General features: G+C 45.3%; 83 protein-coding genes and 3 pseudogenes (2 of these 86 only partly in view). 29 read left to right on the forward strand and 57 right to left on the reverse strand.

Annotated elements, in window-relative coordinates; all coding sequences use genetic code 11:
* On the forward strand, positions 1-510 hold the 3' portion of the coding sequence (ttcA, locus tag H9L11_RS14785) for a tRNA 2-thiocytidine(32) synthetase TtcA (RefSeq protein WP_005377502.1). It extends 384 nt beyond the left edge of the window; the window shows 510 of its 894 coding nt (coding positions 385-894); the start codon falls outside the window, past its left edge; the stop codon is at positions 508-510.
* A gap of 140 nt (positions 511-650) precedes the next feature.
* Here the strand turns inward: ttcA and uspE are convergent, their stop codons facing one another.
* From uspE to ccoN, 10 genes are all read right to left on the reverse strand, one after another.
* A complete protein-coding gene (gene uspE / locus H9L11_RS14790) occupies positions 651-1,598 on the reverse strand; it encodes a universal stress protein UspE (protein WP_005377500.1) in 948 nt (315 codons plus the stop codon).
* A gap of 180 nt (positions 1,599-1,778) precedes the next feature.
* Positions 1,779-2,525: an FNR family transcription factor gene (locus H9L11_RS14795; protein WP_005377497.1), complete on the reverse strand. Its 747-nt coding sequence runs from the start codon at positions 2,523-2,525 to the stop codon at positions 1,779-1,781.
* Between the two features lie 90 nt (positions 2,526-2,615).
* A complete protein-coding gene (locus H9L11_RS14800) occupies positions 2,616-3,296 on the reverse strand; it encodes a sulfite exporter TauE/SafE family protein (RefSeq protein ID WP_033905304.1) in 681 nt (226 codons plus the stop codon).
* An 8-nt stretch (positions 3,297-3,304) separates the two neighbouring features.
* Complete coding sequence (ccoS, locus tag H9L11_RS14805; RefSeq protein WP_005377493.1) at positions 3,305-3,469, reverse strand: cbb3-type cytochrome oxidase assembly protein CcoS; 165 nt, start codon at positions 3,467-3,469, stop codon at positions 3,305-3,307.
* A 15-nt stretch (positions 3,470-3,484) separates the two neighbouring features.
* Positions 3,485-5,848, reverse strand: coding sequence for a heavy metal translocating P-type ATPase metal-binding domain-containing protein (locus H9L11_RS14810; protein WP_033905305.1), 2,364 nt, complete (start codon positions 5,846-5,848; stop codon positions 3,485-3,487).
* Positions 5,849-5,852: 4 nt separating this feature from the next.
* Positions 5,853-6,329, reverse strand: a complete 477-nt coding sequence (locus H9L11_RS14815; protein ID WP_005377489.1) for a FixH family protein — start codon at positions 6,327-6,329, stop codon at positions 5,853-5,855.
* A gap of 105 nt (positions 6,330-6,434) precedes the next feature.
* On the reverse strand, positions 6,435-7,409 hold the full coding sequence (ccoP, locus tag H9L11_RS14820) for a cytochrome-c oxidase, cbb3-type subunit III (protein ID WP_205390883.1): 975 nt from the start codon (positions 7,407-7,409) through the stop codon (positions 6,435-6,437).
* Positions 7,409-7,582: a CcoQ/FixQ family Cbb3-type cytochrome c oxidase assembly chaperone gene (locus H9L11_RS14825; protein ID WP_005377485.1), complete on the reverse strand. Its 174-nt coding sequence runs from the start codon at positions 7,580-7,582 to the stop codon at positions 7,409-7,411. The genes ccoP and H9L11_RS14825 overlap by 1 nt, the downstream gene beginning before the upstream one ends.
* A 9-nt stretch (positions 7,583-7,591) precedes the next feature.
* Positions 7,592-8,212, reverse strand: a complete 621-nt coding sequence (ccoO, locus tag H9L11_RS14830) for a cytochrome-c oxidase, cbb3-type subunit II (RefSeq protein WP_005377475.1) — start codon at positions 8,210-8,212, stop codon at positions 7,592-7,594.
* A 12-nt stretch (positions 8,213-8,224) separates the two neighbouring features.
* Positions 8,225-9,652: a cytochrome-c oxidase, cbb3-type subunit I gene (ccoN, locus tag H9L11_RS14835; RefSeq protein ID WP_033905306.1), complete on the reverse strand. Its 1,428-nt coding sequence runs from the start codon at positions 9,650-9,652 to the stop codon at positions 8,225-8,227.
* 257 nt (positions 9,653-9,909) lie between these two features.
* On the opposite strand from ccoN, the gene H9L11_RS14840 reads away from it, so the two are divergent.
* The 4 genes and pseudogenes from H9L11_RS14840 (at position 9,910) to H9L11_RS14855 (ending at position 14,143) form a co-directional block, all read left to right on the forward strand.
* Positions 9,910-10,266: a hypothetical protein gene (locus tag H9L11_RS14840; protein WP_005377473.1), complete on the forward strand. Its 357-nt coding sequence runs from the start codon at positions 9,910-9,912 to the stop codon at positions 10,264-10,266.
* A gap of 113 nt (positions 10,267-10,379) precedes the next feature.
* Complete coding sequence (locus H9L11_RS14845) at positions 10,380-11,561, forward strand: FIST N-terminal domain-containing protein (protein WP_017634895.1); 1,182 nt, start codon at positions 10,380-10,382, stop codon at positions 11,559-11,561.
* A pseudogene (locus tag H9L11_RS14850) lies at positions 11,551-13,271 on the forward strand (ATP-binding protein). Before H9L11_RS14845 ends, H9L11_RS14850 begins: the two are co-directional and overlap by 11 nt.
* 446 nt (positions 13,272-13,717) lie before the next feature.
* Positions 13,718-14,143, forward strand: coding sequence for a phage protein (locus tag H9L11_RS14855; protein ID WP_205390884.1), 426 nt, complete (start codon positions 13,718-13,720; stop codon positions 14,141-14,143).
* On the opposite strand, the gene H9L11_RS14860 is transcribed toward H9L11_RS14855, so the two are convergent.
* From H9L11_RS14860 to H9L11_RS14960, 22 genes are all read right to left on the reverse strand, one after another.
* Positions 14,140-14,559 carry a hypothetical protein gene (locus tag H9L11_RS14860; RefSeq protein WP_205390885.1) on the reverse strand — a complete coding sequence of 140 codons (420 nt, stop codon included), beginning with the start codon at positions 14,557-14,559 and terminating at the stop codon, positions 14,140-14,142. The two genes, H9L11_RS14855 and H9L11_RS14860, sit on opposite strands and share 4 nt — an antisense overlap.
* A 2-nt stretch (positions 14,560-14,561) precedes the next feature.
* Positions 14,562-15,833 carry an AAA family ATPase gene (locus H9L11_RS14865; RefSeq protein WP_205390886.1) on the reverse strand — a complete coding sequence of 424 codons (1,272 nt, stop codon included), beginning with the start codon at positions 15,831-15,833 and terminating at the stop codon, positions 14,562-14,564.
* A gap of 276 nt (positions 15,834-16,109) precedes the next feature.
* On the reverse strand, positions 16,110-16,295 hold the full coding sequence (locus tag H9L11_RS14870) for a hypothetical protein (RefSeq protein WP_025543506.1): 186 nt from the start codon (positions 16,293-16,295) through the stop codon (positions 16,110-16,112).
* Positions 16,276-16,503: a hypothetical protein gene (locus tag H9L11_RS14875; protein ID WP_025625168.1), complete on the reverse strand. Its 228-nt coding sequence runs from the start codon at positions 16,501-16,503 to the stop codon at positions 16,276-16,278. Before H9L11_RS14875 ends, H9L11_RS14870 begins: the two co-directional genes overlap by 20 nt.
* 61 nt (positions 16,504-16,564) lie before the next feature.
* On the reverse strand, positions 16,565-17,035 hold the full coding sequence (locus H9L11_RS14880) for a structural protein (RefSeq protein ID WP_205390887.1): 471 nt from the start codon (positions 17,033-17,035) through the stop codon (positions 16,565-16,567).
* Positions 17,036-17,037: 2 nt separating this feature from the next.
* Positions 17,038-18,162, reverse strand: coding sequence for a TasA family protein (locus H9L11_RS14885; protein WP_062730602.1), 1,125 nt, complete (start codon positions 18,160-18,162; stop codon positions 17,038-17,040).
* Between the two features lie 3 nt (positions 18,163-18,165).
* A complete protein-coding gene (locus H9L11_RS14890) occupies positions 18,166-18,906 on the reverse strand; it encodes a hypothetical protein (protein WP_205390888.1) in 741 nt (246 codons plus the stop codon).
* Positions 18,903-19,418: a hypothetical protein gene (locus H9L11_RS14895; RefSeq protein ID WP_005457437.1), complete on the reverse strand. Its 516-nt coding sequence runs from the start codon at positions 19,416-19,418 to the stop codon at positions 18,903-18,905. The genes H9L11_RS14890 and H9L11_RS14895 overlap by 4 nt, the downstream gene beginning before the upstream one ends.
* The gene (locus H9L11_RS14900) at positions 19,419-19,805 is read right to left on the reverse strand and encodes a hypothetical protein (RefSeq protein ID WP_031380915.1); all 387 of its coding nucleotides are present in this window, start codon (positions 19,803-19,805) and stop codon (positions 19,419-19,421) included. It lies immediately after the preceding gene.
* Entirely contained in the window at positions 19,790-19,987 is a 198-nt protein-coding gene (locus H9L11_RS14905; protein ID WP_005457419.1) for a hypothetical protein, read from the reverse strand. The genes H9L11_RS14900 and H9L11_RS14905 overlap by 16 nt, the downstream gene beginning before the upstream one ends.
* Positions 19,984-20,127, reverse strand: coding sequence for a hypothetical protein (locus tag H9L11_RS14910; protein ID WP_017636141.1), 144 nt, complete (start codon positions 20,125-20,127; stop codon positions 19,984-19,986). Before H9L11_RS14910 ends, H9L11_RS14905 begins: the two co-directional genes overlap by 4 nt.
* Positions 20,127-20,435: a hypothetical protein gene (locus H9L11_RS14915; RefSeq protein WP_025627790.1), complete on the reverse strand. Its 309-nt coding sequence runs from the start codon at positions 20,433-20,435 to the stop codon at positions 20,127-20,129. The genes H9L11_RS14910 and H9L11_RS14915 overlap by 1 nt, the downstream gene beginning before the upstream one ends.
* 9 nt (positions 20,436-20,444) lie before the next feature.
* Entirely contained in the window at positions 20,445-21,272 is an 828-nt protein-coding gene (locus tag H9L11_RS14920; RefSeq protein ID WP_025627792.1) for a major capsid protein P2, read from the reverse strand.
* Positions 21,272-21,400 carry a hypothetical protein gene (locus tag H9L11_RS23650; RefSeq protein WP_005457441.1) on the reverse strand — a complete coding sequence of 43 codons (129 nt, stop codon included), beginning with the start codon at positions 21,398-21,400 and terminating at the stop codon, positions 21,272-21,274. Before H9L11_RS23650 ends, H9L11_RS14920 begins: the two co-directional genes overlap by 1 nt.
* 112 nt (positions 21,401-21,512) lie before the next feature.
* Positions 21,513-22,271, reverse strand: coding sequence for a hypothetical protein (locus tag H9L11_RS14925; protein ID WP_205390889.1), 759 nt, complete (start codon positions 22,269-22,271; stop codon positions 21,513-21,515).
* Entirely contained in the window at positions 22,243-22,698 is a 456-nt protein-coding gene (locus H9L11_RS14930) for a hypothetical protein (protein ID WP_029826997.1), read from the reverse strand. Before H9L11_RS14930 ends, H9L11_RS14925 begins: the two co-directional genes overlap by 29 nt.
* Complete coding sequence (locus H9L11_RS14935; RefSeq protein WP_205390890.1) at positions 22,688-23,233, reverse strand: hypothetical protein; 546 nt, start codon at positions 23,231-23,233, stop codon at positions 22,688-22,690. The genes H9L11_RS14930 and H9L11_RS14935 overlap by 11 nt, the downstream gene beginning before the upstream one ends.
* A complete protein-coding gene (locus H9L11_RS14940; protein ID WP_186585281.1) occupies positions 23,226-23,537 on the reverse strand; it encodes a hypothetical protein in 312 nt (103 codons plus the stop codon). Before H9L11_RS14940 ends, H9L11_RS14935 begins: the two co-directional genes overlap by 8 nt.
* A gap of 3 nt (positions 23,538-23,540) precedes the next feature.
* Positions 23,541-23,696, reverse strand: coding sequence for a hypothetical protein (locus H9L11_RS14945; RefSeq protein ID WP_180804476.1), 156 nt, complete (start codon positions 23,694-23,696; stop codon positions 23,541-23,543).
* A 56-nt stretch (positions 23,697-23,752) separates the two neighbouring features.
* A complete protein-coding gene (locus H9L11_RS14950) occupies positions 23,753-25,609 on the reverse strand; it encodes a hypothetical protein (RefSeq protein ID WP_205390891.1) in 1,857 nt (618 codons plus the stop codon).
* The gene (locus tag H9L11_RS14955) at positions 25,606-25,980 is read right to left on the reverse strand and encodes a hypothetical protein (protein WP_205390892.1); all 375 of its coding nucleotides are present in this window, start codon (positions 25,978-25,980) and stop codon (positions 25,606-25,608) included. The genes H9L11_RS14950 and H9L11_RS14955 overlap by 4 nt, the downstream gene beginning before the upstream one ends.
* A complete protein-coding gene (locus H9L11_RS14960) occupies positions 25,977-26,168 on the reverse strand; it encodes a hypothetical protein (RefSeq protein WP_005457445.1) in 192 nt (63 codons plus the stop codon). The genes H9L11_RS14955 and H9L11_RS14960 overlap by 4 nt, the downstream gene beginning before the upstream one ends.
* Before the next feature lie 142 nt (positions 26,169-26,310).
* On the opposite strand from H9L11_RS14960, the gene H9L11_RS14965 reads away from it, so the two are divergent.
* The 4 genes and pseudogenes from H9L11_RS14965 to H9L11_RS14980 form a co-directional block, all read left to right on the forward strand.
* A complete protein-coding gene (locus tag H9L11_RS14965) occupies positions 26,311-26,577 on the forward strand; it encodes a helix-turn-helix domain-containing protein (protein WP_005388732.1) in 267 nt (88 codons plus the stop codon).
* Positions 26,578-26,700: 123 nt separating this feature from the next.
* Entirely contained in the window at positions 26,701-27,123 is a 423-nt protein-coding gene (locus tag H9L11_RS14970) for an AHH domain-containing protein (RefSeq protein ID WP_081107520.1), read from the forward strand.
* An 87-nt stretch (positions 27,124-27,210) separates the two neighbouring features.
* Complete coding sequence (locus tag H9L11_RS14975) at positions 27,211-27,786, forward strand: hypothetical protein (protein ID WP_050550050.1); 576 nt, start codon at positions 27,211-27,213, stop codon at positions 27,784-27,786.
* Positions 27,787-27,972: 186 nt separating this feature from the next.
* Positions 27,973-28,670 (forward strand): annotated as a pseudogene (locus H9L11_RS14980) (integrase core domain-containing protein); the annotation flags it as partial.
* 91 nt (positions 28,671-28,761) lie between these two features.
* Here H9L11_RS14980 and H9L11_RS23550 read toward each other — a convergent pair.
* The 4 genes and pseudogenes from H9L11_RS23550 to matP all read right to left on the reverse strand — a co-directional run.
* Positions 28,762-28,890, reverse strand: a pseudogene (locus H9L11_RS23550) (regulator); the annotation flags it as partial.
* 373 nt (positions 28,891-29,263) lie between these two features.
* The gene (locus H9L11_RS14985) at positions 29,264-29,587 is read right to left on the reverse strand and encodes a hypothetical protein (protein WP_025766620.1); all 324 of its coding nucleotides are present in this window, start codon (positions 29,585-29,587) and stop codon (positions 29,264-29,266) included.
* Positions 29,588-29,701: 114 nt separating this feature from the next.
* Entirely contained in the window at positions 29,702-30,013 is a 312-nt protein-coding gene (locus tag H9L11_RS14990; RefSeq protein ID WP_005377468.1) for a DUF3634 family protein, read from the reverse strand.
* Positions 30,014-30,028: 15 nt separating this feature from the next.
* Positions 30,029-30,478, reverse strand: coding sequence for a macrodomain Ter protein MatP (gene matP, locus H9L11_RS14995; RefSeq protein WP_005396497.1), 450 nt, complete (start codon positions 30,476-30,478; stop codon positions 30,029-30,031).
* 210 nt (positions 30,479-30,688) lie between these two features.
* Here matP and H9L11_RS15000 point away from each other — a divergent pair, with 210 nt between their 5' ends.
* Both H9L11_RS15000 and fabA read left to right on the forward strand, forming a co-directional pair.
* The gene (locus H9L11_RS15000; RefSeq protein ID WP_005377458.1) at positions 30,689-32,329 is read left to right on the forward strand and encodes a Lon protease family protein; all 1,641 of its coding nucleotides are present in this window, start codon (positions 30,689-30,691) and stop codon (positions 32,327-32,329) included.
* A gap of 70 nt (positions 32,330-32,399) precedes the next feature.
* Positions 32,400-32,918 carry a bifunctional 3-hydroxydecanoyl-ACP dehydratase/trans-2-decenoyl-ACP isomerase gene (gene fabA / locus H9L11_RS15005; protein ID WP_005390081.1) on the forward strand — a complete coding sequence of 173 codons (519 nt, stop codon included), beginning with the start codon at positions 32,400-32,402 and terminating at the stop codon, positions 32,916-32,918.
* Between the two features lie 140 nt (positions 32,919-33,058).
* Here the strand turns inward: fabA and rmf are convergent, their stop codons facing one another.
* From rmf to H9L11_RS15075, 14 genes are all read right to left on the reverse strand, one after another.
* A complete protein-coding gene (gene rmf / locus H9L11_RS15010) occupies positions 33,059-33,232 on the reverse strand; it encodes a ribosome modulation factor (protein ID WP_005377453.1) in 174 nt (57 codons plus the stop codon).
* Positions 33,233-33,413: 181 nt separating this feature from the next.
* Positions 33,414-35,147, reverse strand: coding sequence for a DUF3466 family protein (locus H9L11_RS15015; protein WP_025766617.1), 1,734 nt, complete (start codon positions 35,145-35,147; stop codon positions 33,414-33,416).
* Positions 35,148-35,154: 7 nt separating this feature from the next.
* Complete coding sequence (locus H9L11_RS15020) at positions 35,155-37,074, reverse strand: ABC transporter ATP-binding protein (protein ID WP_205390893.1); 1,920 nt, start codon at positions 37,072-37,074, stop codon at positions 35,155-35,157.
* Positions 37,052-37,252: a glutaredoxin family protein gene (locus tag H9L11_RS15025; protein WP_005377447.1), complete on the reverse strand. Its 201-nt coding sequence runs from the start codon at positions 37,250-37,252 to the stop codon at positions 37,052-37,054. The genes H9L11_RS15020 and H9L11_RS15025 overlap by 23 nt, the downstream gene beginning before the upstream one ends.
* Positions 37,253-37,315: 63 nt before the next feature.
* A complete protein-coding gene (rlmKL, locus tag H9L11_RS15030) occupies positions 37,316-39,436 on the reverse strand; it encodes a bifunctional 23S rRNA (guanine(2069)-N(7))-methyltransferase RlmK/23S rRNA (guanine(2445)-N(2))-methyltransferase RlmL (RefSeq protein WP_205390894.1) in 2,121 nt (706 codons plus the stop codon).
* A 487-nt stretch (positions 39,437-39,923) separates the two neighbouring features.
* Positions 39,924-40,466, reverse strand: coding sequence for a cell division protein ZapC (locus H9L11_RS15035; RefSeq protein WP_005377444.1), 543 nt, complete (start codon positions 40,464-40,466; stop codon positions 39,924-39,926).
* A 168-nt stretch (positions 40,467-40,634) separates the two neighbouring features.
* A complete protein-coding gene (gene pyrD, locus H9L11_RS15040) occupies positions 40,635-41,645 on the reverse strand; it encodes a quinone-dependent dihydroorotate dehydrogenase (protein ID WP_017634281.1) in 1,011 nt (336 codons plus the stop codon).
* 311 nt (positions 41,646-41,956) lie between these two features.
* Positions 41,957-46,798, reverse strand: coding sequence for an NAD-glutamate dehydrogenase (locus tag H9L11_RS15045; RefSeq protein WP_025766614.1), 4,842 nt, complete (start codon positions 46,796-46,798; stop codon positions 41,957-41,959).
* Positions 46,799-46,999: 201 nt separating this feature from the next.
* On the reverse strand, positions 47,000-47,218 hold the full coding sequence (locus H9L11_RS15050) for a DUF2835 domain-containing protein (protein WP_005377440.1): 219 nt from the start codon (positions 47,216-47,218) through the stop codon (positions 47,000-47,002).
* Positions 47,219-47,283: 65 nt separating this feature from the next.
* Positions 47,284-49,890 carry an aminopeptidase N gene (gene pepN, locus H9L11_RS15055; RefSeq protein ID WP_025766613.1) on the reverse strand — a complete coding sequence of 869 codons (2,607 nt, stop codon included), beginning with the start codon at positions 49,888-49,890 and terminating at the stop codon, positions 47,284-47,286.
* A gap of 226 nt (positions 49,891-50,116) precedes the next feature.
* A complete protein-coding gene (locus H9L11_RS15060) occupies positions 50,117-50,782 on the reverse strand; it encodes a hypothetical protein (protein WP_005377438.1) in 666 nt (221 codons plus the stop codon).
* Between the two features lie 194 nt (positions 50,783-50,976).
* Positions 50,977-52,983 (reverse strand): carboxy terminal-processing peptidase, encoded by a 2,007-nt coding sequence (gene prc / locus H9L11_RS15065; RefSeq protein WP_017634279.1) that lies wholly within the window; start codon positions 52,981-52,983, stop codon positions 50,977-50,979.
* Positions 52,984-53,000: 17 nt separating this feature from the next.
* The gene (gene proQ, locus H9L11_RS15070; protein WP_005377435.1) at positions 53,001-53,627 is read right to left on the reverse strand and encodes an RNA chaperone ProQ; all 627 of its coding nucleotides are present in this window, start codon (positions 53,625-53,627) and stop codon (positions 53,001-53,003) included.
* A gap of 97 nt (positions 53,628-53,724) precedes the next feature.
* Positions 53,725-54,198 (reverse strand): GAF domain-containing protein, encoded by a 474-nt coding sequence (locus tag H9L11_RS15075; protein WP_005377433.1) that lies wholly within the window; start codon positions 54,196-54,198, stop codon positions 53,725-53,727.
* A gap of 92 nt (positions 54,199-54,290) precedes the next feature.
* Here H9L11_RS15075 and H9L11_RS15080 point away from each other — a divergent pair, with 92 nt between their 5' ends.
* The 4 genes from H9L11_RS15080 (at position 54,291) to rsmF (ending at position 61,590) form a co-directional block, all read left to right on the forward strand.
* Positions 54,291-56,087 (forward strand): ABC transporter ATP-binding protein, encoded by a 1,797-nt coding sequence (locus H9L11_RS15080; protein ID WP_005377431.1) that lies wholly within the window; start codon positions 54,291-54,293, stop codon positions 56,085-56,087.
* A gap of 24 nt (positions 56,088-56,111) precedes the next feature.
* On the forward strand, positions 56,112-57,362 hold the full coding sequence (locus H9L11_RS15085) for a paraquat-inducible protein A (RefSeq protein WP_005377429.1): 1,251 nt from the start codon (positions 56,112-56,114) through the stop codon (positions 57,360-57,362).
* On the forward strand, positions 57,355-60,003 hold the full coding sequence (locus tag H9L11_RS15090; RefSeq protein WP_017634276.1) for an MlaD family protein: 2,649 nt from the start codon (positions 57,355-57,357) through the stop codon (positions 60,001-60,003). The genes H9L11_RS15085 and H9L11_RS15090 overlap by 8 nt, the downstream gene beginning before the upstream one ends.
* 150 nt (positions 60,004-60,153) lie before the next feature.
* The gene (rsmF, locus tag H9L11_RS15095) at positions 60,154-61,590 is read left to right on the forward strand and encodes a 16S rRNA (cytosine(1407)-C(5))-methyltransferase RsmF (protein WP_205390895.1); all 1,437 of its coding nucleotides are present in this window, start codon (positions 60,154-60,156) and stop codon (positions 61,588-61,590) included.
* A 283-nt stretch (positions 61,591-61,873) separates the two neighbouring features.
* Here rsmF and H9L11_RS15100 read toward each other — a convergent pair whose 3' ends face one another.
* The gene (locus H9L11_RS15100) at positions 61,874-62,707 is read right to left on the reverse strand and encodes a S1-like domain-containing RNA-binding protein (protein ID WP_017633794.1); all 834 of its coding nucleotides are present in this window, start codon (positions 62,705-62,707) and stop codon (positions 61,874-61,876) included.
* A 192-nt stretch (positions 62,708-62,899) separates the two neighbouring features.
* On the opposite strand from H9L11_RS15100, the gene H9L11_RS15105 reads away from it, so the two are divergent.
* Complete coding sequence (locus tag H9L11_RS15105; RefSeq protein ID WP_005377421.1) at positions 62,900-64,252, forward strand: hypothetical protein; 1,353 nt, start codon at positions 62,900-62,902, stop codon at positions 64,250-64,252.
* A gap of 33 nt (positions 64,253-64,285) precedes the next feature.
* On the opposite strand, the gene H9L11_RS15110 is transcribed toward H9L11_RS15105, so the two are convergent.
* A complete protein-coding gene (locus H9L11_RS15110) occupies positions 64,286-64,783 on the reverse strand; it encodes a DUF4442 domain-containing protein (protein ID WP_005377418.1) in 498 nt (165 codons plus the stop codon).
* Between the two features lie 372 nt (positions 64,784-65,155).
* Between H9L11_RS15110 and H9L11_RS15115 the strand changes: the two genes are divergently transcribed.
* Both H9L11_RS15115 and H9L11_RS15120 read left to right on the forward strand, forming a co-directional pair.
* Positions 65,156-66,214: a 3-deoxy-7-phosphoheptulonate synthase gene (locus H9L11_RS15115; RefSeq protein WP_005377417.1), complete on the forward strand. Its 1,059-nt coding sequence runs from the start codon at positions 65,156-65,158 to the stop codon at positions 66,212-66,214.
* 21 nt (positions 66,215-66,235) lie between these two features.
* A complete protein-coding gene (locus tag H9L11_RS15120; RefSeq protein WP_005377415.1) occupies positions 66,236-66,718 on the forward strand; it encodes a YajQ family cyclic di-GMP-binding protein in 483 nt (160 codons plus the stop codon).
* 102 nt (positions 66,719-66,820) lie between these two features.
* On the opposite strand, the gene H9L11_RS15125 is transcribed toward H9L11_RS15120, so the two are convergent.
* Entirely contained in the window at positions 66,821-67,741 is a 921-nt protein-coding gene (locus H9L11_RS15125) for a bifunctional precorrin-2 dehydrogenase/sirohydrochlorin ferrochelatase (protein ID WP_033905330.1), read from the reverse strand.
* A 460-nt stretch (positions 67,742-68,201) separates the two neighbouring features.
* On the opposite strand from H9L11_RS15125, the gene H9L11_RS15130 reads away from it, so the two are divergent.
* The 5 genes from H9L11_RS15130 (at position 68,202) to H9L11_RS15150 (ending at position 73,438) form a co-directional block, all read left to right on the forward strand.
* On the forward strand, positions 68,202-69,230 hold the full coding sequence (locus H9L11_RS15130) for an amino acid ABC transporter substrate-binding protein (protein WP_033905331.1): 1,029 nt from the start codon (positions 68,202-68,204) through the stop codon (positions 69,228-69,230).
* A gap of 218 nt (positions 69,231-69,448) precedes the next feature.
* The gene (locus H9L11_RS15135) at positions 69,449-70,654 is read left to right on the forward strand and encodes an amino acid ABC transporter permease (RefSeq protein ID WP_033905332.1); all 1,206 of its coding nucleotides are present in this window, start codon (positions 69,449-69,451) and stop codon (positions 70,652-70,654) included.
* A gap of 1 nt (position 70,655) precedes the next feature.
* The gene (locus tag H9L11_RS15140; protein WP_005389988.1) at positions 70,656-71,753 is read left to right on the forward strand and encodes an amino acid ABC transporter permease; all 1,098 of its coding nucleotides are present in this window, start codon (positions 70,656-70,658) and stop codon (positions 71,751-71,753) included.
* Between the two features lie 23 nt (positions 71,754-71,776).
* On the forward strand, positions 71,777-72,526 hold the full coding sequence (locus H9L11_RS15145) for an amino acid ABC transporter ATP-binding protein (RefSeq protein WP_017634609.1): 750 nt from the start codon (positions 71,777-71,779) through the stop codon (positions 72,524-72,526).
* 249 nt (positions 72,527-72,775) lie between these two features.
* Positions 72,776-73,438 (forward strand): Bax inhibitor-1/YccA family protein, encoded by a 663-nt coding sequence (locus tag H9L11_RS15150; protein WP_025766607.1) that lies wholly within the window; start codon positions 72,776-72,778, stop codon positions 73,436-73,438.
* 76 nt (positions 73,439-73,514) lie between these two features.
* Here the strand turns inward: H9L11_RS15150 and H9L11_RS15155 are convergent, their stop codons facing one another.
* Entirely contained in the window at positions 73,515-73,889 is a 375-nt protein-coding gene (locus H9L11_RS15155) for a chromosome partitioning protein ParB (protein WP_033905333.1), read from the reverse strand.
* A 908-nt stretch (positions 73,890-74,797) separates the two neighbouring features.
* On the opposite strand from H9L11_RS15155, the gene H9L11_RS15160 reads away from it, so the two are divergent.
* Complete coding sequence (locus H9L11_RS15160; RefSeq protein ID WP_005377396.1) at positions 74,798-75,127, forward strand: TusE/DsrC/DsvC family sulfur relay protein; 330 nt, start codon at positions 74,798-74,800, stop codon at positions 75,125-75,127.
* 2 nt (positions 75,128-75,129) lie between these two features.
* On the opposite strand, the gene yccX is transcribed toward H9L11_RS15160, so the two are convergent.
* Complete coding sequence (gene yccX / locus H9L11_RS15165; RefSeq protein WP_033905335.1) at positions 75,130-75,402, reverse strand: acylphosphatase; 273 nt, start codon at positions 75,400-75,402, stop codon at positions 75,130-75,132.
* A gap of 90 nt (positions 75,403-75,492) precedes the next feature.
* Between yccX and H9L11_RS15170 the strand changes: the two genes are divergently transcribed.
* Together H9L11_RS15170 and H9L11_RS15175 are read left to right on the forward strand one after the other, a co-directional pair.
* The gene (locus tag H9L11_RS15170) at positions 75,493-76,896 is read left to right on the forward strand and encodes a methyl-accepting chemotaxis protein (protein WP_033905337.1); all 1,404 of its coding nucleotides are present in this window, start codon (positions 75,493-75,495) and stop codon (positions 76,894-76,896) included.
* A 160-nt stretch (positions 76,897-77,056) separates the two neighbouring features.
* Positions 77,057-78,250 carry a class I SAM-dependent methyltransferase gene (locus H9L11_RS15175; RefSeq protein WP_025766603.1) on the forward strand — a complete coding sequence of 398 codons (1,194 nt, stop codon included), beginning with the start codon at positions 77,057-77,059 and terminating at the stop codon, positions 78,248-78,250.
* Between the two features lie 53 nt (positions 78,251-78,303).
* Here the strand turns inward: H9L11_RS15175 and H9L11_RS23555 are convergent, their stop codons facing one another.
* A complete protein-coding gene (locus H9L11_RS23555; RefSeq protein ID WP_240199932.1) occupies positions 78,304-90,093 on the reverse strand; it encodes a Calx-beta domain-containing protein in 11,790 nt (3,929 codons plus the stop codon).
* A 389-nt stretch (positions 90,094-90,482) separates the two neighbouring features.
* Between H9L11_RS23555 and H9L11_RS15190 the strand changes: the two genes are divergently transcribed.
* Together H9L11_RS15190 and H9L11_RS15195 are read left to right on the forward strand one after the other, a co-directional pair.
* Positions 90,483-91,796: a TolC family outer membrane protein gene (locus tag H9L11_RS15190; protein ID WP_021707835.1), complete on the forward strand. Its 1,314-nt coding sequence runs from the start codon at positions 90,483-90,485 to the stop codon at positions 91,794-91,796.
* 2 nt (positions 91,797-91,798) lie between these two features.
* Positions 91,799-92,413, forward strand: a complete 615-nt coding sequence (locus tag H9L11_RS15195; protein ID WP_005377363.1) for an OmpA family protein — start codon at positions 91,799-91,801, stop codon at positions 92,411-92,413.
* An 87-nt stretch (positions 92,414-92,500) separates the two neighbouring features.
* Here H9L11_RS15195 and H9L11_RS15200 read toward each other — a convergent pair whose 3' ends face one another.
* Positions 92,501-114,475, reverse strand: a complete 21,975-nt coding sequence (locus H9L11_RS15200; protein WP_205390896.1) for a tandem-95 repeat protein — start codon at positions 114,473-114,475, stop codon at positions 92,501-92,503.
* Between the two features lie 400 nt (positions 114,476-114,875).
* Between H9L11_RS15200 and H9L11_RS15205 the strand changes: the two genes are divergently transcribed.
* A protein-coding gene (locus H9L11_RS15205) for a TolC family outer membrane protein (RefSeq protein WP_017821962.1) crosses the window boundary here: on the forward strand, positions 114,876-115,343 show its start. The gene runs 843 nt beyond the window's last position; 468 of the gene's 1,311 nt are visible here — the first part of the coding sequence; its start codon is at positions 114,876-114,878; the stop codon falls past the right edge of the window.

Here is a 115,343-nt window from a genome sequence, read left to right on the forward strand (position 1 = left end):
GGTACGCTGTATTCATTTGCAGAGAAGATTGGTGCAACTAAGCTTGCGCTAGGTCATCACATGGATGACATCGTCGAAACAATGTTCTTGAATATGTTCCACGGCTCTCGCCTTAAAGCGATGCCACCAAAGCTACGCTCTGATGATGGCCGTAACGTGGTCATTCGTCCATTGACTTACTGTCGTGAAAAAGATTTGATCAAATACGCTGAGCACAAGGATTTCCCAATAATTCCGTGTAACCTTTGTGGCTCTCAAGAGAACCTTCAGCGTCAATCTATAAAAGCAATGTTGATTGAATGGGATAAGAAGACGCCAGGGCGTGTGGAAGCAATTTTTAAATCAATTCAAAACGTAAGCCCAAGCCAACTAGCAGACCGCGAATTGTTCGACTTTGTTAACTTACCGCTAGATCGTGAAGGTAACCGCGAAGAGTATGAATTTAATGAGGCTGTCGTTTCTTCGACGAATATTGATGAATCGATGTTCATCGATGTTACGAACATCTAACTCGTAAAAAAGGAGGTCAATTAGACCTCCTTTTTTGTACCCAACGCTTTAACTGTTCCCAAACAAAAATCCCCCTGTATTCGGGGGATTTATTAGCGCTTATTTGAAAGCGCTCAATACATAGCAATACTAAAGAGAGATTAGGTTGCTGTATTTGGGTCGAGAGGGCTAATGTAGCCTTTTGGTTTTAGAGCCAACACGTCGCAATTTATTTTATCAATTACGTGCTCCGCTGTATTACCAATAAAGACAGCAGAAAGCCCTGTTCGCCCTGTGGTACCTAAAATAACCATTGCTGCGTTCAAGCGCTCTGCAGCTGCTGGAATGACATCTTCAGGTAAACCTTGCTCAACTATCGTTTGTTCTTCATCAAGACCATGTTTTTGGCGTAGTGCTTTCATAGCCGTTAAATGATGACCTCGCACTGCATCGGTATAAGTCGTTGGGTCAAATTCAGGAAGTTCAATCGTAATATTCGCCGGTGTAACGGGATAGGCGTTTACAAGATATGGCTTGGCCTCAAGCCGAGTGGTGATTTCTTTTAATCGCTCGACCATCGTATCGTTGAGATCAATATGAGTCGGGTTTTCTGAGCCCACATGTACTGAGGCAAGGATACTTGCTTGTTCCGGCCAAGCAGCATTCTTGATAAGAAGCACTGGAATAGGGCATTTTCGCAACAAGTGCCAATCTGTCGGTGTGAAAATGACAGACTCTAAAACATCATGCTTACGTGTGCCTTTGATGACTAGGTCATGATTGCCTGCATAGACTTCAGCAATAATCGCCTCATAAGGGCGGTTGTGCCAGACAACACAAACATCAAAGTCGAAGCCATCGTTTAGGTATGGTTGAGCAATTTTACGCATCCACTGCTCACGCTGATGAATGACACCTCGACGCATAGCATCTCTTTCATCCACTGATAGCATTGACGTCATGTCATACGAGAAATCGTAAATGGATAAAAAGAAAGTGATTCGGCTTCTAGATACACTTTTCTGAGCTAATTGAACAGCTCTTGCAAGTGCGGGCTGCTCATCATTATTGATGTCAGCTACAACAAGGATCTTACTGTATATACTCATAACTAAGCCCACTTCTATTGCAAAACCAGATACTGAATGTAAATTAAATCAGTATTTTGGAGTACTCACCGTACATTTTTACTGTAGCTTAGTTTGGAGAACTTTTTGAGGACTTTCGAAAGGAATTTATGAGAAATATGATGTAGCTCATTTTCGAGCTACATCAATAATTAGGGTGTATTATTCTTTAGTTACACCAGCAAGTTCCATCAATGCATCGTGGTCTAAGATAGTGATATATTTACCTTTTACGCTTAGGATCTCAGATTTCTGGAAACGACCTAACAAACGACTGATCGTTTCGACTGTAAGACCAAGGTAGTTGCCAATATCACCACGAGTCATAGTTAAACGAAACTCTCTAGGGCTGAAGCCACGCTGAGAAAAACGCGTTGATAGGTTGTAAAGGAAAGCAGCTAGTCGCTCTTCTGCGTTCTTTTTAGAAAGAAGCAAAATCATTTCCTGATCACCTTTAATTTCGTTACTCATCAAACGCATGATTTGCTGGCGAAGCTTAGGCATTTTACCCGATAGATCGTCTAAAATTTCGTATGGGATTTCACATACCATCGACGTTTCGAGTGCTTGAGCAAAGCTAGGGTGGGAGTCACCAGTGATAGCATCGAAACCGACTAAGTCTCCAGCTAAGTGAAACGCTGTGATTTGCTCATCACCTTGCTCTGTGATCGTATAGCTCTTGATGGTACCAGAGCGGATAGCGTATAGCGATTTTAGCTCATCACCGGCCTTAAAAAGCTCTTGTCCTTTTTGAATAGGCTTCTTACGTTCGATGATTTGGTCAAGCTGGTCAAGTTCTGCCTCATTTAGAGTGAACGGGATACACAGTTGACTAATGCTACAATCTTGGCAATGAATGGCGCAACCGCCTGATTGGATACGCTTTGTTGCAGGTTTTTCAGAAATCATAACAACCTTTCACTATTTGATATACATCAATATTTTAGCATCGCTTAATCCTAAAGGGTAGCAAAAATGTCACCTCAATAGAGTTTAACGTTATATGAAACCGAGTAATGCTAAGGCTCCTACAGCGGTATACGTACCATAGCCAATAAGGATTAATGCTGAAATATTTCTAAATATTAATGATTTTTGTAATTTCTGAAAATGATTGGCACCGTATCCAATAATAAGCATTGCAGGTAGCGTTCCGAGCCCAAACGCAAGCATAATTAGGCCGCCGTTCATCGCACTACCAGAAACCGCCGACCAAGTAAGCGCTGAATAAACTAAACCACATGGTAACCAACCCCAAATAAAGCCAAATGGCAACGCGTGAAGAGGATGCTTTAATGGCAACAAACTCTTCCCTGCCGGCGAGATAAAGCGCCAGAGATACTGCCCTAGCTTTTCTATTAAAAGTAAGCCTTGCCACCATTTAGCAATATACAGCGCGACCAGAATCATGAATAACGCAGCAATCAGCCTTAACCAAGCAAGAGAATGCGTTAACCCACTAAGCTCAGATAAACCTGATATAGCACCACCCACTAATGCTCCTATTAAGGTATAACTGATCAATCGTCCGAGGTTGTAGAAGAGGGGGATAAGAGGGGTGGTTTTATTTTTAGCAGAAGAGCCCATGGTAAGCAGAGACGCGATACCACCACACATACCCATACAATGACCGGCTCCTACTAAGCCGATCATCAACGCACCGATAAAATCAGGAGTCATAAAGGTCGCTACTTTTTATCACTATTAGATTGGTCTTCTTCGTCGAGAAGAATGTTGTGCCCTTGCCGTTCAAGATCTTCAAACTGATCGCTTCTTACCGCCCAAAGAAAAACGGCGACAGCAACACAAACGAGAACGATAGCGATGGGAATCAATATATAAAGACTTTCCATGTTTGCTTTCTCTACTTATTTCTCTTTGAGCAGGCGCAAAGAGTTAGATACAACGATAATTGAGCTTGCAGACATGCCAACTACTGCAATGTAGGGAGCCACTAAACCTGCGACCGCCAAAGGCAAAATTAACAGGTTGTAACCCAAAGACCAAGCCAAGTTTTCTCGAATAATCTTTCTTGTACGCAGTGCAAGCAAACGTGCTTCTAGTAGCTTTTCGAGATTATCCCCAAGTAACGTCATATCTGCAGAAGCTTTAGCGACATCTGTACCACCGCCCATTGCGACAGAAAGGTGAGCTCCGGCGAGAGTCGGCGCGTCATTGATTCCATCACCAACCATCATAGTGATACTGTTTTCGTCCAAGCTCTTAAGGTATGCAAGCTTATCTTCTGGCTTTGCTGACGCGACGATGTGACCGATACCAATTTCATTCGCCACTGGTTGGGCGTTTGAGAGAGAATCACCAGTTAGCAGGGTTGTCTTAATTCCAGCGTCAGCAAAACGTTGAATAAAGGCTTTGCTTTCTTTTCGGATAGGGTCGCGGTAGTAAAAGCTAGCGACATGCTTGCCATCAACCGACAGATAGACCGCCTGGCTTTCACCACTTTCTTTGCCTTGAACAAAAGCCGCACTGCCTATCTTAACGATTTTGCCATTCCATATCCCTTCAATCCCTGACCCAATCACGTTTTGCACATCAGACACGATAAAGTCATCATTGGTGAAAGTTGCAAAAGAACGAGCGATAGGGTGGTTTGCATGAGCCTCTAAAGCTGCAGCTAGTGATAGACAATCTTTCTGTGGGAGATCACTAAGTACCTTTGTTTCACAGATCTCAATATCACCTTTCGTTAGAGTGCCTGTTTTATCTACAACTAAGTGGTTGATCTTACATAATGTCTCAAACACATGGCCTTTACGAAGTAAAATGCCAAAATTACCCATTCTAGAGGTAGCACAAGTGAGTGCGGTCGGTGTGGCCAGAGATAGCGCACATGGACACGTAGCGACTAACACAGACAGCATGATCCAAAACGCATCATCTGGTTTTGTTTGATGCCAGTAAAACCAAGTACCAGCAGAGATGATAAGAATCACACCAACAAAGTAACGGGCGACAATGTCTGCAATTTCCGCAATTTTAGGTTTGGAGTGTTGAGCTTCATCTTGTAAACGCACGATGTTAGAAATCATTGAATCGGCCTTTGAGCTTACTACCTCAAGTTCAAATGATTCGTCTCCGTTTAGCGTTCCCGCATAAACAATATCGCCTTCTCGTTTCACAACGTGCACTGACTCACCCGTTAGCATGGATTCATCAATATGAATACGGCCTGAAATAACTTTACCGTCAGCGGGGATATGTTCACCAGGTAGAACGCGGATACGATCGCCAACTTTTAGCGTCTTCACGGGTATCTGATCACCGTCCAGCGTTGTAGCAATTGCCGGAATCAACTTAAGAAGGTTACCACTCGCTGCAGCAGCTTTGCGACGAGCGCGCATCTCTAAGAATCGACCTACTAACAAAAAGAAGGTAAACATCGAGATAGATTCAAAGAAGACTTCGCCTTGTTCAGTTACTGTTGCAACTAAACTTGCAACATAGGCAAAGATCAACGCGATAGAAACCGGGACATCCATACCAAGGGTTCGGCCTTTGATACTGCGCCATGCGTTTAAGTAAAATGGAAGAGCGGAATAAAGCAAAACAGGAGTAGCAAAAATCAAACTTACCCAACGAAAGTAACTTTTAAACTCTGGCTCTAAATCACCAAAGACTTCGAGATACAGTGCAACGGCGAGCATCATGACCTGCATGGTTGCTAAACCTGCAATACCTAGCCGATATAGATATTGCTTCATCATTCGATGGTAAGAAGCTTCTTGCTTATCTGCTTCAAAAGGTGCAGCTTTGTAACCAAGTTTATGTATAACGGAAAGGAGCTCGCTTAACCGTACCTGAGTTTTATCCCAGGCTAGTAACGCTCGATTGGTGGTTGTATTAACACGGATAGATACCAACCCGGCCGTATTAGAAACTTGCTTTTCGATTAACCACGCACAAGCGGCACATGAAACGCCTTCCAAAGAAAGGGTTACTTCAGAAACATTTTCGCGATTTCGTACGAATTCAGATTGTACATCCGCATTGTCATAATGAATTAAAGCTTGGAGTTGCTCTGGTACTAGATCTGCCTTTTCTGCAGGCGCAGTGCGGTATTGGTAATATGATACAAGACCACTATCGACAATAGTCTGCGCCACAGTTTCGCAGCCCGGACAACACATGTCGCGAATTTCACCCAATATTTCTACTTTGAAATCCGTGTTGGCTGGTACATCTTCACCGCAGTGATAACAGGATTTACACATATGCTTACTTCATTAACGGTGTTGAAGAGGCAGGAAACTCAACTTTACCTTGGATCATCCATTGCTTGTCGTGTGGTTGTAGTTCAACAAACCATGGTCCTTGAATAGATTCCTCAGCTTTTAGTCGGTAATTACCAGATGCATCCGCTGTTACAAGCTTTGTGAAGTCACGATCAGGAAGAGTACGATGAGTGAAAGTGGCCGTTAGAGCAGGGTAATGAGGTAGCTTCCCTTTAGCGAAAACAATCACAACATTGTTATTTTCAGAGGAAATCTCAGCGTTAAGACCTAGGTCACGAGCGACATTCATTTTACTAATGTCGATATTAATACCTTTGCCTTTTTTATAGTAATCCTCGGCGACTAAAGAAACAGAGTTGTTCGAGAAAACGACCACAGTAATCACAGTCCAAACTACGACAGTAAGAGGAAGGATGATTAGGAACCACGGCCAAAATTGTTTATACCAAGGCTTTACCATAAAAAAGTTCTCAACAGCTAAATGAAAAAATGTAAGGCGTTAAATTTAAAGGAAAGACAGCCCCTATGAAAGGGGCTGTTATTGCTATGTTACGTAATATCTCAGTTACTTACTCTCTGAGTTACTTAAACTCCAGACATATGAGGCAACGAGCTGAACTTTATCTTCACCCAAAATGTCTTTCCACGCAGGCATTACGCCTGAGCGTCCGTTCATTACGGTTTCTGTTACAGCTGCACGAGAGTCACCAAATAACCAGTCTTGGTCTGTAAGGTCAGGCGCACCGACTGCAGGGTTACCCTTACCATCGGTACCATGACAAGCAGCACACACTACGAAGCGTGCTTTACCTGCCGCGGCTTCACGAGCATTTACTTTACGACCAGATAAACTAAGTGTGTAACTTACAACTTCTTGAACACCTTGCTCACCAAGGGCATCTTTCCATGCTGGCATTTGACCAATACGGCCGTGCATGATGGTTGTAACGATCGCTGCTGGCTCGCCACCATATAGCCATGCATCATCAGTCAGGTTAGGGAAGCCTTTCTGACCACGTGCATCAGAGCCATGGCATTGAGAACAGTTTTGCAAAAACAAACGCTGACCAACTTTTAATGCTTCAGGATCTTGCGCAATTTCAGGAATTGGGCGTAGACCACTGTCATTGTGCGCAAGTTTACGGAATGCTTCGCCGAAGTAAGCGTCGGCATCATCCAGTTCTTTTGCATATTGGTTTAGTTGCTTGTTCTCTTGTGCTGCAGCGATGGCTTCTTTTGACTCTTCTAGTGAGCGAACGGTTTGAGCCGAACTCTGCCAGTTTAAAAAGCCCTTGAAGCTACCTAGACCTGGGAATAGGGCAAGGTAAACTGCTACGAACACAAATGTGCTTACAAACAGGTAAGTCCACCACTTTGGTAGAGGGTTGTTTAGCTCGCGAATACCATCGTACTCGTGGCCCATGTCTTCCCCTTCCTCGACGCCCATTTTATCTTTAGCGCACCAAGTCAGGAGAATCGCACAGCCTACTAGCGTACCGACAGTAATCACGATAATCCAGAGACTCCAGAATGTAGTCATTACTTCTTCACTCCTTGGTTATTAGGGGTCTTTTGTTCTTCGTCAGCAAACACCAAGTTGGCATCTTCTTCAAAGCGTGCTTTACGCTTTTTACTAAATGCCCACCATACGATGCCAATAAAACTAGCGAAGAGTACAACGGTATAAATACTATGAATTGTACCGAAATCCATATGATCCCCTTACTTCATTGCATGACCAAGAGACTGAAGGTAAGCGATGATTGCATCCATCTCTGTTTTACCTTCTACTTCTTTAGCCGAATTCGCGATCTCTTCATCAGTGTATGGAACGCCGAACTGATCACGAAATAGCTCAAGTTTCTTCTGAGTTAGCTTACCGTCTAAAACGTTTTCAGCTAGCCACGGGAAACCTGGCATGTTTGACTCAGGTACAAGCTCACGAGGATCTAACAGGTGAACACGGTGCCATTCGTCAGAATAACGACCACCAACACGAGCTAAATCCGGGCCTGTACGCTTAGAGCCCCAAAGGAATGGGTGTTCCCAAACACTCTCACCAGCAACAGAGTAGTGACCGTAACGTTCAGTCTCTGAGCGGAAAGGACGAACCATCTGGCTGTGACAGACGTTACAACCTTCACGGATGTAGATATCACGGCCTTCCATCTCCAAAGGAGTGTAAGCGCGCAGATTTTCTACAGGTTCAGTCGTTTGCTTTTGGAAAATCAGAGGAGTGATCTCTACAAGAGCACCCCAACTGATAGCAAACACGATAAAAATAGCCAACAAACCGACATTACGTTCTAAGATTTCATGGCGATTATTAGAATTATTACTCATTCTTAAATCTCCTTATGCCGGATGTGGGATAGCTTTTAGGCTTTCTTTAGGTGCACTTACCGTTTTGTACGTGTTGTATGCCATTAGGAACATACCAGATAGGAAGATAAATCCGCCTAGGAAACGTACAAAGTAGAACGGATAAGACGCTTCTACAGATTCAACAAAACTGTAAGTTAGCGTACCGTCAGAGTTAACCGCGCGCCACATAAGACCTTGCATTACACCAGAGATCCACATCGCAACGATGTAAAGAACGGTACCGATTGTTGCTAGCCAGAAATGCACATTAACTAGACCAACAGAGTACATACGCTCTTGGCCAAATAGGCGAGGTACCAAGTGATATACAGAGCCGATAGAAACCATCGCAACCCAACCTAACGCACCAGAGTGAACGTGACCAATGGTCCAGTCTGTGTAGTGAGAAAGTGCGTTAACCGTCTTAATCGACATCATCGGGCCTTCAAAGGTAGACATACCGTAGAACGACAGTGAAACGATTAGGAAACGTAGGATAGGGTCATAACGAAGCTTATGCCATGCACCAGATAACGTCATAATACCGTTGATCATACCACCCCAAGAAGGAGCAAATAGAACCAGCGACATAACCATACCTAGAGACTGAGTCCAGTCTGGTAGCGCTGTATAATGAAGGTGGTGAGGGCCTGCCCAAATATATAGAGAAATAAGTGCCCAGAAGTGAACGATAGATAGACGGTAAGAATAAACAGGACGTTCAGCTTGTTTAGGAACGAAGTAGTACATCATACCTAGGAAACCAGCGGTCAGTAGGAAACCTACCGCATTGTGTCCATACCACCACTGAACCATCGCATCCACTGCGCCCGAGTAAATCGAGTAAGATTTACCAAGTGACACAGGAATAGCCATGCTGTTCACGATGTGAAGTACTGCTACTGTGATAATAAAGGCACCGAAGAACCAGTTTGCCACATAAATATGTGACGTGTTTCGCTTCACTAGTGTGCCGAAGAACACCACCGCATATGATACCCATATTAGCGCAATTGCGATATCAATAGGCCATTCTAGCTCAGCATACTCTTTACCCGATGTTAAACCGAGAGGCAAAGTAATGGCTGCTGCCAGGATGATTGCTTGCCAACCCCAAAAGGTGAAGGCAACGAGTGGGCCACCAAAAAGACGTGTTTGACATGTGCGCTGTACAACATAATAAGACGTTGCGAACAGAGCACTGGTACCAAACGCAAAAATTACCGCATTAGTATGCAGTGGACGTAAGCGACTGTACGTCAACCACGGCGTATCAAAGTTTAGCTGTGGCCAAACTAATTGAGCGGCAATCAAAACACCAACAGCCATACCAACTATGCCCCATAAAATGGTCACAAGGGTAAATTGGCGAACGACTGTATAGTTGTAGTTTTGTTCAAGCTGCTTTACTTGGCTCATTTGCATGCTTCCAATTTCTAATTAACTACACTTTTACTTCCAACACGACTTGCGTCGTAACACCACCCAAGTAAACTCTAGAATTCAAGTGTTATCATCACCTTATTTCCATTGCTGACTTTAATAAAAAGTGGCATTTTCAGCGTGACACTATACTTGAATTAACAATTCAATGACAGGGTAGTAACCTTACTGGACCTCTGGAAATCATTTTTTATTTAAAAAGTTTGAAGTTTGTAACAAGGATATTAGTAATTATGCCTGCACAAAAGTTAACAAAGGCGCGACTTGCACAAATCTTAATCATGCTCAGTGTTTTAATAGGCGCATTTTTCTGGCGTACCTTTACACACGAGAGCGTTAATAGCGTTGACTGTTCACAAAAAGAACGATGCGATGTAACAATTGAAGGAGAAATAATCACGATTAATCGTGACTCAATGGGAATTTCGCTCGAAACGACAGAAAGTAGCACTCTAAAAATTGATCTAAATCAATCTGGTAATTTTATCAATCTCAACGAAAAGCATAAGTCAGTAGAATGGGACATCATGCCTGAATCGAAAAAAATCACCTTTAAAAAAGGTGAAAACATTGTTGTAGTTCAATTATAAATACGATCTATCACGAGATAATCGTAACTTATTAATGAAATTAACACCTTCTTACCTAGAGAAAATTGGTTGGAATGGTATAACAGCAGAGTGATATCCAATTATAAAATCGTATGCATTGCCAATCAGTTTTTACTCATATTAAAGATGAAGACTCAGCGATAAAAACGCTCAGGTCAGAATTGACACAACAGAACTTGTCTTACGTGATGTGTTACTACACGGAAGAATACAATTTCGAGTTGATTCGAGAAGCGTTTCTTGCGCATTTTCCTGGTGTGCCTTTTCATGGCGCCAGTTCATGTCAAGCCGTAATGACAGATCAGGGCTTTCATACAGGACCAGTAATTGCGGCACTTGCTGTTTATGATACAGGTCCTCATGCTTATGGTACTGGTATTTCTAATCACAACTCAGGTGACAGCGTCACCAAGGCTTTGGATATGGCCCTTGAGAACGCAAACCGTGTAGGAGAGGTACCAAACTTAATTCTACTTCATGCTACACCAGGGCAAGAGGAATCAATCATTGCGTCTATAGATGAAAGATTTGGAACTCTAATTCCAATTATTGGTGGTTCGGCCGCTGATAATAACATCGCTGGGAAATGGTCTGTGATAACCGCCCAAGGCTCTCAAACTTCAGGTTTAAGCTTAACTCTCTTTTACTCCTCTCAACCTGTTGATATCGCTTTCAGCGCTGGGCATACACCAACTAATATCAAAGGTGTTGCAACCAAGACCAACGATAGATGCTTACTTGAAATTGATAATGAACCTGCGCTCAATGTTTATAGAAGGTGGACAAATCACCAGGATAACCAAGTAGGTAAAGATAATATGCTGTTTACAAACTCGAGTGCTTATCCATTAGGGCGGATCGCAGGTCATCTCTATGATCGCCCATATTACAAGTTATCCCATCCGATCCGTGAGACGCCAGATGGTGGAATCGAGTTGTTTACACGAATAGAAGAGGGTGACGAGCTCACATTAATGAAAGGAAGTCGTGAGCATCTCGTTGCGCGCGCTGCAAAAGTCGTCAATGCCGCTTTTAACCAAAAATTAGAAGAGTCTCGAAAAATTGGAGTGATAAATATCTTTTGCGCAGGTCCCATGTTGCACTTAATGCAAGACATGAATAGCGTTTGTGAACAAATTAACCAAGAACTAGAACATTTGCCTTTTATTTGCCCTTTTACTTTCGGCGAGCAAGGTAGATTTATTGGTGGTGAGAATGGACATGGAAACCTGATGATTTCATCGGCTATATTCCATAAACCTTATGAAAGATAAATACTTAGACATATATCAACAGGAAGCGCTTCAAGAAGCGTTAGTTGAGCTAAAGCAGGCTAGACAAAGAGAACGACTACTCGCTGATGAAAACAAGGCCATTCTTTCCGCGATATCTGCGATGAGTGAGGCAAAGAATCGGCATGAGATATTTACGGGATTAAACAATGTCCTCAAAAAGTACATCAACTTCGATGATTTTATTGTACTGACTCGTGATGGTGAACGATATCCCTTCAAGACATTGATATCAACTAATAGCGTATTTGATAATGTATCCTGGTTACACGGTAACACCTATCAAAGAGCTCTCAATGGTGAATGCATTCTACTGTTCGAGCCAGATAAACTCGCTGAGTTTGTTAACTTAAACAGCTTTATAAAAAGCCATGTAAACTCGGTCGTTTTAACTGGTATACGTTCAGAAGTAACGCAAACCGTAATCCTACTTATTGGAGCTCAGAAAGGGCACTTAGCATAGAGAATAAGGAAACCTTGAGGCGGTTTCGTCCCTTAATTGAAAGGGCGGTCATTGATATCGAGACCAAAGAGAAGTTACAACGTATCGTTGAGGTAAGAACAACTCAGCTCGCTAAAGCAAGAGAAGAAGCAGAGCTTGCGAACCGCTCTAAGTCGGAGTTCTTAGCGATGATGAGCCATGAAATAAGAACCCCTTTAAATTCCGTTCTTGGAATGCTAGATATACTGAAGCAATCAACCTTGTCAGAAGAACAAATTGATGCGTTGAGCCAAATGGAGTGCTCTGCAGAGTTACTTCTCGCGATAATCAGTGACATTCTTGATCTCTCTAAAATCGAGTCAGGTCGCTTTCAGCTCAATGAACAATGGATTAATTTAAGAGACACTGTCACTTTTGTCATTTCTCAGCAAAAACAAATAGCTAAGAAGAAAAATCTCCAATTTAAACTCAACTGTACTGTCACTAATGACAAACAATTTTGGATTGACTCCACGCGGTTATCTCAAATCCTGTTTAATCTAATAGGGAATGCAATAAAGTTTACAGACGAAGGTGAAGTAAAAGTTTCTGTATCTGAGCAAGATGCTGAACTTGTGATCTCAATATCTGACACTGGAATTGGTATATCTAAAGCAAAGCAAGAGCACTTGTTTACGGCATTTCATCAAGGAGACCGTTCCATCACGAGACGCTTCGGTGGTACAGGACTGGGGCTCGCAATAACCAAGCATTTAGTTGAAATGATGCGTGGAAAGATTGCCGTTAAAAGTGATGAGCATGTTGGTTCAACCTTTACGATTTCGATTCCAGTTTTGACTCGTTGTAATCAAAATCGTCCAGTTAGAATCGAAACCAATCAACCGACAAAAGCAATGGAACTTCTCGTCGTAGAAGATACCGAGTCGAATCAGTTCGTAATAAAGCTTATCTTAAATAAGCTTGGCCATAATGTTCATATCGCAAGCCATGGAGCAGAGGCATTAACATTTTTAGAAGAGAATGAGGATTTAATCGATTTGATTCTCATGGATGTCTCGATGCCAGTGATGGATGGAATTACCGCAACAAGACTTATTCGAGATAAAGGTCTCAGGACCCCAATTATAGCGTTAACTGCACATGCGTTAGAAAGCGATAGAGATAAATGCCTGGATGCCGGCATGGACGGATTCATTTCCAAGCCAGTTAGAAGACAAGATATCTTTGAAGCTATACAGTCATTTCAATAAGCAAAAAGGCGTTAATATAGATCTTAACAATCGATAGATTATTAAGATCTATATTAAGTATTTTATGGTAAATAACCATTATGTTTAATGCTCACAGTAAGGCCCTTAAATTTAAAATCTGCAGGGGAATAGGAGCATACTCAGACAACATTTAGCGTACGGCGATATTTAATTTAACATAATATACATAATGCGCACTAAGGGGTGATTTGTTAACAAAGGCTAACTCTTTGATTAAGCGTTTCATAAGTGTCTGATAACCAAGCCGTAATTTTTTATTTTGTCGATTTCCATAACGCAAGTTACTTGTACTATTCGTGACGTTCGTTTTGTGCAATCAACGAAAAACCACTAAAACCCTGACCGCCACATAATGTTGCGTTCGGTAACGCCCAAAACAACAAGAAAAATATTTTTAGTCAGTTATTCAATATGCGAGCGTTGTCATGTTTCACGAATCATTCCGCACACTCTTTTGGCGTGAGTTTACCTCCATCAAGCAAGGCGCTGAATATTTTCATGTGTCTAAACCGACGATTACCCGTTGGTTAGATGGCACGGTTCCAGTCAATCCGATGGCTGAAAAGCTACTGCTCATCAAATCGCTTGGTTATTTGCCTAATGATATTCGTTGGTCTGGATTTCGAGTTTGTGAGCAACGTGCTGTGTTAATCACACCATCCGGCCGTGAGTTCAGCCCTAAAGAATTGGAAAGTTTTGTGTTTTGGCGTGACGAACATCGTCAGTTTGTGGAAATGTACGGACACTTTGAGTATCCAAAGGTTTATCCTGCTAAAGAAAACGTTTTACCGTTTCGCGGCGGCCGTCGAATGAAGGCCGCCGAATGGATTCCTAGTAAAAAAAGGAGTTAAAATCGCGCCGTATGCCTTTGGTTTGTAATATTTACCCTTAGACCTGTATCTTTAAAAAACTGCCTCTTCTTTTTATCCAGCGCTGGTGTGTGCCTCGGAACTCTAGTTGAAATCAGGAAGCACTCCTTTTTATAGTCAGAGAAAACTTTCTCTGTCTCCTTTAGGGTCGCGCTCAACTGAGACATGCCTTTCAGGACATCACACCCTTTAAGCTCTACATAGAAAGCCTTTTTGTTTGGAGAGTCCTGATAAAGAATCCAGTCACACCTTTCTTTATTGCCAGTAATTAAGCAACCATCTACTGACAGTTTCTTAATGTCTTTTTTGGCTTTATTTTCTACAGAAAAACTACTTTTATTTTCAGTTACTTTTACGATTGTGTCATTTGTTATTGATGTGCACCCAACATAATTCATTGTTATAGCTCCAATAACTCATTCATTACATTTTCAAAGTGCCCTGACACATCATCAAGCATTTCCGCACCAATCATTCTAAATTCATTGTCAGTAATTGGCTTTACCTCTCCATTGGAAATTGTATAGGCCGACACATCTTCATACGCTACTGGTGAACCAGAATTATTTAATTTTTTAAATTCTTCCTCATTAATTTTCCCTTCACTAACTTTATCGCCAGCCAATATCAGGTTGTTTAGTGCTGACAATATATATGGGCTATGAGTAGTTATAAACAAATCAGTTCGCGTTTTAGAGTATAAAGAAGATAGTAACGAAACTATGCTGCTCTGTGATGTAGGAAATAGATGAGCTTCCGGCTCTTCAATGAAAAGCTTGCTTCTTCCGCCATTTTCTCCCAGAGCTCTCATTAAGGGCCACGTTGACAGCACAAGTAACATGGGAAGTGCTTCCTGTTGACCGGATGAGGCATTAGCTAGATTAACGCGCCCGTTTTTAGCAACAATCCAGTCTTGGTCCTCTTGGTACGTATAATCACCACCGACAACAGAGGTTAATCCAGTAGATAACTCTTTATAAAGCTGAGGCTGCGTCTTCGTAAAGAATGACATATTATACCAACGCTTAGATGCCTCGTATAAGCTACCAAACTCTTTTAGATACGGGTCGATATCTAGGTTTGATGCTAAAAAAGTAAAAATATTCTTCTGTAGGTTTGCAAAAAATGAACGACTAGCAGGAATAAAAGCGCTCTCTTTAAACACGTCAGAGTAATGAGAGCTTGCGTGACCTTCGATTATTCGCTCATAAAATAAACGGTGCTCTCTATTAACAGCCACTTTACCTAGGGTCTCATCTTTCATTTCGCATATAGACTTCTGATGAGCTCTTTTACAGGATTTAATATATCTATCGAGCCCGTCATTGTATTTTAGGGTTAGCGTTGTCTTTGAGCGGTTATTTTTCTTTCCTTCAAGAGTAAATGTGACATTTTTAAAGCTATAACTAATGGTAAAGTTGGCCCCTTCCCATGTGTAGCGTGGAAATTTCTCTTCGAATGAAGCGAAAATGTCAGTGTTTAACTCTCTTTTGTTTTTATTTAAACGAATCGATTCATTTATTTCGAAGGAAATTGAATTAAAAAAATAGACTAGCTTGGCTATGATGCTCTTGCCATTTGCTTGCGGGCCGATTAATACGTTGATTTTTTTTATGTCAATATCTGCTTTCTTTATTACTAGAAAGTTTTTTATTGTTAGATTCTGATGCATCTTTCCACCTGTATAACGTTGTTGCCTTATTGTGCATCATGGTGATATAAAACAAACACCTCGAAAATAAAAATGTGAACTGAGTGCTTAATTGGCTCCTACAAAACCGAAAAAGCCGAACCCCATCGCTAAGGGTTCGGCTTTTTCAGGCCTCTGCTTTGGTGGCATTCGTTTGAAGCCTGTCGAGGTCAATCGACCCGCCAAAAGTATCGGCTCCCTACTCGCTGTGTAAATCGTCATTAGTAACGCTTCGAACCAGTTCGCAAGGTTTAAGCCTTAGCTTTCATTGTTGCGCGTGGCCGTTAGAACCAAAACACTTTCTCGCACTTCTTGCAGCCCTTGGGTTAACTGCTTATTGATGGCAATCTGGTATTTCAAGTTCATACCCATCAAAGCAAACAGCACAAGCGATTCAGACGAAAAGCCCAGACCAGATAAGGCGTTAACTAGGGCGCTCTCCATCCAAGCCCCCTACTTTTTTGCTTGGTTTCCACTTGTCCGGTAACGCTTCATAAGCACCAATCACGGCAGGAATTGCCAAGCCAACCGCACCGCCAAAATTGACGCCCGTATCGGTCAATTCCACGCTGAATAAATGGCCGTAGCCCGTCGCCGCAGCAATGACCGAACCTAATAACGCAAAGCCTTTTAATGTTGAACGTTCAAACATACTTTTTCCTTAATATAATCAAACGTCATATGACGCTATCAATGACGTTTTCAACGACGTTTTAAACCAGATTGACGCCTTTCAGCACCGTGTGTTTGCTGTAGTGGCGACCCACTTCCATGATGCTCATGGCATGAAGCACTTCGACCAGCAACGGCTTGTTGTTCACCAAATCAATGCGCTCATCCATACCAACGCCCACGCGACCCGCGACAAAGCGTGCATAGTTGGCGGTGTGGTTTTCGTTTGGTGGCGCAAAGCGGTGAATGATTTCGGTCAGCGTGTGCAGTTCGTGGCGTAGCTGATAGTTACGCAGCAAAATGGCTCCGGCACGAAAGCCCCATTCGGGCGCTTTAAAGGTTTCAAAGGCTTTATCGCGTGACGGCGTCACCTTGCCTTTCCACGAATTAGAGGCAATGCGAATGTTAAGCGGGTTATGAATGCGGATCCCGCGAATGCTTGATGTGGTTGAGGTTGTCATAGTAAAGGCTCCCATCCCTAAGAGTATGATGACAAAGATAAATAGCGGCATAACTACACCGCTTGATAGTTGGCTGAACTGAAGTAATTCAAGTGCACAGGCGATTCCGAGTAGTACGCCATGATGACAGTGGTTGCATCGGCAACCGCTCCGCGCACACTGACTTGGTCATAACGGGTTTTCACCACTTCGGCGGGCAAGTTCTGCACGGTGTAATATCCTGGTGTGCCTTTTAAGCTCGCAAAGATAAGGTGCTTTTCCATGCCAAACGGCATCAGAAACTTACTCACGTTGAGATGAACGCCCGCTTCAACGTCTGCTTTGCTGAATTCGCCAAACGACTCCGTCAGGCGAAAACGGCGTGTGGCGGTATCGCTCGGCGTCAGGTCTGGAATGATGTCCAGTTCATCGGGGTTTAAAAACACGCCCGCGCTGACTGGGCTTGAAGTGAACTCGCCCAAACTGGTATCTGACTCCACAAAGTAAGCGTACAAACCGCCCGCTTGGAGCTTGATACCGTGCAACCATGCTTGTGAAAACTGGTTAAACCCTGCTTCGGCGGGAATCTGCGCTTGTGCCACATACCCGACGAAATCGCCGTTTGCATCAAGTTCAAGCAAACCAAAGCGCACGGCGGTGTTCTTTTCACCACGAAAAAACAAGCTATACGATTGGTTTTCTGGCACCCATGCAGTGCCCTCATCGTTGAGTGCTCGTAGCTCTCGGTCAAAAGGCGCACTGAACACACTGAAATGTAATACTCGACTGTTTGAGCCTGTCGCCAGTAAATAGGACGCTTTGGCCGTGTAGTCGAACTTCTCAATATCACCGCCCAGACTTGAGTACGCCACGCTGTGATAATCGCTCACGCCATCAATCGGCACGACTTCCACACCCCAACCCACGGGAGCCGGACGGCCAAAGCTGCGCCCAAGGTGCATTTGGTTGGCGGCTTGGTCTTTGTAGGTGTAGGCATTGGTGAGCCAACGCAGTTGATGCGGTGACCCCATCGCCAAATCAACACCGGAATGCGATAACTCAGGGTTTACCAATAGGTTTTGCGGTGCGTCGCTTGCGCTCTCTGCGCTCGCGGCCTTGGCGTCGTCGATGCAATCGGCCAAGTATTCAATTTTGTTGCGTGGGTCGCCGTTTGGTAAGTTCTCTCGTACTTGTCCCATGCGTTAAATCTCCATAGTCGTGACGGTGTCACCCGCCGTGCCTGTTAAGGTCATGTCGGCCGTGCTTTCAATGGTGATGCGTTCGCCCGCTTCCAGTTCAAACGCATCAATAAACACCGAGGTGGTGTTAGCTTTTGCGGCCTTAATCGTGATGGCTTTGCGCGTGGCGTTGTGTGCAATGTTGTGCGGGAACACGCTCACCGCTTCGGTGATGAGGTTTCCACTGACTTGTTCATCGACTTTCACCACTTGCGTTGCTTCAAGCGTGACCGCGGGCAAGGCGGACACTTCCACCGATGGTAATGACGTCACCGCCAATTTCTGATTGGCTGCCAGTTCAACAGCAGGCAGCGCAGACACTGCCAGTTGTTGATTTGCTGCAATGTGTACAGCAGGTAATTGGCTTACTGCCAGTTGTTGATTGGGCGCGATTTCTACCGCGGGTTGCTGTTCAATTACCACGTTCGGCAAGGCTTGAACCACGACGCTTTGACCCTCAACAGGCGGCGTAAACGTTCCAAAACCAAATTGAATTTCAATCTGGTTGTCGGTGCGACTTGAGATAAGCAAACGCCCAAGGTGCTTACCCTCGCCCACGTTAAACACCGACGACTTGCCAAGCGTGACGCGTTCACCGGACGATTCACGATAGATTTCGATTTCAGCTTGCGCCGCTTTCAGATACAGCCAATTACCATCTGGCGTCAGCGGGATGGCTTGACCCGCGATTAGTTGCGTGTTCATCGTTTCTTCACCATTACGTAGCCAAGCACCAACACAAGCACGATTGCCAGAACGACCATCATCTTGCTTGTTTCGACTTGCCCGCCGTCTTGTTTGAATTTCGCCAAGTCCATCATGGCTTGCAGATTCTTCGAGTTTTGTGCCGCTTGGCTGCCCGCCAATCCCGCCAACATATCGAGGTTTTCACTGTTGGTTGAGGCGTACGTTGCCAAGGAATCGCCCGCGAAATCGGCCACTTCATCAATGGCGGTTTCGGCTATGTCGTGCGTGGTGTCCATCGCTTCAAGCGAAATACGCTCATTGCTGTTGAGCATTTCCCCGCCAAACTCAAAGGCTTGTTCGCCAAGCTCCATGGCGGCATTGACTGCGCCGTGGTCGGTCATGGTGGTGTTGATGGTCGAGTTGTTCACACCCGAAATCGCCACACCAAGGTTATCGCCACTAATGGCATTCTGACCGCTGACGTTAGTGGTGTTACTGGTATTACTCGATTTAGATTTAGAACTACCCATCTACTGCACTCCCAAATCCAAACGAATAAAGTCGCCGTCTTGCTTGGCGGTCACGCCAATTGAACGCACTAAACGCGCCACACCTTGAAACGCCGTATCCGCAGATAGCGATTGCATCCCCGCCGCTTTAACAACATTAACCAGTTGTTTGATGCCCGAACGCAGACCACGACCCGCGACGCCCCACAAAAAGTAGTTATCCCCATCACGCTCACCCGCAATGATGAGATCATTTTCATTGCTGATTAGGCGATACAAACTCACGCGGCCATCCTTGACCGCTTTGCACAATTCAACATACGCATCAGGGCAAGCGCGAAACGCGGGCTTGAGTTCACCAAGCGCACGTTTCGATTGCGTCACGACTTCAATTACTTCTTTTTCCATAGCAACACCGCCGCAATAACAATCACTACAAGAATCATCAACGTGGTGGAATTGCCCCCGCCCATGTTGATATTGCCTACCGAGAGGCTGCCACTTGATTCGCCATCGGCACCGCTGACCGCGGGACCACCGTTGGCGCTAATTGGCATCGAGCCGGAATTCCCTAAAAGCCCACCAATCATAATTTGAATCCTTTCTTGTACAGGACATAACACACCAGAAGCAGACCGAGCACCCATCCGATGCGGTCAAAACCGCCCGATACTTTGATGCCCGCCCATACGCCCACCGCACCTGCAATCAGGTATGGAATAAACGGCATTACTTCTTCCCCTTAGCGACGTAGAACATCGCCAATAACAACAGTACGAACAGCATTCCCATCATCAGGTGCGTGGTGGTCACCCCCGCAAACGCGGAGGTGTACACAGGCTCACCCGTGGGTTGTTGGTAGTCGTTATTGTGCTTTCGCTGTTCATCTGGATTGCTGGATTCGACGCGTTGAGCTTCGTTCTCAATCTTTACGCCGAGCCAGTCCTTGCCCAAGTCGGTGACGTCGGTCATCAGTTCGCCGCCCGTTTCTAAGACGCCATCCCAAATGGAACCCCACATGCTTTGCTCTTGCGCCATAACGCCCCCTTACTGCGCGGTAGGCACCGCCACTTGTTCGATGGCTTCAATCAGCACCGGAATACTACCCGCCGCCGTTTTTTCCACTTCAAACGCCAGTTGTTTCATGGCCGCCGTTGGTAAACGCGCTTCGCTGCCAAAACCGCAACGCGTGAAGTCCATCGAGAAGAAGCCCGCATTTTGCTCACGACCCGCCGCGGCTAAGTCGTAGGCGTTATCGGCCTTGTTGACGTTGAGCTCTTCACGTTCATCACGCAGGACGCGAACGCGTTCAATGGTGTTGTCTTTGAGGTGCAAACGCTTGATAGACAGCGCCGCGCTACGCTCGGCAAAGTCAAACGGTGTGCGACCACTCGATGCGGCGTACCACGTTTGGGAATAGATGCGCGGCATGTAAATGCGTTGGCTTTGCGCCGCCGTGGTATGAGCACGAGCGCGAATCATTGGTGCCGCGGCACCCGTTTTGGCTTTTAGCTGGATGTACATGAACCAGATTTCGCCTTGCAGCGTGACTAGCTCACCTGTACGGATACCCAGTTTGGTACGCATCGACAAATCCGAGAAGTTCAGCACGTAGCGACCCGCTTGCACGTATTCTTTCTTGTGCTCTTGCAAGTCGATAAGGTCTTGACCCGTCACGTTGACGATTTCACGGCCGTTCACTTTTACCGTGATGCGCTCGATGTCTGCCGCGTCGAGAATGTCCGTCACCAGTTCAATGTTTTGGTAGGTTGGACCCGATACCAAGCGCAAGGTGGCTTGGTTGCCCCAGTTCACACCCTCAACAGGGTCAAGCTCACGTGGACGCGGGTTAAAAGGTTGTTTTAGTGCTTCCATTAGAACCACCCATTTTCGCCGTTAAGAGTTTCACGCACTGGATTTAGCACGCTGATGTTGTTGATAGCGGCAATCACGATTAACGTGATAATCAGTGCCATCAGTAGGTTTTTGTGTTGCTGTTTCATGTTGTCCCTTTCGGTTGTACACGGTTAAAAAGTGATTTCATGAAACAGGGATTTGAGAGGAAGCGAAAGCGGGCGCAACCTATAGGTTAAGTGGTTAACCTATAGGTTGGATTTAGCGTTGAAGTGTTCCGGTTAGACAGTTGAATGCGCCTTTTTCGACGTTGCCGATACCATCCCGAACCAACAAATATTCGGCAATCGGCTTACCAATCGTAGCTTTGTTGTTCTTGGCTGACTTCAAGCTCGCCAAGGTATCGACGCACAAGCCCTTTTTATCCGCGAGCCATCGCGCATCGGCCATCGAGTTCACCGCACCAATCCACCAAACAGGCGATTGCTCGGTCACGGTCTTAGGCACTTCCTGCCCCCGTTGGAAAATCGAATGCAGCACAAGCCCATATTGACGCCCACCGCGCCACAATTCGCCCGCCTTGCCTTTGAGTTTGCCGGACGTCTCCACGCAGCTTGCAAGCTCTTCGATGATCACATGCAGTTGTTTAGCGTCGCCATTACCCACTGCCCACACCGCGGCACTGAAGAACTCCAATTCTTCTGAGCAAGCCCCATCTTTAGGGATATACGCCAACTTGAACGACTTGCCGCGCTTACGTGCCATCACCAAAGCTTTGACGAACGCCACGCGAGAACTGGTTTCAAGGCATTGTTGGCCGCGGAATTTCGCCCCCGCGTAGTTGCGGTAAGGGTCAAAAAAAACCGCTTGCGCGGCTTTTGGCACCAAACCTAAGTGCTTAACGGCGGAGGTTTTACCCCCGCCCGTGCCCGCCACGTAGATGACATGCTCGGCATCGTGTGACGGGTTGGAGTTGACTGGATTGGGGAATTTAAGCGGCGTCTTTTTCTTTTTGCTCACGCTGTTTTTCCTCCTCTATCGCTAATAGCTCTTTTTGGTATGCCATGGTTTTCTTGGCACTGTAGACCAGCGACAACACCGCCAAGCCGAGAACGGCCTCTTGCATGTAATCACCAAACAGCGACGACACGCTGTCACTGTGTTTTTCCAACACAGGCAACGCCGCATCAATCACCGCCGCTTTGCCTTTTTCATCAAACTCAAAATCGACACCGGAAATAATCGACGTCGCTTGTTCGGCAATGGTGAACAGTACCGACAATGCGCCCTCGAACATTTCACCCGCGGGTTGGTAGTTGTCCTCGTTGGCCGCTTCGGTTGGTAAGTCGGTTAACTCACTGACTTCGGTTTGCTCCAGTCCACTGATAACCGCGGAAAAGTCACCCCAATCATCTAGCTCTGGTTGGTTTTCCATTTCATCCTGCATTGACTGGCTCTCCCTGTTCGGTATCTGGTTCGGTTGGTTTCTTGGTTGGCATCAGTTGACGAATCGCCCAAATAAGCAAAGCGACAAAGGCTATCCCCGCTAAGACTTTTTTAACCGGAAACGGCGGCTTTTTAACGGGCGTTGGTGCGGGTTCGGGGTCGGTTGGTGACTCGGTTTCAACGCTTGGCGCTTCCACTAGTTCATCAGCCGCAATGCTAGGCATATCAGTGCTTGCAATGGTTTCGGGTACTGGTTCAGCCGTTGGCGATTCAGCCTCAATTGTGACGGTGTCACTCACTTCTAACTGTTCAACCGATTCAACCATGTTGGTTTCTACAAAAGCGTTAATGCTCTTGCTCATTGGGCTGTTGCCACAGCTCGGACATTTGTAATACAGCAGCCCTAAATTGCGCCCGTTTTTGGTGGGTTCGCCCTCGGCAATGAGCTTGCCCTCACCGACGCGATGCACGGTTGAAGCCGAGCTACAAACGGGGCACGATACGTGCCCGCGAATTGGGTTTGGGTGTTTACTCATCAGCGGCCGCCTCGATTGTTTCCAATTGCTGCATGTTGCCTTTGACACAACCGCGATACTTTTCACGCACCTTGTTGTTGAGCTTGGTTAATTGCTCGATTTGGTCGAACAGTGTCGGATTCAAACCAAACGCTTCAAGCGAAAAGTTACCCGTCATGAGCATCTTGCTTGCACGTTTGATAATCGCGTTGGTGTCCATGTTTTTAAACTGGCTCAACTCCTTTTCCACACTGGCGTTGAGTTTGTCGGCCGCATCGAGCGCGGCCATTGCTTGCTGACATTCTTTCAGAGATAGCATTTCCATTGTTTAAGCCTCGGCTAGTTCTTCATCGGTGTTTGGTTTGTTCTGAATCTGTTTGTTGACTTCCTTCATCCAGACCAACATGAGACGCCAAAACACGCCGCCTTTAGCGCGCTTTACTTCGGCTTCCATTTCTTGGGTGATTTTGTCGATGTTGCTCATTGGGTTGTCCTTACCTAGTTGCTGAAATCGTTGTCGCAAGCAATTGCCCAAACGGGCTAATGAACGCAGTGGCAATAATCATGGTAAATCGCCATGTCATTGCTCTTGATTATGTTGATGTCCGGCTCTGGCGGCCGCTCTTGTGCTAACTGATTTTTCCAGTCAGCTTGTCGTAGTTGAAATCGTTCAAACTGCTCTTTGTAAAGGTCGGTGGCGTCGTCACGAGTTAACGTCAAATCATTACCATCACGCTCGGCGGTACACTTCATCGACCAACCACGCGCACCGCGTGCCCAATACAAAAACGCCCCCGCCTTGTGCTTGGATTTTTCGCCCTCAAACACGATAGAAAATTGGTTCAAGCTACTGGCGAACGTGCCGCGGCTCTTGATTTGGTTGCGAATCTGGCGTGCTTCGTGGTCTAGCTTCTTAATTAGATGGTTAAGCTTTTGCACGGCATCGTGATTGCCTTGCTTGCGGTTGATGTCGATAGCGCGAATCGCATCTTGCTTTTTGGTTTCCTTGCGTCGGATTTCGCGCTGCATTGGCTTGCGCCATTGCTCCAACATGTAACCGCACTCTTTGATGATGCCCGTCATGTTGTCCACTTCGAACGATGCCAACACATCCCAATCAGGGGCACGGCTACAGCGTGCGATATTGTAGCGATTGCCTTTTATCAGTCCTTGGTCGGCGTTATCGCCCTTAGCCGCATAACCTACGGCTTTGATGAGGTAACCCGCCGCCGCTTCGCTGAATTTGATTTTCTCCAGATGTGCCATGCCATTGCCCCAAAGCTGCTCGATGCGGTTCGCCCATCCTGCAAAGTAGTGCTGTTCCACTCGCCAGTTCAGCAGCACATGCACATGGGGATTGGGTTCACCATCTTCATTCGCCGGAGATTCCGCGACCCAAATGTAATGAAAATCAAACGGGTTGGCGGTTGGTCCATGAATTTCTTTAACGTGCTTGATGCCGTCGTCATCTTTCCAAGCGGCTTTAAGCGGGCGGCCAATTCGGCCATTCACTTTGACTTTGTCACCGTCTAACCCAAGTGACCCCGCCTCGCTTGCGGAATATTCAAACCCGCGTTGGTACATTTTCTTGAGGCCATTTAGAAAACGGGATACCTCGGCACCAATCGTGGTTTGGATTGGGCAATATGGCAGCCCCTCATCCGTGACCGCTTCGCCACCAAAAATGCGGTCGCGTTGCTTTTGAGTAAACGTCAGGGTGAGAAAGGTGCTAAACCCACCATGACACGCCGCGACATACGCGCCCGATTCAAAGATTTTCTTTACAGCGCGAGGGTTTAGTTTGTCAGTGAAACGTTCACCACTTTGCGGCGCGGGTGCTTCGGACGGGCTTGGGTGGTATTTCACCTGCATTTTCATCTGTTGCGCCCAACCACGGGACATCAAATACGCTCGGCTAGTGCCAATCGGTTGCCATTCGAGGCGGTTGTTTTCGTTACGAATCCAACCTGTTTGCGCTTGTGAGCGTGCCCGATATTCATCGGTCACGTTGTCGCCACAAAACGATTTCGTTTTATGGCGCGGCGGCAGACGTCGTGAACGGGTCATTAAGCGGTCTATCTGCTTGCGTTTTCCGTGTCCGACTTTTGCGCCCTTTGACGAGCCTAGTCTTTTCTGGACTTCGTCCAGCGCTTCGCGCCCAAGTTCAGCACTTTTTAAGGTGCGCAAATGGTGGATTTGGTCAAACGATTTGAACTTTTGCAGTTCACTTTCCATCCAATCACGGTTTGGAGCACTAAAAAAACCGCTTTCGACAGCGGCAATGTTTTTCTCGGTAACGATAACGTCTTGCGCTAACGCCGTAATAAAGCCCACATCATGCGGGCTTAAAAGTTGGGTAAATTCGCGTGGCGATTGCACGTCGTACAGATGTTTCATACATCCCCCAACTGAGAGCAATCAGGGCAAACGATGTGGTCTTGTCTGAACGTATTTTTACAACCGTCACAAAGCTCGGTGGAAGAATCCGCGCCCACTTGGGGCGCTTCATCTTGCTTGCGGATTTCGTGTAGTGGTTGGCCGTTGTTTTGCGCGCCAAGTGTCGCCATGCGATGAGCAGCGCTAGTAATGTCAGCGAGCGTGGCGTCTTTCGCTTTAATGCAAGCAACAAGCGTCATGCCTTGATAAAGCCAAAGAGAGGCTTCAACGGCTTCAAGCTCAAAACTGTCGAAGTAAATATGAGTTCCGTTGCATTGTGATGCAACAAGTTGGCGCTGATTGCGGCGCGTTTTCCAGATACTCAAATTCATGCTACAACCCCCTGACGAAAACGTGTAGGAATGTAGGTTTGCTTCTTCTTGGGGAATTGTTCAGCGAACTTTTCGCGTAATTGTGCAATCTTAAGAAGTGAGTTTGCTGTTTTAGCTGGGTCAGGATTGGTACACCCTGCCATATCTGGGCAAGGTAAGTGAATTGGGTCGGTAACGATACGTTCCATGTTGTAGCCTCCGCAAGCTATTGATTTCCTGTCTCAAAAATAACGTTAAGGAAATCTTTTTAAGCACGCAAGTGGCTTGCGGTAGTGAAAGAAGCCAGACTATCCACTAAAATTTAACAATATTGCGAAAGGATGCGGGAACATGACTAATTACACAAATGTGCTTTTAGATAGACTGAAAACCCAGTTAGAGCTTACCTCTGACTATCAGTTAGCTAAAGTTTTGGACGTTGGCACAAGTAGAATTAGCAATTACCGCAATGGTCGCAGTGTTCTTGATTGGGAAATTGCCTTTAAAATCGCCGATTTATTGGGGTTGGATGATCAAGATGTGGTATACGGTTTACTCGAAGATAAGTCTATAAACCCCCGCCTAATCAATGCGTTACAAGCAGGGGCGCCAGCCTAACCTCTCATTTACCAGCTTATACATAATGCGCACTAATAGTGTAAGCCCAAAGCGATAATGTCCTAGTATTTCCAAGTGAATCTGTCCTATGTTTGCTTGGAGGTATTTAGGAAGTTAGTTACGATGAACTACCATGAATTGCACCGTTTCTCCATTATCCAAGATGTGTTAAACAATAAGTTAAAGTGCCGAGAAGCCACATCCATTCTTGGAATAAGCTACCGGCACTTGTCTCGCATACTTTATGCCGTAGCAGAACCTCAACCTAGCCCAAATCACGCAGCACATCAGATTGTGATGGGAAACGGTAAGGTAACTGCGATGATTGATGCAAAATTACAAATGTTCGAATTTGGTATAGGTATTAATGATGCAATTAATGGTGTTTGGTTACCTAGATCCAGTGCTTATAAAGATCACTACACTACTCCAAAAGCTCCACCTCATTCACGAATACATGGTACAAATTATCAGAACTGGATTGGCACGCTTGGAAGAATTAGGCATAGTGAAAATGTATTTAAGTCCACACTGCTTAACTGCTGAAAAAGCAAATACAAGAAAGCAAATACAAGATAGTTCTCATCCTGAGAAAATTCTTGAGAAGAAAGATGCTAACTGGAAACCTACTGTATGACTGTATACAAATTAAAAAGTAAACCTCGAGAATTTAAGGTCTTAGAGCATGACCCTTATAAGCGAGCTCTCGATTCAGATGACTTTAAGTTGTTAAGACGACTTCGAAGAGCCCCTGTTGATTCAACCAGCTTGAGAGATGTTTGGGTAAATGAATATGCAACATTTACTCAACACTTTAAATTTGCTGAAGCAATCCCAGACATATCTAAATGGAGAACATTTCTTGTCTTGAGAGAAAATGCATATCAGGTAGTACGAGATGTAATTGATTCTGACGGTGAGTTCTTACCGATTACAATCGATGATGAAAGTTTTACCGTGTTCAACGTGATGTCCTTTGGAGAAGAAGACAAGCAGAAAATCAAATTTGAAGACATTGACGGAGAACAAGGATTATTAGAGAAACTGGCATTTATAGAAAGCGATCTTTCAAATAAATATGTCTTTAAATCAAAAGATGAAGGTTGTACGTCAATTTATTGTGATGACAAACTCATATCGTTATGTGAAGAGCACAATTTAAAGGGGCTTTCGTTCGATACAAATCTACTCGATGTATTTGAAGATTGATTCATCAGAATTTTTGTATTAGTTCAGACTAGATCTGAGACTCCAATTTGAAAAGAAGAGAGTTACCCACTTTGATTAAAGGTGCTTAATCACTAATCAAGGACAATAAGAGGTAACTCTCATGCTTCATACTAACAATCCAATCATCAAACACAAAGCTGGCCTTCTCAATCTGGCTTCGTAATGGACCTAGAAAGCTTCAAAAAGCGCCTTATTGCGTTAGAAACACAGGTCGCTGAGAACGGTATCATTCTAACGGAAGAGCAAGTTGCAGCCCTTGAACGCAAGAAGCATGATGACGAGGCTTACGGTGAGATAGAAACAGCGCATCCAGGCTACCACGGCTCTCAAGACACGTTTTATGTTGGCAACCTTAAAGGTGTTGGACGCATCTACCAGCAGACGTTCGTTGATACCTACAGCAAAATCACCTTCGCTAAACTCTACGAGACAAAAACACCAATCACCGCTGCAGATATGTTGAATGATAAGGTTTTACCGTTCTTCGAGGCGCATGAGCTACCAATGCTGCGAATATTGACTGGCCGAGGCACTGAATACTGTGGTCGTGTTGAACAACGTGATTACCAGCTCTATCTGGCCATTAATGATATCGACCACACTAAAACTAAAGCGATGTCACCACAGACAAATGGTATCTTCGAACGCTTCCACAAGACCATATTGAATGAGTTCTACCAAGTGACGTTCAGAAAGAAACTGTATGGCTCAATGGAAGAATTACAGAAAGATCTGGACGAATGGATGGACTACTACAATATCATCGTACTCATCAAGGAAAAATATGCTGTGGCAGAACGCCAATAGAGACATTAGAGGATGGGAAATCAATCTGGGCTGAAAAGAATCTAGCCCAGATATAATCTGACAGGCACCGAGTCGAAAAGTGGGTAAGTGTCAGATCAGGTATCAATTAGTACACTTTAAGATTATCAGGCTCCTTGCGGAGCCTTTTTACATCATTTTCTTTAGTGCTCTAGCATATTTTAATACTTGCCCCGCGGCTTCTAAGTCTGTTAATGCTCCAATCTCTAACAAAGCAATTCCTGTCAAAATTTGTTGAGCTGTCACCAATTGGCCAGAATGTCATCCTAAGATTAACAACATTGTTTTCTTTTGAAGCTTTAACCGAGGTTTCTGTGGGCTTGCAATCGCTAGTTTGGTTTGTGGTTATGCTTACGAAGCAAATCAAATCTCTTATTGAAAATTGATGCGCGCTTAGTCCCCGACTTACTGGCGTGTCCTTCCGTAAGCACCTGAATCAATCTATGTATGGTGATGATGGCCAACTCACTGAATTTGCCACTCAATGGCATCACGATTACTAACTTAAGCGCTACCAAACAAAAAAGCCTTTCATACTCGCCTCGTACAACAGCAAAAATCAGCTAAACGCTCTAATCGCTCCGCAACGAAATCTGCCAAAAATCACGAGCTCAGTTGCGTTCTGAAACATTTATAAGCCTGTGGTTATATGGAGGCGAATGTACTTTTCGGGGTATTTGTAACGATAGCGTTTTCCTTTCTTCAAGTTGGACTTAACGTACCTACACACTTTTTGGTCACCACTGCTGGTTACTCTTTTTATTACTGCGTTTTTACTTTTGTGCTCCATTTCTATCATGACGTCACAATAACCTTGATAGCCATCAAACTTATTGTCTACTTTCTTTTGAAGCTTAGTCTTAATCTTTTTAGCCAACAGGTTCGTTTCTGAATCGTCAGCAAAAACTGAATTACTTGCAAAGATCAATACCATTAAAGTTACAACGTATCTCATCGTTTTGGTCCGTTTATGTTGTTGATTGTTCGATGATAAGTAATTTTTCTGTAGATACGAAAATGGGACGCCACATTGCGTCCCATTTAACATGATGAAGTAACTGATATGTAATTAAGCGCGCTTCTTGCCTTTGTTTGCTTTGAAGCCCTGATGCGGAAAAACGTTACGAATCCTCTGTTGAACTTTTTTGGGAATGCCTTTGGAAAAGCTTAAGCGCATTCCTGTTCGTTGGCTATACACCTTCATTTCACCAGTAAACGGGTTATGCTCACTAATATCCTGTAAGTTGTGTTTGAAAGAAGGAGGTAGATGCCCTTTTACGTTACTAATATGGCCATTATCGAACTTTACTTTTAACACCGGCCTATCGACTGCGATCAACCAAAAGATCACGATGGCTGCAATTAAGATTACATATAACATTTGGCACTCCCTATCCTAGCTAGATAGCAATTTACTCAAATCCTCTTTAATTGAGGTAACTTTTTGACTCGCTTTTTCACTTCTCGACGCTTCGGAAAGCAAATATTCAATTGCGTCAGATAACGTACAACCAAGTTCATTCGCTCTACTAGAAAGCTTTTCCCAAACTCGGTAATCTAAATCAATGGATTTCTTCTTTGTATGGACTTGCTCTGCATTGAAGTGACGTTTCCGTTTCGCTCGGATAGCCTGCTTGAGTTTATTATCTAACTCTTCTGACATGTGGTTTTCTATCCAAGCTAAGACAAGTGTAGGCTCGTGTTCAAGGCGTTTTAGTTCTGCGACCGCTGCATCTGCTTCGCTTGTATCAATATGTCGGGTAATCGCTTCACCATCTTTCCATTTTTTGATGAGATACTTCCATTTCCACCCACATTCTAGATTCTCAAGCTGCTGATATTTCATTTGTTCCGACCCATAAACATAACCTAGTGACAGCGTAACCCAGATGGTTTACTTGGGCAAATAAAACTCTTAGAAGTATCGATGTTGATCACTCATTTGTCTAAGTATTGTTCATTGAGAGATGAATGCCGAGAGCAAACCAAATTGGTGCTAGGGTGTTATAGTCCGTTTCGTTATAATGTCGGCAAGATTGAATTACGATGAATTTTAATGAACCAACTTAATTGGCAAGACGTAACACCTTCACTTGAGCAGTACGAAGCACTTTTAAAGTCTGCACCTTCGTTACCAAAGAAGTCTTTTACTGATCTCCAACCGAGAATGTCGGCAACGATATCTCGTTTTTCAAAAATTTCCGGATTGACGCGAGTACTACTCATTAACTGCGTAGATAATTCTGTATATAGAGAGTTCATCAGTAAAGCTCTTCAGAGCCAGTCTAACGCTGCGATAGTTTTTTCGGAATCACTTGATGCCAAACGTTTATTTGACCGTTACAGTGTTGATGTAAGTGGTGATATTGCCTTCCAACCTGGTTTAATTTCACAGGCAGATAACGGTTACTTAATTGTACCGGCTAATCTAATTTTGGCTAACCCAGGGCTTTGGCCAAATATAAAGTCTGCAATTCAACAAAACCTTATCGAGCCACTGAACCTAAGCCCTACTCGTTTACCTACTTCAGTACCGCAAGCTAAAGCTTATGATGTAAAACTGATTGTAACAGGAGAAAGAAGTCAGTTAGCAGAGCTAGAATACATCGATGAAGACTTCTGTTCTGGCTTTGCCATGTATACGGAAGTTGAAGAAGATATTCATCTGTCAGAGCAGAATTTGACAGATTACTTTGGTTTAGTGAACTGGATATGTTCTCAATATCAGCTGCCTCACTTAACTGAATGTGGTTTTAGAAGATTGTTGCTAGCCGGTATGAGATTTACTGAAGATCAACATTATCTGCCTTTAGGAGTAATGTGGCACTCTCAACTTCTAACGCTTGCCAGCCAGTTCAGTGATGGTCACGCATTAGATTACAAGTCGTTAGATAAAGCGATTGACGACAAGTATTACCGAGAATCTTACCTTCCTCAGCGTGCCGTGTACGATATTTTAGATGGACAAGTCATCATTGAGACAACTGGGGAACAAGTTGGTCAAATCAATGGCCTAACCGTTATTGATATGGCTGGGCACCCTGTCAGCTATGGTGAGCCTGCACGAATATCTTGTGTAATTCATTTTGGTGATGGCGATGTTTCCGATGTTGAGCGCAAAGCTGAGCTTGGAGGCAATCTACATGCAAAAGGCATGATGATTATGCAAGCTTTCTTGAGCTCTGCTCTGAAACTGGATGAACCACTGCCTTACTCTGCCTCCATCGTATTTGAACAGTCTTATAGTGAAGTTGATGGTGACAGCGCATCTCTTGCAGAACTTTGTTGCTTGGTGAGTGCTTTATCTGAATCTCCAATTAATCAACAAGTTGCTGTTACAGGAGCTGTTGATCAGTTTGGTCGAGTGCAAGCCGTCGGTGGCTTGAACGAAAAAATTGAAGGCTTTTATCAGGTTTGTAAACATCAAGGTTTTACAGGAAATCAAGGTGTTGTGATGCCAAAATCAAACCTTAAACACCTTGCATTACATAAAGATGTAATAGAAAGCATTAAAAATGGTGAGTTCCATATTTGGTCCGTTTCTACCGTAGATGAAGCTATTCCGATTGTAATGAATAAACCTTTTAGAGGTGAAGACGATAGCATTATTGGCAAAATAGCGGAACGTATTGAAAACTTTGAAAGACATGAGCATCCAGAAGGAATTGTGCAGCGCATCAAAAACTGGTTTGTCTAGTACTGATCGGAGTTGTTTAGCGTACACGTGTTCACTAAGATGCAGCTATCAAAAATTGGAGTAATTGATAATGCAAAACAAACGTGATTCTTATAACCGTGACGATCTACTTGCTTCTAGCCAAGGCGAACTGTTTGGGCCTGGTTACCCTCAGCTTCCTGCGCCAAACATGCTAATGATGGATCGTGTTACTAAAATGTCTGAGACTGAAGGCGATTTTGGTAAAGGTTTGATCTTGGCGGAATTGGATATTACTCCAGATTTGTGGTTCTTTGACTGCCACTTCCCTGGCGACCCAGTAATGCCGGGTTGTCTTGGCCTTGATGCGATGTGGCAACTTGTTGGTTTCTTCCTTGGCTGGGTTGGTGGCAAAGGAAAAGGTCGTGCTCTGGGTGTTGGCGAAGTGAAGTTTACAGGTCAGATCCTGCCAACAGCGAAAAAAGTGACGTACGAAATCCACATGAAACGCGTTGTAAACCGTAAACTTGTGATGGGTTTGGCCGACGGTCGTGTATGTGTGGACGGCAAAGAAATCTACGTAGCAAAAGATTTGAAAGTTGGCTTGTTCCAAGACACTTCAAGCTTCTAATCACGATTTTAATCGATTTATTAAGGCTCCTATTTAGGAGCCTTTTTGTTGTCGAGTGTTAACCTACTTCCCTATGTCCCTATAATGTAGAAAAGGCTCCGTAGAGCCCTTTCGAATCCTTCTTTTTGTATGTGGAGAGTTTATTTGTAGAGACCAGATTGTCTTTCATCTCTGGCATCACGCCAACCACCTAACCAATACGACCGAGCATCAACTTGTTGATATGGGCAAGCCTCTTGAGACCTTCCATTCAACCCAGCTTTGTAGCCTTGAGATTGAGCTCGTTCTAGGCGATCACGCTTTTGTCTCTTCATAGTTAATTCCTCATACAGGTCCATTTACTAACGTACAGCTGTTATTGTGAAACTTTGATGGAGTTTTTATGACTCCACTTATAAGAATCGATCAAAGTAGGCAATTTCTCAAGGCATAAAAAAAGCAGAGACTCAAATGTGTGAGCATCTGCTTGATTTAAAAATTACTGACGATTTTTAACTATTTTCTACGGAACCCAAACAATCCAAGCATGGTCAAAGCTAACCAACCAAGGCCTGCACCTTGACGCTCTGTCGTCGTTGAGTCAATGCTTCGAGATACGATGTCGTCCTTAGTTGCGTCAGCAATAGGTACTAGTTTGACTGCTACAATTTGCTCTTCAGAGCTACATGTCGCATTGTTTGCTGTTGTGCTATAACCACCTGCACATTTCATAGCTGTACCAGAGATCACACCTGCATCATTGATATCAGTTGCGTCGATAATACGGAACTGATTGTTTTGTTCAGAGTAATCACCGCCATTAGTCAAACTGTCTAGGAACCAAGCTTTTCCATTAAACAATGTTGCAGCACGTTCACTAGTCTCGCCACCTAGGCTATATGGATAGATAAAACCGCGCTTACGACGTGGCTTGCCATCGTCTTCACGAGTCGTTTCTGCATCAAGTTGCCCGACGATTTCATTGTAAGAGTTGATACCGCCCATCTTACCGCCCGCACCGCTAAAGAAAATGCCAGTAGTTGGGTAAAAAGCGCTAATAGAATCCTTACGAACATCATCTACGATAAAGAGACGATTCGGAGCAGAGCCCGTTGGCATTAAGTATCCGCCCGAACGTTTTGCTTCACCAATAGCAACAAAATTAGAGTTAACGTCGGTTAATCGTGAGTTTGTATGAACCGTATCATCACCCTCGCGCTGTCTAGCTCCTACAACAACTTTGTTTTTCCAAGTTGCGTTTTCAACGCTACCTTCGGCTTCTAGAGTTCCGACAAAAACAGTCGCATTCAGGTAGTTATCATCACTGTAAGTGTTGTAACCTACGCCATAGACCGTAGTTCCATCAGTGACAAGGTCACGCATGCTCCCTTGAGCTAACCTTTCTCCATCTTTAGATGTGCCACTTGGCCAAGCCAATTCACTGACGGTTCCGCTTTGATCCCAAATCGCTGCTTTTGATGTGTGGTGAGATCCATTGGTATTGCTTGCTGTTCGAGAAACACTGCCAACAGTAAAATTGCCGTCTGTGCTCCAAGCATGGCTTTGCACAACACTTGCGTCACCATCGCCAGTAAGAATATTTGGCTCTACTGGTGCAACTACGGTATTTCGTGTTTCTAATGTAGAAGTATTTTCTGTGCTAACTTTACTCTGATTACCGACAGCTGCACCATCCTCGGTAAGCTGGTTGATAACATTGTTATATTCATTTTTATAAGCAGCAGAATCTTCTTCTATGAACGCTAACGCATTAGAAGTAAAGTCTTTACTACGTTCTTTATTCCACGGCGTCCAGTTTACTGAAGCCCATGAGTCACAGGTGGAATAGCGAAGCTGGTTGTAACAGTAACGCTCAAAGTCTTTGAGTTCTTGGATGTAATAAAAGCCAGCGTCTAATCCGAATGGGATTTCTTCACGATAGCTGTTCCCATCCACGGCTTGTGTCGCTGAAATCGGTGTAGTGCGAGTTTCCATTGCAAGTTTAAACTGCTCTGGCGTGCAGTTTGCTGCTGCATCAAAGCAGCCTAGAGCGAAAGGTGAACCTGTTGAAGGATCTGTACCTGCATTGCCCTGTTGAATTGCAACCCCGTAAGCCGTTTGGTAGTCACCGTTTGAACCATGATCCTGAGGTGAAACCTCAACAACTTGATACAATGCCGCCTGTGCGTTCATTGTGGTACCAACCATCATTGCAATGGCGGTCAATTTGAATTTATTACTACAATTCATTGAATTCTTAACTATCCTGTTGCATTGCTTCGAGTTCTTCCCATCTCTCGAATGCGATTTCCAACTCCTGCTCTAATGCAGCAAGCTGTTCCAATACCGGCTGAGTTTGCTCTACAGGTTTAGCAAAGAACTCTGGATCGTTCACTTGCTCCTGAAGGCTCTCGATATCCGACTCTAATTGTTCAAGTTTAGCTGGTAGAGCCTCTAATTCTCTTTGCAGCTTATACGATAACTTCTTCGAATTGTTCTTAGGTTGCGTAGTTTTGGGAGTTTCCTCAACCACTTTCTCTTTCTTTGTTGGTTTTTCAACCTGACTGCGCGAAGCAAGAACTTGGTCACGCTGCTGTTTAGCATCATGATAACCACCAACGAACTCTTCGATTATACCGTTACCCTCAAAAATCCAGCTGGTTGTTACTGTGTTGTCTACGAACTCACGGTCGTGACTCACTAACAATAATGTACCCTGATAATTGGCAAGCATTTCTTCTAAAAGTTCCAACGTTTCGATATCCAAATCGTTAGTTGGTTCATCAAGAATAAGTAAGTTGTTTGGCTTCAACAAGATACGGGCTAGCAATAATCGGTTTTTCTCACCACCAGAAAGTGCCTTAACCGGGGTTCTGGCGCGCTTAGGTGCAAATAAGAAGTCTTGAAGATAACTCAGCGCATGACGCTGACGTCCCCCAACCATTACTTCTTGTTTCCCATCCGCTAAGTTATCGATCACTGTCTTTTCTGGATCCAAAATCTCTCGGTACTGATCAAAGTACGCGACTTCTAATTTTGTTCCGCAGTGTAAACGACCAGACTGCGCTTCCAATTGCCCCAATAGCAATTTAAGTACCGTACTCTTACCGCAGCCATTTGGTCCGATAAGTGCAATACGGTCACCACGCATGATGTTAAAGCTAAAGTCGTCGACAATTGTCTTGCCTTCGTAAGCAAAAGATACATTTTCTGCTTCAAATACAATCTTACCAGAACGAGAAGCATCATCGATGTTTAGGTTAACTTTACCTTGAACTTCACGACGGTCACGACGCTCTTCACGAAGTTTTTTAAGGGCTCGAACACGGCCTTCATTACGAGTACGACGTGCTTTAATGCCTTGACGAATCCACACTTCTTCCTGAGCTAGTTTCTTATCGAACTCAGAATTCTGCATTTCTTCGACGCGAAGCATTTCTTCTTTGTCATTCAAATACTGTTCGTAATTACCAGGGAAAGAAGCTAATTGACCGCGATCTAAGTCGACGATGCGTGTCGCCATCGACTTGATGAATGCACGGTCGTGAGAAATAAAGATGATCGAGCCTTTGAAGTCTTTTAAGAAGTTCTCTAACCATTCGATCGTTGTCACATCGAGATGGTTTGTTGGTTCATCAAGAAGCAATACATCAGGATCACAAACCAGCGCACGAGCTAAAGCAGCTTTACGTTGCCAGCCACCGGATAGATCGGTCAGTTTGGTTTCAGGGCTTAGTTTTAAAGCGCCAAGTACGTTCTTAACACGGTCATCAAAGCGCCAAGCATTAGAATGATCAAGCTGCTCTTGAACTTTCGCCAAACGGTTAATGTTCTTCTCACTTGGGTCTTGAGCAACAAGATCGAGAAGATCGTGATAAATCTTCAATTGTTCGCCGATTTCAGCCAAACCGCCAGATACGTATTCGTAAACCGTACCCTCTTGATTGCGCGGTGGATCTTGTTCAAGCCGAGAAACTACTACGTCTTGAGTTATTTGAATCTTGCCATCATCCAACAAAATGTCGCCGGCAAGCACTTTCATTAACGTGGACTTACCTGCTCCGTTACGACCAACTAAACAAACGCGTTCGTTTTCTTGAAGAGCGAACTCCGCTTTGTCTAGCAATGGGTGGTCACCAAATGCAAGTTGTGCGTTATGAATGGTAAGTAATGCCATTATTATCCAACCAATGTGTGAGTTGTTCTAAGTCAAACGGCCAGTTCAACTCAGAATCTTGATATTTTAATACGGGTATTGTGACGCCGTAACGAGAAAATAGTACATCATCAAACGCAATATCAATGATATCTGTTTGCTCGGCCAAACCGACTTGGTCTACTAGAGCAAATGCCATCTCACAAAGATGGCATCCCTCCGTGCTATACAATATCAGCACGTATTAATCCTTTTGTTTATACTACGCGTGCGTTACTAGCCAACAGTTATGAATCTGTTTATTACGCGCAAAATCTAATGGTAACGTTTGAGAAGAAATATTCTGAACCTTCAAACCCAATTCAGCGAGTGATTCTTCATCCATCTTGAAGTGACGTTTGTTATTTGAAAATACGATTGTGCCTTCACTTCTCAGTAAGCGTTTGAGGTTCTTCATTAGCTTAATGTGGTCACGTTGTACATCGAATGATGTTTCCATACGCTTAGAGTTAGAGAACGTAGGTGGGTCAATAAAGATCAAGTCGTATTCACCTTTTGCGTTTTCTAGCCATTGCAAACAGTCCGCTTGTTCATATTTATGTTGGCGCCCTACACAGCCATTAAGCTGCATATTGTCTTTCGCCCAATTCAAGTAGGTGTTTGACATATCGACAGTTGTAGTGGACCGAGCACCACCAACTGCAGCGTGCACTGTTGCACTGCCAGTGTAAGCAAACAAGTTAAGGAAATCTTTACCCTGTGCCATTTCGCCAAGACGACGACGAGTGATCTTATGATCCAAGAACAGGCCTGTGTCTAGGTAGTCATGAAGGTTCACGATCAGCTTCACACCGTACTCGTTTACTTCGAGCGTCTCTGATACCTGACCTAATTTTTGGTACTGGCTTCGACCTTTCTGCTTCTCACGAACTTTCAGTACAACTTTGTTCGCTTCAACACCGGTCACCTGAATCGTCGCACGGATAATGTCCGTTAGACGACGCTTGGCTTTTTCTTCAGGGATGTTCTTAGGTGCTGCGTACTCTTGAATCACAATTTGATCGCCGTACACGTCGATCGCTACGTTGTATTCTGGAAGGTCTGCATCGTAGATACGATAGCAGTCTAGTTTCTCTTTACGAGCCCACTTGCCAATCTTGCCAATGTTTTTCTTCAAACGGTTTGAGAAGTCTGGTGCGATTTGAACGTTAGTATCTGCACCTTTAACTTCATCAGCGCTGCGCTCGGCAATGCTGTAGTTCTTTTGGTGACACGGTAACGCACCGTTGTTCAATTTAAACTGTTTATCAGCGCGCATACGAAGGCAACTCAAGAGCTCGTCCGAGCTAGAGAAGATAGATGCTTTACATCCGCCAAACTCAGATTTTAGCTGTCCACCGAATGCGGTATAGAGCGCAATCAGCCCCGGCTCAGTTCCTAGACGCTCACCGTAAGGTGGGTTTGAAACGATAACACCGTGTTCAAATCCTGCGGGACGAGTAATAGTTGCAGCATCACCTTGCGCAAACTCAATCAACTCTTCAACACCTGCTCTGCGGGCGTTTTCTTGAGCGACTTTTAATACTTTGGGGTCGTTATCGAATCCAAAAAACTTAGCGTCAACTTTCTTGACACCCCGTCTAGCTTGAACATTAGCCTCTGATTTAATCTCAGCCCAGGTCTCCGGTTCAAAGTCTTCCAAAACTTCGAAGCCCCATTGTTTGCGCTTAACGCCAGGTGCCATGTTGGCTGCCATCATTGCCGCTTCAATAAGCAAAGTACCAGAACCACACATTGGATCGAGTAATGGTTGATGCCCATCCCAGCCACAACGCATGATAATCGCAGAAGCAAGCGTTTCACGTAATGGCGCACGACCCGATTCTGGTCGATAACCACGCTGATGAAGACCACTACCTACCATGTCTATCCCAAGCAACGCTTTATCTTTATGCAAACGAACGTGAATACGAATATCTGGGTGTTCTTTGCTGATATTAGGACGTGGCAAGCCTTTATTCTCAAAGCAATCTACGATGCCATCTTTGACCTTCATAGCTCCGTATTGGCTATTTCTAATCTCACGGTTTGTGCCGTTAAAGTCCACAACAAAGCGTTTAGAGCTATGAAATTGGTTAACCCAGTTAATAGTGGAAGTGGATAGATACAAGTCCATGTCGTTGTTACACGTGAACTCAGATAAAACACGTACAAATCGAGACGCTAAACGGCTCCACAAACAACAGCGATAAACCTGTTCGTTTGTCGCTTTAAATTTTACGCCTGCCTGTACTGGTTTCGCATTTTCAATGCCTAGTTTAGTCAGTTCTTCAACAAGCAAATTTTCCATGCCATTTGAAGTTACCGCGAGATATTGATTCATAGTGTTCTTTCGCTGATAAAAAATGGCTTCAATTATACCTGACTTTACGATCAATGCCTCGTTTTTAAAGGTATTTTCCCACCCGTTAGTTCAAATCATCACCACTCAAATGATCTAAAACTTTCAACATCTTTAGTTTGAATGTTTTTCATTCATGAACGTATTTTGTTTCCTTTAGAAGAAGTGAATACTTATTTACATTCATTTTGGTATATACCATTCGTGATTGGTTGATGTAAATTACTTACAAATGCCCTTTATAGGGGAATAAATAGGGTTGTTTTAGGCGCTAGGTTGCCTAATTAAAGGAGTAATCAAATTGAAATAAGTAAAATAAAAGTGACCAGCTTCATGTTTGCATGCATAGAAAACAAACAGTTTCATGGTCTTTCGGATTGGAGTGTCAGAGGAAAGGACAAAAAAAAATCGACCCAATAAGGTCGATTAAGGCAAACAAAGGAACGAAATAAAGAAAAATTAAACAGCTTTAACCCACCATTGCCATAGGGGTCATTGCAAAGAGGTGATTTGCACAAGCCATGCGATCATGCATTACTTTAATTGGCTGCCCAAATTGAAGCGCCTTATTGCCATCAAGAACAAAGGCTTCTTGGTTAACATAAGCACATAAGCTCGATGTTTCGCCTGGTTCTAGAACGATGAACATACCATCAGAATATTGATTTGTGAGAAAGACCATGTCCCCTTCTTGAGGTTCATAATCAGAGGACTGTGCATCGAAGAACCAGCTCTTAGGCTGTACAGGTTTATGAAAACGCTTTGCAGCAACACAATACAGTGTTAATTCAGCTTGGCGATATTCACTGATATCGAGACAGCGAATGCGCTCATTAAACGTTTGAAATGCGCTGGCGTCATCAACGGTAAATTCACTGTTTGAGAAGGCACAGTTAACCAACAATTTTCGGGATAGATTGGTTTGGAAAATCATTTCCTCCCCCAGATCCAGCATTAAGCAAGCTTTTTGCTCGTCAAAATACCAATTCCATTTGTCGCTGGGTTTAAGCATTATTCCGTTCTCTCTTGACTAGTTAAATCAGTGGTAAAGAGGTAAGACGCTTAATTACCTACTCGTGATTTTTAAATTCTACAAACGAACGGATAAAAAAAAAGAGGAAACAAAGTCCTCTTTTTTATGTAACAGGTACTGATTTTTCAGTAGTTTTTGATGTATATGTTAAAGATTCTTAACAATATCACGTACGAGACCTGGGCCGTGGTAAATAAAGCCAGTGTAGACTTGAACAAGCTTAGCGCCTGCCATGATCTTTTCTTTGGCTGCAACATAGGAATCTACACCACCAACACCGATAATTGGAAGTTTGTCTCCAAGCTCTTCATGAAGCTTACGTACGACCTCCGTAGAGCGTGATTGCACAGGGCGACCACTCAAGCCACCTGCCTCATTGGCGTGTTTCATCCCTTCTACGATCGTGCGATCCAAAGTTGTGTTAGTCGCGATCACACCATCTATATTGTTTTTCAATAAAGAATCGCAAATTTGGCAGATTTCATCGTCACTTAAATCTGGCGCAATCTTTAATGCTAACGGGACGTACTTGTTGTACTTCTCTGATAACTCCGCTTGTTTCGCCTTTAATTCGGAAAGCAGTTCATCAAGGGCTTCACCATATTGAAGTGAACGAAGGCCTGGAGTGTTTGGCGATGAGATGTTTACTGCAATATAGCCAGCATACTCATACACTTTTTCCATACAAATCAGGTAGTCCTCTGCCCCTTTCTCAATTGGCGTATCTTTATTTTTACCGATATTAATTCCGAGAACACAATTGAATTTTGCTCGTTTAACATTCTCGATCAAATTATCAACGCCTAGGTTATTAAAGCCCATGCGGTTGATGATCCCTTCTGCTTCCACTAAACGGAATAGGCGTGGTTTATCATTACCTGGTTGTGGTCGTGGCGTTACAGTGCCGACTTCGACAAAGCCAAAGCCCATGGCATCAAATGCTTCAATACATTCGCCGTTTTTATCTAAACCAGCCGCAAGACCAACAGGGTTACGGAATGTTAGACCCATACACTCAACTGGACGAGTTGGTAACTGTTGGCGGTAAAAGAGATCAAGTGGTGTGCCGTTAAAGCGTTGGAAGTTCTTGATTGCAAGATCATGTGCCTTCTCGGCATCGAGTTGGAAAAAGCCAGTTCTGGCTAGACGGTAAAGCATTGTGCCTCCGAAAGAAAAAAGCCCCGTATAAACGGGACAATATTATTTACCGTTTTTCATCGTAATTCAATGAAAATGAACGTAATAAGTAAAAACCTATATCTTTATAAGATTTTCAAATATAAAACAAACAATTACAATTAAGTTTCTGCGATAAAAATCGTAACTAACCGCTTAAAAGCAATCGATTTCACTCTGTTTTAATTTCAACTCAATGTGACAATGTAACTATTTTCGTTCCAAATGTGAATAATAGATAATAAAAAGCCCCGTTAAATAACGAGGCTTTTACTTATGACTTGATTATTCCACTACTCTTTCGATGAGCAGTTGAGGTTTAAAAGTACTAGCTCTCGAAGTGCTACAGAGAACTTAGCAAATTCGTGTACTGAGCCAACTTTGAACTCGTTTAAGATACTCTCCCAGCGGTGCAACGATTGCTCGTTAGTTTCAATCCAATCTTCTAACGCAGCCATCACGTCAAGCTCTTCGGTTGAGCAGCCACAAGTCAGTACCTGAGCGGTAAGTTGACGTTGTTGCCAGTCCAGATCTTCACGGAATGCCGCTCTTGCAAGTGCTTGCCAGTTGTTATCAACGGCTTGGCTATTAATTTGCTTCAAGAACCAATGCAACGATAAACGGTCACCCAAGTTAAAGTAGAGTTTCGATGCTTGCTCAACCGTTTTACCTGTTTCACTTGCTACTGATGAAATATCCAGTGCAGATTGTAAGCTTGATAAGCGGGCAACTTGGTGAGCGAGTTTCTCTTCAACCCCTTTCTCTATCCAACCTTGAGCCAACTCATTGTGTTCTTCAACTTCAGACTCAACTAACATAGTGTCTAGGGTTTCAGTGATAACATTGACATCTTGCTTGTAGATAGCAATCAACTCACCGACCGTGCATTTGCCGCTACGGTTACGAAGCAACCAGCGTGCAATTCGACGCAGTGCTCGGCGCACGTAAAACATAATTTCGTATTGAGCTTGCGCTGTCGCAACGTTATCAAGTTTGCGAGTTTGCTTGAGGATTTCTTCTAAATCAAAGATTTCTCTAGCCGCACTGTAAGCGTTGGCAATATCGACAACACTTGCACCAGTTTCTTCTTGCAAACGAGTAACGAAGTTACAGCCCATTTCATTAACCATCTGGTTAGCCAATGCTGTAGCGATAATTTCAGCTCGCAGTGGGTGATTAACCATTTGATCTTTATAGTTACGTCGTAACGCACTTGGGAAATATTCAACAAGTTGTTTTGCATGGAATTCATCATTTGCGATTTCATCCGTAACAAGTTGCTGTTTAAGTACCATTTTACCGTAGGCAACTAACACTGATAGCTCAGGGCGAGTCAGACCTAGTCCCTGTTTTTCACGCTCGATTAGCGTTTCATCATCAGGAATGTATTCGAGAGCACGGTCCAAGTACCCTGCTTTCTCCATAGTGTGGATGAATCGAATTTGCTCCTTAACAATGCCAACACCTTGCTGTTCAGTAACAGAGATCGACTCCGACTGACGGTAAGCATCATCCAAGACAATTTCACCCACTTCGTCTTCCATAGACTCTAGAATTTGGTTACGTTGCTTAACCGTAAGATCGCCATTTGAAACCAGTCCATTGAGGAAGATCTTGATGTTGACTTCATTATCCGAACAGTCAACGCCACCTACGTTATCAACGAAGTCCGTGTTCACTCGACCGCCAGTTAGTGCGTATTCGATACGACCAAGCTGAGTCATACCCAAGTTACCACCTTCGCCAACCACTTTGGCTCTTAAGTCACGGCCGTCAATGCGCAGCATGTCGTTAGCACGGTCACCAACATCTGTATGAGTTTCTGTCGATGATTTAACGTAAGTGCCGATACCACCGTTCCAAAGAAGATCGACTTTCATTTTCAAGATCATCTTTATCAGATCGTTAGGCGCTAAAGATGCTTTCTTCGTACCTAACATTTTCTGAATTTCTGGCGTCAACTGGATCGATTTTGATCGACGAGAGAAGATGCCACCACCTTGAGAGATCAAGTCTTTGTTGTAATCTTCCCAGCTTGATCTTGGCAAATTAAACAAGCGGTTACGCTCTTCCCAGCTGCTGGCTGAATCTGGATTTGGATCAATAAAGATGTGCATGTGGTTAAACGCAGCTTGCAATCGAATATGCTTCGATAACAGCATACCGTTACCGAACACGTCACCTGCCATATCACCTACACCGATTGCAGTAAAATCAGTGGTCTGACAGTTGATGCCCATTTCACGGAAGTGACGTTTAACAGATTCCCAACCACCTTTTGCGGTGATTCCCATTGCTTTGTGATCGTAACCGTTTGAACCACCTGAAGCGAATGCGTCACCTAGCCAGAAGTTGTATTCTGCAGAAACAGAGTTTGCCAAATCTGAGAAGGTTGCTGTGCCTTTATCGGCAGCCACTACTAGATATGGGTCATCTTCATCGTGACGAACAACGTTTTGTGGTGGTACCACCTCTCCTTCAATGATGTTATCTGACACATCAAGCAGTGCACGGATAAAGCGTTTGTAACAACGCTGACCTTCCGCAAAAATTTCATCACGACTGGTGAGAGATGGCTGGCGTTTACAAACGAAGCCGCCTTTTGCACCCACTGGTACAATGACAGTGTTCTTAACCTGTTGCGCTTTTACTAAGCCAAGAATCTCCGTACGGAAGTCTTCTTGACGATCTGACCAACGCAAACCACCACGAGCCACTTTTCCACCACGAAGGTGAACACCTTCAATATCTGGTGCGTAAACAAAGATCTCGAATGCAGGTACAGGCTGCGGAATCTCAGGAATATCGCTTGGCTTCATTTTCAAAGATAACCAAGGCTTAGGCTGCTTATTCTCGTCTACTTGGTAGTAGTTGGTACGAAGCGTCGCCATGATCATTTCGATATAACGACGAATAATACGATCATCATCCAAGCTCTCTACACGATCCAACTGCTCTGTTAGCTTTTTAATTAGATCGTTTTGGCCTTTGTCGCTGCCTTTGTGTTTCGGATCAAATCGCTTGGTGAACAGCTTGACTAGACCTGTCGCTAAGTCTGGGTAGTGGCTTAGCGTGTCTTCGATGTACTGCTGACTGAATGGGAAGCCGACTTGGCGCATGTATCGTGCGTAAGCGCGAAGAATGGAAATCTCACGGCCAGATAAAGACGCACCTAATAACAATCGGTTGAAACCATCACTTTCAAGATTACCCGCCCAAATGGCAGCAAATGCTTGTTGGAAACGATCACGAGCTTCACGAAGGTCAACGGTTTTCTCGCTCTTATGCAGCATAGAGAAGTCAAGGATCCAGAAGGTCTGACCGTTGTTTTTCTCGATCTCATATGGCGATTCGCCAATCACACGCAAACCAAGGTTTTCCAACATCGGCATTACGTCAGAAAGGTGAATTGGTTCATCGCGATGATATAACTTTAAGCGGACAGCTTTGGAATCTGCTCCCTCTTCTTGAGGTCGGTAGAACAACATACCAAGTTTATTATCATCACTTAACGCTTCTAAGCGCTCGATATCTGCAACCGCAGAACCTGGCATCATGTCCTCTTTGTATGAGCGAGGGAACGCACTCATATATTCTTTTGAAAGAGGAAGGCCTTTACTTTCACCAAAGTTAGCAATGATGGATTCTTTTAGTCTGTCATCCCAAGAGGTAGAAACTTCCATTAGATTTTGCTCGATCTTTTTCACGTCTACGTCAATGTTGTTATTGTCTACACGAACAATGTAATGTGTTCTCGCTAGTGGGCTTTCTGAGAAGTACGTTGTAAATTCAACCTCTTGCTCGCAACCAAAGTACTGCTTAAGAATGCGTTGAGTTTGACGACGCAATTCTGTGTTGTAACGATCTTTAGTGACATAAACCATGCAACTGAAGAAACGACCAAATGGGTCTTTACGAACAAACAAACGCAGCAAGTCACGATCTTGCATTTGTACAACACCCATTCCCACCTCAAGCAGCTCTTCTTCATTAGCTTGAAGCAACTCGTCGCGTGGGTAGTTTTCTAAGATATTGTGCAATGCTTTGTATGAGTATGATCCGTGGCGGTATCCACTTGCTTCAAGGATACGGTCAACTTTTTCACGGATCAGAGGAATACTTTGTACCGCTTGGTTGTAAACGGCGGAGGTATATAAACCAGTAAAGCGATGCTCACCTATTACTTTACCGTTTTCATCAAACTTTTTAATACCGATGTAATCAGTATAAGCCGGACGGTGGATACGAGATGCTTTGTTACCTTTGGTGATGATCAGAGCGTATGGTTTTTTCGCTTCTAATCGCGCTGAATCTGATAATTCAGAGAGCTTGACGCTACGCACGCGCTTGTCATCAGCAAACAGACCTAGTCCTTTTTCTTTAGCAGGAACAAGTTCGGTATCACCATTGACCTCTTTTAAGTCATAATCTTTATAACCCATAAAGGTAAAGTTATGATCTTCTAGCCAACGAAGAAATGCGATCGTTTCATCCATACGATCAGTTTGGATAGAAACACGATCTTTATTTTTCTCAAGTTCATCAGTAACAAACTTAAGCTTATCAACCATCTGCTTCCAGTCATCAACGACTAAGCGAGTATCAGATAGAATTCTTAACAGCTCTTCTTTAAGCGCTTGCATCTCGTCTTTACTAGTAAGGCGGTCTACCTCTATGTGGAAAAGTGATTGAAGAACACCACCCTCACCGTTTACGTCTGTAACTTGGCCTTTTTTATCACGCTGAATCTGTGTTGGGTTATTCAACATTAGGTGACAAACAAGATCCAAACGTGCTAAAGCCATTTTGACTGAGTCCACTAAGAATGGACTATCTGGAACAACAATTTCTACGATTGTGTGTGTGGATTGCCAGCCTTGACGACTTACGGTCGGGTTAAATACTCGAACCGAAATCTCTTCTGGTTTTTTTTCATTGATATGGTGCCAAAGGCTAACGACAGCACCATAAAGGTCGGATTCGTTTCGCTGAATTAGATCATCATCAGCAATGTTACTGAATAAGTGTTGAGCAAGTTTAGTTACAAGCGTTTGGTGAGAAAGCTCGAGTTTGTCTTGAATCAGTTGGTAAACCTTTTCAAGCAGAACCGGCACTACATTTTCACGCGCGGTCATATTCACACTCCACATTAGAATTGTTGTTTTGTAGGGGGACTTAGTAGCTAGGTTGTTACCTTAGAAACTAAGCATAGGTAATGCATGTGCCCATTGTAAAAGCATAATTACAAATGTTTAACAACTAATCGTAGTGGTAAGAGGTGAAATGTCCGATTCTGTGACTAAGATTCCTATTTAACTCTCTGCAAATACAATACATCACAGAGTTTCTAACTTAAGAAACTTATTATTTTGGTCAGTTGTTAGTCTAAACTGGCCTCTAACGCCCAATTGACTAAGAAATGGTCTAAATCTCGCGGCGGGTAACTGCAAACGCAAACCGTTGTGTGTGACAACTTGAACAACACTTGCCGCACCAGAATAATGAGATAAAAACGTTTGATATGAAATGTTGAGATTGAAGTAGTAATAGTTCATGAAGTGAAAACTAAGTGACATAAACAAATAAGGTGGTCTTAATGACCACCCTATTGTGTTGTTTACTATTCGTCTAGTGCTTTAGTCACTTTTTCGAATAGATCTTTAGCAAGATTATCCATTGCTTTGAGCTTTTCAAGTTCTGCACGAATCATTGCTTGGCGAGCTTCATCGTATTTACGGAACTTAAGCAAAGGATCAATCATTCGAGAAGCTACTTGTGGGTTCGAATCATTTAGTTGGCGAAGAATTTCACCGGCAAATTGGTAACCTACACCGGATTTATCATGGAAACGTACAGGGTTCGCACTTAAGAACGAGCCAATTAAGCTGCGCGTACGGTTCGGATTTTTCAAACTAAATGCTTCGTGGTTCATGGTTGCTTTTACTTTTTCAAGAGCATCCTCTGCAGGATTGCTACCTTGCAGTGCAAACCACTTATCCATAACCAAACCATCGTGCTTCCATTTATCGCTATAATCAGCCATAAGTGCTTCACGACACTCGAGCTGAGCGTTATTTGCGGCACTCATCGCAGCAATCGTATCTGTCATGTTATTTGCAGATGCGTACTGCGCGTTGACTAAATCATTACCTTTTTCCGTATATGCTAGGTACTGAAGGCAACGGTTACGTAAAGCACGCTTGCCAATAGCAGCATGGTCGATCGTATACTCTGTTTGCTTAAGCGTGTGATAAGTCGCACTTAGCTCATCTTCTAATTCCTTAGAAAGTGACACTGTAATGCTGTTTAGCACTTTGTCTACGGCATCGATATCAATTTGCTGGTACCAACCAGTAATCTCATTGATTGAAGGCATAGAGAAAACTTGAGCAATGAAAGCAGGCTCAAGCGTTTCATCCAACAGCACACCGCGGAAAGCATCTATCACACCTTCAGAAAGCGATACTTCTTGTCCCGCTTGAACGTTTTTCACATTCTGACGAATGTATTTAGCCAATAGCATTTGGCTAGCGTCCCATCGAGCAAAATCGTTCGTTGCGTGCTTCATCAAGAAGACTAACTCGTCATCGCTGTAATCGTATTCTAATTTGACTGGTGCCGAGAATTCACGCAACAAAGATGGCACTGGCTGTTCTTCGACATTTTCAAATACGAACGTTTGCTTATCTTGTTTAATATCCAGCACGTTATTAACTGATTCACCGTTAATCACCAGTGGGATAACTCGACCTTTCGAATCATACAACTCGATATCGAACGGAATATGCAGCGCTTGTTTTTCTGCTTGGTCTTGCGTCGGCTCCGTAAATTGCTCTACCGTTAGTGCGTAAGTTTTTGCATCAGCGTTGTATTCGCTATTTACGCGCAGCGTTGGTGTACCCGATTGGCTGTACCACAGACGGAACTGTTTTAAATCAACACCGGTGGCATCTTCCATTGCAGAAACAAAGTCTTCACACGTCGCGGCGGTACCATCGTGACGTTCAAAATAAAGTTTCATTCCTTTTTGGAAGCCCTCTTCGCCAAGGAGTGTATGGTACATACGAATAACTTCGCTGCCCTTTTCATACACCGTTAGCGTGTAGAAGTTATTCATCTCAATGACTTTGTCAGGACGAATCGGGTGAGACATTGGGCTTGCATCTTCCGCAAATTGAGGACCACGAATAATACGTACGTTATCAATACGGTTATCAGCACGAGAGCCTAAGTCAGAAGAGAATTCTTGGTCTCGGAATACGGTTAAGCCTTCTTTTAGACTTAGTTGGAACCAGTCACGACAAGTGACACGGTTGCCAGTCCAGTTGTGGAAGTACTCATGACCGATCACAGCTTCGATGCCTAAATAATCACGATCTGTCGCAGTTTGATCGTTCGCCAGCACATATTTTGAGTTAAAAATGTTCAAGCCTTTGTTTTCCATTGCACCCATGTTGAAGAAATCAACAGCAACGATCATGTAAATATCCAGATCGTATTCTAGGCCAAAGCGTTCCTCATCCCACTTCATCGAGTTGATCAGCGATGTCATCGCATGGCCTGCACGATCTAAGTTACCTTTATCAACAAAGATTTCTAAATCAACACTGCGACCTGACATCGTTGTATATTTGTCACGCAATACATCAAAGTCGCCTGCAACAAGGGCGAACAAGTAAGCTGGTTTTGGATGCGGATCCTGCCATTGAACCCAGTGACGACCGTTCTCTGCATCGCCTTCTGCAATTCGGTTACCATTGCTCAGCAAATATGGATAAACCGCTTTATCTGCGATCACTTTTGTTGTGTATTTTGCTAGAACATCCGGACGGTCTAGATAGTACGTGATACGGCGGAAGCCCTCAGCCTCACACTGAGTACAAAATGCGCCGCCTGATTTGTACAAACCTTCGAGTGCTGTATTCGCTTCAGGATCAATTTTGGTGACGATTTCAAGTTCAAACTCGGATGGAAGATCGGTCAGTACCAGCGATGACTCCTTCACCTCGTGATGAGCCCAATCCTCACCATTTACTTTTACAGCGCGTAGCTCAAGCCCTTCGCCATCGAGTTCTAGCGTTGTTGTATCGCCTTTTTGAGCAACTTTTGATACCGCCGTAACGATTGTGTCATTGTCATATAGATCAAAAGTAAGATCGATATCAGTAATCGCATGAGATGGCTCTTTATAATCTTTACGATATTTGGCCAGGGGAGCTTGAGACATGAGCATAAATCCTTGTATGTCGAACAACAAAAATACCAGACTGCATGATCAAAAATGCAGTTCTGGTATCAGTATATAAGCTATTTGTAGGGGTTGTGGTATCAGAATACAAGTCTTTCCATCAAAAAACGGAGCTTTTAGTGCTCTAGCTCCGTTTTTTGATTAACATTTAAACAATATTAATGACTTACCGTACGCACGCGTAATTTGGCGCATGTTAAAGGCATCATGGCGTAACTCTATTGAGTACGGCGTACATATCACCATTGGAATCTTCGATCGTTAGCTCATTCTTGTTGAGCTTATACGTGGTTCCATGCTCGCCATTTTCATACAACAGAACCAAAAACTCATCTTCTGTGTAAAACACACCTTGTTTGATGGACTCATCCCCTTCTTCGTTCGAAACCCTAAACATGAACACGAAATCAGGTTGAAGTATCAAATCCATCTGATTAATGTTGTTGGCCACAAGACCGTCGCCAGATACGTGAGAGCTAGACCAAATACCTGCAAGTGAATTGGATAATCCCTTAGTGAATGTTACACCATTAAGATCAAGCGTATTATGGTTGTTGCGATAGGCATAAATTTGAGGCTCGTCGGTGTTTAAACCAAGAACGATGGTGTCTTCATTTGCGTTATACAGCCCTTCCCAATGGTCAACGGAATAGTCTTTCTTTTGAATATCAATAGAAAAGCTGTAGTCAGAACCTAATGAGAGTTTGATCGCACGAAAGTTTTCAGCCGACTCTTCGGGGTTTGGGTTCATCAAATACCAGTCTCCGATGAGAAACGGCGTGTCAAAGTGACTTAATTCATCTTCTCTGGTGTTTTCTCCACCAAACACACTAAAGCAGCAAAAGCTAAGTAAAATAAAGAACCACTTCATATCGGCATCCTTATCGTTTTCTTTTAGCTTAGCCAGTAGTCCTCACTTTCGCGAAATTTTAGATGTAGATCACGTAAATTATTGGGGGAAAATAAGCGAATATCTTGCTCGATATCGAGACAGCGGAAGGCAAAAAGGCATAAAAAAAGAGTGAATCTGAAAGACTCACTCTTTTTATTCTAAATTGCCAGTTATTATGACTGATTTTCCTGCTTAAGTAGATCGACCATAATCGCGACAGACTCATCTAAATAAACATCAGGAGCCTCGTAGTCTTTTGGTATGTCATCCAATGTTTTGAATGCTTTTTTACCCAAAGCAACTTGACGTTCATTTATGCGTTGTAATCGAAGGGCTTCCGCTTTATCCGATTCAGCTTTACGAACTTTTTCGTTCAAAGACAAAGTATTATCGTCTTTTTCTTTACGATATTTCTCGATGTCTTCATTGATAAAGCGGAACTCCATCTCATCAGAAATACGCTTATTATGAAGAGCAGTAAGTTTTTCAACTAAGGCGTCGTTACTTGGAAACGTTTGATATTGTGCTTTATCAATCTGATCCCAAGGTAAAGCATTGTCTTCAACACTTTCACCTGTTTCAGAAGCCTCAATTGGCGTTGGGTACGAAATATCTGGTGCAACACCACGATTTTGCGTACTTCCACCGTCAATACGATAAAATTTCTGAATCGTGTACTGAACATAACCTAGCTCTTTATCGAACAGATCATAAATATGATTCAGTGAACGATGTTGCTGAACTGTACCTTTACCGAAAGAGTTTTCACCTAAGATGATTGCACGATTATAATCTTGCATTGCCGCTGCAAAAATTTCAGATGCTGAAGCACTGTAGCGGTTAATCAATACCGTCAATGGGCCATCATAACTCACTTTTCCATCGGTATCGGCATTCACTTTGATGCGGCCATAGCTGTCACGGACTTGAACTACAGGGCCTTCTTTAATGAATAAACCTGTCAATGCCGTTGCTTCTGTTAGCGCACCACCGCCATTGTTGCGTAGATCAACGATTACGCCGTCAACGTTTTTGGTTTTCAACTCAGCTAGTAATTTATCGGTGTCTTTCGATAAGCCGACGTAGAAACTTGGTACTTCTAAAATACCAATCTTCTTACCGTCTTTTTCGATGATTTCTGACTTAACCGCACGATCTTCTAAGCGAACTTTGTCACGAACAATTGTGACAATGTAACTCTTCGCATCGTTACCTTCTGGCAAGATCTGTAGATTAACCTTTGTGCCTTTAGGGCCTTTGATTAACTGAACAACATCATCCAGACGCCAACCGATCACGTCGACAATTTCTTCACCGTCTTGTCCAACACCAGTGATTCGGTCCCCTTCACCAAGTTGCTTACTCTTTGATGCCGGACCGCCAACAACAAGTGAACGAATTACTGTGTAATCGTCTGTCATTTGCAAAACGGCGCCGATGCCTTCTAGAGAAAGGTTCATTTCCGATTGGAATTGCTCGGCATTACGTGGAGAAAGGTAGCTTGTATGAGGGTCAACCTGTCGCGCGAAGGCATTCATATACAACTGAAATGCGTCTTCATTGTTGGTCTGTGTGATGCGCTTCATCGCGTTGTTATAACGCTTCTCTAAAACTTCTTTAATCTCTGGCCACTCTTTGCCAGTCAGTTTCAGATTTAACGCGTCATATTTCACACGCTTGCGCCACAACTCGTTGAGCTCTGCTTCGTCTTTTGGCCATGCGGCCTCAGAGCGGTCTAACTCTATCTCGTCATCGGTATCAAACTTGATCTCTTCATCGAGTAGAGTTAACGCATAAGCAAAACGATCGAAACGCTTCTGCATTGAGAGGTTGTAAACATCAAAAGCAATTTGGTTGTTGCCCGATTTAAGCTGATCATCAAGCTCGACTGACCAATTTTTAAATGAATCGATGTCTGCTTGAGTGAAAATATTTCTATTGTAATCAAGCAACTCTACATAGCGTTCAAAGATCGCTTTAGAGAAATCATCATTGAGGCTGAAGTGCTTATAATGAGAGCGGGTAAATCGCGAGGTGACTCGTTTGCTAGCTGTTTCATGCTGAACTTCAGGAGAAAGAACCGGCAGGTCATCTTTATGTAGTTTGGCTTCAAGAGCCTGAGCTGATGCTGCTAGCCATAAGCTAGCAGCAATCAGGGTCACTTTTGAACGGCAATTCATGCGTAGGAGTATCTCCTTTATGCGCGCAAGTGCTCCGCTTTCACAACCATTTGTAGGCCGTTAGCAAGTTGAACACGTACATCATCCTTATTGATTTCAACAATGGTCGCTGCCATGTTTCCTTTGCCCATGTTCACGTTAACTGCGTTACCTACTGTGATTTCATCAGCATTTAGAGCGCGCGTTTCTACAGGCTTAGTTGGTTTTTGTACTTTTGGTTTATTAGTACGACGAGGCTGTTGAGGCTTTTTAGCCGCAGGTTTCGCTTTCGCCTTACCCTCTTCACGAGCTTTTTGTGCTTGTTCTTTACGACGAGCCTGAACTTTCGCCTTGCTTTCTGCAAGTGTCGCTTTCGCGTGTTCAACGTGCTCTTCTTCTAGCTCACCACAAGGGTTGCCATCTAGGTCTACACGTACTGCACCTGGTTTTACACCGTGTAGGTAACGCCATGATGAAGTGTACTGTCTTAACGCTGCACGAAGCTGTGTTTTGCTTACTTTTTCGTCTTCATTTAGACGTTCCGCAAGATCTTGAAAAATACCAATTTTCAGAGGTTTTGCTTCACCTTCTAAAGTAAAGCACTTAGGGAAACATTCAGCAATATATGCAATAACTTCTTTGCTGTTTTTTAACTTTTCAGTCATGAGGGGTCCTGATTTGAGCGGATTTCCGCGAGCATTAAGAAAAAATATTCTCGTATTATAGTGACATGCCAAGGAAAAACCACACTCGAAGGCTAATTTATGCGTCGTTCGCGTGTGAATTAAGCAGCTTTTCTACTTCAACCATGAAATGAGTGAGACCTTCTTCGTCTGTTTCATTAAATCGGCCAATACTTGGACTATCAATATCAAGTACACCAACCACCTTTCCATTAATAGAAAATGGAATCACAATTTCTGAATTGCTCGCTGCATCGCACGCAATATGCCCCTCAAATTCGTGAACGTCGTATACTCTTTGTATAGTATTAGTTTGTGCAGCAGTACCGCAGACGCCTCGACCCATTGGGATACGAACACAAGCTGGTTTTCCTTGGAACGGACCAAGAACAAGCTCTTCACCTTTTGTTAGGTAAAAGCCTGCCCAGTTAAGATCGTCAAGTTCCATGAAAAGCAATGAGCTCAAGTTTGCTAGGTTCGCAATAAAGTCTGGTTCAGACTCAATTAGAGCAACAGCTTGTTTGGTTAGTCTTTGGTATTGTTCTAAGTTCATATTAACTTCCTACTTACTATAAAAGCTTCCATTCTCAATGTATGGCGCTAAAATGCAGCCCTACTTTATAATAGGACTTATTCTCAATTACAATGCTTCTGAAAAATGACACTATTAGCCGTTCTTGGTTGATAACACAAGTAAAAAAGCACAAGTCCAAGCTGATCATAGCGAACTTGATAGCGGTGCTTGCAACCTTGATTAGTGTTCCAATTCCCCTCCTCATGCCTTTGATGGTTGATGAGGTCTTATTGGACCAACCTGCAAAAGGCTTAGATGCCATGAATGCCATTCTCCCTGAAGCGTGGCACACTCCGACAGGCTATATTTTCTTCACCCTGTTCTTGGTTGTTCTTATGCGAGCTGCGAGCCAAGGATTAAATATCCTTCAAAGCCGACAATTTACGCTTGTTTCAAAAACCATCACGTTTGAAATGCGCAGTAAAATGATCGACAAACTCGGCCGTATCAGCATCCGACAATACGAAACCAAAGGTAGCGGAGGAATCAACGCACACCTTATCACTGACATTGAGACCATTGATAAATTTATTGGTTCTACGTTAGCAAAATTCGTTATCAGTTTTCTGACTGTTATTGGTACTGCTATCGTTCTACTTTGGCTCGATTGGCGACTTGGTCTGTTTATCCTGTTAGTTAACCCTATTGTCATTTACTTCTCACGTAAACTAGGCAGTATGGTTAAACATCTGAAACGGAAGGAAAATCATTCTTTTGAAATTTTCCAAAACCGTTTAGTTGAAACATTAGATGGAATCTACCAACTACGCGCGGCCAATAAAGAGCGAGAATTTCTCCAGCAACTCAAAGACAGTGCGAACCAAGTTCGCGTTGATGCAGACAAGTATGCTTGGCAATCTGAAGCGGCTGGTCGCGTTTCTTTCCTTCTCTTTTTGATCGGCTTTGAATTATTCAGAGCTGTCGCAATGTTAATGGTCATGTTCAGTGACCTTACTATTGGTCAAATATTTGCCGTTTTTGGTTACCTATGGTTCATGCTGTCTCCTGTTCAAGAGTTGCTTGGGATTCAGTTTTCTTGGTACAGCGCTAAAGCCGCATTAAAACGCATCAACGACTTATTAGAGTTAGAAGAAGAGCAGAGACCGGTTCCTAAGGTAAATCCTTTCAAAGAAGGTAGAGAAGTTGATGTTAAAGTAGAAAACATTAATTTCTCTTACAATAATGAAAACAAAGTCCTAGATAATCTTTCTTTACATATGCCGGCAGGAAAGAAAGTGGCATTGGTTGGTGCAAGCGGCGGTGGTAAGTCGACCTTGATACAATTACTTATTGGGGTTTACCGTCAAAACTCCGGTAGCATTCGCTTTAATGATGAATTAACAGAAGATATTGGTTTTGAAGTAATTCGCGACAAAATTGCCGTGGTATTACAGCAACCTATACTATTTAACGATACCTTGAGGCATAATCTAACGCTTGGTGGGAATTTTGACGAAATGTCACTTTGGCGTGCGCTTGAAGTGGCTCAGCTGCATGATGTAATTTCTCAACTTAACCACGGCTTGGATACTCAAGTTGGTCGTAATGGCATTCGTTTGTCAGGAGGTCAACGACAACGGCTTGCCATTGCTAGAATGGTGCTGAGTAATCCTCAATTTGTTATTTTAGACGAAGCCACGTCTGCGCTAGATACCGCTACTGAAGCGGCTTTACACAAAGCACTGACCGAGTTCTTACGTGGTAGAACAACATTAATCGTTGCGCACCGACTATCCGCTGTGAAACAAGCCGATTTGATCTACGTGCTTGAAGATGGGAAAGTGACGCAAACAGGTACTCATGGTGAGTTAGTTGAGCAAGAAGGCTTATATCAAACCTTATATGGGGGCATACAGTCCCACGCTTAAATCGTTCAAGCTAGAGAGGTCGTTATGACCTCTCTGTCTAAGCACGCCATGCAACCCAATAACGTACGTTTGTGCCAAGGTTGTGAATTGCCTGTCGACATCGTCGACTTACCCCATGGCAAAAATGCACACTGCCCTCGTTGTGGTACACAATTATATCGCGGAGGTAGCCCTAGCCTCTCTGGTAATCTAGCCGTCGCGATAACCTGTATCCTACTATTTATTCCATCGCACTTTTTTAACTTTATTAGCATCCGACTCTTTGGTGTGATGATTCCGGCAACCCTGCCTTCAGGGATGATCACATTGATGGAAGAAGGATTTGTTCTTCTTTCATTGCTCATTCTATTTTGTAGCTCTCTAGCGCCACTGACGGTTTGTGTTTCAGTGGTAACGGCGCATATTTCTTTACATCAACGATGGTTCCGTGGGCTTCGTATCTCACTGTGGCTAATTCAACATTTGAAGCATTGGGTTATGTTGGATGTGTTCTTAGTTAGCATCGCCATTTCCTGTTTTAAACTCCAAGATTATTCCGACATTTTCGTCGGCCCAGGGTTAATTGGTCTGGTTCTTTTGCAGATATTTACCGTTTTGTTAGTTTCAAGAATCAGCGTGCGTCGTTATTGGGAAGCTTGGAAACCAGAAAGTTTATATGCTTTTGAGCATAAAGATGTGCATTGCCATGAATGCCACTTGTCCCAGCCTGAAGGTGACCATTGCCAGCGTTGTCATCACGAGTTATATCATCGCAAGCCAAACTCCATTCAGAAAACATGGGCTTACCTCATCGCAGCAACGGTCGCCATCTTCCCCGCTAACCTGATCCCTATTTCCATCTTGCTTACCAATGGTAAGCGTTTGGAGGACACTATTTTTTCAGGCGTGGCTGGTTTGGTAAAAAGCGGCATGTATGGAATCGCTGCGATCATTTTTGTTGCCAGTATCGTTGTCCCGGTGATTAAAATACTTGGGCTCGCCTACATCATGCTTTGCATCCAATTCAAACGTTCGGTGTTTAAGAGACAACGAATGATGGTTTACTTTGTTGTTAAATGGATCGGTAAATGGTCTGTGATGGATTTGTTTGTTATTTCTATCATGATGACCTTAGTCGATCGTGGTCAGATACTGGATTTCACACCAGGATATGGCGCCGTAGCATTTGGTGTTGTCGTAGTGTTGACCATGCTTGCAGCAGAAAGTATTGATCCAAGGCTAATCTGGGACCAAACAAGCCCAAAACAATCAGAAAAAGAGTCAATGAATGAGTGATCAGAACAGTTCTCAAACGTCATACGTACCAGATGTAAAGCGGAGTAAAGGCATATCTCCTCTTTGGCTGTTGCCAATTTTGACCATGGTCTTAGCTGGCTGGCTTGTTGTGAAGTCGATACACGATGCAGGACAACGAGTGCAAATCTATTTTTCTGATGCCGCTGGTCTTGTCGCCGGCCGAACCACTATCCGTTACCAAGGATTAGAAGTCGGCATGGTAAGAGACATTAACCTCACCGAAGATCTCGGCAGTATTTATGTCGATGCTGATATCTATCCTGAAGCTGCAAAGTTACTGAACGATAAAACACGCTTTTGGTTAGTAAAACCAACAGCTAGCCTAACGGGAGTTTCCGGACTGGATGCGCTCGTCTCAGGTAACTACATCTCGATTCAACCCGGAGATGGTCAAGAGTTTGAGACAACATTCCATGCGTTAGACTCTGCCCCAACAGATTTACGCGTTTCTCAAGGTTTGAATATTAAGCTCAAAAGCCGTGATTTAGGTGGTGTATCGGTTGGCTCTCAAATTGTTTATAAGAAAATCCCAATCGGTGAAGTGTACAGTTACCAGCTAGATGAAGATGCAAAATCTATCACTATTCAAGCCAACATTCAGGATCAATACCGACATATCATTAACAATCGCAGTCGATTCTGGAACGTCAGTGGAATTGGTGCCAGCATCGGTTTTGAAGGTGTCGATGTAAGACTAGAAAGCATGAGTGCCTTACTAGGTGGCGCCATCGCCGTCGACTCTCCGGATGATGGTGAACCTGTAGAAGAGAACACCGAGTTCCGTTTGTATAAAGATTTGAAAACTGCTGGTCGAGGCATCGCGGTTAAAATCGTCCTACCTGATGACAGCAAGATCAGCGGAGAAGGCGCTCCAATTATGTATCGCGGAATCGAAATTGGCCAAGTTACGGACTTGAGCCTTTCCGAAGGCCGAGAAGTGATATTGGCGTCAGCGGCAATTCAACCCGCTTTTAGTGACATGCTGACGACAGGTACTCGATTTGTCTTAGAAGAAGCAAAAGTGTCCCTTTCAGGTGTTGAAAACATTGCTAATTTAGTGCGAGGAAACTTCTTAACGATCGTGCCGGGCGCGGGTGAACGCTCTCGCCGCTTTACTGCCATTCGTAAAAACGTGTTTAACCAACAGCAAGAAAAGTCCATCGCGATTCGGTTGGTATCCGACAATTCGTTTGGCCTAGATAGCGGTGCCAATGTACTTTATAAAGGCATCGTTGTTGGTTCAATCATCAAAGTGGGCCTAGTTAAGGAAGATAAAAAATCACAACACGAAGTATTTATGGATGTATTGATTGACCATGAATATAAACATCTGATCAAATCAAACAATCGTTTTTATGTAACCGGCAGTGCATCAGCAGAGTTAACTGAATCGGGGCTCAGCGTTACCGTTCCTCCAGCAAAGCAGTTGTTAACTGGGTCAATTAGTTTTGTGAGCGAAGGCAAGCAAGATATTCAAAAAGAGTATCAACTGTTCCAAAATGAATCATTGGCTGAATTGGCGCAGTACAATCAAAGTGGCTCTAGGGCGCTAACACTATTTGCTTCTGAATTGCCGCCGATTTCCAAAGGCAGTCCTCTACTCTATCGTAATCTTCCAGTTGGTAACGTCTCCGATTTCCAACTAGTTGATGGCGGAGTACTAATTAAGGCTACTATCGAAAACCGCTTCGCTTATCTTGTAACGCCACAAACCGTTTTTTGGAATCGTTCAGGGATCGAGATAGATGCATCATTAGCTGGCGTCAGTGTGAAAGCGCACCCTTTAAAATCGTTAATCGAAGGTGGCATCGCTTTTGACTCCGTACCAGGCGTTGAAAACAAAATCGGAGAAAACTGGAAGCTGTATTCTGATCAAAAAACCGCTCGCAAGTTTGGGCGCGTCATTGCTTTAGAAACCGACGGTTCGCAAGAGATTGCTAAAGGAATGCCGATTGAATATCAAGGTGTTAAAGTTGGTGAAATCACTCTGGTTGTACCGAATTTTCGTCGTAACATGGTTGAAGTCACTGCAAGAATCCTACCTGAATACGTAGAAAACATTGCGGTTGAAGGCTCACATTTTTGGCTAACTGAACCAGAAATTGGTTTAGGTGGCGTTAAAAACCTCGGGGCGTTGGTGTCGAAATCCATCAGTGTTGAACCAGGTAAAGGTAAAGCTAAATTTGATTTTCAATTAGAAAATAGTTCAGAACGCGTGCATGGAATCATGTTTACGTTACAAAGTGAACAAAGAGGCTCAGTACAAGTCGGTACCCCTATTCTTTACCGCCAGATGGAAGTTGGCCAAGTGACCGACGTAAGCCTAGGAGAATTTGCTGATCGCATCGTCACGACTATCAAAATACAGCCTGAATATGCTTACCTCGTTCGTCAAAACAGTGTGTTCTGGAATGTTTCAGGAGTAGATGTTTCCATCGGGCTTACCGGCGCTAACATCAAAGCGGGAACCTTTGATAGTTTAGTTCGCGGAGGAATTGCGTTTTCAACGCCAGAGCAATCGACTATTCCACCAGCGGCAAAGAGTGGGCAATCTTTCTTTTTGTATCCACAAGCTGAAGAGGGTTGGACTCAATGGCGTACAGCGATTCCTAAGCCGTAGAATAAAGCTCAATTCACGTACAATTGAAGTTTGATCACTTTAAAAGAGCAGCAATCGCTGCTCTTTTTTATTGCTCGGCCCTTGTCACTATTCGTTTCTGCTTCGCTTTCGTATATTATTTGCCACAAATTCTGCAAACGAGATCCCACATTGCATCCTAATGTTTACATCCCAGACGCGTTTCTGGAAAAAATCCAAACCATCCTTCCTGCTCACCTCAACATGGAAGACTTTATCGCGTCGTGCCAAAAGCCACTGCGCAAAAGTATTCGAGTTAATACGTTGAAGATCAGCGTTGAAGCGTTTCTAGAACGAGCAGAAACAAAAGGCTGGAAGCTTTCTCCTGTGCCTTGGTGTGACACAGGTTTTTGGATTGAAGCGGATGAGTCAGTTGTACCATTAGGCAACACAGCAGAACACATGTCTGGCTTATTCTACATTCAAGAAGCCAGTTCTATGATGCCGGTATCTGCTCTGTTTATGAATGATGAATCTTACGATACCGTGTTAGACACCGCAGCCGCTCCCGGCTCAAAAACCACTCAAATTGCAGCTTTAATGAACAACAAAGGTGTACTTGTGGCCAATGAATACGCCGCAAGTCGTGTAAAAGTACTGCACGCTAATGTAGAACGTTGTGGGGTACGTAACGCCGCACTAAGTAACTTCGATGGGCGCGTTTTTGGCGGTTGGCTACCAGAACAATTTGATGCGGTTTTGCTTGACGCGCCTTGCTCTGGAGAAGGCACCGTTCGCAAAGACGAAGATGCGATGAAAAACTGGACGCAAGCTTCCGTACTCGACATCGCTGACACGCAGAAAGATCTTATTGAAAGCGCCTTCCATGCATTAAAGCCCGGTGGTGTGATGGTTTACTCAACATGTACGCTCAGTACAGAAGAAAACCAACAAGTTTGTCATCACTTGAAAGAAACCTTTGGGGATGCTGTAGAGTTTGAAAGCCTTGAGAACTTGTTTGAAAACGCAGAGGCAGCTCTAACTGAAGAAGGCTTTTTGCATATTTTCCCGCAGGTCTACGACTGTGAAGGGTTCTTTGTTGCAAGAATTCGCAAACTGGCTGCTGTTGAGGCGCCAGAAGTCAAAAAGCGCATGGGGAAATTCCCCTTTGCTAAAACTTCAAAAAAAGAATCGACAGAAATTGCTCAACAACTCCAAAGCGCGTTAGGTATTAAACTTCCAAATGACAGTTCTGTATGGCTTCGCGATAAAGATGTCTGGCTGTTCCCTAATGCTTTAGAAGCGATGATCGGCGAATTACGCTTCTCCCGTATGGGTATAAAGATCGCGGAAGCCCATAAAAATGGCTACCGTTGGCAACACCAAGTCGCGACTGCCCTGGCGACAGGTTCTGAAAGCAACGCCATTGAACTCAGTATTGAAGAAGCGCGCGAATGGTACATGGGGCGTGATGTTCGCCCACAAACCATTCCTGAGGGAATGAAAACAGGTAAAGGCGAAGTGCTTGTCACCTATCAAGGCGCAGTTATTGGCCTTGGCAAGTGGGTAAGCAACCGAATAAAGAATGGCCTCCCTCGCGAATTAGTACGAGATAAGAACTTATTTTAAAAGACGTAACGAACCATAAATAAATGAAAAGCCATCGTATTTGCGATGGCTTTTTAATTCGTAAGTATGAAAGCAAGTGGGCTCGCTAGCGATCCGGACACGCTGTACTAAACTAGTTGTATCAAAGTAATGCTTTGATGTGGCATTTCTCTCTATGTTCACCAACAAAATTATTGTTGGACAAGTTTAGCGCAGGCTCTGCGGAGCCGTTTCCCCTAGGCCCAAAAAAAGGAAAAGTTTGGGCCGTTTTTTTGGCTGTAGATCCGCTATACGTGAGTTTGGACTACGCTAGACGAATACCGTCTTTCTCAATGACAATTTTACCCTGCTTGTATAAGCCACCGATGGTCTTTTTATAAGTCCCTTTACTTGTGCGGAAAGCATCAAAAATCGCTTCAGGAGACGACTTGTCATTCAAAGGCAAAAATCCGCCTTTCTTCTCTAGCAGGTCAAGGATCTTACTAGAAAGATCGTCCATTTTCGCCACACCGACTTTTTGTAGAGCAAGGTCGATTTTGCCATCTTCACGAATGTGCTTAATAAAGCCTTTCAGCTTTTTACCGATGTAAAGCTTACCAAAAACATCCGATGGGAAAATCATGCCCCAATGCTTACCGTTAACGATAGCTTTATAACCAAGTTGACTACGCTCTGCGATGATCAAATCAACTTGTTCGTTAACTTCATAATTCGCTGGAGTTTTATCTAACCATTTATTGAACTTAGTCGTACCAACAATGCGACCTGACGCTTTGTCGGTATAAACATACACTAAAATGGTTTGTCCGGCAGAGAAGCGAGTGCGTTGCTCACTAAAAGGAATCAGTAAGTCCTTTTCTTTGATGCCCCAATTTACAAAAGCACCTGTCGCATTCACACCCTCAATCTTCATTAAACCCCATTCACCCACTTGGGCAATTGGTCTTTCAATGGTCGCAGCAAGTTGGCTTTCTGAATCGAAGTACAGAAATACGTCTACATGCTCACCAATTTCAGTACCCTCTGGTACATACTTACTAGGTAGTAGAACAGAACCGTAATCATCGCCATCCAGAAATACGCCAAAATCAGCCTTTTTAATGACTTCTAAGCTGTTAATTTGACCAATTTTAATCATTGATTTTGTCTCTTTTTAAATTTACGTGGAATTATACCTAAACTAACAAGAAAATCAGAGAGAAAAGCATAGTGCTCTGTTATGCTGTTGTCGTTCAGCTATATGCCCCAGTCACTCTTTTAGCACTCTTATACTTACCTGCTCAACGGAACGCATAAGTTAAGAATGCTTTAGCAAAGTCAGGAGCTTTCTTTGGTCACCGTCGATAAACAAGACTCAATAACATTAAAAATCAGTCATGCACTCGCAAAGAGCAAAAGTGTCGACCTAGATATTTACTTTTTTATACCTGGTGAGCTTGGTTTAAACGCCGATATCATCAGTGAATCCGAATTTTATTACACCTCAATCACACAGCAACGATCTTATTACAGTACTGAAATCCTTCTTCCGCTAGTACACAGTCGACTTGCCAAACGTGGACGCCTGTCGAATCAGCAATACCGAGTAAGTTTGAGTTTGTTCGCTTACCAATACGTTATCGCGCTAGACAAAGCGGTAGCAAGTTTAAACAAGCATGAGAACAACTCCGTAACGGAAGATGAAGTGGACGAAGTTATCGAGCTCACGCTTGAGATCTTAAAGCGCTTGCGGCGTTCTATTCCTTATGAAGAGAACTTAAAACGCTACTACGTTAACATCGATAACTATCTGTCTTGGTATACCGAGCAAAAGTTCCTGTCACTGGTGGCCCATCTACCACGTGAAGGCGACTATGGCACGATCAAAAAGCGTCTGATCACGCTATGTGAGAAAGAGCAAGCCCATCGTAAACTCAACAAATACAACTCATCAAGAGTCGTTGAAGACGTTACTCGCCTATCTAACAAAATGCGCTTGCTAAGGCGATTGATTGAACACCCTATCGTGCTTCGTGAAGAAACCATATCGATGGGTAACAACATTAAGCGCGCTATCAAAGGTATTGCAACCGGTTTAGTGATGGTTGTCGTGACCTCAACCGTGATTCTCGCTCGCGATTATCTGGGGGAAATTTCTGCCTCATTCATTATCGCGATGTCTTTTATTTACGCTTTACGAGAAATCTTTAAAGATGATTTACGCGATGCCATGTGGCGATGGATCCGTAAAGGCAAGCCAAAATGGCGTAAGAAGTATGTTGACCCAACGACGAAAAAAGTGGTTGGCAAAAAATTGGAGTGGCTCGATTATCGTACCTTAAGTAGCTTGCCGGATAAGATTCAAAGAATACGTAAAAAGCGCGTCGTGCAACGTGAAGAGCAGATTCTTCATTATCACGAGAAAACCGAAATGGCGACCTCTCTTTTCTTGAGTGGTTACGAACAAACGAGAGAAACATTGAACATCAGTTTGCGCCCTATCATCCGCTTGATGGATAAAAGCTCAAACCGAGTTTACCGTTTAAATGAAGGTCAAGTAACCAAAGAGTCAGTAGAGAAACGTCATTTGCTCAATGTGATTGTCAAAGAGGACAACCACACTGATGAGCCTGTTTATTACCGCTGGAAAGTGGTCTTAAATCGCTCCAAAATCGTCTCTATCGAGAAGATTGAACTCAATTAAGCCAACGCCTTTAAACAAACGAGCCACAAACCACTAGGCAGCCTCTTTTCTTTGTTGGGCTGCTTTTTTTATCGAAAGAGTAAGCGAGAATTCAGCCATTGGCTCGTCACCATGTAAGTTAGGACACAGCGCGACAATTTTTACGTCACGATTTACTCGTTCACCCGTTGCCAAGGTGTGCTCGAGCATCTCATCAATGACATGACCATCGTTACAAACAAAGTGCACATCGGCTTCCGGGCGCTTTAAAAACTCGGCTTTCACACCTTTAAATGCTAGCGAGATCGCTTCTCCCTTTTCTTGCGCTTTACTCATAGCAAGAAAACCACCAGCAACATCAGCGCCAACGGCTAAAGCGCCGAAATACATGCTATTCAGATGGTTCTTCGTTCTTCTGCGCAATGGGATACGAACCTCAACATGCTTGCTATCTATCGCAATGATTTTAGGGTGGCAAAGCCAAATCAGCGGCACTTTTGAAAAGCCAAACAGATTTAGATACAAATTCGCACGACGTAGAGCTGATAACATTTTGGTCTCCTTACCAATCTAGTCAGACCAGTTAATCAACGAAAGAAATAGATGTCAAAGAAATGTTAACAAAAGCTCGATCTCACGAGTTATTTAACCTTCAGGAAGTGACGGCGTCACCCGTGAGGTATGAAGTTTATCGCAGTTACTTAGATTACCTTACAGCGAAATAGATAAAATGGTTATAAATTCAAATGTATATATATTGATTTAATGATCAAGTTTTGTCATTTATACATAAGTCATTTAAATGAATACCTACACCTTTGTATACAATTCGGTATTTCCTGGCGAAGATTCCCGTGAAACGGTTTATTCCTGCCTGTAATTCCGTTATCTTTACCCCTTCGCAATAGAGAATAAAGCTATAACATGCCTATAAAAACAGATGAATTGAGAACCCAACCTTTGGGTCCAATGCCTACCCCAGCAGAGCTAGGTAGTGTACATCCTATTACGGATGACGTTGCAGACCGTATCGCTCAATCTCGTCGTCAGATTGAAAACATTTTATCGGGTGAAGACAATCGCCTTCTTGCGATTGTAGGTCCGTGTTCTGTTCACGACACTGAAGCTGCCATTGATTACGCCACTCGCCTGAGTGAAATCCAAGACAAGTACAAAGACGAGCTATTTATCGTGATGCGTACTTACTTTGAAAAGCCTCGTACAGTAGTTGGTTGGAAAGGTTTGATTACGGACCCTAACCTAGATGGTTCTTACGCACTTGAAGCTGGTCTTCATAAAGCTCGTAAACTACTACTGGATATCAACAAGCTTGGTCTTGCGACTGCTACTGAGTTTCTTGATATGATCACTGGCCAATACATCGCGGATTTGATCACTTGGGGCGCGATTGGTGCTCGCACAACGGAATCACAAATTCACCGTGAAATGGCGTCGGCACTATCTTGCCCAGTTGGTTTCAAAAATGGCACAAATGGCAACGTAAAAATTGCAATTGATGCAATTCGCGCATCGAAAGCATCGCATTACTTCTACTCGCCAGATAAGAACGGTCGAATGACGGTTTACCGCACAAGTGGTAACCCTTACGGTCATATTATTCTGCGCGGTGGAGAAAAAGGCCCTAACTTTGATGAAGCATCAGTCAAACAAGCATGTGATGCTTTAGCTGAGTTTGGATTGCCACAACGTTTGGTTGTGGATTTCAGCCATGCAAACTGTCAGAAGCAACACAGAAAACAAATCGACGTAGCTCAGGACATTTGTAACCAAATTAAGTCAGGCAGCACTCGTATTGCGGGTATCATGGCTGAAAGCTTTATTCTTGAAGGCAATCAGCCAATGACTGACATCAATAACCTAACGTATGGTCAGTCTATTACAGATCCATGCCTAGGTTGGGAAGACACTGCTACAATGCTAGATATGCTGGCAAGCGCTGTTAAGTCCCGAAAGTCCCTATAACAAAATAATCAAGGAATCTTCATGCCATCGTTTGATATTGTTTCTGAAATCGATACGGTTGAACTACGTAACGCCGTTGATAACGCTAACCGTGAATTGTCTACTCGTTTCGATTTCCGCAACGTAAATGCGAGCTTTGAGCTAGTAGAAGAAAACGTAAAAATGTCTGCGGAAGGTGACTTCCAACTTAAGCAAATGCGCGACATTTTACGCGGCCACTTAGCGAAGCGTAACATTGACGCGAACGCAATGGATGCACAAGACCCAGACGTTACTGGTAAAAACTGGCACCAAACTCTGCTTTTCCGCCAAGGTATTGATACTCCAACGGCGAAAAAAGTAGTGAAACTTATCAAAGACGCAAAGTTAAAAGTACAAGCCTCTATTCAAGGCGACAAAGTACGTGTTACTGGTAAGAAACGCGACGACCTGCAAGCGACAATGGCAGCGATTCGTGAAGCAGAGATGGGTATCCCATTCCAGTTTAACAACTTCCGTGATTAATCAATCTGAGAAGTAAGTAAAAACGCCAGCGCATAATCCGCTGGCGTTTTTTATTGGCTTTTGTGTAACGAACTACGTATCCACTTTTAGCATTTGGCATTGCTAGATAACCAAGTCCTGCCCTTGCAGCAATACGAATTCGCTCGTTCCTTGCGGTATGAACACGCAAATTCGAAGCTTTTCAGCTTTAGCCTTGGCCAGCATATCCGAAAGCTCAGCAGCGCTCGAGAAAGCTTCTCTTTCTGCATCTCTGCGTATTAGTTCTAACACATTCGCTTCACATCGAGTTGAGTACAGAGCCAGCTCCGCTTGTTGCATATAGCGTACGGCTTTTATTGGCAACATCTCAACATCTTTCCCAACATGTATCCAAGTACAACTTCCCTTTTCATCTAAAGGTGTTGCCATGGTCGCTTGGTAAATTGCTTCTAACTCACGATTATCTCGCGCGTTTTCCACCTCGGGATTCGAGAAAAATTGCTCCCAAAACTTGCGGCGTAAATCGACGCTAGGCAGTGCCTCTTTAATTGAGTTTCGCTTTGAGTTAGCAAAATCCGCCATCAACCCCATGTTTTGTGGCAGTATCGATTCAAGCTTTTCACGGATGTTTCGAATTAAAACTGGCGAAGCTCCACCACTAGAGATAGCGATTTGGATGCGGCCACGATTAATCATTGACGGCGTGATGAAATCACAATAAGGCTTATCATCCACAACGTTAACCAAGATGCCTAGCTCTTTGGCATCTTTGTACACTTGGTGATTTAGCTCAGGATTGTCTGTCGTCGCCCACACTTGAACAAAGTTTTTAGTGACAATGTCACTCGAATAGAAACGTTGTACCCAGCGCAGTTGATGCTCAGAAGCAAGCTTAGACAGAAAATCAACCAACGTCGGAGAAACGATAGTCACATCCGCCCCAGCCTTTAGCAACGCTTCCACCTTTCGGCTTGCCACCTCACCGCCACCCACGACGAGAACGGGTTTATTAATTAAATCTAAGAACAGAGGAAAATATCGCATTTCAATCCATGATTACTCTAATTAGCTGTTGTAGACCATGCTACCAAAAATGGGGCAAGCTCATCACCCTGTTTCGGTATCACAAATAATTTTTGTTTGAATTTTTACTGAACTTCACCTTGCTCAGCTAATGACAGTTTTAATAACAACTTTTTATTCTTTTGTATTGTTCACTCTTCTATTGATTGTTCTGATGCACCAAATTGTCCATGAATTGCACTATTTACAAACAATTAACATTTCGTCATTCTAAATCTCAAGGCACTTTGTAAGTTCTCTCAAAACTTCATTTAAATTATATATTTGAGAATTAACAGATCCTTTCCTACGCTTATAACTGGTTGATCTATCGAATGCCGTTTCTTCGAAAATCAATCACGTAGGACGATAACTCTAACGAATTGGACACGTTATTTCAGGTCACTCCTGATTAAACATGGATCATACAGGAAGGATACAAATGGCAAATAAACTCACAGTTCTTGCTTCCGTCGTAGCGGCTTCTACTGCGATGATGGCAACATCAGCTCAAGCAGCAGACACTACTCTGGACAAAGTCACAAAACAAGGTTTTCTTACTTGTGGCGTAAGTACCGGTCTACCTGGTTTCTCTAACCCTAACTCAAAAGGCGAATGGGAAGGTATCGACGTAGAATATTGCCAAGCACTGGCTGCAGCCGTTCTTGGGGATAAAACGAAAGTTAAATATGTACCCCTAACCGCAAAAGAACGTTTCACTGCGCTTCAATCTGGTGAGATTGATGTGCTTTCCCGTAACACGACCTGGACTCTCCACCGTGACACTGCACTGGGCCTAAACTTCGTAGGTGTGAACTACTACGACGGTCAAGGCTTTATGGTGAAGAAGGAACTTGGTATATCAAGTGCTAAAGAGCTTGATGGTGCGTCGGTATGTGTTCAATCAGGTACAACAACCGAGCTAAACCTTGCAGATTATTTCCGCAACCAAGGCATGGCGTACAAACCAGTGGTATTCGACACAGCGGCGCAAACTTCGAAAGGTTTTGATGCGGGACGCTGTGACGTATTAACAACTGACCAATCTGGCCTTTATGCACTACGTTTGAATTTGAAAGATCCGTCCTCTGCGGCCGTTCTTCCAGAAATCATCTCTAAAGAGCCACTAGGTCCAGTCGTTCGTCAAGGCGATGATCAATGGTTTAACATCGCTAAGTGGACATTGTCTGCGATGATTAACGCTGAAGAATACGGTATTAGTTCGAAGAATGCGGATGAAATGCTGAAGTCAACAGATCCAAACATCAAGCGTATCCTCGGTGTTGATGGCCCTAAAGGCAAAGGGTTGGGTATCCGCGACGATTGGGGCTACCAGGTTATCAAACAAGTTGGTAACTATGGTGAAAGCTTCGAACGTACAGTCGGTACTGGTTCGCCGTTAGAAATCTCTCGTGGCGTTAATGCGCTATGGAATTCAGGCGGCTTTATGTACGCGCCACCAATCCGATAGAAAGAGTTAATCAGGGCGGTTCATGCCGCCCTTTTTCTTGATTATATCTCACTGTATGAGTAAGGATCGCTCATTGGATGGCGAAAAGCGCTCGCTTGGTGGAACGGCTTTAAAGGTTCGTATGTCACCAGACATGAGAGCGTTATTCTTTAGCCAGCAAGGACGAAACTTCGTTATACAGGCCGATATCTATAACTAAGGTTTGAGGTTATCGCTGTATGAAACCGACACAAGATACATCGCCAAGTACGATGTCCAAACCAAGCGGAAGCAAGAGCCTGATTTATAATCCTGCCTTTCGTTCTGCTATTTTCCAGATCATTGCCATTGCTGCACTGGTATTTTTCTTTTACACGATTGTAAACAACGCTCTCAATAACTTAGATGCTCGTGGTATTGCAACGGGCTTCGGTTTTCTGAATCAAGAAGCCGGGTTTGGTATTGGGTTAACATTAATTGAATACGATGAAACGTACTCTTACGGTAGAACATTTATCATCGGCCTTCTTAATACGGCGTTAGTCTCCGTATTAGGTATTATTCTGGCTACTGTGATTGGCTTTACCATGGGGGTTGCCCGCCTTTCTTCTAACTGGTTAGTTAGTCGTTTAGCGGCAGTTTATATCGAAACTTTCCGAAATATCCCCCTTCTTCTGCAAATATTCTTCTGGTATTTCGCTGTTCTTCAAGCATTACCCTCACCACGCCAAAGCTTAAGTCTTGGTGAAGCTATTTTCCTGAACGTTCGTGGCTTATATTTCCCTGCACCGACTATGGAACCTGGCAGTAGCTACGTTATTGCCGCGTTAATCTTCGGGGTAATCGCAAGCTTATTAATTAATGTATGGGCGAATAATAAGCAACGTCTCACTGGGCAACAAACCCCAATGGGAAGAATAGTTTTGGGTTTAGTTGTTGGCCTTCCATTGGTTGTGTACTTCCTTGCTGGTATGCCAATTTCACTGAATTATCCTGAACTAAAAGGGTTTAACTTCCGAGGTGGTATTAGCATTATTCCTGAATTGGCTGCGCTACTTTTGGCATTGAGTGTTTATACAGCTTCTTTCATTGCTGAGATTGTGCGCTCTGGTATTAATGCGGTTAGCCATGGTCAAACCGAAGCAGCGATGTCGCTAGGCTTACCACGCTCGAAAACTTTAAAGCTTGTTGTCATTCCTCAAGCGTTACGAATTATTATTCCACCTTTAACCAGTCAATATCTCAACCTCACCAAAAACTCATCGTTAGCGATGGCGATTGGTTACCCAGATCTTGTCTCTGTGTTTGCTGGTACTACCCTGAACCAAACGGGACAAGCGATTGAGATCATTGCGATGACGATGGGCGTGTACTTGACATTAAGTCTGATTACGTCTGCATTAATGAACTTGTATAACCGTAAAGTCGCGCTGGTGGAGAGATAATATGAGTACTCATCAATTTCAACCGGATCTCCCGCCACCCGCCAATACTGTAGGCTTCGTTGGTTGGATGCGGAAAAATCTATTTAATGGCCCTATCAATTCCATTGTTACTGTCATTCTTGCGTATATTGTCGTAACTGCAATATGGTATATCGTGGATTGGGCGTTTATTAACGCAGACTGGATTGGCTCAACGCGTGACGACTGTAGCCGAGATGGTGCTTGCTGGGTATTTATCAGCGTGCGCTGGGAGCAGTTCATGTATGGTTTTTATCCAGAGTCCGAACTATGGCGCCCTCGCCTGTTCTATATCACATTAGCCATATTTACTGTTTTACTCGCGTATGAGAAGACACCGAAACGGATGTGGATTTGGCTTTTCTTCGTAAACATCTACCCATTCATCATCGCTGGACTTTTATACGGTGGTGTCTTTGGACTAGAAGTGGTAGATACACACAAGTGGGGTGGACTACTCGTTACGCTCATTATTGCGCTAGTTGGTATCGTAGTTTCATTGCCAATTGGTGTGGTGCTTGCGCTTGGTAGACGTTCAGAGATGCCGATCATTCGCAGCATTTGTACCGTCTACATTGAAGTTTGGCGTGGCGTTCCTCTGATTACGGTTTTGTTCATGGCTTCGGTTATGCTTCCATTGTTTATGTCTGAAGGCTCAGAGACAGATAAACTGATTCGCGCCCTTATAGGTGTGGTTATGTTTGCCTCCGCTTACATGGCAGAAGTGGTACGCGGTGGTCTACAAGCCATTCCGAAAGGTCAATATGAAGCCGCTGATGCGCTTGGGTTAAGTTACTGGAAAAAGACTGGGCTGATTATCTTGCCACAGGCGCTAAAGATTACTATTCCTTCTATCGTGAACACCTTCATCGGTTTGTTTAAAGACACCAGTTTGGTACTCATCATTGGCATGTTTGACGTACTCGGTATAGGACAAGCAGCAAATACCGACCCTGAATGGTTAGGTTTTGCTACAGAAAGTTATGTATTTGTCGCGTTAGTGTTTTGGGTGTTTTGTTTTGGCATGTCGCGCTATTCGATATGGCTTGAAAACAAACTTCATACCGGTCACAAACGATAACTCATCAAGATCAAGGACGTATTATGACGCAACAACAAGACTACATGATCCAATTGAAGGACATGAATAAATGGTATGGTGAGTTTCACGTACTAAAAAATATTAACCTCGACGTTAAGCGCGGCGAGAAAATCGTTATCTGTGGTCCATCAGGGTCGGGAAAATCAACGATGATTCGCTGTATTAACCGTCTTGAAGAGCACCAAACAGGCAGCATTTACGTCTCTGGTACGGAATTAACTGAAGACTTAAAGAACATTGAAGCAGTACGCCGAGAAGTGGGCATGTGCTTTCAACACTTTAATCTCTTCCCTCATTTAACCGTACTGGAAAACTGTACGCTCGCGCCTATCTGGGTGAAGAAGATGCCAAAAGATGAGGCAGAAGCAGTTGCGATGAAATATCTGGAACGTGTAAAAATTCCAGACCAAGCGGAGAAGTATCCCGGTCAGCTGTCTGGTGGCCAGCAACAACGTGTGGCGATTGCTCGCTCTTTGTGTATGAACCCTAAAGTCATGCTTTTTGATGAGCCAACATCTGCACTCGACCCGGAAATGGTTCGCGAAGTACTGGATGTAATGGTCGAACTCGCCGAGGAAGGCATGACTATGCTATGTGTGACACATGAAATGGGCTTTGCTAAAGAGGTTGCCGATCGCGTGATATTCATGGACGCAGGAGAGATCATCGAAGAAAACAACCCTGTTGATTTCTTCGAAAATCCTCAATCGGATAGGACCCAAAATTTCCTAGCGCAAATCTTACACCACTAAGATTTAGCCGAATCGACATAAAAAAGCACTGGTTTCTATGAAGCCAGTGCTTTTTGTTACTAAATTCAAAAATCTGTGTAAGAATCAACATAGCTATGCTAGGCAGTAATATTGTGTTACAAGTTGCCAAATACATAACATCTTATTTCTATTATTATTTTATCTAAGTTACGTATGGTTAGGGCTTGATTTTTTGAACTTTCAATCCCATAAATGTACTTAAAAGAAAGTCTCTTATCGAGGAAGATTATGAACAGTCCAATGTTTACCCGCACTTCAACTCAAGAAAGTGCTCTACAAACGAACAAAGTATTGCGTAATACTTACGCTCTACTTTCAATGACACTTTTATGGTCGGCAGTCGTTGCTGGCGTTGCAATGGCATTTAACCTTCCACATCCAGGTATCATCCTAATGCTGGTTGGTTTCTACGGCCTATTATTCTTAACAGAGAAAAACCGTAACAACAGTCTTGGCCTTGTGTTTACGTTCCTATTTACTGGCTTCTTAGGTTACACCGTTGGCCCTATTCTAAACATGTACATTGGTGCAGGCATGGGCGATATCGTATTAACCGCACTCGGTGGTACGGCACTATCTTTCATGGCAGCATCGGCATACGCACTAACAACGAAACGTGACCTATCGATGATGGGTGGCTTAATGCTATCACTATTTGTTGTGCTGGTTGTGGGCATGATTGCAAGCTTCTTTATTCAATCAACCCTCTTACACTTGGCGTTGAGCAGCTTGTTTATCATTTTCTCTACTATGGCGATCCTGATGACAACACAAAGCATTATTCGTGGCGGTGAAACAAACTACATCTCTGCGACAGTAACTTTGTATGTATCAATCTACAACATCTTCATCAGCCTACTAAGCATTCTAGGTATTATGAACGACGATTAATCGTTTCTCGTTAAGTAGAATAAAAAAGCCCGAAGGTAATTCCTTCGGGCTTTTTCTTTGTGTGCAATTCAGTGTATTACGCCTGCTCTACTGACAACTCGATAACTTCGTCAGCTTCTGGATTTTCTCTAAAGCGTCTCACTTTGATCGTTTCCTCTCCTAACATGATTTGCTTGGCGATTCGGTGCATACCGTCAAAAACACGATAGTCACTGGTTAAGATTACCGGATACGACAAATCAGCATTGTTGATTCGTCGGCAATGTTTTGCAATTTCACGGCAGGTTGGCTGTGGCCCTTCATGACTAAACCAAGTCACTTCATTTGGGCCTTTGATATCATCAATCGAAATTTCTTCTACAGGTAAGGATTCTGCAAGTTGCCAAATACGCTCGATGGACCAAGTGGATTTTACATTGTCATTAATCTCAATGTAACGTTGTTTCGACATGACTAACTCCTTGTCATCATTGTTGTTTCTAACCTGAATACAGGCTTTCATTAATCCAATGAGAATATCGGTCTATGAAAACAAACACAACGTTTAAGCTATTAATTCTCAAACAATCGCTATATCGCTTGTATGAGCGCTTTATAATCACCTCTCTCAGTTTGTAAACTGATTTCAAGGTATAACTTGTCTTAATTCAAACCGCGACTTCGCAATCGCTCATCAACTGATGACAAGAAGCAAAATACTCCAAACGCAACCCACCAATAACCGAACATCTTGAGCGCGGGCAACCAGACTACTGATTTACCAGCTACGCTAAAAAATATGTAGGCCGACATCATCGGTGTCACTAACATGACTCCCCAAGTCAAAAAAAGTAACGGCCCATAGATGTACTGCAACCAAGCATACTTCGGTTTTATAGGATTATGTTTTACAAATCCCGTCAGACATAGAAAAGAGAAAATGCTAAAGCATGCTTGCAGTACCGCCCATCCAATGGAAACGAAAAGATTCGACCACTCCATACACTCCTGCATTGCTCCGTGTTGTTGTTAAGCATGGGTGAACATAACGATTTTTTTCAATTTATTCTTTTGATTTAAAACTAGTTTATATTCGTTGTGATCGACTTATCTAAAACAATAAATATAACTGACAAATCAATCACACCAAGCGAATTGCATAACAATGCAAAACCACCGATATCAACCCCGAAAATTTTCTAACAACACGAATAAAAAAACAAACTTATGCTTAAAATATAATTTAAGAGTATTCAGTTATAGGCCACTACTTTGTACGCTTTTGATTCGCTCGATACGACTTCGAGATTCTTTTGTTGAGAACATTCTCGGCTGTCGCTAATCTATAAACATCCATGTTTACTTAACGGATAAAACGTTATGTTCGTTTACAACGGCAAAGAAATTGAAACGGATGCTCAAGGCTACTTATTGGATCATACTCAATGGGAAGAAGGTATGATTGAGCTTTTAGCAAAAGAAGAAGACATCGAGCTTACGGATGCTCATTTGGAAGTTGTGCATTTTGTGCGAGACTTTTATGAAGAGTTTAATACCTCCCCTGCAGTGCGTATGCTTGTGAAAGCGATGGAAAAAGCGCACGGCCCAGAAAAAGGTAATAGTAAGTATCTATTCAAGCTGTTTAAAAAGGGGCCAGCCAAACAAGCAACCAAATTAGCCGGCCTACCAAAGCCAGCTAAATGCTTGTAGATTCATAAAATTTTAAAACCGCGTAACGGCTTATACGACGCAGGCTCCTGCATCACATGCTCTACTGTTGCCGTTCGCGGTCCTTCTTGTAACCATTTCGAAAACGCAACTATTTGCGCGTCTGTTCCACACGCCATCACTTCAACATCACCATTGTTTAGGTTCTTCGCATAACCTGTTAACCCTAGCTTCAATCCTTGATGGGAAGTATGGTAACGAAAGCCCACGCCTTGAACATGACCTTTTACTATAAATCTCTCACACTTTACGTTCATCTTTGTACCGCTTCTTTTTACTGAGTGATATATTCTTTTCGTCTATTCACCCCACTAAGGATAGTGGGTTTTTGCACGGTTATTATAATTATGAAAGAAATTCCATTCCGCTGGATTGATAAGTATCTCATTCACTTAAAGATTCAAGAAAAGTTCTATTTGCTCTTCGTTCTCCCTCTTCTTGCTTTAGTCATTCTCACTCTCGTCCTTAATAGCGCGGCTAATACACTGATCTCAAGTATGTACCAAGAAGAGCTCATGCTTATGAAAGGTCTGATAGAGGCAGGCAATCTTTCTCAATCTCAAGTAGCAAGCCTCATAGCGGGTTCAGAAACTGTTTCTATTGGCTCTGGTCCGCAATCCGTGTCTGTTTTAAATGGTGCGTACAGTTTGGTTGCGAACCATGAACTTTCTTTATGGACTGCCCTATCAACGACTCAAGTGAGCATCATCTGTGTGAGCTTGTTTATTCTCGCTCTTGGTGTTTACTACATCATGACGTTTATTGGCGGCGCGATGTTCACGATGAACAAAGCATTAAACACTCTTGCTGGTGGCGACTTAACTGCGAGAATGAACTTCTTCCCTGTTCGCGACGAGTTTAGTGAAATTGCTATTACGATAGACAAAGTTGCAGAACGAGAGCAACAAATGGTGCTGTCGATTCAAGAGTCTGTGGCGTTAATGCAACAAATTAGCTCAGACCTGAATCAATCGATTCATCACAGTTCAGATATTTCAGCGACTCAGCAGGAACACCTCAACTCTCTTGCGAGTGCAACTGAACAGATGGCATCAACGATTCGAGAAGTCGCGACACTAGCTCACGATTCAAGCACGCAAACCGATGATGCACGTAACGTGGCTCAGTCTGGACAAGTGAAAGTTGAGAATACGCTTCACTCGATTTCGAACCTCTCTAATGAGATTCAATCTGCGTCTCAAGCAGTAGCGGAGTTAGATGCTAATGCCGCACAAATTGATGAAGTCGTGACAACCATTAATGGGATTTCCGAGCAAACTAACCTACTTGCATTGAACGCAGCCATTGAAGCAGCACGTGCTGGAGAACAAGGTCGTGGATTTGCGGTCGTTGCGGATGAGGTTCGCGCTCTTGCGGGACGCACTCAGCAAGCGACAGTTGAAATCCAAACGATGATTGAATCGTTACAGCGTAACAGCCAGTCGCTTACTAAGCTGATGGAAGTGACAGTTAATAATGCAAATGAGGGACAAAACCTCATGACGGAAGTGAATCACGAAATCGGCTCTTTGGCAGATAAAAATCAAACTATCTCCGACAGTAGCATTCAAATTGCAACAGCAGCTGAAGAGCAAGGTGTAGTCGCGGACAATATCGCCTCAAGCGTTGAAGAAATTCGAGTTCAAGCAGATAACGTGTGCAATATGATAAGCACGACTTCACAAAACGTTGATCAACTGCGTAAGCAAAGCGACACAATGGAGTCGCTACTGACTGGACTTAAAGCATAGCAACGGAATCTGTTACAGCAAATTCAAATAAAAGGGTCACTTTAGTGACCTTTTTGTATTTAAAAGTCACTACAATGTACTGGATTGCCGAGGGATATTGCTTTTACCATTCACATCCCGGACAATACGCCCCTTTCAAAATTCAACAAGAGCTAATGAAATGACAGCTGCTATCTATTTGGTTAAAGGTCGTGAGAAATCGGTCAAGCGCAAGCACCCTTGGATCTTCTCTCGAGGCATCAACAAAGTTGAGGGCGAACCTGCTCTTGGCGAAACGGTTGATGTATTCACTCACGACGGTAAATGGCTAGCTAAAGCGGCATATTCGCCAGCTTCACAAATTCGTGCTCGTATTTGGAGTTTTGATAAAGAAGAAATCGACACCGCGTTTTTCGTTAAACGACTTAAAGACGCACAACTTCTTCGTGAAGACATTATCGAACGTGATGGCCTTACGGGTTATCGCCTTATCGCAGCAGAGTCTGACGGCTTACCAGGCGTTACGATCGACCGTTACCAAAATTTCTTTGTGTGCCAACTTCTCAGTGCTGGCGCAGAACACAATAAGCAGGCTATTGTTGACGCTCTGGTTGAGTGCTTCCCTGATTGTAATGTGTACGAGCGCTCTGACGTGGCCGTTCGTAAAAAAGAAGGTTTAAAAGAGAGCACGGGCGTCTTGCACGGCGAAGAGCCACCTAAATCAGTCGTCATCGAAGAAAATGGCGTAAAGATTAGTGTAGATATCGTTGGCGGACACAAAACAGGTTTCTACCTAGATCAACGTGATAGTCGCCAGCAAGCGATGAAATATATGAAAGGCAAAGAAGTTCTTAACTGCTTCTCTTACACAGGTGGCTTCGGACTTTACGCTCTAAAAGGTGATGCAAAGCGTGTGATTAACGCTGACGTGTCGCAACCTGCTTTAGATACCGCAAAATTCAACGCAGAGCTAAACGAGTTTGATATTTCGAAGAAGCGTGCCGTGTTCCTAAATGCAGACGTGTTTAAGCTGCTTCGTGAGTATCGTGATCAAGGAACTCAGTTCGATGTTGTGATCATGGACCCACCGAAGTTCGCAGAGAGCAAAGCACAACTAAACGGCGCATGTCGTGGTTACAAAGACATCAACATGCTAGCAATGCAAATTCTAAAACCGGGCGGCACGCTACTAACCTACTCGTGCTCTGGCTTGATGGATCAAGTTCTGTTCCAGAAAATCATCGCTGATGCAGCCGTAGATGCTAACCGCCAAGTAAAGTTTGTGGAGCGTTTTGAACAAGCCGCTGACCACCCAACCGATACCGCATATCCAGAAGGTTTCTACTTAAAAGGTTTTGCATGTAAAGTGCTTTAGGCTACGAATAAGTAAGACAAAGCAGAAGAAAAGGGCCTACTGGCCCTTTTTCATTATGGCTCTAAGTTAACCTTAGTTAGTGCGGATAACACATCTCTCTCAAAGTCCGCATTTCCCACGATTAAATCACTAAACTCTGTCGCCCCGTTTTCTATTACGATAGTTTGAATTGAGTTTCCATCGTTATGGGTTATTTCTAGAGATAAGTCATCGCCATCAATGTTCAAGTCAATACTATTGAGAAGTTCTTCTATCGTATTGTGCCCTGCATCTTCAACGACTTCACTCAGATCTAAGGTGTCCAAATCTCTCTCAAAACCTCTAATTAGATCTGTTCCTGTATCCAAGGAGTCGTTGACCCATTTAAAGACATCTGCCTCGTTATCATTACCGATCAAGATGTCATGACTTACGTCCACTTCAGCTTCAATAATATTTGCAGAGCCATTACTTGAAGCATTTACTCCTCCGTTTTCATCAATAACGAATTGCAGGGTGTTCTCACTTTGATCACCATCGTTATCCGTCAATACATAATCGAAGTCTAACGTTTCAACTGTATCACCCACCGCACCATAAAATGCATACGCACCGTCGTTTAAGTCGATTTCCAGAGTATGTTTGCTGTCGATATAGATAGTAAGCTGCATCGTTGTGTCGTCAAATGCATGCGAAATACCATCGTTATTTTCAGTTACTATTAGGTCTGAACCATCAAACGAATAAGTGACACCGTCATGTTCTATTTCGCTAATATAACCACCATCTGCACCAATACCTGTATCTGGAGAAGTGGTATACATCAAGTTCCCCCCAACAGGTTGAATCACTGACTGCAACATAACCGGAGGTAATTGAGTTACGTCAGGAACCACAACACCATCAAGGTCTTGATTCAAAAAGCCATCATATGCTACGCGATCTAATTGCTCCGGCATAAGATTAACGCCCATACCATACGCTAGGGCTGTTATCTGATTATCAGGATCGGTTAGGTGATCAATCCAACTCTGCTCGCGAGCGTCGTTTATAAATGATGACGCAGGGTTTGGCTGACCATCTGACAAGAAGTAACTAACATTCGACGCACTGGTTAACTTACCTACATCATCCCATGACTGTTTTGCTTCATTTAGCGCGTTGTTATAGTTAGTCGCGCCACCCGCAGTTAGCGTCTCAATATACGCTTTGGCCTCCTCGACCGTCAGCCACGTCGCAGCACCTATAGCGTAAGTGGATGCTGTACTGCTATAAGTAATAATTTGAACTCGCGTTTGACCGATAGACTCATATTGATTCAATAACTGAGTTGCCGAATCTTTCATTATCTGCAAGCGATTATCCGTTCGCATAGAACCCGAGACATCCATTATGAGCTGAACGTTGGCACTTTCTTTAGTTTCTGCAACTACATCGTGAATAATAGATGCAGAATCTGGTGAGTCATCTTCCACAATAACGTTGACCGTTGTGGAGTTAGTAAGACCACGAGCATTCGAGACAAGCACAGGCACCTCAATATTTAAGGTGTCTTCTCCAGATGGGTTGGAGTGATCAATCGGACCAAGAAGCTCCGTAGATACCACTCCAGTATCATTGACTGATATTTTGATAACCTCTTCACCGTTCGCTGAACCGATAAGCATTTGGTCGTTATTTGATAACGTCCACGTTACAGAGATACCGTTACTAGTAAGAGCTGTAGATGGTTCACTGAGCGTAACAGAATCAACGGTTTGACCCAGCGTCAATTGTTCTACATCAGTACTCGAGTCAGTTGTGTCATCAAAGCCGTTTAGAGCAGAGTCATCAGCAATGGCGTTGCTTAAGCCTTCCTCAGAAACGTTTAGTGTTACACCTTCTACAATTGGTGGGGCGTAAGGGTTGACAGAAAAGTACCCCGTTTTACTGTCGCCATCATTATCAGTAATAGTGTAGTTAAAATCGATATCCCCATCGCCATAAGGTGAGGTCAAAGGCAAGTATTGGAAGAACTCCCATTTTCCAGTGCTAGGTGTAAGTTGAACTTCGAATGCAAGCTCTCCATCAGCCTCTGCAATCAGTCTATTAGAGTTTTGTGGATCGACGTATATCAACACGTCTTTACCATCTAGAGTCTCTAAACCAGCCTCACCTCCATTTAAGACTATAGAACCAGGGCCATCAGCTCCATATACAGCACCGAGGTTCCCATCCGCACTAGCAATTGGCACGCCAGAGTACGCACCTGTAAAGGTTATTGATTTAACGGTAAAGTCACTGTTGTCTTCAGTATCCGGGCCATTGCCATTACTGGTCGCCTCGAGGATGATTTTATCAAAGCCTCCCTGTTGAACATTGAAATTTGCCGCGTAATCACCACTGCTTGCGTCAGAGCTGAACGATTGCTGAGCAATTAATACACCATCTCTATAAAAAGATGCGATTCCTTTCTCAAGTTCACCACCAAACATTTTCTCAAATTCTATTTCTGCTCCGTAAGCAACTTTATTGCCTAAGTCTATGATTAACTGCTCTGATACACCCTCATTACCCGCGAATCGATAATCGACTTCGTTTTCTAATTGGAAGCCGTTGTTACCAGAACTTTTAACGCCAATCCCTTCTGATGATTGATTGATTTCAGCTGTTCCCAGCATCACAGATTCGTCAGACACAAAACCGTTTGCAGTCACAACAACGTCCCCAAATGTTCGACTGGTTGCGTCTGCCTCACTTCCTGCAAAATCTATGCGCCCTGTCAGAACGTTAGGTGCACCAGTAAGCGACACATCGACGGGTTGAACAACCACAGGCACGTATGGGCAATCATCTTCAACGGCCACATTTAAGCTTTGAGATGTTGTTGTTTGTCCATCACTTACAGAAATCTGTAAATCAAAGTTGATGATGTCTTCCACATCATTAACAGGATGATCAAGTGGCTCAAACAGAGTGATAGTATAGTCCCAAGAACCTTGACCTGAAGCTGAAGGCTCGCTCAGCACAACAGTAGCAACAATGCTCAGGTGAGCAGTTTTCGCAGTCAGCGTTTGAGTACTGTTGTCCCACGTCCACGATATAGGCTCCCCTCCTGATGTTAGGTTGTTAGGGCCTGCCAATACCACTGAAACATTCGCCGTGTCTGGATCGGCAACTGTGAATGTTCCTGAGAAACTTGCGGAGTTAGTAGTGTCAGAAGGGGATCCTGTATTATCAGGGATACCATTAGCTAAACCTTCTTCCGAAACAACTGCATTCACAACATTTGAAATAGAAGGAGGAGCATCATTATCAATAATCGTCGCCGTACCCGTATCACTGCCTTGTACTGCGGCAATGCCGGTTACTGTCACACTGAAATCTTCAGGGCCTTCATAAACGGCGTCATCAATGGAAGCAATGCGCACATCAAATTCGGTTTGCCCAGCTGGCACCGTTACCACGCCATCGTTTGGTACTGCAACCCAACCGGAGCCTGTGTTGTATTCTAAGGTGCCTAAGTCTCCAACTTCGGTGTCACCTAAGTTCAGGCCTAGCTCGACTTGAACAGTGGACTCGGAGGCATTCGACAGCGTCACTTTGAAGTTCGCTGTCTCACCCTCATTGATGGTGCCAGCGTCTGAAATAGTCACGCTTGGACGGTCATCATCCGGATCAGGGCCCGGACCCGTGCCATCGTCCACTATCGTTGCCGTACCCGTATCACTGCCTTGTACTGCGCCAATGCCGGTTACTGTCACACTGAAATCTTCAGGACCTTCATAAACGGCGTCATCAATGGAAGCAATACGCACATCAAACTCAGTTTGCCCCGCTGGCACCGTTACTACACCATCGTTTGGCACTGTCACCCAACCACTTCCCGTGTTGTATTCTAGGGTGCCCAAATCTCCAACTTCGGTGTCACCCAAGTTGAGGCCTAGCTCGATTTGAACTGTAGACTCGGAGGCATTCGATAGCGTCACTTTGAAGTTGGCTGTATCCCCCTCATTAATGGTGCCAGCATCTGAAATAGTCACGCTTGGACGGTCATCATCCGGATCGGGACCCGGGCCACTGCCGTCATCCACTATCGTTGCCGTCCCCGTATCGCTGCCTTGCACTGCGCCAATGCCAGTCACCGTCACACTGAAATCTTCAGGGCCTTCATAAACAGCATCATCAATGGCAGCGATGCGCACATCAAACTCAGTTTGCCCTGCTGGCACCGTTACCACGCCATCGTTTGGCACTGCAACCCAACCGGAGCCTGTGTTGTATTCTAAGGTGCCTAAGTCTCCAACTTCGGTGTCACCTAAGTTGAGGCCTAGCTCGATTTGAACTGTAGACTCGGAGGCATTCGATAGCGTCACTTTGAAGTTGGCTGTATCCCCCTCATTAATGGTGCCAGCATCTGAAATAGTCACGCTTGGACGGTCATCATCCGGATCGGGACCCGGGCCACTGCCGTCATCCACTATCGTTGCCGTCCCCGTATCGCTGCCTTGCACTGCGCCAATGCCAGTCACCGTCACACTGAAATCTTCAGGGCCTTCATAAACAGCATCATCAATGGCAGCGATGCGCACATCAAACTCAGTTTGCCCTGCTGGCACCGTTACCACGCCATCGTTTGGCACTGCAACCCAACCGGAGCCTGTGTTGTATTCTAAGGTGCCTAAGTCTCCAACTTCGGTGTCACCAAGATTAAGACCCAGTTCCACCTGCGTTTCCGCTTCAGACGCGTTCGATAAGGTGACTTTGAAGTTGGCTGTGTCACCCTCATTGATGGTGCCAGCGTCTGAAATAGTCACGCTTGGACGATCATCATCCGGATCGGGGCCTGGACCCGTGCCGTCATCCACAATCGTTGCCGTTCCCGTATCGCTACCTTGCACCGCCCCAATGCCAGTCACCGTCACACTGAAATCTTCAGGGCCTTCGTACACCGCGTCATCAATAGAAGCAATGCGCACATCAAACTCAGTTTGCCCTGCTGGCACCGTCACCACGCCATCGTTTGGCACTGCAACCCAACCACTTCCCGTGTTGTATTCTAGGGTGCCCAAATCTCCAACTTCGGTATCACCAAGATTAAGACCCAGTTCCACCTGCGTTTCCGCTTCAGACGCGTTCGATAAGGTGACTTTGAAGTTGGCTGTCTCACCCTCATTGATGGTGCCAGCATCTGAAATAGTCACATTCGGGCGGTCATCATCCGGATCAGGGCCCGGACCACTGCCATCATCCACTATCGTTGCCGTTCCCGTATCGCTGCCTTGCACCGCCCCAATGCCAGTCACCGTGACACTGAAATCTTCTGGGCCTTCATAAACGGCGTCATCAGTGGAAGCAATGCGCACATCAAACTCAGTTTGCCCCGCCGGCACCGTCACCACGCCATCGTTTGGCACTGCAACCCAACCACTTCCCGTGTTGTATTCCAAGGTGCCTAGGTCACCGGCTTCGGTATCGCCGAGATTAAGACCCAACTCTACTTGCGTTTCCGCTTCAGAGGCGTTCGACAGCGTCACTTTGAAGTTCGCAGTCTCACCCTCATTAATGGTGCCAGCATCTGAAATAGTCACGCTTGGACGGTCATCATCCGGATCGGGACCCGGGCCACTGCCGTCATCCACTATCGTTGCCGTCCCCGTATCGCTGCCTTGCACTGCGCCAATGCCAGTCACCGTCACACTGAAATCTTCAGGGCCTTCATAAACAGCATCATCAATGGCAGCGATGCGCACATCAAACTCAGTTTGCCCTGCTGGCACCGTTACCACGCCATCGTTTGGCACTGCAACCCAACCGGAGCCTGTGTTGTATTCTAAGGTGCCTAAGTCTCCAACTTCGGTGTCACCTAAGTTCAGGCCTAGCTCGACTTGAACAGTGGACTCAGAGGCGTTCGACAACGTCACTTTGAAATTGGCTGTCTCACCCTCATTGATGGTGCCAGCATCGGTAATAGTCACGCTTGGACGGTCATCATCCGGATCAGGTCCTGGACCCGTACCGTCATCCACTATCGTTGCCGTCCCCGTATCGCTGCCTTGCACTGCGCCAATGCCAGTCACCGTGACACTGAAATCTTCAGGACCTTCATAAACGGCGTCATCAATGGAAGCAATACGCACATCAAACTCAGTTTGCCCTGCTGGCACCGTTACCACGCCATCGTTTGGCACTGCAACCCAACCGGAGCCTGTGTTGTATTCTAAGGTGCCTAAGTCTCCAACTTCGGTGTCACCTAAGTTCAGGCCTAGCTCGACTTGAACAGTGGACTCAGAGGCGTTCGACAACGTCACTTTGAAATTGGCTGTCTCACCCTCATTGATGGTGCCAGCATCGGTAATAGTCACGCTTGGACGGTCATCATCCGGATCAGGTCCTGGACCCGTACCGTCATCCACTATCGTTGCCGTCCCCGTATCGCTGCCTTGCACTGCGCCAATGCCAGTCACCGTGACACTGAAATCTTCAGGACCTTCATAAACGGCGTCATCAATGGAAGCAATACGCACATCAAACTCAGTTTGCCCCGCTGGCACCGTTACTACACCATCGTTTGGCACTGTCACCCAACCGCTTCCGGTGTTGTATTCTAAGGTGCCTAAGTCACCGGCTTCGGTATCGCCGAGATTAAGACCCAACTCTACTTGCGTTTCCGCTTCAGACGCGTTCGATAAGGTGACTTTGAAGTTGGCTGTCTCACCCTCATTGATGGTGCCAGCGTCTGAAATAATCACATTCGGGCGGTCATCATCCGGGTCAGGGCCTGGACCACTGCCATCATCCACTATCGTTGCCGTACCCGTATCGCTGCCTTGCACTGCCCCAATGCCGGTTACTGTCACGCTGAAATCTTCAGGGCCTTCATAAACGGCGTCATCAGTGGAAGCGATGCGCACATCAAACTCAGTCTGCCCCGCTGGCACCGTCACCACGCCATCGTTTGGCACTGCAACCCAACCACTTCCCGTGTTGTATTCCAAGGTACCTAAGTCACCGGCTTCGGTATCGCCGAGATTAAGACCCAACTCCACTTGCGTTTCCGCTTCAGAGGCGTTCGATAAGGTGACTTTGAAGTTCGCCGTATCCCCCTCATTGATGGTGCCAGCATCGGTAATAGTCACGCTTGGACGGTCATCATCCGGATCAGGGCCCGGGCCACTGCCGTCATCCACTATCGTTGCCGTACCCGTATCGCTGCCTTGCACTGCCCCAATGCCGGTTACTGTCACGCTGAAATCTTCAGGGCCTTCATAAACGGCGTCATCAGTGGAAGCGATGCGCACATCAAACTCAGTCTGCCCCGCTGGCACCGTCACCACGCCATCGTTTGGCACTGCAACCCAACCACTTCCCGTGTTGTATTCCAAGGTACCTAAGTCACCGGCTTCGGTATCGCCGAGATTAAGACCCAACTCCACTTGCGTTTCCGCTTCAGAGGCGTTCGATAAGGTGACTTTGAAGTTCGCCGTATCCCCCTCATTGATGGTGCCAGCATCGGTAATAGTCACGCTTGGACGGTCATCATCCGGATCAGGGCCCGGGCCACTGCCGTCATCCACTATCGTTGCCGTACCGGTATCGCTACCTTGCACTGCGCCAATGCCGGTTACTGTCACGCTGAAATCTTCAGGGCCTTCATAAACAGCGTCATCAATAGAAGCAATGCGCACATCAAACTCAGTTTGCCCTGCTGGCACCGTTACTACGCCATCGTTTGGCACTGCAACCCAACCGGAGCCTGTGTTGTATTCTAAGGTACCTAAGTCTCCAACTTCGGTATCGCCAAGATTAAGACCCAATTCCACTTGCGTTTCCGCTTCAGACGCGTTCGACAGCGTCACTTTGAAGTTGGCTGTGTCACCCTCATTGATGGTGCCAGCGTCTGAAATAGTCACGCTTGGACGATCATCATCCGGATCGGGGCCTGGACCCGTGCCGTCATCCACAATCGTTGCCGTTCCCGTATCGCTACCTTGCACCGCCCCAATGCCAGTCACCGTCACACTGAAATCTTCAGGGCCTTCGTACACCGCGTCATCAATAGAAGCAATGCGCACATCAAACTCAGTTTGCCCTGCTGGCACCGTCACCACGCCATCGTTTGGCACTGCAACCCAACCACTTCCCGTGTTGTATTCTAGGGTGCCCAAATCTCCAACTTCGGTATCACCAAGATTAAGACCCAGTTCCACCTGCGTTTCCGCTTCAGACGCGTTCGATAAGGTGACTTTGAAGTTGGCTGTCTCACCCTCATTGATGGTGCCAGCATCTGAAATAGTCACATTCGGGCGGTCATCATCCGGATCAGGGCCCGGACCACTGCCATCATCCACTATCGTTGCCGTTCCCGTATCGCTGCCTTGCACCGCCCCAATGCCAGTCACCGTGACACTGAAATCTTCTGGGCCTTCATAAACGGCGTCATCAGTGGAAGCAATGCGCACATCAAACTCAGTTTGCCCCGCCGGCACCGTCACCACGCCATCGTTTGGCACTGCAACCCAACCACTTCCCGTGTTGTATTCCAAGGTGCCTAAGTCACCGGCTTCGGTATCGCCGAGATTAAGACCCAACTCTACTTGCGTTTCCGCTTCAGAGGCGTTCGACAGCGTCACTTTGAAGTTGGCTGTCTCACCCTCATTGATGGTGCCAGCGTCTGAAATAATCACATTCGGGCGGTCATCATCCGGGTCAGGGCCTGGACCACTGCCATCATCCACTATCGTTGCCGTACCCGTATCGCTGCCTTGCACTGCCCCAATGCCGGTTACTGTCACGCTGAAATCTTCAGGGCCTTCATAAACGGCGTCATCAGTGGAAGCGATGCGCACATCAAACTCAGTTTGCCCTGCTGGCACCGTCACCACGCCATCGTTTGGCACTGCAACCCAACCACTTCCCGTGTTGTATTCTAGGGTGCCCAAATCTCCAACTTCGGTATCACCAAGATTAAGACCCAGTTCCACCTGCGTTTCCGCTTCAGACGCGTTCGATAAGGTGACTTTGAAGTTGGCTGTCTCACCCTCATTGATGGTGCCAGCATCTGAAATAGTCACATTCGGGCGGTCATCATCCGGATCAGGGCCCGGACCACTGCCATCATCCACTATCGTTGCCGTTCCCGTATCGCTGCCTTGCACCGCCCCAATGCCAGTCACCGTGACACTGAAATCTTCTGGGCCTTCATAAACGGCGTCATCAGTGGAAGCAATGCGCACATCAAACTCAGTTTGCCCCGCCGGCACCGTCACCACGCCATCGTTTGGCACTGCAACCCAACCACTTCCCGTGTTGTATTCCAAGGTGCCTAAGTCACCGGCTTCGGTATCGCCAAGATTAAGACCCAGTTCCACCTGCGTTTCCGCTTCAGACGCGTTCGATAAGGTGACTTTGAAGTTGGCTGTCTCACCCTCATTGATGGTGCCAGCATCTGAAATAGTCACATTCGGGCGGTCATCATCCGGATCAGGGCCCGGACCACTGCCGTCGTCCACGATCGTCGCCGTCCCCGTATCGCTGCCTTGCACTGCACCAATGCCAGTCACTGTCACACTGAAATCTTCAGGACCTTCATAAACGGCGTCATCAATGGAAGCGATACGCACATCAAACTCAGTTTGCCCCGCTGGCACGGTCACCACACCATCGTTTGGCACTGCAACCCAACCGCTTCCGGTGTTGTATTCCAAGGTACCTAAGTCACCGGCTTCGGCATCGCCGAGATTAAGACCCAGCTCCACTTGCGTTTCCGCTTCAGACGCGTTCGATAAGGTGACTTTGAAGTTCGCCGTATCACCCTCATTAATGGTGCCAACATCGGTAATAGTCACGCTTGGACGATCATCATCCGGATCGGGACCCGGGCCACTGCCGTCATCCACAATCGTCGCCGTACCCGTATCGCTGCCTTGCACCGCCCCAATGCCAGTCACCGTGACACTGAAATCTTCTGGACCTTCATAAACAGCATCATCAATGGAAGCGATGCGCACATCAAACTCAGTTTGCCCCGCTGGCACCGTTACTACACCATCGTTTGGCACTGCAACCCAACCACTTCCGGTGTTGTATTCTAAGGTGCCTAAGTCTCCAACTTCGGTGTCACCTAAGTTCAGGCCTAGCTCGACTTGAACAGTGGACTCGGAGGCATTCGACAGCGTCACTTTGAAGTTCGCTGTCTCACCCTCATTGATGGTGCCAGCGTCTGAAATAGTCACGCTTGGACGGTCATCATCTGGATCGGGGCCCGGGCCACTGCCGTCATCCACAATCGTCGCCGTACCCGTATCGCTGCCTTGCACCGCCCCAATGCCAGTCACCGTGACACTGAAATCTTCTGGACCTTCATAAACAGCATCATCAATGGAAGCGATGCGCACATCAAACTCAGTTTGCCCCGCTGGCACCGTTACTACACCATCGTTTGGCACTGCAACCCAACCACTTCCGGTGTTGTATTCTAAGGTGCCTAAGTCTCCAACTTCGGTGTCACCTAAGTTCAGGCCTAGCTCGACTTGAACAGTGGACTCGGAGGCATTCGACAGCGTCACTTTGAAGTTCGCTGTCTCACCCTCATTGATGGTGCCAGCGTCTGAAATAGTCACGCTTGGACGGTCATCATCCGGATCGGGACCCGGGCCACTGCCGTCATCCACTATCGTTGCCGTCCCCGTATCGCTGCCTTGTACTGCGCCAATGCCGGTTACCGTGACACTGAAATCTTCTGGGCCTTCGTACACCGCATCATCAATGGAAGCGATGCGCACATCAAACTCAGTTTGCCCTGCTGGCACCGTGACTACGCCATCGTTTGGCACTGTCACCCAACCGCTTCCCGTGTTGTATTCTAAGGTACCTAAGTCACCGACTTCGGTATCGCCTAAGTTCAGGCCTAGCTCGACTTGAACAGCGGACTCGGAGGCATTCGACAGCGTCACTTTGAAGTTCGCTGTGTCACCCTCATTAACCGTACCTGCATCACTCATCGTTACCGCTGGGCGATCATCATCAGGATTTGAGCCAGGTCCACTACCATCATCTAAAATAGTGGCAGTCCCAGTAACAGGTGTGCTTTGTTCTTCTGTCGTGCCAGAGAGCGTAAACGTTTCTGGGCCTTCAAATATAGAGTCGTCAATAGAGTCTATAGAGACCGTAAAGTCACTTTCACCCGGTGGGATCGAAATGGTAAAGGTTCCGCTTTCACCGACTGAAACTTCTTCTGTTGTACCATCAGAAAATGTTATGAGGACACGCTCATTGACGTAGTCACTCCCGTTCTCGTCAGCTGAGCCGCCTGTTGCGGTTCCATCAAGGAGAGAAAGAATGACATCAGTGTTGTCTTCAGTTGTTTGACTTAGAGTAATATCGAATACAACTTGGTCACCTTCGTTGATAGTCGGACTAGATATTTCTTGAACTAAGATAGTCGGTGGTACAGGGCCATTAATTACTCTGAAAAGATCCAACAAAGATAGTGCTTGAGTTGTAGATAGTCCGATTCCATCAATACCGACGGTCTCAAAATTCGTACTAGCCAACAATTCAGCGCCAGTACGATCTATTGCACCAGTATTTTGGGGGCTAGAACCACTTTCCTCACCTGCAGCTGGCTCAAAATCCTCACCAAGAGCAGCCGGGTCTTCTCCACTAGCGATAGCCTCGATTAGCGCAGTGACATCATCAGTAACGTTAATTGAACTACCTTGCGGTGTTACCTGTTGTACAATTAATTCTGATGTATCAGAAACTTCCTCAATAATTAATTCACCAGGCTGAGGTAGCTGACCACTTTCAAGACTTCTCAGGTTCCCATCAAGCCCTATAACCACGACATTGCTCATCAATGAACTTAACGCTACTCGATCCATGCTCTTCATCCTTGTATTAGTTTAATTAAAGGCTTGTTACTGCACTAAACACGTCTATAGTTTAGACAAAATATGAATTTTTCGTTTTATTCCAAGAGGATTTAGTTTTTTGAGAGTAATAAGGAAAATAACCGAAGAATTTGCCTTCATTTAAACCAGTTTCCGCTATGCTCTTAAGATAAAAAGGTTTTCTACGAAAAAATCGACCACTTACCAAGCAAGCTTTGCCTCGTATGCTAGAGTTTAGAGAGTAAGATTGTTGTTTTTTATTGAATTAAACATTTAAACATCAACAAGTTGATAATACGCACTAAGAAAATTCATTGTTTGTAACTTCTCGTCTCAAATATGAAACAGAATAAGAGCGACATGATTTTAGGAGAACTAACGTGAGATGGAATCGAGTACATATAGCCTGCTGTTGCTTAATAGTGTCTTCACCAGTTTTCGGTCAAACTCTAGAGCAAGCGGTTGCACAGACGCTACAAAATAACCCCGATATTAAGAGTGCATTTAACGAGTTTATGAGCCAGAAGTACATAAATGAAGCTTCATCAGGTGCTTACCTCCCCTCTGTTGATCTAGATGCTGGAATTGGATATGAAGGATTAGACCCGTCAGATGAAGTTGGTCGAGGAGACACGGATTACACTCGAAAGGAAGCTTCAGTGACACTGACCCAACTAATATGGGATGGTAGCGCTACATTAAATGATATTGATCGAACCGCAGCTGATGCTGAATCTGTTAGATTTCAACTCTTAGCAGATGCTTCAGATAAGGCACTTGAAGTGACTAAAGTGTACTTGGACGCTGTTAAAGCGTATGAAGTCCTAAAGCTTTCAGAAAACAACCTTGCTGTTCATAAAGATATTTACGATGACATTAAAAAACGAGTCAACTCGGGTATCGGCTCTACTGCTGACTTGACGCAGGTAGAAGCACGTTTGGCAAAAGCACACGGAAACTTAGCTGCTGCTCAAAATAACCTGTATGACTCTCACACGATGTTCACTCGTTTAGTCGGTCAAACACCACAAGGGTTAATCTTTCCGAGAGCGGACCAAAACTTTATCCCGTACACGGTTGATGAAGCGGTAGGCTTGGCATTTGAACTTCATCCCGTTATTCAAGTGGCGCTCGCAGACGTAGACTCGGCTAAGTTTCAATACAAACAGTCTAAAGGTGTTAATTACCCAACCATTTCAATTGAAGCTTCGCAAACATGGCGTGACGACGCTGATGGTTTAAAAGGTCGAAGTGATGAGACACTTGCCATGCTGCGTCTACGCTACAACCTATTCAATGGTGGCAGTGATGCAGCGAACTCAGAAAACTTTGCCTACCAGCTAAATAAAGCAAAGGACTTGCGTGAAGGTGCCTATCGCAATGTTGAAGAAGGGTTAAGGCTTTCTTGGAGTGCGCTTGATTTAACATTACAACAAAAAGAGTTTCTATCAGATCATGTAGACTCTGCGTCTGAAACCGTAATTGCTTACGAGAAGCAATATCGCATCGGTAAACGAACACTGCTTGATCTATTGAACACTGAAAACGAGCTCTTTGAGGCGCGTAAAGACTACTTAGATTCTAAATACGCAGAGCAGTACGCCAAATATCGAGTGATGAACGCAACTGGGCAACTGTTGAGTGCATTAAGGGTTGAAATGCCTAAAGAATGGCTAGAAGAAGTGGAGTATTAATTATGAAACACATAGCTTTTATTACACTCTCATTAATGCTCTCCGCATGCAGTTCATCAGATCGTGGTGATGAATATGATTACATAGATACCCCAATTGCCGATCAGTGGGCTGATCATATAGATGATGACTCTGACGGAGTCATTAACGAGCGAGATTTGTGCCCGGGTACACCTTTGGGTGCCGAAATAGACAACGACGGTTGTGGTTCGTACGTTGACTCCTCACAAGAAATGCAAATTCGAGTACTATTTGCGAACGATTCCGATGTGATCAACCCTATCTTTACGCAACAAATTCTTGAACTATCCGACTTTTTGAAAGAGTACCCGAACACGTCTATAGAGATTCAAGGTTATGCTAGTCGCACTGGTACTGCAGAACATAATCTTGACTTATCTAAGCGCCGCGCTGAAAACGTTAGAAAAGAGCTCATGAAGAATGGCATTAGTGGAGATAGAGTTACCATTGTCGGCTATGGAGACACAGTACTTGCGACACAAGGTACAGACCAAGTTAGTCACGCATTGAACCGTCGAGTAACCGCAACAGTGATTGGCCACAAGGGTGAAGTGAAGAAAGAATGGACCGTTTTCACAACACTTCCAAAAAGCTAGCACAACAATAAACAGACCGTAAAAATAAAAGGTCTAGCAAATTGCTAGACCTTTTTTGATTTTAAATTTGACTACAGTTTAGCGCTACTACATGTCTTTGTACTGAGCTTCTAAACTCGCAATTAAGCTTTGAGTCACATCATCAACACTTGCACCGTCAAAATGGATGTCCAATGTCGAGCTCCCTTTTGTAATACTCAGGTTTGCCTCAGATCCCCCGTCTGGTGCCACTTCTACATGATACTCTCCGACATCACCAGTATGATCACCTGATTGAAGATCATTAAGAAGCTCTCCAATTTCATCTTTAGATAAGTCGTCAAACAGATCTGAGAAGTCTAGAGCGTCTTCATTTTTATTGAAGTCAGTGACAGTATCAACATCGTTAGTGACTTCACTCCACTTAAAGATGTCGGCCCCTTCTGACCCTGTTAAAGTATCACTACCTAAACCACCAATCAGAATATCATCCCCTTCACCGCCAACGAGTATGTCGTTGCCACCATGACCAAATAGTAAGTCATCACCAGCGCCGCCATATAAATTATCCGATTTATCTCCTTGGTGAGTTTGGTTGAATTCTTCCAAGTTATTTCTAACGTACTCATGTATATCTTCGCCGTCAACGGTAGACACATCCTGACCCGTTTGCTGCGCCACATGTGATTGAATCGCACTTAAGCCTTGTTCATTACCACCAAACTCAATTAAGTCACCTAACAAGATATCGTTACCTTCACCTCCTTGAATAGTGTCTGAACCTTGTTTGAGAGGTACATCTTGACCCAATATCGTTTCAGCAAGCTTAGTAACATCAATATCTGACTCTACCACACCATCAGTGTCATACTGCTTGAGTGTATGTTCATCAACGCCACTCCCAAGACCTATCGCTTCTATAGAGGACAATGCCGCTAGTACTTGATACATGTGTTGAGCTTGTGTCGAGCTATTCCCTTCATCGTAATAACGGATAGAGCCATAATATCTGTCGATATCGCCAAGGATTCTTCCTGTTAGCGGTGAATAAACCTTACCGTAACTATCTATAACGACATCACCTTTGTAGGTAACTGTTTGTCCGTATGAGTAATTGTTTTTACTCGCAATATCTTGCAGGGTAACAAGCTTGCCAGAATTATCGACGTCCAAAATCACTTTCGAGAATTCACTCGGTGCTACACCATAGAGGTATGTTGCTCTATTTGGTTGACCATCCGTAACAAAGTACGTGATATTTTGGCCATTAGGGTTAGGTTGACTGCTGAACCATTCAACGGCCGACTGTAAGCCCGCCTCATAGTTTGTGCCGCCAGAACCCTCATCATCAATTACACGATTCAACTCTTCTACAAACTCTTTTCTTGCTGTAAGAGAACTCAAGTCAACAGAAATCACCGCTGATGCACTTGAAGCAAATTCACTAAGGTGAATATTCACTGTCCCTGGCTTCTCTCCTTGATTTACCGCACTTAACAGCTCATCAAACACGTCTAGCACTTCTTGCTTCGCAGTTCCTACCCAGTTACCCATGCTCCCTGAAGTATCCAGAACAAATGCGATGTTGTAGTCCTGACCTGCAATGATCTCCAATCCTTGAACATCACCAACAATAATATCGTGATCGTCACTACCCGTTATCTGATCATTCCCATGTGATCCCGACTCCAACACATAGTCACGAGCTGTAAGCTCAACGGATTCAGTTGTTGAAGCTGCGTCATTATTTGATCCTTCAACAGACGTAGCAGTAACGCTTAGCGGGAACTCTAAGCTGCCTTCATAATCGAATGGCACTCTGATATCCAGGGAAAGCTTACCATCTGTACCAAGAGTGACAGGGTAATCTCCATTTGAATCTTGCTTAATTGCGAGCCCATCAACATACACGTCAACACCGTCTGGTAGATCTTGTACAAGAGCAGTCTGCGCTAAATCCTCACTTCCATCGACATCAACTAGATCAACATCCACATCGACCGAAATCCAGCGATCTTGAAGCACTTCATAAGTGCCATCAGGTTTCAAATCAACAATTTTGTCTGCAAAAACAACGCGTTCAATTTCATATAAATGATCACCTCGGTCATCACTACCTGTATGATCGTTTACCGAATCGATAGAACGACTATCTAATAAAATCCAATATGGAACTTTACCGCCATGATCGTCTTTGAAGGTCATTTTGTAGTCATCAAAGTTCCCTGTTAGGTAGACTGTATCTTTACCATCATGCAGAGTAAGACTGGTCGCGTCATCACCATAAAACGTATCATTGTTACCACCGCCAACAAATACGTCATCGCCACCGCCACCATAGAATACATCGTTGAAATCTGTCCCAACAAACAAGCTGTCGGTGTCACTTAAGTCAGTATTGACTCCCAACACAACACCAGCGTGTGTATTAATTTTAGGTACTGCATTATCCAACCAAAGGTTGGCTGCGACAGCCTCATTTTCGGTATTGGTATTATTTATTGCCGATGTAGCTAAGTGGTGATTAGGATCAACAGCATCTCTTTTTACTAACTCTCCAACATTAATCGTGATCGCAGGGGCATCTGCAACTGCGGCAACGTTGATATCAAGTGTATTTGTTACGCCAGTATTTGTGGTATAGCTAATTAATGGAACGTCACCTGACCAATGCTCAGCAGGTTCAAATATGTAACTACCATCTCGGTTTACTAGTAACGTACCACTAGTCAAAGAAACACTTTCGCCTACCTCGTAATCAGCACCATCGATAGTAAGATGATCTACCATCAGAATATTGTCGCCGTCAGAGTCATTAAGCAATACATTCCCTTGTAGAGTATTGTCTTCTATGGTTTCGCCCAAATCACTTTCCGTTTCCGTCGGTAAGTTCTCATGTACTACAACATTGATCGCCAAGTTAGATTCTGCTGAATCACCATTCGAGCTTTCTGTACTCGTTGCAGTCAAATTGATAGTGAAGTCATCATGGGAGCCCGCAGGTGGAGTCACAGTAAGTGCATCTAATGCCCAACTTGTCACGTCCAGTTCTTCATCAATAGTTGCGACAGTAATAGAACTATTTCCATCTGAAAGGATCGCACCTACAGGTAAGCCAGTTAGCGTGACTTTAAGTGATTCAGAGCCATCTGTATCATTTAAGCTTGCTTTAATTTCAGAGAGCGGTATCGCTGTATCTTGTAACCCTTCGTTCAGCTGGTATGTTTCGTAAAACGCAACACCATTAACTTCTTGTAGTTCAGACGCTCTGATATCAGTTGCTTCTAGTGCACTTTCATCACTAACTACGTAAAGACTACTATTGCTCAGATTTACAGGCGCTTGTCCATTAATGGATACATCCACATTAAAGTTACCCGGACCACTTTGGTTATGGTGATAGATTTCAATTGGATAAAAGCCAGATACCGAAGGGGTAAAGCTAGCACCCTTAATATCACCACTGTCGCTCCCCCAACGAGCTTGATCAAGTAACGTACCACCCAACTTGATAGCAAGGCTATCATCTGCTTGCCCAACAAAGTCGTAACTCGAGCCAGCTTCGAGATAAACAAGAGATGTGACTAGAACGGCCTCATTTGCCAAGGTTGCATGAGTCCCTAAATCTTCCACATTTGCCCAACTCAATCGAGTACCATCGGCTTCATTAAGAGCGTTGATCGCTGAGATTAGAGTCTCTCCATTGACCCCCATACCATCACTAGAACCAATTTGAACATTACTCCATGTCGTAACGTTAAACTCTTGTTGAGGCAATGAGTTTAATGGCGTCACTGCAATTAAGTTCGGTTTGTCAGCTACAGGGTTCACGTCTATTGTCAGTGTCGACTCTTGACCAGAGCTCTGCCCATCTGTCGGTTTAAAACCAATTTGAGCGTAACTAGATTCCTGATCTCCGACTTGATTTCCGCCGAAGCTGTCACTGCCTGATTCATTTAATTCAGGTACAAAACGAACACCGTTTTCCTCAAAAAGCGATTTATCGAGGACTTGATCGATTTGTACAGACTGCCAATCGCCTTGCGAATCTCTGTACTCTAATGATCCATCGCTAGGAAGCGTTGTAATTTGGACGGAGAGATCTGATACGTCAGAGTCCACATCGCTAATACCGAATGATGACCAATCAAGCATCACTTGAGTATCTTCATTCATCTCAACCACTGAAGGCGAAGATTCAGGAGCATCATTCACATTTACCAGAGAAACATTGACCTCGGCAGTATCAATCCCGCCAGTTCCATCGATAACCTCAACCTGAAGCGTATAATCGCCCAAGTCAACATCATCGATTGTCTTGTTCAATGAAATCTGTCCGCTTGTCGGGTCGATATCAAAAATACCATTAGTGCTCGAGCCATCTGCAAAGCGGTATACAAGCACGTCATTATCGTGATCTTCAGCAACGACCGTGCCGATAACGGCCCCACTCGCCGTGTTTTCGTTAACTGACCCGAAGTCGTAAACATCATCATTTGGCTTGTCACCAGCACTATCGCCGCCAGAAATGAACTCTGGAGCGTGCTGAGCATCTATAATAGAGACTGTTGCTTCATTCGAGTCACTTGCAAGCGTCGAATCTGCACCAACCGTATCAATTAGAGTCACGGTTAGGTTTTCAAGATCTTCGTAAATACCATCATCGAGAGTTTTTATATCAATCGGCGCCGACGTTTTACCCGCTGGAATCGTGACTGTGTACGTACTTGGAGCAATATAATCTTTGTCATCAACATTCCCTCCGATTGTGAATGTTACCAGTACATCTTCATCTGCTTTTTGGTCAATGTTGACGATAAATTTTGCATCACTACCTTCATCAACTGAGGATTGATCTGAGCTAATAGTCACTTTCGGTGCACTTTGGGCATCAACGATCACAACACTTGCGCTGTTATTTGAAGCAATGCTCGCATCAGCGCCATCCACCTCTTTAATGGTTACTGTGAAAGATTCTGCGCCCTCATAAATACCATCGGTGACCGTCAGTAAGTCAAGAGCAGCTGAAGATTGACCCGCAGGAACTTCAACACTCAGAACGCCAACAAAATCTTTTCCATCTTGGGCCACGCCACTATATTCGACATGAACCGTAACACTCTCATCTGCAACTTTATCAAGTGTCAGCGTAAAGCCTGCCGTTTCACCTTCATTTACGCTGTTTTGATCGGCACTAATACTAACTAAAGGTGCAGGATCAGAATCCACAATATTTGCGTTACCAGTTGCAATACCATTACTGGTGACACTACCGATTTCCGTAACCGTCAGACCAAAGCTCTCATCACCTTCATGGACATTATCTAGTTTGGTCGGGACTGCGACTTTAATTTCAGCGACACCTGGAGGTATGGTAACGTCTCCATTAGGCGCCATATCTAATGTTTGAGTTTGACCATGAGTATCCACATAGGTCACTGCCATAGCGCCTAAATCAACATCTTCCGCAGTATAGCTATCATTTGTTGTTGACTTCAGATTGACGACAACGGCCTCTTGAACAGGGTTAGAGAGTAAAACGGTAAATATTGCGTCAGTTCCTTCAATGACATCGCCGGCATCTACTACGCTAAGTTTTGTACTGTCATTATCAAGAACTGTTGCCGTCCCCGTTTCACCGCCGATCTCAAGAACGATCGTTTCGCTGCTTTCCACAACCAAGTCATCAATAGTCGGAATCGATATTTCGAAGCTACTTATACCTGCAGGAACAATCAAGTAACCACCTAAGAAAACAACACCATTTGTATAGGTTGCATTTGATAGATTTACGTCATTCTTATCAACTGAAGAACCTTGAGCAAGCATATCAACTTGGTACTTAACGGCAGTGCTAGTGGTTTCATTTAGAACAACCGAGAACGTGACATTGTCACCCTCGGTCACACTATCACCGACCACAGACAGACTTGGCCCGTTTTCCGCAACATTACCATCTAACATTTCGTTAACGATATTGACTGTAGATGGATCGCTAACGCCATTTTCAGAGTCGACTGCCACATATCCAAAGCTGTCTTCGGCAGGAACACCTTCTACATAACGTAACTCCCAGTTACCTTCATTTTTCGTAGAAAAATCTAACTGAGTAATGACCGAACCTTCAGGAAGAGCTAGATCTTTCCCATAACCAACGCTTGTTTCTTGGAATAGCATGAAGTTGCCTTCAGGCTTCAAAAACTCGAACGTTTGAGTCTGTTGGACATTATTTGAATCTAAGTATGTAACCGTAATAAGTGCTGCGTTGTCATCACCGTAATCAAACAATCCACCTAATCCATCTAAGCCAAGGTTTACGCTGCCCACAGGATTATTAGACAAATCGATCGTAATCGATTCACCTTTCTCAATACCCTGCCCATCATTGTCAGCGATACCATTGCCGATGTGTGACACCTGGCGGTTGTACTGCGCAAGCTCACCGCTATCAGAAGAAATGGTGATAGAAGCTCCATTTGCTAAATGCTCAGTACGGGAATGTGATGAACCACCATCCTCACTTAATCCCCAGTTATTGAAATCTGTTGTAGATTCCGAGCCATTAGGCGTATTTGGACGATCTTTGATACCTAATAAGAAGCCAACATTATCAGCTTCATAGTAAAGGCTGTCTTTGTCATAAAGCGTATCGCTTACTTCTTTAATTTCGTGCAACTCACCATCACTATCTTTAAAGAACAACGTACCTGAGGTTGGCAGTTCAGTAATTCGGACATGTAGATCGTTGCCTTTTAAGTCGTCTTCAACATCCGCGATATGATCTTGAGAGTCGCCATCACCTAAAGGTTTCGTATCAGTATCAAATACAACTTGCGTCACAGGCTTGTCAGTCACATGCGTAAAGTCCTCACTGTCAGGCTTGTCATTGACTGGCGTCACATCGACGTTCACCGTGGTGGACTCGCTGACGCCACCGGACGTAACGATGTAGGTAAAGCTGTCTGTACCGTGGTAGTTGTCGTTTGGCGTGTAGGTCACGCTGCCGTCCGGGTTGACCGAGACCGTGCCGTTGGCTGGACCGTTGTTGGTATCGAGCGACACCACTTTATCGTCGCCTTCGAACGTGTCGTTACCTAAGACCTTGATGATGGTCGGCGTGTCTTCCACAACCGTCGCTTTATCTGCCACGATGTCCGCCACAGGCGCTACCGTGAAGTTCACCGTTTGGCTAACGCTCTCGCCGCTTGGATCGGCGGCAGTAAAGGTCAGCGCTTCAGAGCCGTTCCAGTCTGCCGTTGGGCTAATGGTCGCGATGCCATTTTCAATCGACACCAACACGTTGCTGTTGCCAGAGACGCTAAACGTTAACTCGCCATCCACGTTATCCACATCGCTGAAAGCGGTATTTAGATCGATGCTGTATGGCGTAAAGTCTTCCGCCAAGGTTTGGTCTGCGAGGCTGCTTTCAACCACAGGCGTGTCGTTCACCGCATTCACGGTGACGTTGACCGTCGCTTGGTCAGTCAGCGAACCATCGGTAACGGTGTAAGTGATTTCAGCGTCGCCATGGAAGTTCTCGGCCGGTGTGAACACCAACTTGCCGTCAACAATTTCAACTGTCCCTTGGTCACTCGGCACAGACGCCGATTGGATAGACAGCGTATCGCCATCAATGTCAGTATCGTTTGGCAGGACATCAATCGTCACTGGCGTGTCTTCGTCAGTAACGGCATTGTCATTGGTCGCCACTGGCGCGTCATTCACTGGCGTCACATCGATGTTCACCATGGTGGACTCCGATACCCCACCGGAGGTAACGATGTAGGTAAAGCTGTCTGCACCGTGGTAGTTGTCGTTTGGCGTGTAGGTTACGCTACCATCCGGGTTGACCGAGACCGTGCCGTTGGCTGGACCGTTGTTGGTATCGAGCGACACCACTTTGTCGTCGCCTTCAAACGTGTCGTTACCTAAGACCTTAATGATGGTTGGCGTGTCTTCCACAACCGTCGCTTTATCTGCCACGATGTCCGCCACAGGGGTAACCGTGAAGTTCACCGTTTGGCTAACGCTTTCACCGCTTGGATCGGTGGCAGTAAAGGTCAGCGCTTCTGAGCCGTTCCAGTCTGCGGTTGGAGTGAACGTAGCAATACCATTGACGATCGCCACTTGAATGTTGCTGTTGCCAGAGACACTAAACGTTAACTCACCATCGGCGTTATCCACATCGCTGAAAGCGGTATTTAGATCGATGCTGTATGGCGTAAAGTCTTCTGCCAAGGTTTGGTCTGCAATGCTGCTTTCAACCACAGGCGTGTCGTTCACCGCATTCACGGTGACGTTGACCGTCGCTTGGTCAGTCAGCGAACCATCGGTCACGGTGTAAGTGATTTCAGCATCACCATGGAAGTCCTCAGCCGGTGTGAACACCAGTTTGCCATCAACAATCTCGACTGTGCCTTGCGCTTCAGGTACGGACGCCGATTGGATAGACAGCGTATCACCATCAATATCAGTATCGTTTAGCAGGACATCAATCGTCACTGGTGTATCTTCGTCAGTAACGGCATTGTCATTGGTCGCCACTGGCGCATCATTCACTGGCGTCACATCGACGTTCACCGTGGTGGACTCTGATACCCCACCGGACGTGACGATGTAGGTGAAGCTGTCTGTACCGTGGTAGTTGTCGTTTGGCGTGTAAGTGACGCTGCCATCCGGGTTGACGGAGACCGTGCCGTTAGCTGGACCGTTATTGCTATCCAGCGACACCACTTTGTCGTTGCCTTCGAACGTGTCGTTACCTAAGACCTTAATGATGGTTGGCGTGTCTTCCACAACCGTCGCTTTATCTGCCACGATGTCCGCCACAGGGGTAACCGTGAAGTTCACCGTTTGGCTAACGCTTTCACCGCTTGGATCGGTGGCAGTAAAGGTCAGCGCTTCTGAGCCGTTCCAGTCTGCGGTTGGAGTGAACGTAGCAATCCCATTGACGATCGCCACTTGAATGTTGCTGTTGCCAGAGACACTAAACGTTAACTCACCATCGGCGTTATCCACATCGCTGAAAGCGGTATTTAGATCGATGCTGTATGGCGTAAAGTCTTCTGCCAAGGTTTGGTCTGCAATGCCGCTTTCAACCACAGGCGTGTCGTTCACCGCATTCACGGTGACGTTGACCGTCGCTTGGTCAGTCAGCGAACCATCGGTCACGGTGTAAGTGATTTCAGCATCACCATGGAAGTCCTCAGCCGGTGTGAACACCAGTTTGCCATCAACAATCTCGACTGTGCCTTGCGCTTCAGGTACGGACGCCGATTGGATAGACAGCGTATCACCATCAATATCAGTATCGTTTGGCAGAACATCAATCGTCACTGGCGTGTCTTCGTCAGTGACAGCGGTATCATCTTTTGCCACTGGTGCGTCATTGACTGGTGTGACATCGACGTTCACCGTGGTGGACTCCGATACCCCACCCGAGGTAACGATGTAGGTGAAGCTGTCTGCCCCGTGGTAGTTGTCGTTTGGCGTGTAAGTGACGCTGCCATCTGGGTTGACCGAGACCGTGCCGTTGGCTGGACCGTTGTTGGTATCGAGCGACACCACTTTGTCGTCGCCTTCAAACGTGTCGTTACCTAAGACCTTGATGATGGTTGGCGTGTCTTCCACAACCGTCGCTTTGTCTGCCACGATGTCCGCCACAGGGGCTACCGTGAAGTTCACCGTTTGGCTGACGCTTTCGCCGCTTGGATCGGTGGCAGTAAAGGTTAACGCTTCTGAGCCGTTCCAGTCTGCGGTTGGAGTGAACGTAGCAATGCCATTGACGATCACCACTTGAATGTTGCTGTTGCCAGAGACACTAAACGTTAACTCACCATCGGCGTTATCCACATCGCTGAAAGCGGTATTTAGATCGATGCTGTATGGCGTAAAGTCTTCTGCCAAGGTTTGGTCTGCAATGCTGCTTTCAACCACAGGCGTGTCGTTTACGGCATTTACGGTGACGTTGACCGTCGCTTGATCAGTCAGTGCACCATCGGTCACGGTGTAAGTGATTTCAGCGTCACCATGGAAGTTCTCAGCCGGTGTGAAGACCAGTTTTCCATCAATAATTTCGACTTTACCTTGGTCACTCGGCACAGACGCCGAATCAATGCTTAACGTATCGCCATCAATGTCGGTGTCGTTTGGCAGAACATCAATTGTCACTGGCGTGTCTTCGTCAGTGACAGCGGTATCATCTTTTGCCACTGGCGCGTCATTCACTGGTGTGACATCGACGTTCACCGTGGTGGACTCCGATACCCCACCGGACGTGACGATGTAGGTGAAGCTGTCTGTACCGTGGAAGTTGTCGTTTGGCGTGTAAGTGACGCTGCCATCCGGGTTGACCGAGACCGTGCCGTTGGCTGGACCGTTGTTGGTATCGAGCGACACCACTTTATCGTCGCCTTCGAACGTGTCGTTACCTAAGACCTTGATGATGGTCGGCGTGTCTTCCACTACCGTCGCTTTATCTGCCACGATGTCCGCCACTGGCGCTACCGTGAAGTTCACCGTTTGGCTAACGCTCTCGCCGCTTGGGTCGGTCGCCGTAAAGGTCAACGCTTCTGAGCCGTTCCAGTCTGCGGTTGGAGTGAACGTAGCAATACCGTTGACGATCGCCACTTGAATGTTGCTGTTGCCAGAGACACTGAAGCTCAGCTCGCCATCCACGTTATCCACATCACTGAACGCGGTATTTAGATCGATGCTGTATGGCGTAAAGTCTTCTGCCAAGGTTTGGTCTGCAATGTTGCTTTCAACCACAGGCGTGTCGTTCACCGCATTCACGGTGACGTTGACCGTCGCTTGGTCAGTCAGTGAACCATCGGTCACGGTGTAAGTGATTTCAGCGTCACCATGGAAGTTCTCAGCCGGTGTGAAGACCAGTTTGCCGTCAACAATTCCAACTGTACCTTGGTTACTCGGCACAGACGCCGAATCAATGCTTAGCGTATCGCCATCAATATCGGTGTCGTTTGGCAGAACATCAATCGTCACTGGTGTATCTTCGTCAGTAACGGCATTGTCATTGGTCGCCACTGGTGCATCATTCACTGGTGTGACATCGACGTTCACCGTGGTGGACTCCGATACCCCACCGGAGGTAACGATGTAGGTGAAGCTGTCTGTACCGTGGTAGTTGTCGTTCGGCGTGTAAGTCACGCTGCCGTCCGGGTTGACCGAGACCGTGCCGTTGGCTGGACCGTTATTGGTATCCAGCGACACCACTTTGTCGTCGCCTTCGAACGTGTCGTTATCTAAGACCTTGATGATGGTTGGCGTGTCTTCCACGACCGTTGCTTTATCTGCCACGATATCCGCCACAGGCGCAACTGTGAAGTTCACCGTTTGGCTAACGCTTTCACCGCTTGGATCGGTGGCCGTAAAGGTCAGCGCTTCTGAGCCGTTCCAGTCTGCGGTTGGAGTGAACGTAGCAATACCGTTGACGATCGCCACTTGAATGTTGCTGTTGCCAGCAACGCTGAAGCTCAGATCGCCATCGACGTTATCTACATCGCTGAAAGCGGTATTTAGATCGATGCTGTATGGGGTGAAATCTTCCGCCAAGGTTTGGTCTGCAATGCTACTTTCAACCACAGGCGTGTCGTTCACCGCATTCACGGTGACGTTGACCGTTGCTTGGTCAGTCAGCGAGCCATCGGTAACGGTGTAAGTGATTTCGGCGTCACCATGGAAGTTCTCAGCTGGCGTGAACACCAATTTGCCATCAACGATCTCAACTGTACCTTGTGTTTCAGGTACGGACGCCGATTCAATCGACAGCGTATCGCCATCAATATCGGTATCGTTTGGCAGGACATCAATCGTCACTGGCGTGTCTTCGTCAGTAACGGCATTGTCATTGGTCGCCACTGGCGCGTCATTCACTGGCGTCACATCGATGTTCACCATGGTGGACTCCGATACCCCACCGGAGGTAACGATGTAGGTAAAGCTGTCTGCACCGTGGTAGTTGTCGTTTGGCGTGTAAGTGACGCTGCCATCCGGGTTGACCGAGACCGTGCCGTTAGCTGGACCGTTATTGGTATCCAGCGACACCACTTTGTCGTCGCCTTCGAACGTGTCGTTACCTAAAACCTTAATGATGGTTGGCGTGTCTTCCACAACCGTCGCTTTATCTGCCACGATATCCGCCACTGGCGCTACTATGAAGTTCACCGTTTGGCTAACGCTCTCGCCGCTTGGATCGGTGGCCGTAAAGGTTAACGCTTCTGAGCCGTTCCAGTCTGCGGTTGGGCTAATGGTCGCGATGCCATTTTCAATCGAAACCAACACGTTGCTGTTGCCAGAGACGCTAAACGTTAACTCACCATCGGCGTTATCCACATCACTGAAGGCCGTATTCAGATCGATGCTGTATGGCGTAAAATCTTCCGCCAAGGTTTGGTCTGCAATGTTGCTTTCAACCACAGGCGTGTCGTTCACCGCATTCACGGTGACGTTGACCGTTGCTTGGTCAGTCAGTGCACCATCAGTAATCGTGTAAGTAATTTCAGCGTCACCATGGAAGTTCTCAGCCGGTGTGAAGACCAGTTTGCCATCAACGATCTCAACTGTGCCTTGTGTTTCAGGTACGGAAGCCGATTCAATCGACAGCTTATCACCATCAATATCGGTGTCGTTTGGCAGGACATCAATCGTCACTGGCGTGTCTTCGTCAGTGATAGCGGTATCATCTTTTGCCACTGGCGCGTCATTCACTGGCGTGACATCGATGTTCACCGTGGTGAATTCCGATACCCCACCGGAGGTAACGATGTACGTGAAGCTGTCTGTACCGTGGAAGTTGTCGTTTGGCGTGTAAGTGACGCTGCCATCCGGGTTGACCGAGACCGTGCCGTTGGCTGGACCGTTATTGGTATCCAGCGACACCACTTTATCGTCGCCTTCGAACGTGTCGTTACCTAAAACCTTAATGATGGTTGGTGTGTCTTCCACAACCGTCGCGCGGTCAGATTCAATATCTGCCACAGGCGCTACTGTGAAGTTCACCGTTTGGCTAACGCTTTCGCCGCTTGGATCGGTGGCAGTAAAGGTTAACGCTTCTGAGCCGTTCCAGTCTGCGGTTGGAGTGAACGTAGCAATGCCATTGACGATCACCACTTGAATGTTGCTGTTGCCAGAGACACTAAACGTTAACTCACCATCGGCGTTATCCACATCGCTGAAAGCGGTATTTAGATCGATGCTGTATGGCGTAAAGTCTTCTGCCAAGGTTTGGTCTGCAATGCTGCTTTCAACCACAGGCGTGTCGTTTACGGCATTTACGGTGACGTTGACCGTCGCTTGATCAGTCAGTGCACCATCGGTCACGGTGTAAGTGATTTCAGCATCGCCATGGAAGTTCTCAGCCGGTGTGAAGACCAGTTTTCCATCAATAATTTCGACTTTACCTTGGTCACTCGGCACAGACGCCGAATCAATGCTTAACGTATCGCCATCAATGTCGGTGTCGTTTGGCAGAACATCAATTGTCACTGGCGTGTCTTCGTCAGTGATAGCGGTATCATCTTTTGCCACTGGCGCGTCATTCAGTGGTGTGACATCGACGTTCACCGTGGTGGACTCCGATACCCCACCGGACGTGACGATGTAGGTGAAGCTGTCTGTACCGTGGAAGTTGTCGTTTGGCGTGTAAGTGACGCTGCCATCCGGGTTGACCGAGACCGTGCCGTTGGCTGGACCGTTGTTGGTATCGAGCGACACCACTTTATCGTCGCCTTCGAACGTGTCGTTACCTAAGACCTTGATGATGGTCGGCGTGTCTTCCACTACCGTCGCTTTATCTGCCACGATGTCCGCCACTGGCGCTACCGTGAAGTTCACCGTTTGGCTAACGCTCTCGCCGCTTGGGTCGGTCGCCGTAAAGGTCAACGCTTCTGAGCCGTTCCAGTCTGCGGTTGGAGTGAACGTAGCAATACCGTTGACGATCGCCACTTGAATGTTGCTGTTGCCAGAGACACTGAAGCTCAGCTCGCCATCCACGTTATCCACATCACTGAACGCGGTATTCAGATCGATGCTGTATGGCGTAAAGTCTTCTGCCAAGGTTTGGTCTGCGAGGCTGCTTTCAACCACAGGCGTGTCGTTCACCGCATTCACGGTGACGTTGACCGTCGCTTGGTCAGTCAGCGAACCATCGGTAACGGTGTAAGTGATTTCAGCGTCGCCATGGAAGTTCTCGGCCGGTGTGAACACCAACTTGCCGTCAACAATTTCAACTGTCCCTTGGTCACTCGGCACAGACGCCGATTGGATAGACAGCGTATCGCCATCAATGTCAGTATCGTTTGGCAGGACATCAATCGTCACTGGCGTGTCTTCGTCAGTAACGGCATTGTCATTGGTCGCCACTGGCGCGTCATTCACTGGCGTCACATCGATGTTCACCATGGTGGACTCCGATACCCCACCGGAGGTAACGATGTAGGTAAAGCTGTCTGCACCGTGGTAGTTGTCGTTTGGCGTGTAGGTTACGCTACCATCCGGGTTGACCGAGACCGTGCCGTTGGCTGGACCGTTGTTGGTATCGAGCGACACCACTTTGTCGTCGCCTTCAAACGTGTCGTTACCTAAGACCTTAATGATGGTTGGCGTGTCTTCCACAACCGTCGCTTTATCTGCCACGATGTCCGCCACAGGGGTAACCGTGAAGTTCACCGTTTGGCTAACGCTTTCACCGCTTGGATCGGTGGCAGTAAAGGTCAGCGCTTCTGAGCCGTTCCAGTCTGCGGTTGGAGTGAACGTAGCAATACCATTGACGATCGCCACTTGAATGTTGCTGTTGCCAGAGACGCTAAACGTTAACTCGCCATCCACGTTATCCACATCGCTGAAAGCGGTATTTAGATCGATGCTGTATGGCGTAAAGTCTTCCGCCAAGGTTTGGTCTGCAATGCTACTTTCAACCACAGGCGTGTCGTTCACCGCATTCACGGTGACGTTGACCGTCGCTTGGTCAGTCAGTGAACCATCGGTCACGGTGTAAGTGATTTCAGCGTCACCATGGAAGTTCTCAGCCGGTGTGAAGACCAGTTTGCCGTCAACAATTCCAACTGTACCTTGGTTACTCGGCACAGACGCCGAATCAATGCTTAGCGTATCGCCATCAATATCGGTGTCGTTTGGCAGAACATCAATCGTCACTGGTGTATCTTCGTCAGTAACGGCATTGTCATTGGTCGCCACTGGTGCATCATTCACTGGTGTGACATCGACGTTCACCGTGGTGGACTCCGATACCCCACCGGAGGTAACGATGTAGGTGAAGCTGTCTGTACCGTGGTAGTTGTCGTTCGGCGTGTAAGTGACGCTGCCATCCGGGTTGACCGAGACCGTGCCGTTGGCTGGACCGTTATTGGTATCCAGCGACACCACTTTGTCGTCGCCTTCGAACGTGTCGTTACCTAAGACCTTAATGATGGTTGGCGTGTCTTCCACAACCGTCGCTTTATCTGCCACGATATCCGCCACTGGCGCTACTATGAAGTTCACCGTTTGGCTAACGCTCTCGCCGCTTGGATCGGTGGCCGTAAAGGTTAACGCTTCTGAGCCGTTCCAGTCTGCGGTTGGGCTAATGGTCGCGATGCCATTTTCAATCGAAACCAACACGTTGCTGTTGCCAGAGACGCTAAACGTTAACTCACCATCGGCGTTATCCACATCACTGAAGGCCGTATTCAGATCGATGCTGTATGGCGTAAAATCTTCCGCCAAGGTTTGGTCTGCAATGTTGCTTTCAACCACAGGCGTGTCGTTCACCGCATTCACGGTGACGTTGACCGTTGCTTGGTCAGTCAGCGAGCCATCGGTAACGGTGTAAGTGATTTCGGCGTCACCATGGAAGTTCTCAGCTGGCGTGAACACCAATTTGCCATCAACGATCTCAACTGTACCTTGTGTTTCAGGTACGGACGCCGATTCAATCGACAGCGTATCGCCATCAATATCGGTATCGTTTGGCAGGACATCAATCGTCACTGGCGTGTCTTCGTCAGTAACGGCATTGTCATTGGTCGCCACTGGCGCGTCATTCACTGGCGTCACATCGATGTTCACCATGGTGGACTCCGATACCCCACCGGAGGTAACGATGTAGGTAAAGCTGTCTGCACCGTGGTAGTTGTCGTTTGGCGTGTAAGTGACGCTGCCATCCGGGTTGACCGAGACCGTGCCGTTAGCTGGACCGTTATTGGTATCCAGCGACACCACTTTGTCGTCGCCTTCGAACGTGTCGTTACCTAAAACCTTAATGATGGTTGGCGTGTCTTCCACAACCGTCGCTTTATCTGCCACGATATCCGCCACTGGCGCTACTATGAAGTTCACCGTTTGGCTAACGCTCTCGCCGCTTGGATCGGTGGCCGTAAAGGTTAACGCTTCTGAGCCGTTCCAGTCTGCGGTTGGGCTAATGGTCGCGATGCCATTTTCAATCGAAACCAACACGTTGCTGTTGCCAGAGACGCTAAACGTTAACTCACCATCGGCGTTATCCACATCACTGAAGGCCGTATTCAGATCGATGCTGTATGGCGTAAAATCTTCCGCCAAGGTTTGGTCTGCAATGTTGCTTTCAACCACAGGCGTGTCGTTCACCGCATTCACGGTGACGTTGACCGTTGCTTGGTCAGTCAGTGCACCATCAGTAATCGTGTAAGTAATTTCAGCGTCACCATGGAAGTTCTCAGCCGGTGTGAAGACCAGTTTGCCATCAACGATCTCAACTGTGCCTTGTGTTTCAGGTACGGAAGCCGATTCAATCGACAGCTTATCACCATCAATATCGGTGTCGTTTGGCAGGACATCAATCGTCACTGGCGTGTCTTCGTCAGTGATAGCGGTATCATCTTTTGCCACTGGCGCGTCATTCACTGGCGTGACATCGATGTTCACCGTGGTGAATTCCGATACCCCACCGGAGGTAACGATGTACGTGAAGCTGTCTGTACCGTGGAAGTTGTCGTTTGGCGTGTAAGTGACGCTGCCATCCGGGTTGACCGAGACCGTGCCGTTGGCTGGACCGTTATTGGTATCCAGCGACACCACTTTATCGTCGCCTTCGAACGTGTCGTTACCTAAAACCTTAATGATGGTTGGTGTGTCTTCCACAACCGTCGCGCGGTCAGATTCAATATCTGCCACAGGCGCTACTGTGAAGTTCACCGTTTGGCTAACGCTTTCACCGCTTGGATCGGTGGCGGTAAAGGTTAGGGTTTCTGAGCCATTCCAGTCTGCGGTTGGAGTGAACGTAGCAATGCCATTGACGATCGCCACTTGAATGTTGCTGTTACCAGAGACGCTGAAGGTCAGATCGCCATCGACGTTATCTACATCGCTGAAAGCGGTATTCAGATCGATGCTGTATGGGGTGAAATCTTCCGCCAAGGTTTGGTCTGCAATGCTACTTTCAACCACAGGCGTGTCGTTCACCGCATTCACGGTGACGTTGACCGTCGCTTGGTCAGTCAGTGAACCATCAGTGATGGTGTAAGTGATTTCGGCGTCACCATTGAAGTTCTCGGCTGGTGTAAAGACCAATTTTCCATCAACAATCTCAACTGTGCCTTGCGCTTCAGGTACAGACGCCGATTGGATAGACAACTTATCGCCATCAATATCGGTGTCGTTTGGCAGAACATCAATCGTCACTGGCGTGTCTTCGTCAGTGACAGCGGTATCATCTTTTGCCACTGGCGCGTCATTCACTGGCGTCACATCGACGTTCACCGTGGTGAATTCCGATACCCCACCGGAGGTAACGATGTACGTGAAGCTGTCTGTACCGTGGAAGTTGTCGTTTGGCGTGTAAGTGACGCTGCCGTCCGGGTTGACCGAGACCGTGCCGTTGGCTGGACCGTTATTGCTATCGAGCGACACCACTTTGTCGTCGCCTTCAAACGTGTCGTTACCTAGGACGTTAATGATGGTCGGCGTGTCTTCCACAACCGTCGCGCGGTCAGATTCAATATCTGCCACAGGCGCAATCATAAAGTTTACCGTTTGGCTGACGCTTTCACCGCTTGGATCAGTAGCCGTAAAGGTTAACGCTTCTGAGCCGTTCCAGTCTGCCGTTGGGCTAATGGTCGCGGTGCCATTTTCTATTGAGACATTGACATTACTGTTACCTGAGACGCTAAACGTTAACTCACCATCGGCGTTATCCACATCGCTGAAAGCGGTATTCAGATTGATGCTGTATGGCGTGAAATCTTCCGCCAAGGTTTGGTCTGCAATGCTACTTTCAACCACAGGCGTGTCGTTCACCGCATTCACGGTGACGTTGACCGTCGCTTGGTCAGTCAGCGAACCATCGGTGATGGTGTAAGTGATTTCGGCATCACCATGGAAGTTCTCGGCCGGTGTGAACACCAGTTTGCCGTCAACAATCTCGACTGTCCCTTGCTCACTCGGCACAGATGCCGAGTCAATCGACAGCTTATCGCCATCAATATCGGTGTCGTTTGGCAGGACATCAATCGTCACTGGCGTGTCTTCATCAGTAACAGCGGTATCATCTTTTGCCACTGGCGCATCGTTCACTGGCGTCACATCGACGTTCACCGTGGTGGACTCCGATACCCCACCGGAGGTGACGATGTAGGTAAAGCTGTCTGCCCCGTGGTAGTTGTCGTTTGGCGTGTAAGTGACGCTGCCGTCCGAGTTGACCGAGACCGTGCCGTTAGCTGGACCGTTATTGGTATCCAGCGACACCACTTTGTCGTCGCCTTCGAACGTGTCGTTATCTAAGACCTTAATGATGGTTGGCGTATCTTCCACAACCGTCGCTTTATCTGCCACGATATCCGCCACTGGCGCTACTGTGAAGTTCACCGTTTGGCTAACGCTCTCGCCGCTTGGATCGGTAGCCGTAAACGTCAGCGCTTCTGAGCCGTTCCAGTCTGCCGTTGGAGTGAACGTAGCAATGCCATTGACGATCGCCACTTGAATGTTGCTGTTGCCAGAGACACTAAACGTTAACTCGCCATCCACGTTATCCACATCGCTGAAAGCGGTATTCAGATTGATGCTGTATGGCGTAAAATCTTCCGCCAAGGTTTGGTCTGCAATGCTACTTTCAACCACAGGCGTGTCGTTCACCGCATTCACGGTGACGTTGACCGTTGCTTGGTCAGTCAGTGCACCATCAGTAATCGTGTAAGTAATTTCAGCGTCACCATGGAAGTTCTCAGCCGGTGTGAACACCAACTTGCCGTCAACAATTTCAACTGTACCTTGGTCACTCGGCACAGACGCCGAATCAATGCTTAACGTATCACCATCGATGTCAGTATCGTTTGGTAGGACATCAATCGTCACTGGCGTGTCTTCGTCAGTGACAGCGGTATCATCTTTTGCCACTGGCGCATCGTTCACTGGCGTCACATCGACGTTCACCGTGGTGGACTCTGACACCCCACCGGAGGTAACGATGTAGGTGAAGCTGTCTGTGCCGTGGAAGTTGTCGTTTGGCGTGTAGGTTACGCTACCATCCGGGTTGACCGAGACCGTGCCGTTGGCTGGACCGTTATTGGTATCCAGCGACACCACTTTATCGTCGCCTTCGAACGTGTCGTTACCTAAGACCTTGATGATGGTTGGCGTATCTTCCACAACCGTCGCTTTATCTGCCACGATATCCGCCACTGGCGCTACTGTGAAGTTCACCGTTTGGCTAACGCTCTCGCCGCTTGGATCGGTAGCCGTAAACGTCAGCGCTTCTGAGCCGTTCCAGTCTGCCGTTGGAGTGAACGTAGCAATGCCATTGACGATCGCCACTTGAATGTTGCTGTTGCCAGAGACACTAAACGTTAACTCGCCATCCACGTTATCCACATCGCTGAAAGCGGTATTCAGATTGATGCTGTATGGCGTAAAATCTTCCGCCAAGGTTTGGTCTGCAATGCTACTTTCAACCACAGGCGTGTCGTTCACCGCATTCACGGTGACGTTGACCGTTGCTTGGTCAGTCAGTGCACCATCAGTAATCGTGTAAGTAATTTCAGCGTCACCATGGAAGTTCTCAGCCGGTGTGAACACCAACTTGCCGTCAACAATTTCAACTGTACCTTGGTCACTCGGCACAGACGCCGAATCAATGCTTAACGTATCACCATCGATGTCAGTATCGTTTGGTAGGACATCAATCGTCACTGGCGTGTCTTCGTCAGTGACAGCGGTATCATCTTTTGCCACTGGCGCATCGTTCACTGGCGTCACATCGACGTTCACCGTGGTGGACTCTGACACCCCACCGGAGGTAACGATGTAGGTGAAGCTGTCTGTGCCGTGGAAGTTGTCGTTTGGCGTGTAGGTTACGCTACCATCCGGGTTGACCGAGACCGTGCCGTTGGCTGGACCGTTATTGGTATCCAGCGACACCACTTTATCGTCGCCTTCGAACGTGTCGTTACCTAAGACCTTGATGATGGTTGGCGTGTCTTCCACAACCGTCGCGCGGTCAGATTCAATATCTGCCACAGGCGCAACTGTGAAGTTCACCGTTTGGCTAACGCTCTCGCCGCTTGGATCGGTGGCAGTAAAGGTCAACGCTTCTGAGCCGTTCCAGTCTGCGGTTGGAGTGAACGTAGCAATACCATTGACGATCGCCACTTGAATGTTGCTGTTGCCAGAGACGCTAAACGTTAACTCGCCATCCACGTTATCCACATCGCTGAAAGCGGTATTCAGATTGATGCTGTATGGCGTAAAGTCTTCCGCCAAGGCTTGGTCTGCAATGCTGCTTTCAACCACAGGCGTGTCGTTCACCGCATTTACGGTGACGTTGACCGTCGCTTGGTCAGTCAGCGAACCATCGGTCACGGTGTAAGAGATTACAGCGTCACCATGGAAGTTCTCAGCCGGTGTGAACACCAGTTTTCCATCAATAATTTCGACAGAACCTTGGTCACTCGGCACAGACGCTGATTCAATCGACAGCTTATCACCATCAATATCGGTGTCGTTTGGCAGGACATCAATCGTTACTGAGCTATCTTCCTCTGTAATTGTTGTATCATTAGAGGCAATAGGCGCATCGTTAACTGAGTTTACTGTTACCGAAACTTGAGCTTCATCCTCTAACTCACCATCTGAGATGGTGTAGCTAATCGTTGCATTACCGTTGAAATTTTCAGCCGGAGTGAAAACAAGCTTACCATCGATAATCTCAACGATACCTTGCTCTTCTGGTACAGAAGCAGAGGTAATGATTAAATCATCACCTTCAATATCACTGTCGTTAGCGAGCACATCAATTACAACCAGGGAATCTTCGTCAGTTTGAATCGCATCATTAGTTGCTATTGGCGCGTCATTAACAGGCGTAATATCTAAGTTAGCAGTGCCATTAATAACACCACCATCATCAATGATGTCATAGGAGAATGACACTTCAGTGTCATCATCAGCTTCTGGGATGTAAGTCCAAGAGCCATCGCTGTTATCAATTAAGGTGCCATTCCCACTCTCAATAGTGACGTTTGTAATGACAAGAGTATCGGCATCATCAATATTGACATTCGATAGTAATTCTTCAGTAGTTATCGTGATTGGATCGCTATCTTCCTCAACAGCGCTTAATGTCACTGGCGAATTAGTAAGTGGCTTACTTGAGCCATCCCCACTTGTCTCGATACCTGTTGTGAAGAAGTCATTTAAGGTCAACGCTTGTGTTTCAGATAAGCCGAGGGATTCTAGGCCAATAGTTTCAAAGTTTGTTGAGGCTAGCACTTCAGTACCATCTCGTACAATCGTGGCACTATTTTGCAAACTGGAGCCACTATTTTCACCCGCTGCAGGTGCGAGTTCTTCATCAATAGCAGAAGGGTCTTGACCTTGCTCAATAGCACTAATAATCTGTGCTACATCGTCTGAAATATCTTTTAAACCTTGCTCTTGAGCAAGCTGAATTTTCAGGTCTTGAGGCGCAGCATCTGTCATTGCCACTATCACTTCACCTGGTAGAGGCTGCTGTCCTTCTGCAAGGACTCTCAGCTGCCCATCCAAACCTATTACGACGACTTGATTACCGAGTGGCACTAATGCTGTACGATCCATATAAACCTTAACCCTAAATAACTGTCAAGTTTTTGACTAACAATACTAATTTGCTATATATTGCCCGAATATATAGTGCAATAACAGCAATTTGATGCTCAATAAAGTAATTATGTGTCATACATCAATAAGAATCCAGATGCATAAGTGTTTTATTTTATTAAAATCTGGACTCTCGTTTCTAGCCATTACCTCCATGTTTAATTTGAGATCTTAATTCAATTTTTAGGCAGATTTAGTAGGTTGATTTATCAAAATTGAAACAAATGAACAGCGAATCAACAGGTTACTTCATCGCATATTAATGTTATTGTGCGCTAAATTATTGACGCCCTTATAAGTATTCCACTTATAAGCCCTATCACCTCGAGAATTTTTACCATTATCTAGGAGAATCACAGTGAAGTGGACTCGTGCCAACGCCTTTTGTATTGGTATGTTCACCGCTAGTCATGCTTTTGGGCAAACGCTAGAGCAAGCGGTTGAAAACACATTAAAAACCAATCCTGACATCAAAAGTGCGTTCAATGAATTCGTTAGCAAGCAGTATGTGAATGAAGCATCTGGTGGTGCTTACCTCCCATCCGTAGACTTAGATGCCGGTATCGGTTACGAAGGAATCAAACCTGCAGAGTCAGGGCGAGATTCAACCGATCTGACAAGAAAAGAAGCCACCGTGACACTAACCCAGCTAATATGGGATGGTTCAGCGACACTTAATGATATGGATCGAACAGCAGCTGATGCTGAATCGGTCCGTTATCAACTTCTAGCTGATGCCCAAGACACCGCTCTAGAGGTCGCGAAAGTTTATTTAGACTCAGTAAAAGCTTATGAAATTCTTACACTTTCCGAGAATAACTTGAAA

The organism is Vibrio sp. sp1 (assembly GCF_016920955.1).
Taxonomy (GTDB): domain Bacteria; phylum Pseudomonadota; class Gammaproteobacteria; order Enterobacterales; family Vibrionaceae; genus Vibrio; species Vibrio alginolyticus.

Coding starts and splice junctions, on each gene's coding strand:
- uspE (WP_005377500.1), bottom strand. CDS start 1,598: ATGAGTATATACAGTAAGATCCTTGTTGTAGCTGACATCAATAATGAT.
- H9L11_RS14795 (WP_005377497.1), bottom strand. CDS start 2,525: ATGATTTCTGAAAAACCTGCAACAAAGCGTATCCAATCAGGCGGTTGC.
- H9L11_RS14800 (WP_033905304.1), bottom strand. CDS start 3,296: ATGACTCCTGATTTTATCGGTGCGTTGATGATCGGCTTAGTAGGAGCC.
- ccoS (WP_005377493.1), bottom strand. CDS start 3,469: ATGGAAAGTCTTTATATATTGATTCCCATCGCTATCGTTCTCGTTTGT.
- H9L11_RS14810 (WP_033905305.1), bottom strand. CDS start 5,848: ATGTGTAAATCCTGTTATCACTGCGGTGAAGATGTACCAGCCAACACG.
- H9L11_RS14815 (WP_005377489.1), bottom strand. CDS start 6,329: ATGGTAAAGCCTTGGTATAAACAATTTTGGCCGTGGTTCCTAATCATC.
- ccoP (WP_205390883.1), bottom strand. CDS start 7,409: ATGACTACATTCTGGAGTCTCTGGATTATCGTGATTACTGTCGGTACG.
- H9L11_RS14825 (WP_005377485.1), bottom strand. CDS start 7,582: ATGGATTTCGGTACAATTCATAGTATTTATACCGTTGTACTCTTCGCT.
- ccoO (WP_005377475.1), bottom strand. CDS start 8,212: ATGAGTAATAATTCTAATAATCGCCATGAAATCTTAGAACGTAATGTC.
- ccoN (WP_033905306.1), bottom strand. CDS start 9,652: ATGAGCCAAGTAAAGCAGCTTGAACAAAACTACAACTATACAGTCGTT.
- H9L11_RS14840 (WP_005377473.1), top strand. CDS start 9,910: ATGCCTGCACAAAAGTTAACAAAGGCGCGACTTGCACAAATCTTAATC.
- H9L11_RS14845 (WP_017634895.1), top strand. CDS start 10,380: ATGCATTGCCAATCAGTTTTTACTCATATTAAAGATGAAGACTCAGCG.
- H9L11_RS14855 (WP_205390884.1), top strand. CDS start 13,718: ATGTTTCACGAATCATTCCGCACACTCTTTTGGCGTGAGTTTACCTCC.
- H9L11_RS14860 (WP_205390885.1), bottom strand. CDS start 14,559: ATGAATTATGTTGGGTGCACATCAATAACAAATGACACAATCGTAAAA.
- H9L11_RS14865 (WP_205390886.1), bottom strand. CDS start 15,833: ATGCATCAGAATCTAACAATAAAAAACTTTCTAGTAATAAAGAAAGCA.
- H9L11_RS14870 (WP_025543506.1), bottom strand. CDS start 16,295: ATGGAGAGCGCCCTAGTTAACGCCTTATCTGGTCTGGGCTTTTCGTCT.
- H9L11_RS14875 (WP_025625168.1), bottom strand. CDS start 16,503: ATGTTTGAACGTTCAACATTAAAAGGCTTTGCGTTATTAGGTTCGGTC.
- H9L11_RS14880 (WP_205390887.1), bottom strand. CDS start 17,035: ATGCCGCTATTTATCTTTGTCATCATACTCTTAGGGATGGGAGCCTTT.
- H9L11_RS14885 (WP_062730602.1), bottom strand. CDS start 18,162: ATGGGACAAGTACGAGAGAACTTACCAAACGGCGACCCACGCAACAAA.
- H9L11_RS14890 (WP_205390888.1), bottom strand. CDS start 18,906: ATGAACACGCAACTAATCGCGGGTCAAGCCATCCCGCTGACGCCAGAT.
- H9L11_RS14895 (WP_005457437.1), bottom strand. CDS start 19,418: ATGGGTAGTTCTAAATCTAAATCGAGTAATACCAGTAACACCACTAAC.
- H9L11_RS14900 (WP_031380915.1), bottom strand. CDS start 19,805: ATGGAAAAAGAAGTAATTGAAGTCGTGACGCAATCGAAACGTGCGCTT.
- H9L11_RS14905 (WP_005457419.1), bottom strand. CDS start 19,987: ATGATTGGTGGGCTTTTAGGGAATTCCGGCTCGATGCCAATTAGCGCC.
- H9L11_RS14910 (WP_017636141.1), bottom strand. CDS start 20,127: ATGCCGTTTATTCCATACCTGATTGCAGGTGCGGTGGGCGTATGGGCG.
- H9L11_RS14915 (WP_025627790.1), bottom strand. CDS start 20,435: ATGGCGCAAGAGCAAAGCATGTGGGGTTCCATTTGGGATGGCGTCTTA.
- H9L11_RS14920 (WP_025627792.1), bottom strand. CDS start 21,272: ATGGAAGCACTAAAACAACCTTTTAACCCGCGTCCACGTGAGCTTGAC.
- H9L11_RS23650 (WP_005457441.1), bottom strand. CDS start 21,400: ATGAAACAGCAACACAAAAACCTACTGATGGCACTGATTATCACGTTA.
- H9L11_RS14930 (WP_029826997.1), bottom strand. CDS start 22,698: ATGCAGGATGAAATGGAAAACCAACCAGAGCTAGATGATTGGGGTGAC.
- H9L11_RS14935 (WP_205390890.1), bottom strand. CDS start 23,233: ATGAGTAAACACCCAAACCCAATTCGCGGGCACGTATCGTGCCCCGTT.
- H9L11_RS14940 (WP_186585281.1), bottom strand. CDS start 23,537: ATGGAAATGCTATCTCTGAAAGAATGTCAGCAAGCAATGGCCGCGCTC.
- H9L11_RS14945 (WP_180804476.1), bottom strand. CDS start 23,696: ATGAGCAACATCGACAAAATCACCCAAGAAATGGAAGCCGAAGTAAAG.
- H9L11_RS14950 (WP_205390891.1), bottom strand. CDS start 25,609: ATGAAACATCTGTACGACGTGCAATCGCCACGCGAATTTACCCAACTT.
- H9L11_RS14955 (WP_205390892.1), bottom strand. CDS start 25,980: ATGAATTTGAGTATCTGGAAAACGCGCCGCAATCAGCGCCAACTTGTT.
- H9L11_RS14960 (WP_005457445.1), bottom strand. CDS start 26,168: ATGGAACGTATCGTTACCGACCCAATTCACTTACCTTGCCCAGATATG.
- H9L11_RS14965 (WP_005388732.1), top strand. CDS start 26,311: ATGACTAATTACACAAATGTGCTTTTAGATAGACTGAAAACCCAGTTA.
- H9L11_RS14970 (WP_081107520.1), top strand. CDS start 26,701: ATGAACTACCATGAATTGCACCGTTTCTCCATTATCCAAGATGTGTTA.
- H9L11_RS14975 (WP_050550050.1), top strand. CDS start 27,211: ATGACTGTATACAAATTAAAAAGTAAACCTCGAGAATTTAAGGTCTTA.
- H9L11_RS14985 (WP_025766620.1), bottom strand. CDS start 29,587: ATGAGATACGTTGTAACTTTAATGGTATTGATCTTTGCAAGTAATTCA.
- H9L11_RS14990 (WP_005377468.1), bottom strand. CDS start 30,013: ATGTTATATGTAATCTTAATTGCAGCCATCGTGATCTTTTGGTTGATC.
- matP (WP_005396497.1), bottom strand. CDS start 30,478: ATGAAATATCAGCAGCTTGAGAATCTAGAATGTGGGTGGAAATGGAAG.
- H9L11_RS15000 (WP_005377458.1), top strand. CDS start 30,689: ATGAACCAACTTAATTGGCAAGACGTAACACCTTCACTTGAGCAGTAC.
- fabA (WP_005390081.1), top strand. CDS start 32,400: ATGCAAAACAAACGTGATTCTTATAACCGTGACGATCTACTTGCTTCT.
- rmf (WP_005377453.1), bottom strand. CDS start 33,232: ATGAAGAGACAAAAGCGTGATCGCCTAGAACGAGCTCAATCTCAAGGC.
- H9L11_RS15015 (WP_025766617.1), bottom strand. CDS start 35,147: ATGAATTGTAGTAATAAATTCAAATTGACCGCCATTGCAATGATGGTT.
- H9L11_RS15020 (WP_205390893.1), bottom strand. CDS start 37,074: ATGGCATTACTTACCATTCATAACGCACAACTTGCATTTGGTGACCAC.
- H9L11_RS15025 (WP_005377447.1), bottom strand. CDS start 37,252: ATGGCATTTGCTCTAGTAGACCAAGTCGGTTTGGCCGAGCAAACAGAT.
- rlmKL (WP_205390894.1), bottom strand. CDS start 39,436: ATGAATCAATATCTCGCGGTAACTTCAAATGGCATGGAAAATTTGCTT.
- H9L11_RS15035 (WP_005377444.1), bottom strand. CDS start 40,466: ATGCTTAAACCCAGCGACAAATGGAATTGGTATTTTGACGAGCAAAAA.
- pyrD (WP_017634281.1), bottom strand. CDS start 41,645: ATGCTTTACCGTCTAGCCAGAACTGGCTTTTTCCAACTCGATGCCGAG.
- H9L11_RS15045 (WP_025766614.1), bottom strand. CDS start 46,798: ATGACCGCGCGTGAAAATGTAGTGCCGGTTCTGCTTGAAAAGGTTTAC.
- H9L11_RS15050 (WP_005377440.1), bottom strand. CDS start 47,218: ATGAACTATTACTACTTCAATCTCAACATTTCATATCAAACGTTTTTA.
- pepN (WP_025766613.1), bottom strand. CDS start 49,890: ATGTCTCAAGCTCCCCTGGCCAAATATCGTAAAGATTATAAAGAGCCA.
- H9L11_RS15060 (WP_005377438.1), bottom strand. CDS start 50,782: ATGAAGTGGTTCTTTATTTTACTTAGCTTTTGCTGCTTTAGTGTGTTT.
- prc (WP_017634279.1), bottom strand. CDS start 52,983: ATGAATTGCCGTTCAAAAGTGACCCTGATTGCTGCTAGCTTATGGCTA.
- proQ (WP_005377435.1), bottom strand. CDS start 53,627: ATGACTGAAAAGTTAAAAAACAGCAAAGAAGTTATTGCATATATTGCT.
- H9L11_RS15075 (WP_005377433.1), bottom strand. CDS start 54,198: ATGAACTTAGAACAATACCAAAGACTAACCAAACAAGCTGTTGCTCTA.
- H9L11_RS15080 (WP_005377431.1), top strand. CDS start 54,291: ATGCTTCTGAAAAATGACACTATTAGCCGTTCTTGGTTGATAACACAA.
- H9L11_RS15085 (WP_005377429.1), top strand. CDS start 56,112: ATGACCTCTCTGTCTAAGCACGCCATGCAACCCAATAACGTACGTTTG.
- H9L11_RS15090 (WP_017634276.1), top strand. CDS start 57,355: ATGAGTGATCAGAACAGTTCTCAAACGTCATACGTACCAGATGTAAAG.
- H9L11_RS15100 (WP_017633794.1), bottom strand. CDS start 62,707: ATGATTAAAATTGGTCAAATTAACAGCTTAGAAGTCATTAAAAAGGCT.
- H9L11_RS15110 (WP_005377418.1), bottom strand. CDS start 64,783: ATGTTATCAGCTCTACGTCGTGCGAATTTGTATCTAAATCTGTTTGGC.
- H9L11_RS15115 (WP_005377417.1), top strand. CDS start 65,156: ATGCCTATAAAAACAGATGAATTGAGAACCCAACCTTTGGGTCCAATG.
- H9L11_RS15120 (WP_005377415.1), top strand. CDS start 66,236: ATGCCATCGTTTGATATTGTTTCTGAAATCGATACGGTTGAACTACGT.
- H9L11_RS15125 (WP_033905330.1), bottom strand. CDS start 67,741: ATGCGATATTTTCCTCTGTTCTTAGATTTAATTAATAAACCCGTTCTC.
- H9L11_RS15130 (WP_033905331.1), top strand. CDS start 68,202: ATGGCAAATAAACTCACAGTTCTTGCTTCCGTCGTAGCGGCTTCTACT.
- H9L11_RS15135 (WP_033905332.1), top strand. CDS start 69,449: ATGAAACCGACACAAGATACATCGCCAAGTACGATGTCCAAACCAAGC.
- H9L11_RS15140 (WP_005389988.1), top strand. CDS start 70,656: ATGAGTACTCATCAATTTCAACCGGATCTCCCGCCACCCGCCAATACT.
- H9L11_RS15145 (WP_017634609.1), top strand. CDS start 71,777: ATGACGCAACAACAAGACTACATGATCCAATTGAAGGACATGAATAAA.
- H9L11_RS15150 (WP_025766607.1), top strand. CDS start 72,776: ATGAACAGTCCAATGTTTACCCGCACTTCAACTCAAGAAAGTGCTCTA.
- H9L11_RS15155 (WP_033905333.1), bottom strand. CDS start 73,889: ATGTCGAAACAACGTTACATTGAGATTAATGACAATGTAAAATCCACT.
- H9L11_RS15160 (WP_005377396.1), top strand. CDS start 74,798: ATGTTCGTTTACAACGGCAAAGAAATTGAAACGGATGCTCAAGGCTAC.
- yccX (WP_033905335.1), bottom strand. CDS start 75,402: ATGAACGTAAAGTGTGAGAGATTTATAGTAAAAGGTCATGTTCAAGGC.
- H9L11_RS15170 (WP_033905337.1), top strand. CDS start 75,493: ATGAAAGAAATTCCATTCCGCTGGATTGATAAGTATCTCATTCACTTA.
- H9L11_RS15175 (WP_025766603.1), top strand. CDS start 77,057: ATGACAGCTGCTATCTATTTGGTTAAAGGTCGTGAGAAATCGGTCAAG.
- H9L11_RS23555 (WP_240199932.1), bottom strand. CDS start 90,093: ATGGATCGAGTAGCGTTAAGTTCATTGATGAGCAATGTCGTGGTTATA.
- H9L11_RS15195 (WP_005377363.1), top strand. CDS start 91,799: ATGAAACACATAGCTTTTATTACACTCTCATTAATGCTCTCCGCATGC.
- H9L11_RS15200 (WP_205390896.1), bottom strand. CDS start 114,475: ATGGATCGTACAGCATTAGTGCCACTCGGTAATCAAGTCGTCGTAATA.